Origin of the sequence: Hymenobacter aquaticus, from assembly GCF_004765605.1 — a bacterium.
Taxonomy (GTDB): domain Bacteria; phylum Bacteroidota; class Bacteroidia; order Cytophagales; family Hymenobacteraceae; genus Hymenobacter; species Hymenobacter aquaticus.
In genome coordinates, this window is the sequence record NZ_SRLC01000001.1 from 2633622 (window position 1) to 2748964 (window position 115343).

The following is a 115343-nucleotide window of genomic DNA, read 5'->3' on the forward strand; positions in this document are numbered from 1 at the left end:
CACCAAGCTTATCAATGATAATGGCTTTTACTTTTTCTGCAATTTCAGACATTTCCGTGGGGGTTTAGAGAAAACTCGGCACAAATAACACTAACTTCCCTAACATTTTCAAACCGGCAGCCTGTAATCTTGGCAGTGTAAGATTATGGGGAAGGTGGTTTCTTTGGGCCCGTTGCGTGCGTAATTTTGTCCTTCCTTGTTTTTGGTAGTGCCTTATGAAAACGCTCACACTGGACGTAGACTACGATTGTGACTTCGACTTGTTCGGCATTGTGTCGTCGAGCCGGGAGCACAAGCTGGCCTGGACGCTCAACAGTTCGCTGCGCCTGCGCCTGGTAAAGCAGCAGGATTTGATCTACGATTTATTTTCCCAGGGGCGTTTGGTCATCAGCAATTACCTGCACGCCACCGAAAACAGCACCCTGCGCCTGCTGCGCAACCGCTCCGTGGACCCCTCCCCGCTCAAGAAACCCTTCCTGGCCCCCGACATCAAGGAGTACGACTACCTGATTCAGGTCAGCAACGGGGCCGGGCCGCTGGCCCCGGAGGAGCTGCTGGAGCAGCTGACCCGCCTGCCGGAGGTGCAGTACGCCTGCCAATTCGACCCGAATACGTTAAAATTCAAAGAAAATCTGCTCTTTTGAGCTCGCACAATTAGTGGCGGCTGGTTGAGCCGCACCGCAGGACCTTATTCCGCAGCCCTGGTTCCCGTCAGAATAGCCTTCTGTCCGGGTTTTCAGCTGGGTGGGATGAGGTCCTTCGCTTGCCCGCAACCGCCGCCGCTGTTTAACCCCGAACCATACGCATGGAACCAACTCCGCATTTTAATAAAGTCAAAATCGTGGCCACCGTGGGCCCCGCTTCCAACACCTACGACAAGCTGGGCATGCTCATCCGCGAAGGTGTGGACGTGTTTCGCCTCAACTTCTCCCACGGTTCCCACGAAGACCACCTGTCCGTTATCAACACGGTGCGCCGCCTCAACAAGGACATGCGCACCAACGTGGGTTTGCTGCAGGACTTGCAGGGCCCCAAAATCCGGCTGGGTGAAGTGGAAGGCGGCGCGGTGGAAATTAAGGCCGGCGACAAAATCAAGCTGGTGTGCGGCGAAAAGGAAATCACGACGGCTACGCGCCTGAGCACGATTTACCTGGGCCTGGCCCGCGACGTGAAGCCCGGCGACATGATTTTGATTGACGACGGCAAAATCGAGCTGCGCGTGCTGGCCACCGACCGCGACAAAGAGGTGGACGTGGAAGTAATCTACGGCGGTACCGTGAAGCCCCGAAAAGGCATTAACCTGCCGGATTCCGAGGTTTCGGCCCCGTCGATGACGGAGAAGGACATCGAGGACCTGAAGTTCGGCCTGGACAACGATGTGGACTGGATTGCGCTGTCGTTTGCCCGCCGCGCCGAGGACATTCGCTTTATCAAGAGCCTGATTGCCGAGAGCGGCAAAACGGCCCGCGTGATTGCCAAAATCGAGACGCCGGAAGGCCTGAAAAACCTCGACGAAATCATTGCCCTGACCGACGCCGTGATGGTCGCCCGCGGCGACCTGGGTGTGGAAGTGAAGATGGAAGAGGTGCCGATGGCCCAGAAGCTCATCGTGGAGAAGTGCAACAAAGCCGGCAAGCCGGTAATTGTCGCCACCCAGATGATGGAAAGCATGATTTCGGCCCCCCGCCCGACCCGGGCCGAAACCAGCGACGTGGCCAACGCCGTTATCGACGGCGCTGACGCCGTGATGCTGTCGGCCGAAACGGCCGTGGGTGCTTACCCGGCCGAGGTTATCCGCTCGATGGTAGCCACGATTCTGAGCGTGGAAACCCGCATGCCGAGCCTGTTTAACCGCTGGCACCCCATCACGCCCGAGTCGCCCTCGTTCATGGTCGACAGCGTGCTGTCGGCGGCCTGCCACCTGGCCAAAAACACCGGGGCCAAGGCCATTACCGGCATGACCCACCGCGGCTACACCGCTTTCCAGATTGCCAAGTACCGGCCCAAAGCCAACATTTTCATTTTCACCGACAACCGCTCCCTGCTCACCACGCTGAGCCTGATCTGGGGCGTGCGCGGCTTCTACTACGACCGGATGCTGAGCACCGACGGCACGGTGTCGGACATCAAGTACGTGCTGACCACGACCGGCAACCTGAACAAGGGTGACGTGTTCATCAATACTGCTTCGATGCCCATCAACGAGAAAGGCAAAACCAACATGGTGAAGGTCAGCGTGGCGTAGCTCCCGCTTTCTACTATTATCAGAAAAGCCCGTCTGAGCTATCAGACGGGCTTTTCTGTGCTTATAATATCCTTGCGACTCTAGTGTTGCAGCCGGATGTGGCGGGGCGCTTCGCCCGCCGCCTGGACCTCTACCACGTAGGAGCCACCGGCCAGATTCCGCAGGTTCAGCACGGTGCTGGTCTGGCCGGCCGCCAGCGGCTGCGTGCTGACCGCACGGCCCAGGCCGTCCAGTATCCGCACCGTAGCAACCGTCCGGCTGGCCTCGGGCAGCACGAGCACCACCGACTCCGCCGCCGGATTGGGGTACAGCTGCAGCGGAGCAACCTGCGCGGCCTGACTATTGGGCAGCAGCGTGCTGAACTCGTTGCGGCTACCGCAGGTCTGGGGGGCGCCATTTACCGTTCGGCGGGCATAGCTCAAGGAGTATTCGCCCTGGCCCGTTACTCCGGTTCCCAAAGACACTGTCTGTTCCCAGGCCAAGGCGTCGAGTCCGGAGTTGTAGTCCGCAGTGGCCCCGGACCGATACAGGCGGCGCTGGCTGAGCAAGGGCGTGCCGCAGGCAGACGCTGCCTGGCCCGTCACAACCGGGCTTCCCATTACCACTACGTTGGTTGCCCCGGCATAAGCCGGCCGGTAGGCATAGCTCAACAACTCCGCATCGGCAGGCACCAGTACCCCAGCGCCCTTAGCGGCCCATTGCCCGGTGCGTAGGGAGGCCGCCATACGCAGCATGGCTACCGGGGTCATCGTCGGAGCACCACCCGAGCAGCCCGGGGCGCTGCTGTAGCTCATGCGGCGCTGTTCCCGCATCGTGTACACGATACTATCGGCCGTTACCTGCCGGCTCATTACCTGGCGTAGTACCCAGCCCGTATAGCAGGGGAAAGGACCGAAAGAAAAGGCCTCCTGCTTGTAGCCCAGCTCGTCGCCGGGCTGCAGGTCCAGCAGCGCCAACGGGTTGTAATAGCTCTGCCCCGCCGGGGCCGGGCGGCGGGCCAGCGTCAGGATTTTAGGGTTTGGAACACCAAACAGCAAGTTGGCGGGAGCCGATACGAGTCCGTGGTTTTTACTGAGCACGACGGTGGCCCCAGTGCTTAGCCGGAAGGTTGCCACTGAGTCCGTTACCCCGTCGACGAGGCCGGCACCCTTGGCTAACAGCGTGGTCTGGACGCCATAATCGGTAAAGGCGCTCGACCAGTTGGCTCCGACCTTGGCAAAGGGCTTCAACACGAGCAGTCGGTCGAGAGAAAAGCCGTTGACAGAAGGCTCCGACCATTGCAGCACATACGTGCGCTCGGCTGGGTTGTAGCGCAGCACCTTGCCAAACTGGTTGTTCACCGACTTGCGCCACTGGTAGTTATTGCCGGCACGGCGCATTGTGCGGTTGAAATAATACACCGAATCCGCCCCCTGCAGCGCGGCCGAGTCCAGCCGCATGGTCAGGACCGAGTCGGGCGAAGCGCCGCGAAAGGCGTGTACGTCGCCGTTGGGCCGGAAGGGTCGCCAGTTCTGCGCCGGCGTGGTGTGCCAGCCTAAGGCTGCGCATAAGGTAAGCAGAGAGTAGATTTTTTTCATCGGTAATAGGTACGAGGTATATGATGGAGGAAATATACAATAACACCTTCGGATAACAATAGCACGTGAGCACACAGAAAAGGCCCTGCACTCGCGCGCAGGGCCTTCTTATGTAAGAGCAGAAAAGTCAGTGGTGCTTAGGCAGCCAGCGACTTCACGAACTTAGCCAGCTTCGATTTGTTGTTGGCGGCTTTGTTCTTGTGAATGATGTTCTTCTTGGCCAGACGATCCAGCATCGACGACACTTTCTTCAGCAGCTCTTGTGCTTCCGAAGCATCGGTGGTGGCGCGCAGCTTCTTAACAGCGGTGCGGGTCGATTTAGCCTGATAACGGTTCAACACGCGCTTCGCTTCGTTGGAACGGATACGCTTGAGGGCCGACTTATGATTTGCCATGGGTATGGTAAAATTGACGTTCTGCTCGAATTGGGTTCAATTGGGTTGGCAAAGGTAAGCCTTTGGTTTGAAATAACAAATACCTGCTTTCAATTTGCGTCCTGCCGGGCCGTTACCGCCGCCGCTAGCGGCCGTACTACCGCTTTTCGCGGCAGCCCCTCCGCCCCAAGTTCCGCGAAAATACGCTACTTGTACCACTTCCTGGCCCGGCTGTTCATGAAATACCTTACCCGCACTATCTGGCTGCTGTCCTTGGTCAGCTTGTTCACGGATCTGGCCAGTGAGATGCTGTACCCCATCATGCCGCTGTATCTGCAGAGCATCGGCTTTTCGGTGGCCCTCATCGGCTTGCTGGAGGGCGTGGCCGAAGCTACGGCGGGCCTGAGCAAAGGCTACTTCGGCCAGTGGTCTGACCGGCTGGGGCGGCGCCTGCCTTTCGTGCAGTGGGGCTATGGGCTGAGCGCCCTGTCGAAGCCGATGCTGGCCGTGCTGGCCGCCCCGTGGTGGGTGTTCCTGGCCCGCACCACCGACCGGCTGGGCAAGGGCCTGCGCACCGGAGCCCGCGACGCGCTGCTTTCCGAGGAAGCCAGCGCCGGCCGGCACGGCGCCGTGTTCGGGTTTCACCGCGCCCTCGATACGCTGGGGGCCGTGCTGGGGCCGGCCGTAGCTTTGCTCTGGCTCGCGCGGCGGCCGGGCCAGTATCCGACACTTTTCTTGCTGGCTTTCATTCCGGGCTTGCTGGCTATTCTGGCTACTTTCCTGGTGCGGGAAAAGCTGGCTCCCCCGTCCGGCAAACCCATCATTCCTTTCTGGGCCTCGTTTTCCTACTGGCGCCGGGCCCCGGCGGCTTACCGCCAGCTGGCGGGAGCCCTGCTCCTGTTTGCCCTGTTCAACAGCTCCGATACCCTGCTGCTGCTCCTGGCCCGGCAGCAAGGCCTGTCCGACACGGCCGTTATTGGGGTGTACATCTTCTACAACCTCGTGTATGCCGCCGCCGCCTTTCCCGCCGGGCTGCTATCCGACCGAATCGGGCCCCGGCGCGTGCTGGTCGTGGGCCTGCTGCTTTTCGCGGCCGTGTATGCCGGGGCGACCCAGGCGCATGCCTGGCCGCTGTTTGCCGCTTTGTTCGGGGTCTACGGCCTCTACGCCGCGGCTACCGAAGGCGTCAGCAAGGCCTGGCTCAGTCAGCTGTGCGCGCCCACCGACAAGGGAGCTGCCCTGGGCACCTTCGCGGGGCTGGGCAGCCTGGCGGCGCTGGTGGCCAGCCTCGGCACCGGGCTCCTGTGGCAGACGCTGGGCCCCCACGTGGCTTTCGGGCTTTCGGCGGCCGTAGCGGCAGCCGTGGCCCTGTTTCTGGCCACCACGTCCTTCGCTGCTTCCAACGAATAGCCCTACCTCGGGGCCTGAGGTGGAACTGACGGACGCGGCCGGCCGCTCAGGAGCAATACTCGGCTACCCGGCTCTGGTCAGGTAAGTCGTGGGGCTTGCGTGCAACTTTCGGTTTTGCCTGATGGTTTTTACCTTACATACCAAGCGGACTTTCTGCCAGATTGGTATGCATGCCTACCATTATTCTCCTTATCTTTCTGTAGCAGGCCGCGCCTTTTTTCGTGTTTCGCCGCTTACCGTTGTTCGCCATGCCTCTCGTTTCGCACTCCCGCTATCAGCCGCCGTTTTATATGTTCAACGGGCACATTCAAACTATTGTGCCCAGCCTGTGGCGCTCGGTGCCTGACGTGGCCTACCAGCGCGAGCGGGTGGAAACGCCCGACGGCGACTTTCTGGACCTTGATTGGTCGCGCCAGACGGACAAGGCTTCCGATACGCTGGGTATCGTGTCGCACGGGCTGGAGGGCGACGCGGGCCGGCCCTACGTGCGCGGCATGGTGCGGGCCCTGAAGCGGGCCGGCCTCGACGCCCTGGCCTGGAATTACCGCAGCTGCAGCGGCGAGATGAACCGCCTGGTGCGCTCCTACCACCTCGGCGACACCGACGACCTGGACTTCGTGGTGCGCCACGCCCTGGCCACTGGCCGCTACCGGCGCGTGTTCCTGACCGGCTTCAGCGCCGGGGGCAACGTGACGCTGAAATACCTGGGCGAAAACCCGGCGCGCCTGCCCAAGGAAGTGGCCCGCGCCGCCGTATTCTCGGTGCCGACGGATTTGAAATCCAGCTCCTACCAGATTTCCAAGCCCGAAAACCGCATCTACCTGGCGCGCTTTCTGAAGTCGCTCAGGGCCAAGATGCGGCAGAAAGCCGAGCTGCTGCCCGGCCAGATCGACATTACCGACCTGGAGCTGCTGCTCAACTTCCCGCAGTTCGACGACCGGTTCACGGCGCCCATGCACGGCTTCAAATCGGCCGATGACTACTACGAGCAGTCCAGCTCGGGGAAGTACCTGGCCAACATTACGATTCCGACATTGCTGGTTAATGCGGAGAATGACCCGTTTCTGGCTCCCTCCTGCTTTCCGCGCGGCATTGCCGCCGCCTCGGAGTTTGTCTTCCTGGAAACGCCGCCCGAAGGCGGCCACGTGGGCTTCGCCGAAGGCACTCCCGACGGCGAATACTACTCCGAGCGCCGCGCCGTCGAGTTTCTAACGGCGAAAGTACCTGGTTAATGTGCTCAGGTGCTCATGCGGAAATGTGCTAAGCATGTGGCGAGGCGAGGCGTAGCTGGAGCCATCTATTCGCTGAAACGTGCTGAGTATCCTGAAGTGAAAAGCCCTTTCCAGAACGTTCTGGAAAGGGCTTTCTGGTAAAAGGTCAGGTCGTACTGCGCAGCGGACGAATTGACGCCGCTTGAGGCGCGGAATGGCTTACGCTTCGCAAGGATACATTCCCCATATTCCCCACATTGAGAATTAGCACATCAGCACATTCAACCACATTTGCACATTATCCAGCCGTGGGGACGAATACGACTTTTTTGGTTTCGAAGAACTCTTCCGTGAAATAGTCGCTGAGGTTGAAGACGTGCGCCACCAGGCCCGACTCGTCGATTTCCTCGGTCAGGTCGCCGCCTTTGAGGTAGTAGAGGCCGGTAGTGGCGTCGCCCTGGGGCTTGTAGCGGTGGGCAATCCAGGGGTGGAAAGTGGCCAGGCGGGCCACGGCGCGGCTGACTACGTAGTCGAACTTACTGCGCACCTGCTCGGCGCGGGTTTGCTCGGCGGTGAGGTTGTGCAGGCCCAGGGCGTGGGCCATTTCCTGCACCGCCCGGATTTTCTTGCCGATGCTGTCGACGAGGTGAAATTTCACTTCGGGAAACAGAATGGCCAGCGGCAGACCGGGCAGGCCACCGCCCGTGCCCACGTCCAGCACCGAGGAACCGGCCGGAAACTGCACCACTTTGGCAATGCCCAGGGAGTGCAGAAAGTGGCGCTCGGCCAGGTTGTCCACGTCGGTGCGGGCCACGAGGTTGAGGCGCTCATTCCAGCTGCGAAACTCGGTTTCGAGCTGGGCGAAGTGCCGCTTTTGTTGGTCGGTGAGGTCGGGGAAGTAGTGGGCCAGAATATCCATTGGGGCAAAGATAGTAATGCGCGGGGGTAGCGGGTAAAATTACCCCTGTCATCCTGAGCTTGCGAAGGACCTTGCTCTCCTACCCCAGAAAAGGTTTTACCAGGGTGGTAAAGCCCTGCATTACCATAGCGGGAAAGGGCTTTTCACGTTGAATCAAGCCTGTCACTGAGGCGAGGAAGGTCCTTCATTCCGCTGCGCTGCACTCAGGATGACAGGCGGGAAATAAAAAAGCCCCGCCGTACGTACGGCGGGGCTTTTGCTCATCCTTAGATGATGTGCTTCTTGTTTTTCACCATGTCATAGAGCAGCTCCCGGGCGCGGTGCAGCTGGGCTTTCACGGTGCCGAGCGGGGCTTTCAGCTCGGTGGCAATTTCCTCGTAGCTCAGCTCATCGAAGTAGCGCAGCGTGACCAGGCGCTGGTACTTATCGGGCAGCCGCGACACGACGTGCTGCATGATTTCGATCTTCTGGTTTTTGATGGCCGTCTCCTGCGGGTTCAGGTTCTGGTCGCGGAAGTCGATGGTGATTTCGTCGCCGTTGTCAATCTTGATGGCCGAGTCAATCGACATCGTCTTGATTTTATTCTTGCGAATAAAGTCGATGCAGTTGTTGGTGGCAATGCGGAACAGCCAGGTACTGAAGGCGTATTCCGGGTTGAATTTGTGCAGGTTACGGAAGGCCTTGGCAAACGCCTCAATGGTCAGGTCCTCGGCGTCGTCGGGGTTGCGCACCATTTTGAGCACCACGTGGTAGACCGGCTTCTTGTAAATCTGCATCAGCTCGGCGTAGGCTTTTTCGTCGGACTGCTCGACGGCAGCGCGAATCAGCTTGAAGTCGTGCTTGGCTTTGGCAGAAAACTGCTTTTGAATTTCCTGATTGTTTACTTCCATCGGAGGTTACGGTAGAGGAACAGTGAAATTCCCAGAGCTAGATAGTAAAAAAAATAAACAGCGTCGAGCACGGGCAACAACACCGTGGGCAGCCGGTCATCGAGGCGTTGGCCGAGCTTGGTATAGGCAGCACAAATCACCGAAGTACGAACACCCCACAAGACGGTCAAAGGTACCCAATCGGGGCGGGAAAACAGCAGTACCAACGTCGTGAAATAAAAAAGCAGATTAGTGCCAATAAAGTTTCCGATTCGGATTCTATCGGCCAGACGGTAGCGCCGGCCGGCCGACAAGTGCCGACGTTTCTGGCGCCACCAGGCCGACCAGGTTTCCGCCGGCAGGCTCAGGGTATGCGCCGCGGGCTCGGCTTCCACCGTCACGCGCTGCCCGTGGCGCACGGCATCCTGCACCAGTAGGTCGTCGTCGCCGCCGAGGCTGCGGATGTGGGAAGCAAAGCCTTTGGTTGCACGGAAGCATTGCTGCGTATAAGCCAGATTCCGGCCCACGCCCATGTAGGGCTTGCCCCGCCACGCGAAGGACAAATACTGTGCTCCGGTGAGCAGGGTTTCAAATCGGATGAGTTTATTTAAGAATCCGGGCGCCGCGGCGTAGGCCGAATAGCCCAGAATGACGTCGGCCGGCCGGCTGAAGCCGCGCTGCATCAGCCGAACCCACTGATTAGTAGCCGGAATACAATCGGCATCGGTAAAGAGCAGGTGCGCGTGGCGGGCCACTTTTATTCCCAGGGTCAGCGCGTATTTTTTGGGCGACAGGCCTTCGGGCGTCTTATCAACGGACACGAGGCGCACGTTGGGGTAGTACTGGGTGAGCTGCTGCACGTACAGGTAGGTGTCGTCGCCCGAGCGGTCATCGATGAGAATAATCTCGAAACCGGCGGGATAATCCTGCTGCAACAGCAAGGGCAAGAGGCGACGCAGGTTTTCCAGCTCGTTGTGGGCGCACACCAGGATGGAAACCGGCTCGGCATCGACTGCGTCGCCCGCGGGCGGGGCCGTTTCGGGGCGCAGCGCGAAGGGCAGAAAGTAGTAGGCCGCGTAGCCCAGCTGCACCAGCACCGAGGCCAGCAGCAGCCAGATGGCGGGAGAAAAAGAAACGGACAACGCGCAGGAATTGGGTAAGTGGGCAAAAGTAGGTATTCAACACGAGGGAACCGTGGTAAGGGTTTACCTTTGCAGCTCCTTCCGTTTTTCACGCAGTGTTTCGCAGTGGTAAACCGCAGGGTCTCGCAGTGGTCCGTTGAACGACACTGCGAGACCCTACGCCTTCCACCGGCGAGCCACTGCGTGAAACTGACCTGCCAGCATGACCTTCGATTTAGTAGCCCACGATCCGCAATCCAAAGCCCGCGCCGGGGTGGTGCACACGGCCCACGGCGCCATCCAGACGCCTATTTTCATGCCCGTGGGCACGGCCGGCACCGTGAAAGCCGTGCAGCAGCGCGACCTGAACGACGACATCAAGGCCCAGATTATTCTCGGCAACACCTACCACTTGTATTTGCGCCCGGGCCTCGACGTGCTGCGCGCGGCCGGCGGCCTGCACAAGTTCAACGGCTGGGACCGGCCCATTCTCACCGACTCGGGCGGCTACCAGGTGTATTCGCTCAGCGGCACGCGCAAAATCAAGGAGGAAGGCGTCAAGTTCCGCTCCCACATCGACGGCTCGCAGCACTTGTTTTCGCCCGAGGGCGTGATGGACATTCAGCGCACCATCGGGGCCGACATTATGATGGCCTTCGACGAGTGCACGCCCTGGCCCTGCGAGTACGACTACGCCGCCCGCTCCCTGGACATGACCCACCGCTGGCTGAAGCGCTGCATCGAGCGGTTCGACAGTACCGAGGGCCACTACGGCTACGAGCAGACGCTGTTCCCGATTGTGCAGGGCTCCACGTTCAAGGATCTGCGGGTGAAATCGGCCGAGTTTATTGCCGAGCAGGGCCGGGAGGGCAACGCCATCGGCGGCCTGAGCGTGGGCGAACCGGCCGAGCAGATGTACGAAATGACCGAGCTGGTCTGCGACATTCTGCCCCAGGACAAGCCCCGCTACCTGATGGGCGTGGGCACCCCGGCCAACATCCTGGAAAACATAGCGCTGGGCGTGGATATGTTCGACTGCGTGATGCCGACCCGCAACGCCCGCAACGGCATGCTGTTTACCACCCAGGGCATCATGAACATCACCAACAAGAAGTGGCAGCTGGACTTCGAGCCCATCGACCGGGAATTAGGCGGCTACGTGAGTACGTTTTACTCCCGCTCCTACGTTCGGCACTTGTTCCAGAGCCAGGAAATGCTGGGCCCCCAGATTGCCTCGATTCACAACCTGTCGTTCTACCTCTGGCTGGTGCAGCAGGCCCGGGAGCAAATCGTGGCCGGCACCTTCCGCGAGTGGAAAGACAAGATGGTGAAGCAGGTGATGACGCGGCTGTAATTTCTTAGTTGTTAGTTGTTGGTTGTCAGTTGTTAGTTCGTGCTGATGTCTGCTCCTAACAACTGACAACTAACAACTGACAACTAACAACTAACCTTCCCCCGTGAAGCTCCTCGATAAATACATTCTGCTGAAATTCCTCACCGCGTTTTTCTTCGTGGTGGTGGTGCTCGTGACGGTTATCTGCGTGATTGACTTCACGGAGAAAAACGACGACTTCATTCAGCACAACCTGTCGGCGGGCAAGATTATTTCGGAGTATTACCTGAACCTGTTTCCCTACTACGCCAACCTGCTCTCCCCGATTACGGTGTTTATTGCCGTGGTGTTTGTGACGGCCCGGCTGGCGGCCCGCACCGAAATTGTGGCTATTCTGGCCAGCGGGGTGAGCTTCCCAAGGCTGCTGGTACCCTACTGGATGGGGGCCTTCGTTATTGGCGTCATCACCTTCGGCCTCATTGGCTGGGGCATTCCGATGGCCAACAAAACGCGGGTGGCTTTCGAGAAAAAGTACATCAAAAACCCCTACCGCTACGACGCGCGCAACATCCATATCAAGATCGGGCCCAAGGCCTACGTGTATATGGAAAGCTACGACAACGTGAACAACGTGGGCTACCGCTTCGCGCTGGAAACCATCGACGGCACCACCCTGAAGCGCCGCATGACGGCCGACGCCATTACCTGGGACTCGACGCGCCGGGCCTGGAAGCTGACGCCGCAGCTGGTGCGCACCTTCAACGGGCAGCAGGAAAAGCTGCTCACCCTGCCCGCCCGCGACACCACGCTGAACCTTTACCCCAAGGATTTTGCCAGCACCTGGCGCCTGTCCGAAACCCTGACCCTGCCCGAGCTCAACGCCTACATCCAGCAGAAAATTGACCGGGGCGCCGACGACACGCAGGTGTACCTGAGCGAGAAATACGAGCGGTTTGCCTATCCCTACGCCATCTTTATTCTGACCACCATCGGCGTAATCCTGAGCGCGCGCAAGTCCCGGGCCGGGGTGGGCGGGCAGATTGCGCTGGGCTTCGTGCTGGCCTTCGTCTTCCTGATTTTCGTGATTCTGAGCCGTAACCTGGCCCAGGTCGGCGACATGCCGCCCATGCTGGCCGCCTGGGTGCCCAGCATCATCTTCACCGTCATCGGGGCCGCGCTCTATCGTTTCGTCCCACAATAGCGGTGACTGAGTGAGATGGTGAAATGGTGAGTTTGATGTTCAATCTGCGCGAAGCCACGCCAGCAGAACAACAACTCACCATTTCACCATTTCACCATCTCACCATTTCACCCTATGCTCAAAGACTACCTGCGTCTGCACTTTATTGTCCTGCTGTGGGGCTTCACGGCCATCCTGGGCAAGCTGATTTCGGTGCCGCCGGTGGAGCTGGTATTCTGGCGCACGCTGCTGGCCTCGGCCGGACTGGGCTTGCTGCTCGTGTTGCGCAAGCAGAACTGGCGCCTGCCCCTGGGCCAGGCTCTGCGGCTGCTGGCCGTGGGCGCGCTGGTGGCGGTGCACTGGATTACCTTTTTCCTGGCCGCCCGCCTCTCGTCGGTGAGCGTGTGCCTGGCGGGCCTGGCCACGCTGGCTCTGTGGACGTCGTTGCTGGAGCCCCTGCTGCTGTGGCGGCGCGTGCGGGCCTACGAAGTGGGCCTGGGCTTGCTCACGATGGTGGGCCTGTACCTGGTGTCGCAGGCCGAGTTTGACCAGCTGCTGGGCTTGAGCGTGGCCATTGTGTCGGCGGGGCTGTCGGCGCTGTTCAGCGTGCTGAACGTGAAGCTCGTCAAGCACCATTCGCCCTTGAAGCTGACCTTCTACGAAATGGCCGGGGCCTGCCTGAGCGTGGCGCTTTTCTTCCCGGTGTACGCGCGTTACTACACCAACGGCGCGGGCCTGCAGCTGGCCCTCAAGCCCCTCGACTGGCTCTGGCTGCTGCTGCTGGCCGGCGTGTGCACGGTGTACGCCTTTTCCGCGTCGGTGGAGCTGATGAAGCGGCTTTCCGCCTTCGTCATCAACCTGACCGTGAACCTGGAGCCCGTGTACGGCATCATCTTGGCCGTGCTGATCTTCGGGGCCCAGGAAAAGATGTCGACCGGCTTCTACCTGGGCACCCTGGTTATTCTCTTCAGCGTGCTGATTCACCCCGTGCTCGACCAGTGGAACCAGCGCCGGGCCCGCCGCCAGCCCGAGCCCGAGCCGGAAGAAGTGGTGGCAACGAACCCGTAACCTTACAAGCCTTCTGCTGACGCATGGCCGATGGGCACCATTTCGCTGCCCTGCTGGCTGGCCAGCTCCTTTACCGGCACGATAAGCTCCTGCAGCCAGGTGGGCCGGGCCGGCGGCTGGCGCGTGAGGCGGGCGCGCCACTCCTCGTCGGTCAGGCGCTGGGGGCTGATAAACTCGTAGTAGCTGAAGGCCGCGCCCCGGGCCAGCACGGGTGCGCCCTCAATATCCACCACCACGTAAATGGCATCGGCGGCTCCTACGGCTTCTTCCAGCACCGTGCCGTTGAAGCTGTACACGTCGGCGGCCAGCCCGAGGTGCCGCTCCCGGTCGGGCAGCTGCTGGGTTTTCAGGATGTTGAAAGTCAGGCCCTCCACTTCGCCGCCAATCCAGGTCAGCTTGGCCATTTCCTCCGGGGTCAGCCGCTGATGCTTCACTTCCTTGCGAGCAATATCGCGCAGGCGGGTTATCAGCTCGCGCAGATCCTGGTTGAGGCCGCGCAGGTGGGCCGTGTTGGCGTTCAGGCGGGTCAGGCTGCGGTCTTGCTGGGCCAGCAGCGCCAGGGCGGCGTCCCAGAACGGCAGGTTCGGCTCCACGTAGCTCAGGTGGCGCGGCGGCGGCGGCCCCCCATCGGGTCCGCCGGCCTCGGCGCCCATCGGCTGCTCGGTGTAGAGCAGCAAGTCGTGCTTGAGCTCGGTCCAGCCCGCCAGGGCCGTGCTCAGGTTGCGCTTCTGCCAGGCCGGGGTGCGGGCAAACAGCGGCAGCTGCTCTACCGGGCCCGGCGCATTCAGGGCCAGCAGCGTCTGCATGGTCTTGGTGTACAGGTTCTGATTCCAGCCTTGGAAGCCGGCAAACTGTTGCTGCAACGCCCGCAGCGTGTCGGGGTAGGCGGGCCAGCGCCGGGCTTCCTGGTAGTGCCGCAGCAGAATATCCTGGGCCGTGCGGTTGCCGAACGTGGCAAATACGTCGAGCCCCTTGGGGAATGGCCGGGCCGGCTCCTGCCCCGGCTTGGGCCGCAGCACGTTGGTCAGGCGCGACAGAACTTCCCCGTCGAAGGTGTAGCGCCCCGCAGTAAACAGCAGCGTCGGCCGCTCCAGGGCCGTGCTGGCCTTGGCCGTAGCGCCTTTGGCCCGGATCCGGTCGGTGCCCGAGGCTACCAGCGCCCGCCGGATAGCGGCCAGCGTGGTAGGCGCAGCCAGCTGGTCGAGCGACTGATCAGCGTAGCGGGTGCGTAGCAGGCGCAGCAGTTGGGTCAGGGAGCGGTTGTCTTCGTCGCCAACCAGCACGTCCAGCACCTGCGTTAGTTTGTCGAAGTCGCGCCGTCCGGCCGGACTGGCCGCCAGGGCTTGGGCCAGCGCCACGGCCCGCAGCACGCCGGCCTCCGAATCGAGAAATACCGGGGCCGTGTTCAGCCACTTCACCGCCCGGAAATAGCGGCGGGTGGTATCGGTGCGCGTGTACATGCCGCGCGGCTTGCAGGCCGTGTAGTCGAACAGCGAATCCTGAAGCAGCACCGAGCCGCGGCCATCAGCGGCCGTGCAGCGGGCTACTTCCTGGGCCACCAGGGCGGCATAATCCCCGCCGGTCGGAGTGACGACACCCGTCAGCAGCTGCCTTCCCACGGCGTAATACGCAGCGGCCCACTCGGCCGCGTCGCGGGCCTGGGGCTGCTGGCTGTTTTGGGCCAGCTTTCCAGCCTGGGCCGCTCCCTGACTCAGCATGGTGCTCACCACCGGCACCAGGCGCTGCTCTTCCACGTCGCTCAGAATCCCGTTCAGGTACTTGTGCAGCAGCTGCAGAATCAGGTCGGTGGTAATAAAGTTGGGGGTGAAATCGTACTGGTTTTGGTCGTAGAGGTAGAATAGCTGCTCTTCGCGGGTGGGCACCAGCACGAAGTTGTGTTGGTTGAGCACGGTGCGCATGGCCGGCGTCACGCGCAGCTCGCGCTGGTTGGTGACGAAGTCGAAGCCCAGCATGGGGTAGCCGCCGGGCCTGGTGATGCTGGTTTTGAGCAACTCGGTTTCCCGGGCGTGCACGCGCTGCACGAAGGCCAGCTCCTGCCGGGTCAGGGGCACGGGCAGCACCGTGTCGGCGGGTTGCAGCACCTGGCCCGTACTGTCGGTAATGTCTTCGGCCCATACCGGCCGGTACCATTTCTGCTTGTCGAAGTAGCTGCGGGCCGCCGCGTTCAGAAAGCAGTAGCCGTTGCGGGCGTACACCGTGTTGCGCAGCAGCAGCAGCTCCAGATACGACTTACCCGTCAGGCTCTGGGCGTAGTCGAAAGCCGGCAGCGGAACTACAGGCAACGCGTCCCGGCTGGTTTCCTCGTTTTCCGCCCCGTAATAGTCCTGAATGTAGTGCCGGGCGTAGTAGCTTTTCAGCAGCTGCTTGTCTTCAGCCGGCACGACGTGGACCCGTTCCCCGAAGCCGTTATCGTGAACCCTGGCCGAAAGCTGCGGGCCCGGCGCGGCGGTGGCGGCCGGCGCGGCAACATCGGCGGTGGGCTTGGCGCTGGGCCGCAGCCAGAAATACAACGCGCCGCCGACCAGCACCAGCACGGCCGCCACTACAGCTATTGCAGCATTACGATTCATAAGTAATCAGGCTATTCGTATCGGACGAAGTGTAGATAGGCCGCATCGAGGGAGCGGCTTTGAAAAGTAAAATTTTCCAAGGCAAGTCCAAACCCCTGCCAATAATAGCGCCCGATGCCGTAGCGGCCGTCAGGGGTCTGTTCGAGCGTGTACACGGCGGTGCGCCCCGCTACCGGCCGCGCCGCCCGAAAATACAGCAGCCGGTAAGCCACCCGGGAACCCAGCCAGCGGGGCCGCCAGCGGCCTTGCTCCCACCGGTAGACGAACAGCCGGCGGCGCGTGGCACTATCGAAGCGCGTGGCCTTTTCCGGCCCCACCAGCAAATCCGGCTGCCCGTCGTTGTCCACGTCGGCCTGCGCGAATTGATACATCGGAAAGCCCAGATCCAGAATCGTGGCGCCCGAATCGGTGGTGGTGCGCACCTGGTACTGCCGCGCGGCCGGGCGGTAGCGCAGGCCCACGGCGGCTCGGCCCGTGGGCAGCGGCACCGTGAGCTGGCGCGCGAAATAACCCGCTTCGGTAGCGGTGGGAACTGACCTGGCTAACGGCCGCAGCTGCCAGCCGCGGCCCGTGGGGTCGGCTACCAGCTGCAGCGCGGGGTGGGCACCGCGCAAGCGGGCCGCAATGGTGGCCGCCACGGCGGCCGGCGCGGGCCGGGGCAAAGCTCCGCGCAGGTGCAGCGGCCGGACCCAGGTGGCCACGACCTGCCCGGCCTTCAGGTCGAAATCCGCTTGCAGGGCCAGATCACCGCCCCGCCCCCGCTGGTCAAACAGGAAATTACCTAGGCTGTAGAGAATGGGGCGGCCCCGGTAGAACTCCGCCGACTGCACCACATGCGGGTGGGCCCCCACCACGGCCGCCGCCCCGCAGTCGATGAGGGTGCGGGCCTGCCGCCGCTGCCCGGGGCTGGGCTCGGCCGCGTATTCGGTGCCCCAGTGCAGGTACACGATGACGGCCCGCCCCGGAAACAGGGTTTTGTAGGCCGCCACCCGCTCACACAGGGCCGCGAAGTCGCGGCCGCACAGGCACCCTTCCCCGGGCACGGGTTGGCGCAGGGCTGAGTAGGCAAAAACCACCGCGCTGCTGTCGGCGCCCAGCACCTGGGGCTGGCACCCGGCCCCGGAATCAGCGGCGAAGCCTATACCGCCCAGGCCCGCCGCCCGCACGGCCCGGGCCGTAGCGCGCAAGCCGGCCGCGTGCTGGTCGAGCGAGTGGTTGTTGGCCAACGACAGGTGCGTGAAGCCCAGCCGCCGCAGCCACCGCGCATGCTCCGGGCGGCCCCGAAACACAATGGGCTTAACCACCGGCCGCGCAGTGTCGGTAAGCGGGCACTCCAGATTGCCGACCACGTAGCGGCTGGAAGCCCACAAAGCCCGGGTGGTGCGGCGCAGGGCCGCGCTGTCGCGCCCGAAAGCCGCCGGCACGCCCCGGGCCAGCAGCACGTCGCCGACCACGCTGACGCGCAACGGCGGGGGTGGCGTTTCGGCGCAGCCGGCCAGCCCCAGCAGGCTGGTCAGAATCCACAGCAGCGGCCACACCTGGCCCAGCCAGCCGCCAGATGGCGCGTAGCGGGCACGCATCAGCGCCGGCCCCGTTTCCGGCCCGACCCAAACTGCCCCAGTAGCTTACAGCTGCCCATCCCACACCTGATACTCGGCGGGAAAAGCCAGGTGCGGGGGCTGGGCCAGCCCGGGAAACAGCCCGTACACGGCGGAGCCTGAGCCCGACAGGCTGGCGTAGGTGGCACCGGCCGCGTACAGCGCCTCTTTCACTTCAGCCAGCACGGGGTAATGGGGCGTCAGCGCATCTTCGAAGTCGTTGCTGACGGTTTCGCGCCAGGTTTCCGGGGGCTGAGCCAGGCTGCGGCGCAAGTCATGCCGGGGCGCGCGCGGGACGACGCGCGCGTACGCCTCGGCCGTGCTGATGTGCAGCCCGGGGTACACCACCTTGCAGGCCACGCCGGTCAGGCTCAGCGCTATGGGCTCGAACACATCCCCTTTCTCGTGGGCAAATACGGGCTTGTTCTCGATGAAAAACGCGCAGTCGGAGCCCAGGCGGCGGGCGTACTGCTGCAGCTGCGCGGTGTTCAGCTGCAAGTTCAACAGCTCACTCAGGGCCCGTAGCGCAAAGGCCGCGTCGCCGGAGCCCCCGCCCAGGCCCGCCCCGATGGGCACGACTTTGTGCAGGTGCATCTGCACGGGCGGCAGGCCAAAATCGGCTTTCAGCAGCTCGTAGGCGCGCCAGCACAGGTTGGTGGCCAGCTCACCGGGAATCGGGATGCCCGAGAGCGTCAGTTGGTTTTCGGCCGCGGGCAGCACTTCCAGCGCGTCGCACCAGGGCAGGGGCACAAACACCGATTCAAGGTTGCGGAAGCCGTCGGGCCGCTGCCCGGTGATATAGAGCCCCAGGTTGAGTTTGGCGTTCGGAAAAACAAGCATAGCGGATGTGGGCAAGCAGGAAGCGCGGAAGAAGACAAAGTCGGCGGGCGGGTTTCTTCCACCAAAAACGGAGGTTGAACGCGCCAGCGGCCCGATACAGCGCAAGCTACGGCCGGCGCGGCACAAAAAGCATATTTTTGCCTGCTGTCAGCGCCCCAACCGGCTGACTTTCGCGTATGGCTGTGTCTTCGTCCACGTCCTGGTACCCGACCTGGGGCAAGCGCCTGCTTGACCTGAGCCTGGCCGTGCCGGTAGCCGTGCTCACGCTGCCCGCGCTGCTGCTGGCGGCCGGGGTGCTGGCTTTCCAGAACCGGGGAGCGGTGCTGTTCCGGCAGCTGCGGCCCGGGCAGCACGGCGCGCTGTTCACGCTCTACAAGCTCCAGACCATGACCAACGCCCGCGACGCCCAGGGCCGGCTGCTGCCCGATGCCGCGCGGCTCACCCGCCTGGGCCGCTGGCTGCGCGCCTCCTCCCTCGACGAGCTGCCCCAGCTCTGGAACGTGCTGCGCGGCGAGCTGAGCCTGGTTGGCCCCCGCCCCTTATTGCCCCAGTACCTGCCGCTGTACTCGCCCCGGCAGGCCCGGCGCCACGCCGTGAAACCCGGCATTACGGGCTGGGCCCAGGTAAACGGGCGCAATGCCATTTCCTGGGAACAAAAATTCGAATACGACGTCTGGTACGTCGACCACGTATCCTTGCTGCTGGACCTGCGCATTCTGCTGCTTACCGGCTTTCGGGTGCTGGGCGCGCGGGGCATTTCGGCCCCGGGCCAGGCCACTACCGAAGCCTTTACCGGCTCGGCGCCCTCTTCTCCCCCTCCTGTTGCATGATGACGTATTCCAGTGATTCTGCCGGCTCATCGGCCGCCGCCGAACCGGCCCCGGCCCTGCCGAAGCTCGTCATTTTCGGAGCCGGAGGCCTGGGCCGCGAGGTGCTGGTGCTGGTACACCAGATCAATGCCGTGCGGCCCACCTGGCAGCTGACGGGTTTTTTTGATGACCAAGCCCCGGGCACACCGACCATTCACGGCGTGCCCTACCTGGGCGGTAGCGCCGAGCTGAACTCGGTTGCCGAGCCGCTGCAGGTGGTTGTTGCCGTGGGCAACGGCCGCAGCCGGGCCGCCATCGTGCGGCGTCTCACTTCGCCCCGGCTGCGCTTTGCCACCGTGGTCCACCCGGGCGTTGCCTGTCAGCCCTACCAGCACCTACAGCTGGGCGAAGGCTGCATCATTGGGCAGGGCTGCATCCTCACCACCGACATCCGCCTGGGCCGCCACGTGCTGCTCAACCTGGGCTGCACCATCGGCCACGACGCCGTATTGGACGATTTCTGCTCCCTGATGCCCCATGCCAACGTGGGCGGCGAGGCCCACCTGGAAACCGGCGTGTACTTGGGCACCAATGCCACCGTTATCAACCAAGTCCGCATCGGGGCCCGCACCATCGTGGGGGCCGGCGCCGTGGCCGTGCGCGACCTGCCCGCTGACTGCACCGCCGTGGGCGTACCCGCTACCGTTATCAAAACCCATGCTTAGCCAGGATTACGACCGTATTTTTCTTTCTCCTCCCCACCTGGGCCGGCACGAGCTCAACTACGTCCACAAGGCCATTGAGGACAACTGGGTGGCCCCGGCCGGCCCCAACCTCACCGGGTTCGAGCAGGATATCTGCCACTACACCGGGGCAGCCCATTGCGTGGCGCTGGCCTCGGGCACGGCCGCCATTCACCTGGGCCTAGTGCTGCTCGGCGTCGGGCCCGGCGACGAGGTGTTGTGCCCTTCGTTTACGTTCGTCGCCACCGCCAACCCGATTCTGTACCTGGGCGCCACGCCGGTATTTGTCGACAGTGAGCCCACCACCTGGAACATGTGCCCGGACCGGCTGCGCGAGGCTATTGAAGACCGGATCCGCCAGGGCAAAAAGCCCAAGGCGCTTATCCTGGTACACCTCTACGGCATGCCCGCCCAGCTCGACCAGCTGCTGGCCATTGCCGAGCTGTACGCCATTCCCGTGCTGGAAGACGCGGCCGAAGCCCTGGGCTCCCGCTACGACGGGCGCCGCCTCGGTACGTTCGGGGCCGTCGGCGTCTTTTCCTTTAACGGCAACAAGATTATTACCACCAGCGGCGGCGGCGCCCTAGTCACTGACAACCAGGAATGGGCCGAAAAAACCCGATTTCTGGCCACTCAGGCCAAAGACCCGGCCCCGTATTACCAGCACTCGGCGGTGGGCTACAACTACCGGCTCAGCAATATCCTGGCGGGCATTGGCCGGGGCCAGATGGAGCTTATCGACAGCCGGGTGAAAAGCCGGCGGGAAACGTACGCGTGGTACCAGAAGAATCTGCGCGACGTGCCGGCCCTGCAGTTTGGCCCGACGGAACCCGCGCTGGGCAGCTCCAACCGCTGGCTCACCACCGTCACCCTCGACCCGCACTACACGACCGTCACGCCCGAGCAGGTGCGCCAGCACCTGGAAACTCATAATATCGAGTCCCGGCCGCTGTGGAAGCCCCTGCACCAGCAGCCACTTTTTGCGCAGGCACCGATGTACGGTGGCAGTGTTTGCGCCGATTTATTTACCAGGGGCTTGTGCCTACCCTCCGGCTCCGCCATGACGGAAACCGACTTGCACCGGGTAGCGGGGGCGCTGCGCGAAATTCTACTGCCCTAAACCGGCCACGGATTTAGCACATAGCCTTTCCAGAGGGTACATAAAGTTCCTGGAGCAGTATAACCCGTACAAAAGCTGGTCCAGGTAGTACAAAGGTTTAAGCGGTAGTACATATTCTGTTGTACCCGCACTGCACTTAGACTCCTCTTTGCCAAGTTGCGCAAGCCAATGCACACACCGCTGCCGGGGCCTTACGCAGCCATCCGGCTAAGCGCCTCCCGTTTTCCCAGGTTTTCGGAATGCGGCACGGAGCTCCGAAATACTTTGCGCAGGGTTAGGTGAGTAGGCAGGTAAAACACGGCCAGCAACGCCGTCATCCAGCCCATTAGGTATACCGGAGCCGGCAGCCAGGTTTGAGCCTGGGCATCGTCGAAGCCGAACACGTAGTTGACGTTCACCGGAATTTTGGGGTCGGGCATGACGGTACCGGCGGCGGGCAGCAGAAAATAGGCCACTAAACACAAGCTCCAGCCCAGGCCGGTCCAGGCCCAGAGGGCCCGCCGGTCGTAGCCCAGGCGCTTCACCAGAAACAGCAGCAAAAACGGCAGCCACCCGTGGAAGAAAGACAAGCCGCGCAAAAACAACGACCGGTTGGGGTCAAACATGTAGCTGGTCATGCCCACCAGCCGCACCCCGAGCAGCTCGCCCAGAAAGTCGGCGCACCAGAAGGCCTGGGGCAGCAGAATACCCACCGCGGCCATGGAAGCCAGCAGAGCCGACTCGGTCCAGAGGCTGACGAAGCACAGCAGCAGGGCTACGTCGCAGAAGTACAGGAAGTTGGTGGGGCCGTAATTGACGTAGTACACCGGTACCATTACCGCCAGAAAGGCGCTGACAGCAAGCTTAAGCGAAAGAGGCAGGCGAGACGAAGCAGAGGCCATGAGCAAGTAGGTTTGGGAAGCGTGGAAAGAAGCCGGATCAGCCCAGCGGTACGCCGTTGTACCACTGCGAAATACGACACCTTTCCGGCATTCCTAACCGCAGAAAACGCTCTTACAGGACTTCTACTTTATTTCAATAACAATTACAAATGATTAATTATCAAATCTTTAAATTTATTACATTAGACTTAATAAAATCCCCACCCGGGGCTGACAGCGCCTGTTTAGGCACTAATCCAGTGCGTGCTCCAGGTCGGCCAGCAGGTCTACAATCGGCTCGATGCCCACCGACAGTCGCACCAGCCCAACGGTGATGCCCAGGCCCTGCTGCTGTTCGGGCGTGAGGTAGCGGTGGGAAGTGCCCAGCGGATACGACAACGACGAGTCGACGCCGGCCAGGGACGGCGCAAACGGGAACCGCTGGCTGCGGCGCATAAACTCGTTTACCACTTCCGCATCGTCTTCGAGCAGAATCGACATCATCCCGCCGAACAAGCCCGCGCCCTGCTCCATGGCCAGCATGTGCTGTGGATGGTCGAGCAGGCCGGGATAATACACCTGCCGCACTTTCGGGTGCTGGGCCAGAAATTCGGCCACGGCCAGGGCATTGTGGCTATGCTCGCGCATGCGCAGCCGCAGGGTTTTGAGCCCCCGCACCGCCAGCCAGCTCTCCATAGGACTGAGCGTCAGACCGTAGAGCACCCCGATCTGCTTGAGCCGGGCGGCCGTCTGTTCGTCGGCGGCCACGGCCACGCCGGCCGTTACGTCGCTGTGTCCGGAAATGTACTTCGTCACGCTGTGCAGCGAGATATCCGCGCCCAGCTCCAGGGGCCGGGTAATAACGGGCGAGGCAAAGGTATTGTCGACCACCAGCTTCAGCCCGTGCCGGTGGCATTCGGTAGCCAGGCGGCGCAGGTCGGCCACGCGCAGCAACGGATTGCTGATGGTTTCGGCCAGCAGCAGCTTGGTGTTGGGCTGCACGAAGTCCGTTAGCTCGTAGAGCTGCTCGAAGGGCACGTAGGTGACCGTAATACCCAGGCGGCTCAGCTCCGTGTTCAGCAGCGACGACGAGCCCCCGTAAATATCCGCCGCGCACAGCACATGGTCGCCGGCCTGGCAGCAGGCCAGAATAGCGGCAAAAATGGCGGCCATACCCGAGCCCGTAGCTACCGCGCCGGCGCCGCCTTCGAGCTTGTTCACGGCTTCCGCCAGCTCATCCGAGTTGGGGTTGCCGTTGCGCGAGTACAAATAGCGGCTGCCGGGTTCCCCGAAATATTGCTCCAGCTCGTTCAGGTCGTCAAACTTAAAAACGGAAGTCTGGTAAATCGGGGTGATTTTGGGTTCGATTTTCATGGGCTACGCCAAAGCGGATGGCAAATAAGGCGGCAAGGTACTGCCCTACAAGAAGCCGCGCTATTTCATTGCGCGAATTTCCTTGCTCAGATCAGTTGCGGCCGCGCGGCCCTCCGGCAATTTGCGCAAAGCCGCTACGTACTGCTGAGCCTGGGCTTTGTGGCCCAGCTCGATTTCCACTTTAGTCAGGTTGGCCAGGGTCTGCCAGTCGTTGGGCTTGCGGCTGTTGGCCTGCTGAAACAGCTCCAGGGATTTTTGCCACTGCTTTTTCTGCGCGTAGTACGTGCCCAGGTTAAAGGGAGCCAGCGAACTTTCGGGGTAGTATTTGCCCAGCAGCTCCGCTAATTGCCGCACCACTTCATCCCCTTCCGCGCTTTGCAGCTGCCAGTAAGGCAACATATAATCCTCCAGACTCTCAGGTATAAAATCCTTTTCCGCCTCGGGCAACCGCTCCCCGTCGCGCCACCGCCACGGTTTGCCACTAGCTTGCCGGTCGGCCAGCGCGGCCGCCAGCACCTCGATTTCGGCGGCCGGCTCTTGGGTCATTTCGTAGGTTTTGGCCAGGCCAAAGCGCATATCCAGCCGGTCGGGGGCTAGGCGGATACCATCGCGCAGGGTGGAGCGGGCTGCCGCCAGCAGCGTGGGCTCGTAGCCTTCACTGATGGAGCCGGCTGCTTCCCCACCGGGCTTGCTAAAAGTCAGGCCGCCTTTCTTGTTCGGGTCGGCGCTGAGTACCACGCGGTAAGCTTTCTTCAGCAAATAGTTGAAATTGGCCGCGTACCAGTCGGGGTCCTGGGGCTTTTTCTGCTGCCAGGCGGCCAGCACCTGCCGGGCCTGGGCCGTATCCTGGGCCTGCATAGCCCGCCGAAAATCAGTTTGATACGTTTGGGCCCGCCCGGCAACGGAGAAGGTCAGGGCCAGTACAGTGAAGGCAAAGAGCTTACGCATAAATAAGTGACGAATACCAAACGGATGAGTACCGCAAGCTACTGATCTGCCGCACTTTTTCCAGCCGCTCCGTCTACCAAAAAAGTAGGGCCACAAAAAAGCCCCGCACCTGTTGCCAGATGCGGGGCTTCCGTACTCGTTGAACGGTCAGCCGCTTACGCTACTGCGCCTTCCGCCAGCACAATCACATTGTTGCGGAGCACTTCCACCACGCCTCCTTCAATGCGGAAGGATTCGCGGCCGGCAGCGCCCACCACCGTGATGTCGCCCGACTTGAGGGCGCTGATCAGCGGGGCGTGGTTGTTCAGCACTTCGAACAGCCCGTCGGTACCCGGAAATTGCGCCGACACGACGTCGCCCTCAAATACTTTCCGGTCCGGCGTGATGATTTCTAAACGCATGGTATTAATGTGCTAATGTGGAAATGTGCTGGTGTGCTAATTAAATGTGCTGATGTACTAACTAGGAAATCCTGCATTAGCACATCAGCACACTTAATCACATTCGCACATTAGATAAATTTACTTGGCTTCGGCAATCAGACGCTCACCTTTGGCAATGGCATCCTCGATGGTGCCAACCAGGTTGAAGGCCGCCTCGGGCAGGTGGTCGTAGGTACCGTCGATGATGGCGTTGAAGCCTTTGATGGTATCCTTGATGTCAACCAGTACGCCGGCCAGACCGGTGAACTGCTCGGCCACGAAGAAGGGCTGCGACAGGAAGCGCTGCACCCGACGGGCGCGGTTTACGACCTGCTTGTCCTCTTCGGAGAGTTCGTCCATACCCAGGATGGCGATGATGTCCTGCAGTTCCTTGTAGCGCTGCAGAATCTCCTTTACGCGCTGGGCGGTGTTGTAGTGCTCGGCACCGAGAACTTCAATCGACAGAATGCGCGAGGTGGAGTCCAGAGGGTCCACGGCGGGGTAGATACCCAGCTCAGCAATCTTCCGCGACAGTACGGTCGTGGCGTCCAAGTGAGCGAAGGTGTTAGCCGGAGCCGGGTCAGTCAAGTCATCAGCAGGTACATATACGGCCTGTACCGAGGTGATGGAACCACGCTTGGTCGAGGTGATACGCTCCTGCATGGCGCCCATTTCGGTAGCCAGCGTGGGCTGATACCCTACGGCCGAAGGCATCCGGCCCAGCAGAGCCGATACTTCCGAACCAGCCTGGGTGAAGCGGAAAATGTTGTCGATGAAGAACAGGATGTCGCGGCCAGCGCCGGTGCCGTCCCCGTCGCGGAAGTTTTCCGCAATGGTCAGACCCGACAGGGCTACGCGGGCCCGGGCTCCGGGGGGCTCGTTCATCTGACCGAACACCAGGGTAGCCTGCGACTTGAGCAGCTCGTTCTGGTCAACCTTGGTCAGGTCCCAGCCGCCCTGCTCCATCGAGTGCTTGAACTCCTCACCGTACTTGATGATGTCCGACTCAATGAATTCGCGCAGCAGGTCATTGCCTTCGCGGGTACGCTCGCCCACGCCGGCAAATACCGACAGACCAGCGTACGCTTTGGCAATGTTGTTTACCAGCTCCATGATCAGTACGGTCTTGCCTACGCCGGCACCACCGAACAAACCAATTTTGCCCCCTTTTACATAAGGAGCGAGCAGGTCAATTACTTTGATACCCGTGAACAGGATTTCCGACGACGTGGCCAGATCCTCGAAGGGTGGGGGCTGGCGGTGAATCGGCAGCGGACCGTCGCTCTTGGGCTGGGGAATGCCGTCGATGGCGTAGCCGACCACGTTGAACAAACGACCTTTCACGCCTTCGCCCGTGGGCATCGACATGGGGGCGCCCAGGTTCCGAACCACGGCGCCGCGGGTCAGACCCTCGGTCGAGTCCATGGCGATGGTGCGCACACGGTCTTCACCGAGGTGTTGCTGGCACTCCAGGATTACCACCTGGCCGTTGTCTTTCGTGACTTCGAGTGCGTCGAGGATATTGGGAAGCGTAGAGCCTTCACCCGCGAAGCTCACGTCCACAACGGGACCGATTACCTGGGTGATTTTACCGTTATTCGCCATTGCGAGTCTTTATAGTAGATGGGTGCAACGTTTTCAGGGTGCAAAACTACGGCTTAATCCCGGCTTTGCCAAAGCCCCACCGGAGTAAAGTTCGGGCCTTTTTTTCCTCCCTAATCCCCGCTGATTATCAGCCAATAAGGCTAAAAACGGCATATTTACCGGGCTGGCACCCGAAAAAAACTTCAAAAATTTTTGCGGTAAAATTTGCCTTGAATGATTCCCGTAGTACATTTGCACACCCAAACGGCACACCCACACCGGTTGTCGCTTGGAAATTGTCCGATGGTGTAACTGGCAACACGCTTGATTTTGATTCAAGAAAGTCCAGGTTCGAGCCCTGGTCGGACAACCGACTAAGTAACGCGAAAGGCGCTGATCCTTCCTCCCCGGAAGAATCGGCGCCTTTCGCTTTTTCAGTTTATTCCGTTTTCGCCCTCCTTTCCCCTTTCCATGTCTCAGCAGGTTAAAATCTTTGCAGGAAACGCTTCTCCTGAACTCGGTAAAGCAATTGCCGAAGCATACGGTACTACCCTCGGTGACTTGAGCATCCAGCGCTTCGCGGATACGGAGCTCGGTCCCAGCTTCAACGAAAGCGTGCGGGGCTGCGCGGTATTCCTTATCCAGAGCACCAACCCTCCGGCCGAAAACCTGATGGAGCTGATGCTGATGGTCGACGCGGCCAAGCGCGCCTCCGCCGCTTCCGTGACGGTCGTGATGCCCTACTTCGGCTACGCCCGCCAAGACCGCAAGGACAAGCCCCGCGTGAGCATCGGCGCCAAAGTCGTGGCCGACTTTGTGCAGAGCGTGGGCACCGACCGCCTGATGACCTGCGACCTGCACGCGGGCCAGATTCAGGGCTTCTTCGACATTCCCGTCGATCATCTGGACGGGGCTACGGTTTCGGCTCCTTATATAAAGTCCTTGGGCCTGGATGATTTGATCTTCGCCTCCCCCGACGTGGGCGGCGTGGTGCGCACCCGGGCATTTGCCAAGAAGTTCGGCGCTGAAATCGTAGTCTGCGACAAAATGCGCCTGCGGGCCAACGAAATTGCCTCGATGCAGGTCATCGGCGACGTGACGGGCATGAACGTGGTGCTCGTGGACGACATCGTGGACACGGCCGGCACCATCTGCAAAGCCGCTGAGCTCTTGATGGAGCGCGGGGCCAAGTCGGTGCGGGCCGTCATTACCCACGGCGTGCTCAGCGGCCCGGCTCACGAGCGAATCCGCAACTCGGTCTTGGAGGAGCTGGTCATTACCGACACCATTCCGCTGAAGCAGGAGAATCCCAAGATTAAGGTCATTTCCCTGGCTAACCTGTTTGCCCAGGCCATCCGCAACGTGGTAACCCACGAAAGCATCAGCTCACTCTTTATATAAGCTCCAACTTAGCCGACTCAGATCGGGTTGAAAAGTAGCCGGAACCAATTTTGGCATGGTGTTGAAGAGGGGAACTGAAAAGTTCCCCTCTTCTCGTTTTTATTTTCCGACTATGAACTATTCTCTACTCCGTTCCGCCTGGGTTAGCGCGCTCATCCTGGGCTTGGCCACCAGCTGCACCACGACCGTTCACCTGGAGGCGCTGGCCCCGGCCTCGGTGCCCATGCCGCCAACCCTGCAGCGCATTGCCACCGCCAACCGCATCCTGCCCGACAGCCGCCGCGACAAGTTCTTCGACGTGCTGGAAGGAATTTTTACGGGGGAGGGCCCGATGGTCGACCGGGCCGGGGCTGAAGCCTGCGTGCTGAGCACCGGCGAGGCGCTGATGCGCAACAGCCCACGCTTCCGCGTGACGCCGGCCAACCTGCAGCTCGTGGGCCGCACGCGCGAGTTTTTCCTGCCGCCCATGAGCCCCGACTACGTCCGGCGGGTGTGCCGCACCTCCCAGGTCGATGGGCTGGTGGTGCTCGAAGCCTTCGACTCGGACATGCAGCTGCAGCGGAGCCAGGAAGAGCGGGTTATTAAGGAGAAAGACAAGCCCGACCGCAAAGTACTGGTTACGGTCGTGCACATGGACATGCGCGTGGTGACCGGGTTTCGCACCTACGGTCCCGAGGGTCTCGTGGTCGACCAGGCCCGGCAGGAAGACCACCTGGGCTGGACCAGCGAAGGCGCCACCTACCAGGCGGCGCTGGCCGGTTTGCCCGCCCCGGAGCGCTGCATCCGGGATGTGGCCCGGCGCGTCGGCGACCAGTACGCCCGCCGGATTGCGCCCTCCTACGTGCCTTTGACGCGCAACGTCTACACCCGGGCCAAGAAGAACCCGCACATGGAGCAGGCCCGGCAGTGCGTGCAGGCCACCGACTGGACCCAGGCCGCGGCCCGCTGGCAGCAGGCCGCCCGCAACCTCAACCACGTAGTAGCGGGCCGGGCCTTTTACAACCTGGCCGTGTTTGAGGAAATGAACAACCGCCTGCCCGAGGCCATCGACTACGCCCGCAAGGCCGCCTACACCTGTCAGATGCGGCCGGCCGTGGCGTATCTGCGGGTGTTGCAGGACCGGCAGCAGGCCGAGCAGCTGGTACAAACGCAGATGGCCGGCTCCCGGGCCAAATAGGTGAGCTTTGGCCGGGCCCCGCTGACAAATCCGGAATCGGTTTCCGTTTATAAAACAATAGCGCTATCTTTGCGGCCCGTTTTGGGCTGATTGTCAGCTTGGCCGGGAAAACACACTTTTCTTTTTCTCAAAAACACAAGCTTATGAAAAGCCTCGAGATTGTAGGGTTTAAAAGAGCGAATCTCGGTAAGAAGGATGCGAAAGCACTGCGTCTTGACTCGTATGTTCCGTGCGTACTGTACGGTGGCGAAGAGCAAGTGCACTTCTCGGCTCCGGCCATCCTCTTCCGCGAATTGCTGTATACCCCCGACGTACACGTTGTGGACGTAAACGTAGAGGGCACGGTATACCGCGCCATCGTGCAGGATGCCCAGTTCCACCCCGTGAACGAAATGCTGCTGCACGTTGACTTCCTGTTGCTGCAGCCCGGCAAAGAAGTGAAGATGGAAATTCCCGTGAAGTTCGTGGGCGTTTCGCCCGGCGTACTGGCCGGTGGCAAGCTGGTGAGCAAGCTGCGCAAGCTGAAGGTGAAGGCACTGCCCGAAAACCTGCCCGACTACGTGGAAGTGAACATCTCGGACCTCGAGCTGGGCAAATCCATCAAAGTAAACAAGGTAGAAGCGCAGGGCTATACCATCCTGACCAACGGTGCGGCTCCTATTGCGACGGTAACCATCCCACGTGCCCTGAAAGGCCAGATGAACGCCGACAAGTAATATCTCTCCGCGCTGCGGTAAGTAAGGAAATCCTGTCCTGCTTCGGCGGGGCAGGATTTCTTGCGTTAAAACCCCGTATTTCGCCCTATGAAGTTTCTCGTTATGGCCCTGGGCAACATTGGGCCCGAATACGCCGACACCCGCCACAACATCGGCTTTATGGTGGCCGATTACCTGGCCGCCAAGCACGACGCCCGGTTTGAGCTCAAGCGCCACGCTTTCGTTACCGAAATCAAGCACAAAGGCAAAACCCTGGTGCTGGTGAAGCCGACAACCTACATGAACCTGAGTGGCAAAGCCGCCGCCCACTACCTGACCAGCGAGAAAATTCCGAAGGAGAACATGGTGGTCGTGACGGATGATCTGGCCCTGCCCTTCGGCAAGCTGCGGCTGAAAGGCAAAGGCTCGGCCGGCGGCCACAACGGCCTGAAGCACATTCAGGAAACCCTGGGCACCGACGAATATGCCCGCCTGCGCTTCGGCGTGGATGCCAACTTCCCCAAGGGCCGGCAGGTAGACTATGTGCTGGACCCGTTTTCAGCCGACGAGAAAATTGACCTGCCGCTGCGCATCGAAAAAGCCGCCGACGCTATTCTGGCCTTTGCCACCATTGGCCTGGAGCGTGCCATGAACGTGGTAAACACGAAATAATGTGCTAATGTGCTGATGTGGGGAATATGCTAAATGATGTTCTGCCCTTGCGAGCTTGCTCAGCAATCCGTCCTCAGCAATGCCTGAGCTTTCCCAAAAGAAAAGCCCCATCCTCTGATGCAGAGGATGGGGCTTTTCAGTTATAGGGCCGCTATTATCAGCAGAACCACAAGGGAAATAATGACTGCATATGCATTGTAGTCAGGATCATCCGCTATGAGGGTTTTATAGGGAATCTTTCCTCGGTGCCAAAACCAGCGTATTCCAGCACCTGGATACGAAAGCAAAAAAGTCATTACAATTTCTGCTATCAGCTCCATTATTACCTTTTGCTCTACTACGCCACGTGGCTGCCGGGGCGCACGGGCTGGCCGGGCTGCATCAGTTGCAGAGAGCCATCGGCGTTTTCGGCCAGCAGCAGCATGCCCTGGCTTTGGATGCCTTTGATTTCGCGCGGGGCCAGGTTCAGCAGCACCAGCACCTGCTGGCCGACCAACGCTTCGGGAATGAAGTGCTCGGCAATGCTACTGACGATGGTGCGCTGGTCGAGGCCAGTGTCGACGGTGAGCTTGAGCAGCTTCTTGGTTTTGGCCACTTTTTCGGCGGCTACCACCGTGCCCACGCGCAAGTCCATGCGGCCGAAGTCGTCGAAGCTGATGTCTTCCTTGGCGGGCTCTACTACCGCGTTGGCCAGCTCGTTGGCTTTCTTGGTGTCGAGCAGCTTCTGCACCTGGGCTTCCACCGTAGCATCCTCAATTTTGTCGAAGAGCAGCGCGGCGGCCCCGATTTCGTGGCCGGCGGCCAGCGTGTCGGGGCGGCCGGCGGCTTGCCAGCTGCCTTTTTCCACGCGCAGCATCTGGCCCAGCGTCGCGGCCGAAGCGGGCAGGAACGGCTCCATCAGCGTCACCAGGCCGGCGGCAATCTGCAGGGCGACGTGCAGCACGGTGCCGGTGCGGGCCTCGTCGGTTTTGATTAATTTCCAGGGCTCGGTTTCGGCCAGGTATTTATTGCCGACGCGCGTCAGATTCATCAACTCGTTCAGCGCGTCGCGGAACCGGTAATTGTCGATCAGCTCGCCGATGCGCTGCGGAAATTCAGCCAGCTGCGCCAGGGCTTCCTGGTCGATGGGCTGCAACTCGCCGCCAATGGCCGGGACGTTGCCGCCGAAGAATTTGTGGGTGAGCACCACGGCGCGGTTCACGAAATTGCCCAGGTTGGCCACCAGCTCGTTGTTGTTGCGGGCCTGAAAATCCTTCCAGGTAAAATCGTTGTCCTTCGTCTCGGGCGCGTTGGCGCAGAGCACGTAGCGCAGCACGTCGGCTTTGCCGGGAAAATCCTGCAGGTACTCGTGCAGCCACACGGCCCAGTTGCGCGAGGTGCTGATTTTGTCGCCTTCCAGGTTCAGAAATTCGTTGGCCGGCACGTTGTCGGGCAGAATATAGTCGCCGTGGGCCTTGAGCATCGCCGGGAAGATGATGCAGTGGAACACGATGTTATCCTTGCCGATAAAGTGCACCAGCTTGGTGCCGGCATCTTTCCAGTAGGTTTCCCAAGTGTCGGGCAGTAAATCCTTGGTGGCCGAAATGTAGCCGATAGGCGCGTCGAACCACACGTAGAGCACTTTGCCCTCGGCGCCTTCCACGGGCACGGGCACGCCCCAGTCCAGGTCGCGCGTCACGGCGCGGGGCTGCAGGCCCTGGTCAATCCAGGATTTGCACTGCCCGTACACGTTGGCTTTCCAGTCGGCTTTGTGGCCTTCCACAATCCACTCGCGCAGCCAGGGCTCGTACTGGTCGAGGGGCAGATACCAGTGCTTGGTTTCGCGCAGCACGGGCTGGTTGCCGCTGAGCATGCTGCGCGGCGAAATCAATTCGGTGGGGCTCAGCGAGGAGCCGCATTTTTCGCACTGGTCGCCGTAGGCATTTTCGTTGCCGCAATTCGGGCAGGTGCCCACGATGTAGCGGTCGGCCAGAAATTGCTCGGCTTTCTCGTCGTAATACTGCTGCGAGGTTTGCTCAATGAATTTGCCTTCCTCGTACAGCTTTTTGAAAAAGCCGCTGGCTACTTCGCTGTGCGTTTTCGACGAGGTGCGCGAATAAATATCGAACGACACGCCAAAATCGGCGAAGGAGTCGCGGATAATGGCGTGGTACTTATCCACTACCTGCTGCGGGGTCACGCCTTCCTTCTGCGCCCGAATGGTAATAGGCACGCCGTGCTCGTCGGAGCCGCAAATAAATTTAACGTCGCGACCGGCGGCGCGCAGGTAGCGGACGTAAATATCCGCCGGCAAATACACGCCGGCCAGGTGCCCGATGTGCACGGGCCCATTGGCGTAGGGCAGCGCGGCAGTGACGGTATACCGCTGAGGATCAGACTGCATATGAAGAGAAAAATCAGAAATTCAAGAAAGAAAAAAGCGGTTTTTACACCCGGCTATTCGCGTAGCCGGGCACAAAGAAACAAGGATTTAAAAGTATTGCCGACCGCCCAAAACCTTAACATAGCCCGACCGGTAAATACGGTTACATTTGAGCGCAACGGCACCGTTTTTACCGCGGTTTTCAGGCCGGCTTCTTCCACTTATTTCCTCCGTTCCCATGAAAAATTCTGCTCCGGATCAGCCCGCGAAAAAAGCGAAGAAAGATCCAGCACAAAAGGCTCAGCGTAAAGCCGATAAAGCCGCTACCCGCGCGTCGGCAGCCCTCACCGATAAGCGGGCCGAGAAAAAAGCCAGCCAGAAAAAATCGTTGAAGGCGGCGGCCAAGCAGCTGCAAAAGGAGTTGGATCTGCGGATGAAGGAAGTCGTCGACCGGATCCGCAAAGAAACGAAAGCCAAGCTGAAGGAAGTGGTGAAAGATGCCACCAAGCGTCTGGACGTCGACACGGAGCGCCTGTTTGAGGAAGCCTTGCACACCATCGTGCGCCACTACGACGGCACCCCATCCGAAGCCGCCTCCGACAGCATTGCGACGGTAAGCCCCGCCGCACCAGCCAGCACCAGCAACCGTAGCCGGCCGGCGCAAAGTGCCGCCAGTGTCGCCAGCCCCGCCCGCAAAGCGCGGCCCACCGCCACGGCAAAGCCGGCTCCTGCCCGCCCGGCCAGCGCACCAGCCCGCGTGAGGAAACCCGCGCCGGCCGTGAAGCCAGAGGCCACCGAACCAGCAGCTGGCGAGGCGGGCAGCTAATCAGCCTCCTACCCTGGCACTACCCGGCCGGTTTCCCCACGCGGGAAGCCGGCCGGTTGCGTTTAGGGCAGCCGATGCGTGGTGTCGAGGGGGGCTCCGTTGAGGCGGCGCAGCCGGGTTTCGGGCGTGGTGTTGTTGGGGTCGTTGGTATTCACGTTTTCCACCCGCTTGCGGGAGTTGATGCCGCTGGCCTGCTCGCGCACCGGCACGCGGCCGGGCGTGGCATCGGGCACCGAGCCGCCGTAGCCGGCATTGCTGTTGTAGGCGGCCTGCCGGTCGGCGTCGGTGCGGATGGTGGCGGGCAGCGGGGCACGGTCGACCTCGGCGGTGCTTTCCTGAGAAGCAGTGCAGGCGGCCAGCCAACCGGCGCTGAGCAGCAGCGCCATTCGGCCTAAGGAAACTGATGAGAGAGGTGACATGGCCACATAGTTAGGGCCGCCCAGCGTGGGCGGCCCTCCTACAACGCGCGGCGGCCGGGAGAAGTTAGCTGCCCGCCGAAACGGGCACTGCCGCGGCGCTCATGCTCTGCCGGATTCCGTCCCACAGCGCCACCCGGGCCTGCATGCACCGCACCGACACTTCGCGGCACTCCTCCCATTTCTGCTCGGTAGAGCCGCATAGCTCCCGCACCATCTGCTCGGCTAGGGGCGTGTGCACCTCCTCATCAAGCTGAATGTGGCGGTTCAGGTAGTAAATAAACGTTTCGAGCTGCCCGGGGAAGCGCTGCCCCAGGTCGGCTACCAAGTGGCGGAACATATCCGGAATAACGTCTTCGCGCCCGAAGGTGAAGGCCGCCGCCACCGCGTGCGACTGGCCGGAGTTGATAACATTGAAGGTGCTGAGCACGAACTGCTGCACGGCGTAGGGCACGTTGGCCTTCAGCAGCGCCATTTCGACCGACTCGCCCACCGACAAAGCATCCAGCAGCTTGCGGATGGGCTGGGTGTCGGCCCCGCACTCGTCCATGGCCCGCAGGTACAGCTCGAAGTGGCTGGCCGGCTGCCCGTGCTGGTCCACGTCGGTTTCCTCTTCCAACACGATTTCGTTGATGAGGCGGCGCGTGGCCGGGTTGCCGCGCGGCACCCACGGCACGGTTACGCACGTCAGGTCGCGCTGCAGGCACTTGAGCAGCGACATAAAGTCCCAAACGGCAAACACGTGGTACTCCATAAACTGGCGCAGGTTTTCCAGGGACTGAATGCCTTGGTACACGCTGTGGGCTACCAGCTGCTCACGGGTCGGGGCCAGCTGCTGCTGGAGCGTACGGATCGGGTCGGTGGTCATAGGCGGAAGGGGTTTAGGAAACGGCAGGAAAGCCCCGCGGGCACTTTGGGGGCGGGCTGGGCCTTCACCATAGCAGCCCGCCGAAGGAGTTCAGCGGGCTGCCAGGCACAACAAATATCGGGCACTTTTACTTGGCTTTCTCAAAAACCATCCCGTCCGAGTCCATGCAGTAGCGCAGGCCGGTGGGCTTGGGACCGTCGTCGAAGACGTGGCCCAGGTGGCCGCCGCACTTGGCGCATACCAGCTCGTCGCGGCTCATGCCGTGGCTGTCGTCGGCGGTTACTTTCAGGCTGCTGTCGGTAGCCGGAGCCCAGAAGCTGGGCCAGCCCGTGCCGCTCTCAAACTTGGTGTCGGAAGTGAAAAGCAGGTTGTGGTCGGCGGCGCAGTAGTACGAACCTTTTTCGTGGTTATCGAAGTATTTATTATCGAAGGCCCGCTCGGTACCTTGCTGACGCAGAATGAAATACTGGGCCGGCGTGAGCTGAGCTTTCCACTGGGCGTCGGTTTTGCGCACCGGAAACTCGTCGGGCCGGTGCGTGACGGGCTTGGCCTTGGGATACTGTTTGCCCGCCGCCGTGGGCTGGGTAGCGGCCTGGGGCTTCTCCGCGGCCAGGTTCTGGCGTTTTTGGGAGCAGGCCGAGCCCAGGGTTAAAGAAGATAAAAGCAGAACCAGAAAGGAGGTGCGCATAGACGAGACAAGAAGTGAAACGGAACAACAGCAGCGCCCCCAGGGCCGCCGCTTACTGACAAAACATACGCGGCGGAGCTTCGGTTCGGTTTAGGTAAGGCCGTGCCTTTCAGCCTGAATCCGCTAACATTTTGATAACTCGGGCTTTTGCCAACAGAAATGCGTACCTTTGCACCCGCAAAACCATCTGTATGCAGAACATTCGGAATATCGCAATCATTGCGCACGTTGACCACGGCAAGACTACGCTCGTGGACAAGATTATCCACGCCTCGAAGCTGTTCGACGAACACCAGCAGTTCGACGACCTGATCCTCGATAACAACGATCTGGAGCGCGAGCGGGGCATCACCATCGTTTCCAAGAACGTATCCGTCCGCTACAAGGACGTTAAGATCAACATCATCGATACTCCCGGTCACGCCGACTTCGGCGGCGAGGTAGAGCGGGTTCTGAAGATGGCCGACGGCGTGTTGCTGCTCGTCGATGCCTTCGAAGGCGCCATGCCCCAGACCCGCTTCGTACTGGGCAAAGCCATCGACCTGGGCCTGAAGCCCATCGTGGTAGTAAACAAGGTGGACAAGGAAAACTGCCGGCCCGACGAGGTGCACGAGCAGGTGTTCGATTTGATGTTCAACCTGGGCGCCAACGAAGACCAGCTGGACTTCGTGACCCTGTACGGCTCCTCGAAGCAGGGCTGGATGAGCACCGACTGGAAAGTAAAAACCGACAGCATCATCCCGCTGCTCGACGCCGTGGTGGCTTCCATCCCGCCCGCTCCGACCCTGGACGGCACGCCCCAGATGCAGGTTACCTCGCTCGACTACTCCTCGTTCGTGGGTCGTATCGCCATCGGCCGCGTGCACCGCGGTACGCTACGCGAAGGCGCTAACATGAGCCTGGTGAAGCGCGACGGCACCATCAAGAAAGTAAAGATCAAAGAGCTGCAGGTGTTCGAAGGCCTGGGCAAAAACAAGGTTTCCGAAGTTAGCTCGGGCGAAATCTGCGCCGTGACCGGCATCGAAGGCTTCGACATTGGCGACACCCTCGCCGACGCCGAAAACCCCGAGGGCCTGGCCGTTATCAGCATCGACGAGCCGACGATGAACATGCTGTTCACCATCAACAACTCGCCGTTCTTCGGCAAGGAAGGTAAGTTCGTGACCTCGCGTCACCTGCGTGACCGTCTGTTCAAGGAAACCGAGAAAAACCTGGCCCTGCGCGTGAAGGAAACCGATAAGGAAGACACGTTCCTCGTGTACGGCCGCGGTATTCTGCACTTGTCGGTCCTGATCGAAACCATGCGGCGCGAAGGCTTCGAGCTGCAGGTGGGTCAGCCCCAGGTACTGTTCCGCGAGGACGACAACGGCAACCGTCTGGAGCCCATCGAGCACCTCGTGGTCGACGTACCGGAGGAAACCGCCGGTAAGGTGATTGAGCTGGTGACGATGCGCAAAGGCGAGCTGACCATCATGGAGCCCAAGGGCGACCTGCAGCACCTGGAGTTCAACATTCCCGCCCGCGGCCTGATCGGCCTGCGTAACAACGTGCTGACCGCCACCGCCGGTGAGGCCATCATGAACCACCGCTTCTCGGCCTACGAGCCTTACAAAGGCGTTATTCCCGGTCGTATCTCCGGCTCGCTGATTTCGATGGACACCGGTGCCGGCACCGCCTACACCATCGACAAGATGCAGGACCGCGGCGAGTTCTTCGTTGATCCGGGCGAGGAGGTGTACGCTGGCCAGGTTATCGGCGAGCACACCCGCCCCAACGATTTGACCATCAACATCCAGAAAGGCAAGAAGCTGACCAACATGCGCGCCTCGGGCTCGGATGAAAACGTGAAGATCGTGCCCAAGCGTCAGTTCTCGCTGGAAGAAGCCATGGAATACATCCAGAAGGATGAGTACCTGGAAGTAACCCCGAAATCGGTGCGGATGCGTAAGATTCTGCTCGACGAAAACGAGCGTCTGCGCTCGGCTAAGAAAGTCGACTAGTTCTTCTGCTTCGCACAAGCAAAAGGGAGGTAGCCACTGGCTGCCTCCCTTTTTATTTGCTTTAACCGTACTGAGTATCAGACCTTACAGCTACATTCGCTTCTCGACCTTAGCACTACCCATATGCGCCAATTTCTACCCTTTTGCTGCGCCCTGCTGGGCGCGGGATTCCTGCAACCAGCCCGGGCCCAGTCCATCGTGGCGGGCCAGCGCCCGGCCACGGCCACCTACGTTGATCTGCTGCCGGACAAAGTACTGACGGCCCAACGGCCGGGCACCAATACCGTGACGGACCTGCTGGACCTGGACGCCGATGGCCGGGCCGATTTGCAGCTAAACGCCTACGTTAGCACGGCTTCGTTTCCCAGTGATGCCGAGGCCCGCCTGGCACCCCTGCACGATGATATAGCCATTTATTCCAACGAGCAGACGCCTCAGATTGTACGGTTTGCCGCCCAGGATGTCATCCAGCAGAACCTGCCGCAGCCCAACCCGCTGTTGCCCCAGGTGTGGGTAAGCCGCAGCACGATTTACCCCTACGGCTCATCGTGGCTGACCCGCGTGGGCAACAACCCGGCCGGCAACCAAAGCTTCGGCGCCTGGATTGATGGGCAGGACGGGTACTTGGGGGTGCGCCTGCGCAGCGGCAACGGGTGGCGCTACGGCTGGGTGCGCTTGCAGGTAACCACTCAGAATACCAGCGGGGTCATCATCACCGTGAAGGACTATGCTCTATCCAACATCGTAGCCTTACAGGCGGAGCCGGCCGCGCGGCTCCACGGCTGGCAGATTTACCCCGTGCCCGCCACCAGCCAGCTGACGGTGCAAGCTCCGGCTGCTACCACGGGCCGCGTGCAGCTTTGCGACGCGCTGGGCCGCATCCTGCTCACTTCCCCCCTCGCCCCCGGCAGCACCCGGCAACAGCTCGATTTGTCGGGGCTGGCCACCGGGGTGTATGGGTTGCGCATTGAAACGGCAGCCGGCTTTTTCTTTCAGCGCCTAGTGAAGCAATAGCCGGGTTGCCGCGGCCAGCCCCCGGGACCTTGCCGCTTAACGCGCAATTCGGAACTCGGTGTAGCCCTGCACCGGGCCAGCCTGCGCTTCCACCCTATCCACCCGCGCGGCGGGCGGCCCGTGGTGGCACCAGGCCTCCAGGGCATTCAGGGCCGCAGTGGGGCCTTCGGCTTCGATGGTGACGGTGCCGTCCTCGTTGTTGCGGGCGTAGCCGGTCAGGCCTAGGCGCTGGGCTTCGGCCTTGGTACTCTGGCGGAAAAACACGCCCTGCACCCGGCCGTGGACGTGAAACGTGCGGTGTTCGGTAGTCATTGGCAAACCTATTGGCGCTGGCGGACGGCTTCGAAGGTCAGCACGGCGGTGGCGATGCTCACGTTGAGCGAGTCGATGTAGCCGCGCATGGGAATGATGATGGTGTGGGAGCAGGCCTGGCGCAGCTCGGGCGTGAGGCCGTCGGCTTCGGTGCCCATCACGAAGGCCGTGGGGCCCCGGAAATCATACGCCGTGTAGGGCTGGGCCTGGGGCGTGAGGGCGGCGGCGTAGGTTTGAATGCCTTTTTCCTGGCACCAGGCCAGCACTTCCTCGCGGGTGGAGGCCACCGTGGGCACCGTGAAGATGCAGCCGATGCTGGAGCGGATGGCGTTGGGGTTGTAGAGGTCGGTGCGCGGGTCGCAGATGATGACGGCGTCGACCTGGGCGGCGTCGGCGGTGCGCAGGATGGCCCCGAGGTTGCCGGGCTTTTCTACGGCCTCCAGAATCAGCAGCAGCGGGTTGGCGGGCAGCTGTAGCGTGGCCAGGCGGCGCTGGGGCGGGCGGGCCAGGGCCAGAATCCCGTCGGAGCCTTCCCGGTAGGCCACCCGCTCGAATACGGCCTTCGAGACGTCGAACCACTCGACCTGAGGCCCCAGTGTGGCGCGCAGCTCCCGTTGGCGCACCTCGCCGGCCAGTTCGGGGCACACAAACAGGCTGCGAATCTCGATGCCGGCCTGGTGGGCAATGGTCAGCTCGCGGTGGCCCTCGATGATGGTGAGCTGCTGCTCGCGCCGCTCGGAGGCTTTTTGCTGGAGGCGGAGCAGGTTTTTGATGCGCGGATTCTGCGGGCTGGTAATCGGGTCGGCGGCGGCGGGCATAGGCTAAATCAGGCAAAGACAGCCGCGAAGGTACGCACCCGGCGGCGGTACGGCGCGCCGCGCCGCCAAACGCTAGGGCATCTGCCCCGAAGCCCGTAGGTTTGTAGCTATGCGACTTAATCTTAACACGAAAATCCTGCTGGGCTTTGCCGTGGCGGCCGGCGTGCTGCTGCTCACGGCCATTGCCTCGTTTCTGAGCATCCGGCAGCTGGCCGTGCAGACCCGGCACGTGGAACACACCTACCGCGTGATTCAGGAAGCCGAGCAGCTGACTTCCCGGGTGCGCGACGCCGAGTCGCGGGTGCGGGGGTTTCTGCTCACGGCCGACACGTCGTACCTGCAAACCTACGAAAGCTCCCAGGGCGAAGTAGAGCAGAGCTTTGCGCGCCTGAAGCAGCTGACCATCGACAACCCGCAACAGGCCGCGCGCGTCGACTCGATGCAGCAGCTGGTCGGCCAGAAGTTTCGCAACATGCGCCTGCTGCTCGACCAGAACCGCTCCGTCACCAGCTCCTCCACCCAGACCATCCTGGACACGGGCCGGCAAACGATGCGGGCCATTGCCGCCTTGTTCGAGGGCATCAAGCAGGACGAGCTGACCCTGCTGGCCGAGCGCAACCGCCAGCAGAACCTCTACGAAACCATTGCCCCCATCACCATTATCCTGTCGGCCACCCTGGCCATTCTCATCACGCTGTGGCTGTTCCAGAAAATCTCGCGGGAAATTGCGGCCAACGACCGGCTGCGCCAGGAGCTGGAAACCATCAACCACGACACTTCCCAGCGGATTCAGATCATCGAAAACCTGGCCAACCAAGTGGTGCAGGGCGACTACAAGGTCAAAATCAAGGACAAGGAAAAAGACAGCCTCGGTAACCTGGCTACTTCCCTGAACCGCATGACCCAGACCCTGGACGACACGTTTGGAGCCCTGCAAAACCGCAACCGGGAGCTCGACCAGTTTGCCTACGTCACGTCGCACGACCTGAAAGCGCCGCTACGGGGCGTGATGACCGTGGTGAAATGGATTGAGGACGAGCTGACCAGTGAGCTGTCGGAGCAAATGCGCCAGTACCTGGGCATGATGAAGGGCCGCCTCGTGCGCCTGGAAGACCTCATCAACGGCCTGCTGGCCTACGCCCGCATCGGGCGCACCGAGCAGAAGCTGGAGCTGGTGCAGGTGCGGCAGCTGGTGGAGGAAGTGCGCGACATGGTGGTGCCGCCCGAGTTCCACCTCGATATTGCCACCGCCCTGCCCCAGCTGCTTACCGACCGGCTCAGTTTGCAGCAGGTGTTTACCAACCTGCTGAGCAACGCCGTGAAGTACCATCACCGCGGGCAGGGCACCATCACGGTGCGCTGCACGGAAGCCAAGAAGGAGTACGAATTCACGGTGGCCGACGACGGGCCGGGCATCGCGCCGGAATACCACGAAAAGATTTTCCTGATTTTCCAGACCCTGCGCGACCGGAACACGGCCGAAAGCACCGGCATCGGGCTCAGCATCGTGAAAAAGATTCTGGACGAGCAGAAAAGTACCATCCGGGTGGAATCGGCCCCGGGGCAGGGCACGGCATTTATTTTTACCTGGCCCAAGGTTTCCGTTACCGAAAAAGCCAGTTAGGCGCTAGCTTGCGGCGTTTCTGGCCCGGCTTTTGCCAGGCGGCCCCGACCTCTTCCCTGAACCCTGTTCTTTTTTGGCTTATGCGCTCTGTTCTGCTAGTAGAAGACGATTTTTTCGACACGATGACCGTGCAGAAAGCCTTCGAGAAATTCAGCATCCAGCACAAATTATACACGGCCTTCAACGGCCTGGAAGCCCTGGACCTGCTGCTGGGCCAAAATGGCGTGGAACCCATCCGGCCCCTGCCCGAGGTGATTCTGCTGGATCTGAACATGCCCAAGATGAACGGCCACGAGTTTCTGACCGAGCTGCGCAGCCACGTCGAGCTCAGCGACATTCCGGTGTTCGTGACGACTACCTCCGCCATGGACATTGACCGGATGCGGGCCGAAAACCTGGGTATCAACGGCTACATCCTCAAGCCCGTGGATTTCGAAACCGGCCACGACATGGTCGACAGCATCAGCCTGCTGGAGCAGCTCCTGAAGTAGCATTTCTCTTACGGGCTGAATTTTCTGCGCCACTCCGGTAGCCCCAGCGGGCCGCCGGAGTGGCTTTTGCTTTACACCGGGAGGCCGGGGGCCGCAGCCGGCCTGCAACTATTTGGGGCCGAACCGGCATCTTTGGCTCCCGGAGGCCGCCCGCGCACCTCGTATTTCGGCGGGGCCCGAAGGCCATTTTTCTGCTTTATGACGCTTCGTCTTTCCGCTCTGCTGCTGGCCCTGGCCCTGAGCAGCCCCTTGCTGGCCCAACAGGCCCCGCGCCAGCTCAACACCCTGCCCGCCCTGCCCGACTCGGCCCGCCGCCCCGGGCGCCAGCCGCAAGTGCCGCCGCCCGCCGTGGAGGTAGTAGCTCCGCCCAGTCAGCCGGCCGCGCCGGCCCAGCAGCCAGTGAACGAGCCGACCCGCTACCTGGTGGGCCTGAAAAACGGCACGGTGTACAAAGCCTACGACGTGGAGCTGAAGCAGCCGCTGTTTGGCCGCTCCCACATCCTGCTCGACGACCGGCAGCGGGTAGAAATGAGCGAGGTGAGCTTCTACGAGGACGAAACCGGCCACTACGTGCGGGCTCTGCTGCCCAAGGCTTCAAAGGAAACTACCCTGCGCCGCGACAAAGTGGGCCGGCTCAGCCTGTACTCGATTACCAGCTCGCAGTACGCCGGCAGCGGCTACAGCCCCTACGGCTATGGGGGGCGCTACGGCGGCTACGGCGGCCCCGTGTACCGCACCGTAAAAACCGAGTATTTCAGCAAAGACAACGGCCCGATTCAGAATATGAGTCTGCGCAACCTGAGCGTGGCCACGGCCGACAATGCCGGCAGCACGGCCTTGCTCATGCAGGCGCGCCGCTACCAGACCTACAGCACCCTGAGCTACGTGGCCGCGGCGGGCACGGTAGCGGCGGGCCTGTTTGCCACGCTTAATCCCCGCAACTCCGGGGTGTCGCCCCTCGTCTACGCCAGTATTCCGCTGGGTATTCTGCCCGTTATTTGGGGTAGTAGGCAGCAAAAGAGCATCCGGCAGGCCATTGCCCTCTACAACCGGGGCTTGCAGTAAGGCGCCCGCCAGCAACCCGTCCGGCGCGGGGGCGTAAGCCCGGGAGTGGAAACTACCGTCACCGTCTGCTCCGATTTTGCTTCCTGCCAGGCCCGGGCCTTGTGGGCCCATGCCCAGCTGTGCGCCGAATACGGCGCGCCCTTCCGCTTTTTCAGCACCAAGGATGCCCTCAGTGAGCTGATCAGCGCCCTGCTCTCCCACCGCACCCGCAACCAGGAGTCGCACAAAGCCTACCAGCAGCTGCGGGCCCGGTTTCCGACCTGGGAAGAGGTGCGCGACGCGCCCACGGCCGACGTGCAAGCGGCCATTAGCCCCTGCACCTGGCCCGAGCAGAAAGCCCCCCGGATTCAGGCCGTGCTGCGCGAAATCAGCGCGCGGTGCGGCGGCCCCTGCGACCTGACGTTTCTGGCCGACATGCCCGTGGCCGAAGCCCGCACCTGGCTGGAATCAATTTCGGGGGTGGGGCCCAAAACCAGCGCTGCGACCCTGCTGTTCAGCTCGTTGCGCATCCCGGCCATGCCCGTCGACAGCCACCACCACCGCGTGGCCCAGCGCCTGGGGCTCATCGGGCCCAAAGTGGGCGAAGGACCGGCCCACAAGCTGCTGGAAGCCCTGCTCCCGCCCGACTGGGACGCCCAGCAGGTGTACGACCACCACGAGGCCTTCATGTTCCACGGGCAGAAGTGCTGCTACTTCCACTCGCCGGCCTGTGGGCGGTGCGTGGTGCTCAGCCAGTGCCCCTACGGGCAAGCGCGGCTACACGGCGCGGCCACTCCGGGCGCGGCGAAGTAGTATCTTGGCGGCTTTCTTGTCCGTTGCCATGCCCGTTACCCTGCACCTGAAAGCCAAGCCCAATAGCCGCCAGAACCGCCTGGAAGTAGCCGCCGACGGCAGCATTACGGTGCGGCTGAAAGCGCCGGCCCACGACGGCAAAGCCAACGCCTGCCTGCTGGCGTATTTGGCCGAGGTGTTCGGGGTCAGCAAGTCCGGCGTGGCGCTGCTGACCGGGCACACGGCTCCCTTCAAGAAAGTGCAGGTGCTGGAGCTGGAAGACGCCGCCGTGCAGCAGACGCTGGCGCGGTACCGGGTGGAAGGTGGCGCTTAACTATAATGCGGCCCGGCAAGTATAAGGGCAGCACCGCCCCACTCGGGCGCGGCTCCGACCTTTCCTTAACACTACCACACATGGAATTTCCAACCTGGGCCGTTGCCGGCTTCTGGGGCCTGGTTTCGGGCTCGGCGCTGCTCGTCGGCGCGGCCATCGGCTACTACGCCCGCGTGCCCCAGCGCCTGATTGCCGCCGTTATGGCCTTTGGCAGCGGCGTGCTGATTTCGACCCTGTCGCTGGAGCTGATGGAGGACGCCTACGAGAAAGGCGGCCTCGACTCCACCGCCCTGGGCTTCGTGGGCGGCGCGGCGGCCTACACGCTGGCCAACTGGCTGCTGGCCCGCCAGGGCGCCAAGCACCGCAAACGCTCGGGCGAGCACCAGAAAGTGGAGCGCGCCAAAGTGCAGGCCGGCACCAAGCCCGCTACTGAGCCCGGCGACGACAACGGCCTGGCCCTGGCCATCGGGGCCCTGCTCGACGGGATTCCGGAAAGCATCGTCATTGGCCTGAGCTTGCTGGCGGGCGGCACCGTGAGCATGGTGGCCGTCATTGCCATTTTCCTGTCGAATTTGCCGGAAGGACTTTCCAGCGCGGCGGGCATGAAAAAGGCCGGGCGGCCGGCTCGCTACGTGTTTCTGCTCTGGACCGGCATTGCCCTGATTTCGGGTGTTTCGTCGCTGGCCGGCTACACCATTTTCAGCCATTTCTCGCAGGAAGTAGTGGCCGCCACCACGGCCGTAGCCGCCGGCGCGGTGCTGGCCATGATAGCCGACACGATGATTCCAGAGGCTTTCGAAGCCGCCCACAACTTCACTGGCCTGATAACGGTACTGGGCTTTCTGGCGGCTTTTTTCCTGAGTAAAATGGGCTGATTAGTCACCTTACCACAAACGCAACAGGGCCACCGGACAAGCGTTCCGGTGGCCCTGTTGCGTTGCAAAAGCCGTGACCGGCCGGCGGCGGCGCTAGACCCGCTCCCCTACCTGCTCTTTGCGGTAGGTTTGCTCAAACTCCTCGTCGATGTGATAAGTAGATTCTTCGTGCTGGCTTAAGTCGAGGCCCAGCTCTTCCTGGGCGGGCTTCACGCGCAGGCCGAAGAACAGGTCAGTGACTTTGAGCAGCAGCCAGGCCCCGCCGAAAGTGAAGGCAACGACGATGGCCAGGCCCAGCACGTGGTAGCCAAACGTGGTGGCCGAGCCGTGAATCAGGCCGACCTTATCGGCGAATACGCCCGTGAGCAGCATGCCCACGATGCCGCCCAGCCCGTGGCAGGGAAACACGTCGAGCGTGTCGTCGATGCTGGTGCGGCTGTTCTGCCAGTGCACGGCGGCCTGGCTGATGAGGGCCGCCAGCACCCCGATCAGCACGCTCTGGCCGTAGGTGACGTAGCCGGCGGCGGGCGTAATGGCTACCAGCCCGACTACCGCCCCGATGCAGGCGCCCATAGCCGTGGGCTTGCCGCCGCGCACCACCTCAATCAGCAGCCAGGCCACCAGGGCGGCGGCCGAGGCCATGTTGGTGTTCACGAAGGACAGAGCCGCCAGCTCGTTGGCCCCCAGGGCCGAGCCGGCATTGAACCCGAACCAGCCGAACCACAGCAGGCCCGTGCCCAGAATCACGTAGGGCACGTTGGGCGTGACGAAGGCCGTTTTGCGGCCGTGCACCGTGCGGGGCCCCAGCACCAGCGCGGCGGCCAGGGAAGCAATGCCGGCCGAAATATGCACCACCGTGCCCCCGGCAAAGTCGAGCACGCCCCACTGGCGCAGGAAGCCCTCGGGGTGCCAGGTCCAGTGGGCCAGCGGGCAGTAGATAAAGATGCAGAACAGCACCATAAAGGCCAGGTACGCCTTGAAGCGCACCCGCTCGGCGAAGGAGCCTGTAATCAGGGCCGGGGTGATGATGGCAAACTTGAGCTGAAAGGCAAAGAAGAGCACGAACGGAATATTCGGCGACAACACCGGGTGCGGGGCCGTGCCCACGTTGCGCAGCATGCCAAACGTGAAGGGGTTGCCGATCAGGCCGTGCCAGGAGTCGCCGTAGGCCAGGGAAAAGCCCACGAAGTACCACACCAGCGAAATGACGCCCAGCGCCACGAAGCTCTGCAGCATGGTGCTGATAACGTTTTTGGGGCGCACCATGCCGCCGTAAAAAAACGACAAGCCGGGCGTCATGATCAGCACGAAGGCCGTGGCCGTCAGCATCCAGGCCATGTCGGCCCCGTTGAGGCTGCCCGGCGTGGCCGCCGGGTGCGGCACTTCCACGAATGCGGCAATGGTACTAAGCAGAATAAGCCCGGCCAGCGTCAGCAGGCTATAACTGGGGCGAAGAGTCGAGGAGTGGCTCATACGAATGATTATTTTTATAACACTCTATTTTCGAAGGTCAATTTACATATTCAACTATATAAAACAGAAAAACCACCTCTATTTTTTAGGCCTTACATATAAAACTAACGGTTGTTATTGAAAATACACCCTGATTCTTAAACCTACCGCGCAACAACTACCAACCTGTAAATCGAACTGACCAAACAGCAACAAGCCCCGCTCCGGCAGCTTGCAAAGCGGCGCAGCGGGGCTTGATAATGGATCTGTACTAGATCTGCCTCAGGCAGGCTCGAAATTCCTACGAAAGAACCGGCCGACTTACTTTTTGCGCTTGAAGCGGTAGTAGCGCCGGTACCAGGGGGCCGTTTTTTTGAACAGGGAGCCGGGCGTTTCCTCGGGAAACATGTTGATGCGGAACACCTGAAACCGGTCGTCTTCCAGGTGCATGCCGCCCGTGTCGGTCGAGACGCCAAAGGCGAAGCCGGCGTCGCGCACCAGCTTTTTCAGGGCTTCGTTGCTGCTGCCGTAGGGGTAGGCAAACGACACGACTTCGGCGCCAAGCAGCTGCTCGAGCAGCTGCTTGCTCTCGGCAATTTCGCGGGCGGCCTGCTCCAGGGGCACCGTGGGCAGGTTGGCGTGCGTGAGCGTGTGGGCCCCGATTTCCCAGCCCGCCGCCACGAAGGCCCGCTTCTGCTCGGGGCTCATAATCTCGCAGCGCGGCTCGGCGGGGTCGGAGTCCACGTCCCAGAAGTTGTAGCGCACCTGCTCGTCGCCGAGCAGGTAGATGACGCCCCGGTAGCCGTAGTGCTGCATCAGGGGCAGCAGGTTGGTGTAATTGTCGGTGTAGCCGTCATCGAAGGTGAGGATGATGGGGCGGGCCGGAAACTCGCGCAGGTCCTTCTCGCCGTTGGCAAAGGCCAAGTAGTCGAGGAAGGTAATGGGCGTAAACGCCCGGCGGCGGAAGTACTCCAGGTGCTTTTCGAAATTGTCCCGGGTCACGAAGATGCGGTGCTTGGTATTCAGCGGCGCCGTCGGAATCTTGTGGTACATCAGGATGGGAATAAAGCCGGGCACGCGCTTTTTCATCACGGCGCCGCGGTACACGCTCAGCACCTGCGCGGCAATGGCGGCCAGGCTGTAGTCGCGCTGCACCCGGGCCTGCAGGGCGGCGCCCACCGGGTGCGGGGCGGCCAGAAACACGCGGGCATCTTCCAGCAGCTGGTCGTAGTCGACGGTGGTATCCTGGAGCAGGGCCGAGATGTCGCCGAAGTTGGAAGCGGCGGCTTCTTCGTAGCTGGCCTCCGTGACTACGCCCGCGTAGGTTGCCTCGCCCAGGGCCAGCACGCCCACGCCCGCGCCCAGCGCCTCGATGGCCACCCGCCCGGCCCCCACCACCAGGGCCGACTGCGCCAGCCAGCCGGGCACGTCGGGCGTGAAGCCCACGACTTCGACCCGCTCCTGAAACTGGGTTTGCAGGTGCTGCAAGGCAGTCTTGCCGGCGGCGGGCAGGTGTTGGAGCTCGGCCCCGACCAGGGCCACGCGCAAGGCCGGAAACTCGGCCAGCAGGGCCGGAAACACCCGCAGCAGCAGCTGGGCCGCCCGCTCGCCCTTGCCCCCGTTGAAGCGCCCGATAAACGACAGGCGCAGGGGTCGGGCCTGGGTGGCCAGCTCCGGGGGCTGGGCGGCAAAGTCTACGCCGTTGGGTAGCAGCACGATTTTTTCGGGCTGCATCTTCACCTCTTCCACCAGGTGGGTTTTCAGGTTGGCGCAAATGGCCACCACTTTGTCGCCGTAGATGTCGAACAGGCTGGTGGAGGCGTGCAGGTGCTGGCGGCCGTGCACCGTGGACACCAGCGGAATATCGGTGCCCTTCACGGCAAAATAAGCCACCCAGCTGGCCGCCCGGGAGTGGGCGTGCACCACCTCAATCTGGTGCTGGCGCAGCAGGCCGCGCAGCAGCAGAATGTTGCGCAGCCGCTGCCCGTGCCGCCGGTTGGTGATGGGCGCCTGCACACACAACGCCCCGGTGGGCAGCTGGGCCATATCCGACACCAGCACGACTTCGTGGCCCTGGGCGCGGTGGGCTTCGGCCAGATGCACGGCGTAGCTAACGGAGCCGGCAAAGAAATCGGCGGACAAAACGTGCAGGATGCGCATAGGACAAAAGACGGAGGTGGCGGCTCAAAGGTACGAAAGCCGCCGACCGACGATGCAGGGCCACGTGCGGCCCGCCGGGCCGGCCTCGGCGCGCCGACTGCCGCTGGCAGCGGCAAAGGCCATAACGAGCAAGCGCCCTGGCTGCCTGCTCAGGCGGCCAGGGCACTTGCCGGCGGCGACACGAGCAGGGCGGCGGACTACGCCTGCCCGCTCTGCTCCTGTTCCTGGGCTTCCACCACGGCAATGGCTACCATGTTCACAATCTCGCGCTCTGACGAGCCCAATTGCAGCACGTGCACCGGCTTGCGCAGCCCCAGCAGAATCGGGCCGATGGACTCGAAGCCGGCCGCCGAGCGGAGCAGGTTGTAGGCAATGTTGGCCGCCGAGAGGTTGGGAAAAATCAGCGTGTTGGCGCCTTCCTCCACCAGCTTGCTCAGCGGGTGGTTCTGGCGCAGCAGCTCGGTATCGAAGGCCAGGTGGGCCTGGATTTCGCCGTCGACCAGCATGTCGGGGTGCTTGTGCTGGAGTAGCTGCACGGCCCGCCGCATCTTGGCCGCGTCGGCGCCCTTGGCGCTGCCGAAGTTGGAGTAGGTAACCAGGGCAATGCGGGGCTTGATGTTGAACCGCTCCACGGCCCGGGCCGTCATTTCCGTGATTTCCACCAGCTCCTCGGCCGTGGGGTCGATGTTGACGGTGGTATCGGACAGGAACAGGGGCCCGCGCTTGGTGAGCAGAATGTACATGCCCGACACTTTGCGCACCCCGTCTTCGCGGCCGATTACCTGCAGGGCCGGCCGGATGGTGTCGGGGTATTTGCGCGTGAGGCCCGAAATCAGGGCGTCGGCCTCGCCGGTTTCCACCATCATGGCCCCGAAGTAGGAGCGGCGGGCCCGCATCAAATCCAGGGCCTCGGGGGCGCTGATGCCCTTGGCGTGGCGCTTTTCATAGAGGGCGTCGGCGAAGCGCTGCACCCGCGCGGCCTGCTCGGGCGTGCCGGGGTCGAGGATGGGCACGCCGGCCAGGTCGAGCTGGTGCTGGGCCAGCAGCGCCCGAATCACCTGCTCATTGCCCAGCAGAATGGGGTGGGCAATGCCTTCGTCCTTGACCTGCTGGGCAGCCTTGAGCACCTTCAGGTTTTCGGCGTCGGCAAACACCACGCGCTTGGGGCTGGTCTTGGCCTTGTCGAGAATCACGCGGGAAATGCGCGTGTCCTGCCCCAGGCGGCGGGCCAGCTGGCTTTCGTAAGCGGCCCAGTCGGTGATGGGGGCCTGGGCCACGCCCGACTCAATGGCGGCGCGGGCCACGGCCGGGGCCACGGTGGCCAGCAGGCGCGGGTCGACGGGCTTAGGAATGATGTACTCGCGGCCGAATTGCAGGTTGTCGGTGCCGTAGGCCATGTTTACCGCGTCGGGCACCGATTTCTTGGCCAGGGCGGCCAGGGCCCGCACGGCGGCCAGCTTCATGGCCTCGTTGATTTCGGTGGCGCGCACGTCGAGGGCCCCGCGGAAAATGTAGGGGAAGCCCAGCACGTTGTTGACCTGGTTGGGATAGTCGGAGCGGCCGGTGGCCATAATCAGGTCGGGGCGGGCGGCCACGGCTTCCTCGTAGCTGATTTCGGGCGTGGGGTTGGCCATGGCAAACACCACCGGGTTGTCGGCCATGCTGCGCACCATCTCCTGGCTGACCACGTTGCCCTTCGAGAGGCCCACGAACACGTCGGCGCCCACGAAGGCTTCGGCCAGGGTGTGCAGGTCGCGGGAGGTGGCAAAGGGCTGCTTGCGCGCGTCCAGATCGGGGCGGTCGGCCCGGATCACGCCTTTGCTGTCGCACATCACCACGTTGTCGGGCTGCGCGCCCAGGGCCAGGTAGAGCTTGGTGCAGGAAATGGCGGAAGCGCCGGCCCCATTCACCACGATGCGCACCTGGGCAATGTCTTTGCCCACCAGCTCCAGGGCGTTGAGCAGGGCGGCGGCCGAAATAATGGCCGTGCCGTGCTGGTCGTCGTGCATCACCGGAATGTTGAGCTCCTGCTTGAGGCGCTCCTCAATCTCGAAGCACTCGGGGGCCTTGATGTCTTCCAGGTTGATGCCGCCGAACGTAGGTTCGAGCAGCTTCACGGTGCGCACGAACTCGTCGACGTTCTTGGTATTAAGCTCCAGATCAAACACGTCGATGTCGGCGTAGATCTTGAACAGCAGCCCTTTGCCCTCCATCACCGGTTTGCTGGCGGCGGGCCCGATGTCGCCCAGACCCAGCACGGCCGTGCCATTGCTGATAACGGCCACCAGGTTGCCTTTGGCGGTGTACTTATACACGTCCTCGGGGTTGTCGGCAATGGCCAGGCAAGGCTCAGCCACGCCGGGCGAGTAGGCCAGCGACAGGTCGCGCTGGGTGCTGTAGGCCTTGGTGGGCACGACTTCGAGCTTGCCGGGGCGGCCCTGGGCGTGGTAGAGCAGGGCATCTTCGGGGCGGATTTTCTCTTGCATGGGGCAGCGGGTGATAAGCTGGCTCTGGCGCCAACAAGCCTGCAAGGTAAGGCGGGAAGGGCACACGACCCGCGCCGGGCAGCAAGGCAAGGAGCGCCCCGGCTACGGGGCCGCCAGCGGGGAAAAATCGGCGTAGGGGTCGGGGTGCTGCCAGCCGGGCCAGGCGGCCAGGGTACCGGCAAACAACATCCGGATGATGTCCTCGGGCTCCAGGTTGTGGGCCCACCAGCTCAGGGAAAGCTCGTAGCAATACCGCTGCTCCCCTACCGCGTAGCCCAGCAGCACGGTCCACTCGTCGCGGGCCAGCAGGGTGAGCTGTTCGGCGGGGGCGCGCCGAAACCACAGGCCCGGCAGCACGTCCGGCAGGCCCTGCTGCCGGCGCGCAGCCAACTGCCGGAGCTGCTCGGCCCAGGGAAACTCGGTGTAGATGGCCAGGGCTTCGGCTTCCGTGACGGGGCCCTGCGCCCGCGCTGTGCCGGGGGTACACTCAACGGGCTGCCAGCCCCAGGTTACGTCCATACCGCTTATCGTGCTTCGGCGGCAAGCTACGCAAAAGCGGCTACCCTGGGCCCGACTGGTTTAGTACTGGCCTTCCACGTTGTCGAGGTACTTCTGGCCCGAGCCGGTGTTGAGCAGCAGAATCTGCTCGTCGGGGCGCAGCCAGCCGGTGCCGAGCAGGTGGCGGGCCGCCATCCAGACGGCGGCGCCTTCGGGGGCCACGAACAGGCCTTCGAGGCGGCCCAGCTCCCGCATGCCTTCCACCATCTGCTCGTCGGTGATGCTCACGGCCGTGCCCCGCGACTCGCGCAGCACTTCCAGCATCAGGGCTTCCCCCAAGGGGCGCGGCACGGCCAGTCCGTTGGCAATGGTGGGTTTGCCGACGTAGTGGTGGGAGTTGGCCTGCCGGCCCGCGTAGGTTTCAATCAGGGGGCAGCAGTTGGCGGCCTGCACGGCCACCATGCGGGGCAGCCTGGCATCGGCGGGCAGCCAGCCCAGGGCTTTCATTTCCCGGAAGGCCTTCCAGATGCCAATCAGGCCGGTGCCGCCGCCGGCGGGGTAGAGAATCACGTCGGGCAGCTGCCAATTCAGCTGCTCGGCAATTTCGTAGCCCATGGTTTTCTTGCCCTCGATGCGGTAGGGCTCTTTCAGCGTCGACACGTCGAGCAGCTCGCCGCCAGCATTGGTGTGGCGCACCCAGGCCGCGCAGTCGTTGATCAGGCCGTCGATCAGCTCGACTTCGGCCCCGTACCAGTAGCACTCCTCGCGGAAGGCCTTGGGCGTGTGGCGGGGCATGGCCACCACGGCCCGCATGCCGGCCTTGGCGCAGTAGGCGGCCATAGCCACCCCCGCGTTGCCGGCCGTGGGCACGATGCAGCCTTCCACGCCCAGCTCCTTGGCCTTGGAAATAGCCATGCTCAGGCCCCGGGCCTTAAACGAGCCGGTCGGGTTCTGGCCTTCGTCCTTGAGCACCAACGAGTGCAGATCGTAGCGGCCGGCCAGGCGCGTCAGGTCCAGCAGCGGGGTGAATCCTTCGCCCAGGCTCACCCGGTTTTCGTCGTGGAGCAGGGGCAGCACTTCGCGGTAGCGCCACATCGAGCCCTCGGTGAGGCAGATGCTGGCCTTGCTCAGGGGCTCGTGCAGGTCGTAGGTGGCCAGCAGCGGCAGCTGGCAGCACTCCGACACCCGTTGCAGGGCAAAGGCCGAGTGGGGCTTGCCGCAGGCGGAGCATTCCAGCGCGTGAATACGGGAGGCAAGAGTGGAGCAGGTTTGCATGACGAACGAGGGCGGTAAGAACTGAGCTTTAGAACGGCAAATACCCCCGCCAGTATGCGGAAACAAAATAGGGATTCGGAATAGGCTATTCCCTTTTCGAATAGTGACGTTTCATAAACTGCACGAAATCCTTGTATGGCAGGTTGTTTTCGGTGCCCCGGCGCTGAATGAAGTTGAACTGCCGCCGCATGCTGAGCCCCTGAATCGGGACTTCCAGCAGCTCCCCCGACTCCAGTTCCTTGACTACCGCCTGCCGGGGCAGAAACGCCAGGCAGGTATCCACGCGCACGAAGTTTTTCAGGGCCTCGGTGCCGCCCAGGCGCACTTTCACCGGCAGGTCGGGCAGCTTGAGGTGGTGCTCGGCCAGGGCTTCCTCCAGCACGGCCAGCGTGCCCGAGCCCACCTCGCGCACGGCCAGCGGCACGTTGTGCAGGTCGTGTACCGTCAGGTTCTGGGTGTTCAGCGGGTTCTTGGCCGAGCAGACGGCAATAACGTCGTCGGTGAGAAACGGCGTGTAGGTCACGTTGCTGACCTTGTTGATGCCCTCGATGATGCCCAGGTCGATTTCGTGGTCGAGCAGGGCCTTGAGGATATTCTCGCTGTTGCGGTTTTTGAGCGTGAGCTGAATGTTGGGGTGCTTGTTCAGGTAGGCCGACAGCACCGGCGGCAGCACGTAGAGCGAAATGGTGGTGCTGGCCCCAATCATCATGCGCAGGCGCGGCGAGTAGTCGGCGCTGAGGGCCGTAAACTCCTGGTGCAGTTCGTGCTGCAGCTGCTTGGCCAGCAGCAGCTTCTGGTAGAGCAGCCGCCCGGCCGGGGTGAGCTTCACGGAGTTGCCCAGGCGCTCAAACAGGCCAATTTTGTACTCCTCCTCCAGGGCCTTCACGTGCTTGCTTACCGCCGACTGGCTGACGAACAGGTTCTGGCTGGCTTTGGTGAAGCTCAGCAGGCGGGCCACTTCCAGGAAGATTTCGTGCTTGTAGGAGAGCATAGAGGCTTGAAAATACGACAATCGGGCCGGGCCGTTTCCCGCCCCGCCCAACCCACACTACACCGGCGGCGGCCGGAAGCTGCGTCGTCGTTTCAGAAATTCGGCGCAAGGCGCTTGGCTCCCAAGCGAATAAATCAGTATGTTTCTGTCCCCAAAGTGCTGGCCCCCACGGCTGGCGCTCCTGCTATTCAGCTGGCCTGGCCAGCTGCCGCCGGCCGGTATGCCGCCGAGTTTTCTTGCAATAGCAGCAGCCTATGGATACCTGGGTAGTACTCCTGGTGACGGTCGTTCTCGGCCTGATCTACCACAGTTTCAAGGACCGCCTCAAGGGTCTGGAACAACGCACGCAGCGGCGCGAAGAAGAGCACAACGACCTGCTGCGGCTGGTGGAGGAGCTGCGCGAAGAAGTGCGGCAGCTGCGCACGGCCCCACCAACTCCGCCAGTGGCCGCCGCCCCACCGGCCCCAACCGTCAGGCCTGCCCCCATCGTTACGGCCCCGGTAGCTGCCGCGCCCGCGCCGCCGGTCGTAGCTTCTGCGGCGGCTCCCGTTGCGCCGGCGGCCCCGGCCCCACCACCGCCGCCCGTAGTGCCCCCCATAGCCGCGCCCGTCGCGCCCACGCCGCCGCGGCCGGTAGTAGTGCCGGCTCCCGTTCCCGCTTCTACTCCGCCCGCCGCCGTCCCAGCCCCGCCGGTAGTGCGTCCAACGCCCCAGCCGCAGCCCGAACCAGTGTTCATAGCCCCGCCGGCGCCGCCCCGCCTGGTGGTGCCCCCACCCCCACCCGTGCCCGCCGAGCCGACCTGGTGGGACCGGACCGAGCAGGTGCTGCTCGACAACTGGACGGGGATTCTGGGGGCCGTGGTGCTGGTTATCGGCGTGGGGTTCCTGGGCATCTATACCGCCTTGCAGGTCACGCCCCCGGTGCGCTTCGCCATGATTTGCGGGTTTGCCGCCGCCCTGCTCGCCCTCGATTATTTCCTGCGCACCAAGCCCTTTGCCGAGCGGCTGCACGTGTGGCTGCACAGCAGCGCGGCGGCCATTTTCCTGTTTGCCTGCGTGGGCGCCAGCAGCGTGCCGGGGCTGCAATGGGCCGCGCCGCCCCTGAGCTACCTGCTGCTCCTGGCCGGGGTGGCGGCCAACCTTTGGCTGGCCTGGCGGAGCAGCCGCGAGTCGGTGGCGACGCTGCACGGGGTGCTGAGCCTGGTAGCCCTGGCCGTTATTGCCCCCGACCTATTGACGCTGGGCACGGCGGCGGCCGTTACGGCCTTCTGCATTGCCATTACCTACCGGCAGCGCTGGAAATACCAGCTGCTGCTGAGCATCGTCAGCTTTTTCGTGTTTCACCAGTACTGGCATTTTCACCTGGCGGCTCCGCTGGCCGGCGGGGCGCGGCTGGTGGCAATGGCGCTGGTCATGCTGGTGGGCGTGGCGGCGGCCGTGGTGCAATACCGCAGCGTGTATGCCCGCACCCAGTTCGATGCCCTGCTGTTTGCGGCCCACGTGCTGAACTGGACCACCCTGGGCTTTAACCTGTACCAGTACAGCACCGGCTCCCCCTGGAAAACCATTCCGCTGGCCCTGGGCTCCGCGCTGACCTTTTTCGTGGCCCGCCGGGCGCGGCAGCTCGGCATTCAGTGGCTGTTCCAGACCGACACCATCATTTCCCTGATTCTGGCCCTGGCCACGGCTTTTTCCCTGCTGGGCTGGCACGCGTCGGGTACCGTGGTGGGGCTGTTCATGCTGCTGGAGTCGTTGCTGATTGCCTTTATCATGGCCCGGGAGCGGGAAACGCTGGTGTTTCAGGTGGCTTCGGCCGGGGCTCTGCTGGCCGGGGCGGGCCTGCTGCTGCTGGTGCTGACCCAGCTCACGAGCTACTCGCCTGCCGAGCTGCACCGCAATACCCTGCTTGTCTTGCTGGCCGCCAGCGCCGGAGCCGTCTACTTCCGCTTCGCCTACGCCCAACCTTTGCTGGCCGCCGAGGACGCAAGCACCGCTACCAACCGCGCCCTGCACCACGGTTTTGGGGGATTGGTCGGGGCCTTGTACCTGGGCGTGGCGGCCCTGCTGCTGCGGGCGCTGTTTGGGGTTAGTGCCCCGCCGGCGGGCCTGCTGGTGAGTGGAGCGGCGGCAGCGGCCGGCGCAGTTTTCGGCCTGGCCTGGTGGCTGCGCGGCGGGCTGGGCTGGTTTCGTACCCTGCACCTGGCAGCCGGCCAAGTGCTGCTGACGGTGGCCATCCTGGGGTTGCACAAGCTGGGGCTGGGCTGGACGGCCACGGCCACCATTCTCTACCTGGAAACGCTGCTGCTGGCCGGCCTGCTGGGCCGGGCTACCGAGGTGGCGGCTTTCCGGCTGGTGGTCGGTGGGGCGCTAGCGGCGGGCCTCTGGCTGCTGCTGGCCGGCGGGCTGCCCGGGCCACACCTGCCCCCGCAGCTGCTGCCCCGCCACGCGGCCTTGCTGGTGCTGGGCGGACTGGGCAGCACCATTTTTTTCCACCTCCTGAGCCGGCAGCTGTGGCTGGGCGCTCAGCGGCCTACTTCCCCGGACCGGAGCCTGCACCAGGGCGTCGGGGCGCTGGCGGGGGTGCTGTATCTGGGCGGGACGGCGGTGGCGTTGCGGGCGTTGTTTGGCCCTAGCTACCCGCCGGTGGCCCTGCTCATCGGGGGCCTGGTCGTAACGGCGGCTCTGCTCTTTGGCCTGAGTTATTGGCTGCGCGGCGGAGCCGAGTGGTTCCGGATTCTGCACCTGCTCCTGGGTCAGGTAGTGCTGGCTGGGGCCGTGCTGGGCCTGCACGAGGCCGGCCTGAGCTGGCCGCTGACCGTGGTGCTGCTCTACCTGGAAATGCTGCTGATGACCCTGACGCTGGCCCGGCGGCGCGAGTGGTGGGTGTACCGGGTGCAGCTCTACGCTACCCTGTTGCTGGCTACAAGCTTGCCCGTGCTGGTGTATGGCCTGGGCCATTTGAGCGCCGAACAGCGCGCCCTGCTCCTCACGCTGGCCGCCCTGGCCACGGTAGCCGCGCAGATCGTCGTCGGACGGCTGGCCGCGCCGGCCTACGATGCCCTGCCCTTCTCCTACGACCCCACCTACCGCCTCCGCCTGCTGGGGGCCATGCCCGGCTTGCTGCTGCTGGCCGCGGCCGGACTGATATACGAACACACCTGGGCGGCGTGGGCGGCCGTGGGCATTGGCGGCGGCTTGCTGCTGCTGCGCCGCTACGTGGCCGTGCCGGGCCTATGGACGGGCGTCGTGCTGGCCGCCACCGGCTACCACGTTTTGCAGTGGTACTACCTGCTCTTGGCTGGCGCGCCGCTCGGCACGGGGCAGGTATTGGCGTATTCACTGCCCCTGGTGCTGCTTTCGGCAATGGGGCTGGCGTATTCCAGCTGGGATGCCCGCCAGCGGCAGGTGCGCTGGCCCTGGCTGTATCTGCTGGGCCTGCACCTGACGGTAGTGGCCTGGACGGCGGCCGCGCCGCACTCCGAAGCCATAGCCGTGCTGCTCTGGCTGGTCCTGGTGGCAGTGGCAGCCGGCGCGGCGCAGTGGGTGCGCCGCCGTTTCACCACGCCCGAAGCCCTGGCCGCGCAGGGTTGCCCCGACCGGTTTCTGCTGCACGTGATGTACGCGGGGCTGGCCCTGGCCTTGTTCTGGCACTTCAGCCACCTGGTGTGGAGCTCCGAAATACTGTGGCGCCTGCCGGCCCGCCGTCTTACGGCCGCGGCGCTGGTGCTGGTGCTGGCCGGTCTGGCGGGGCGCACCGCCCCAACCGCTCCGCCGCTTTACCGCTCCTGGCAGCTGCTCCACCCCTATCTGCCCGAGCTAACCCTGGCCCTGCTGGGCTTCACGCTGTGGTGGGAAGTGCAGCTCACCTGGCAGGCGCTGCTCTGGCTGGGGCTGGCATTTGCACTTACCTTGGGCACAACCCGGCTGCCAGTTCACCTGCGGCGGCTGCAGCTCTACGGCGTGCTGTTTTTCTGGCTTTCCACGGTCTGGGTATGCTACGTGGCGCTTACCCGCCTGGCCCCCGGACAGCTGCTGAGCGTGCCGTGGCTGACCTCGGCCGGGGCCGTAGCGCTGCAGTTTGCCTACGCCGCCGTAGCCCTGCGCAACTTGGCCGCGCCCGAACCCGTCTACTGGCCGCCGGGCCTGGGCGGACTGGCGGCGCTGGGCCGCCTGAGCCCGCGCCAGCGGGTGGCGGCCCTGCTCTACCCGGCCTTTGTAGCCCTCACCGTGCTGCTGGTGCAGTCCTTCGACCGGTTGGTGCTTACGGTGCTGCTGATGCTGGAAGTGGTAGCGCTGTTCATAACCAGCCTGTTGCTGCGCCGCCAGGATTTTCGCTACGCCTCGCTCGTGGGCGTGGCCATCTGCCTGGTGCGGCTGGTGTTTTTCGACCTCAGTCAGCGCGGCACCATTACCCGGGCGGTGGTTTTTATCCTGATGGGCATGCTGCTGCTGGGCATGAATGCGCTGTATGCGCGCTTCAAAGACCGGTTTACCCCCATTCCCGACGCAGACGCCGACCCGGCCGCTGGTGGAGCCCCAGACACCGACGGAGAACTGCCAACCGTGGCCCCCCAGGAGTAAAGCCCGCCAGGTAGAGACGCAACATCTTGCGTCTCCTCGTTGAACGACTCACAGGAGCGCCGGGAGACGATTCCGTGCAACGACGAGACGCAAGATGTTGCGTCTCTACGGCATTCGGCCGCTTTTTCAGCTAACTCGAACAGCTCCTTTGCAAGAAAATAGGCTACTTGGCGGCGCCGGCCAGCAGTCCGAACTCGCGCTGCAGAATCTGCTCGGCAATGGCCCGGCGGCCCCGCACGAAGTTGTCCGTGGCCGGGCCACCGTTGGCCGGTTCGGCATTCAGGGCGAAGAAGTAGGTGCGGCCCGCCTGCTCTACCCAGCCCACGAACCAGCCATTGTCGGCACCGCTTTGCATGGTCCAGCCAGTTTTGCCGCGCAGCACCCAGCCCGGCCCCCGGCCCAGCACCAGCAGGGCTTTGGTAATAGCCTGGCTCCGGGCCGATACCGGCAGCCGGCCTTGCTGCAAACGCCGCAGAAAGTCGATTTGCTCGAACTGGGTGATGCGCGACGAGCCGGCCAGCCAGAAAGTATCCACCGTGGCCGCCGTTACGTGCATGCGGCCGAAGCGCAGCCGGGGCAGCCACTGCCGGTAGCGGCCGGCCCCGACGCGGCGGGCCAGCTGCTGGTAGCACGGCACGCACGACACGCGCAGGGCCTGGGCCACAGTCAAATCCTGGTTCCACTGCGGAAACGCGCGCCGCACCCCATCCCAGCGGAACACCTCGGCGGTATCGGCTACCGCGCCGGTTTCGAGCCCGATCAGGGTGTTGGGAATCTTGAACGTGGAGGCGGGCAGAAAGCCCTGCCGGCACCGCGCCAGGTTGTAGGCCGTGTAAGCATTGGTGCCGGCGTCGAGCACCAGAAACGAGCCGCGCAGTCCGTAGGCGGCGAAATACGCCTGAAAATCCCGCTCCGTGATGCGCGGGGACCCGGCCGGCTTGGCCGCCAGCAGCGCCAGCAGCAGCGCCAGAAAACCAAAACGAAAAAGAGAGTAGCTCATCAGATACCGCTAAAAGGAATGCCGCCCCGCGTCCGCCCGGGCCGCTGGCCGAAGAAAAAGTAGTTCGCCAATAATACGGCTTTGCGGGCAGCAGGGCGGGTTTGGCGGGGCGCGCGGCGGCCCGGCGGGTAGCCAAGTGGCAGAAACCGGGGCGGGGCATTCGGCCGAATAAGCGTACATTTGGTGGGCAGCCCCACCCCGCCACGGGCCAGCCGGACCAAACTCCCCCGGCCTGATTCGGGTATAAGGGCAGCGAAACTCACTTTTTCAAGCCTAACTTTTTTGATCATGGCCACTACCAACCAAGCCGCCGAAAGCACCCAGACGGGCGCTGCCGACCAAACCGTAACTGCCCGGGAAGCCCTCCACCACCGCGTAAAGCAGGCGCAGGAGCGTCGTCGCCAGAAGCGCAAGCGCATCCACGCGCACTAGTCGGCCCCGACTTCGCCTCTCAGCCCTGATGGTCCCCGCGGCCGTCGGGGCTTTTTTGTGGGCGGCTGCGTGTTGCCTTCCGCAGCGGGCCGCCGTATTGCCAGGGCACCGGCCCGTGGGGCGGCCCCGGTTTTTCCAGCTTTTCCTATGCGTAATCTGCTTCCGTTGCTGTTTCTGCCGGCTCTGGCCGGCTGCCACGACCCAGCGCTGGTGCGCCTGCAGGTGGTCAACGACAGCCAGGAGCAGGCAGTAGCCATTGCCGTGCGCTGCGACGGGCGCCTGGTGTTCGACACGGTGGTGGCGCGCTACCGCACCACCGACGACCGGCTGAGCCGCTACCTGCGGCTGGCCCCGGGCCCGCACCGCCTGGCCGTGGAAGCCCGCGGGCAGCGCACCCACCTCGACACCCTGCTCAATACGGTTGGTACCAACGTGCTGGGCGTCACGTTCCGCTACGACTCGCTGCCGGCCCGGACCCGCACAACCTACTTTGCCGACGGGGCGGAAGGCGAAATTACCTTCCCCGCTTTTTACGTCCGGCGCTCCTTCCGCGTGTACCAGTTTCAGACCAGCCAGCCGCTTCGTCCGTAGAAAAGCCCCCAGCCCGCATCCGGGACGAAATCTGCCGCCTTACTTTGCCGTATGCTAAAAGCCCTTTCTTGCCTGCTCATCGGTGCCCTGTGCGCCACCAGCTGCCAGCAGACGCCTGGCAACGACACCTCCATGCTGCCAACCTCCGCCGAGACGATGACGGACACCGGCGCGGCCACCGCCGACGGGGCCCGCAGTGCCGTGCGCCGCTACGTGCAGGAGCTGCCCAACGGCAACCTGTTCGTGCTCGACTCGGCCACGGCCCTGGAAGTGGATGACCACTGGCAGGTGCTGGTGCCCCGCACCGACTGGGCCGGCCGCATGCCCAACAAAGCCGGCTTCGAAGTCGACAAAAAGACCGGCGCGGTGAAGACCCTGATGGTGAAATAACCCGCCCGTACGACGAAGCTATTCAGGAAGTCGCTAGAACGTCATGTCGAACGAAGTGAGACATCTCGCGTGTAGTGGTAATCTAAGCCCCTCTCCTTTTTCGGACTCTGCGCATCAAGCAGATGCGGGTTGGGGTGAGGCGCAACGGCAGCACGCGAGATGTCTCACTTCGTTCGACATGACGTTCCCCTCTTCCTTTCTAAACAGCTTCGGCTTCAACGCACGAAAAAAGCCCGAATCAATCTTGATTCGGGCTTTTTTATGGTTCATAATACTCAAAACGCCTACTCCAGCACTACGCGGCGCGTCAGGGTGCCGGCGCGCAGCAGGTACACGCCCGGGGGCAGCTTTCCGGTGTTCAGGTGGATGGGCAGGCGGGCAGCGCCAGTTGGCAGCGCGTGGGTCAGCACCACCTGGCCCGTGCTGTTCAATAGCGTCAGCTGCTCGGCCCGCACCTCTTCGGGCAGCCGAACGGTCAGCACGCCGGCCGTGGCGGGGTTGGGGTACACCAGCAACCGCTCGGATAAAGCCGCCGCGCCGGCCGCCGCCGTGACGGTGCGGGTGCTGCGGTAGATGCCGCCGGCGAAGTTATTGCTAATGCCGCCCACCAGGCCCCCGGCCCAGCCGGTTTGGGCGTCCAGGAAGGCCACCGTGCCCCGGGGCGTGCCCTGGTCGAGCAGCGTCCAGGTCTGGCCGTAGTCGGTCGTGACGGACGAGCCGGGCGCGCGGGTGGTAAAGCCGGTGCTGACGAACGCGCCGGGGCTGCCCGGCACCCGGCACAGGCCGCTGGCGTACACGGGTCCGGTGGCCGTGAAGGGCGTCCAGGTCTGGCCCCCGTCGCGGGTGCGGCTCAGCGTGATGGTGCCGGTAGCGGCATCGTCGTAGAGAGCCAGGCCGTTGAGGGCATCACTGAAGGCCAGCTGCTTGACCTCGGGCAGGCGCGTGTTGGCCACCTGCCAGCTCAGGCCCCGATTGGTGGAGTAGAACATCCGGCCGTAGTCGGTGCCGAACCACACGCTGCTGCCCACGGCCGTGAGCAGGCCCACGCGGCCATATTCGCCGGTGATGGGCGCGGGCAGGCTGGCGGCCGGCACCCGGTTCCACTGCTGCCCGCCGTTGGTGGTAGTGTAGACCTCAAACGAGCCCCCGTTCGGGTCGCCCACGACCACGCCGTTGTCGAGGTCGAACATGTGCAAATCGTTGAGAAAGGCATCCGGGCCGGCAAAGGCGGCCGTGCTCTGGTAGGTCCAGCTCGTGCCCCCGTTGCGGCTGTAGAACACGTAGCCCCCACCCAGCCGGGAAAAGAAGGTTTCCTGGCTGTACACCCCGACCCAGACGTTGTTGGCATCCACGGCGCTGATACCGGCGTACCCGACCGACACGTTGCTGGGCGTCGCGTTGATGCCGCCGCGCACCCAGGTGGCACCCCCGTCGTTGGTGCGGCTGAAATTCCAGTAGCCGGCCCCCTGGGGTACCCCCATGCTGGTGGCAAATACCACCGTGGGGCTCACGATGCTCAGATCCTGCACGGTGGCCCGCTCCACGCCAAATTCAGCTTTTTGCTGCTGCCACTGGGCCTGGCCTGGCAGGCTGCAGCACCCGGCCAGCAGGGTAATAATAAAGAGTCGAGGTAGTAGCATAGTGTACTGGTTAGTTGGGCAGTAGCGCCGCCGGCAAAGCTACGACTTTCCATTTTTGGGCCGGTAGTATTGCCCACGAAAAAGCCCGAACCAAACCTGATTCGGGCCTTTCTGCTGTTCGATTGAAGCAGCCTACTTTTTGTTGAGCTGGTCGCGGTGCTCCTGCTCAGCGTCGGGCTGGTTGCGGCGGTCGGCGTGGTCGTCGGTGCCGTTGATGAAGTCTTCGTCGCCCTTGGCCAGGCTGTGCAGGTGGCGGATTCCGTCGCCCATTGTTACGCCGGCTTCGGTGTCGATGGTGGGCGAGGTGGTGGCGGGGTCGATGGGGTTGGCGGCCGAAGCGCCGATGGCGCCGGTGGTATCGTCAGCTTTCTTATCGTCTTTCTTAGGGGAAGTAGCCATGATTTCTGAGTGGTAAGCCGCCCCGGAAGGCAGCGGTTCGAAACGGGGGATGGCCAGGAGAAGCTGGCTGCTAAGTCTATACGCGGGGAAGCAGCCACGGTTTTTGGCGGAGCATCTCGCGTAGGGTCGTTGTTGGGCACGGACCGTCATGCAGAGCGTAGCGAAGCATCTCGCGTGCAATGGTAATCAGTTACTCTGGCAACATCAGCACGCGAGATGCTTCGCTACGCTCTGCATGACGTTCGAAAAGCAGCGCTATCCACATGCCTTGGCTCGGCCATTGGCCGGGGAATTAGCTTAGCTGCTAACAACCCGCGTCGGTTCGGGGCGTAAGCTGACGGGGTACGCTCACGCCTTCCCTACCCCGCCACTATTCTCTATGAACAACTTCCAACCCCAGCCCGCGCTGCCGCTGGCCGGCGACCCATCGCGCCGCAACTTTATTGCCCAAACCGGCCGCGGCCTGCTGGCCGTCGGCGTGGCCGGCACGCTCGGCGGGCTGCCCGCCGCCTCAGCCGCCGCTGCTACCGATCAGGCCTCAGACCTAGTGCTACAATCGGGCCCGACCGACGTGACGCTGCCCGAAATCAACGCCAGGACCGAGCCCAGGAGCAGCGGCGTGCCCAACCCCCAGCCCGTGGATCAGCGCGTGGGCTACGCCGTGGTGGGCCTGGGCCACCTCACCCTGGAAGAGCTGCTGCCGGCCCTCGCGCAGTGCAAGAAGTCGAAGCTGGTGGCCCTGGTCAGCGGCGACGCGGATAAGATGGGCAAGGTGGCCCGGCAGTACGGCATTGCGCCCCAGAACTGCTACTCGTACCAGACCTACGACAATCTGAAAGACAACCCCGCCGTGGAGGTTATCTACATCGTGCTGCCCAACTCCATGCACGCCGAGTACACCATTCGCGGGGCCCGGGCCGGCAAACACATTCTCTGCGAGAAGCCCATGGCCAACTCCGTGAAGGAGTGCGAGCAGATGATTGAGGCCTGCCAGAAAGCCGGCAAAAAGCTGATGATTGCCTACCGGATTCAGTACGAGCCCATGAACCGCAAGGTGCAGGAGATGGTGCGCGGCAACGCCTTCGGCAAAACCAAGATTATCGAGGCCACCAACACCCAGAACCAGGGCCCGCCCGACCAGTGGCGGCACAAAAAGGCCCTGGCCGGCGGCGGCGCCCTGCCCGACATCGGCCTGTACTGCCTGAACACCGTGCGCTTCCTGCTCGGCGAAGAGCCCACCGAAGTAGCGGCCCACCAGTACACCACCCCGGGCGACCCGCGCTTCACCGAGGTCGAGGAAAACATGCTCTTCACCCTGCGCTTTCCCAGCGGGGTGCTGGCCAACTGCGTCACGGGCTACGGCAGCTACACCTCCAAGCGCTACCGGGTGCAGGCCGAAACCGGCTGGATCCAGATGGACCCGGCCTTCAGCTACCACGGCCTGCGGCTGGAGCGGGCCCACGCCCCGGAAGGCACCCAGCAGCGCGAGCAGGTGGGCATTGCCGAGAAAAACCAGTTTGCCCTGGAAATGGACCACTTCTCCGACTGCGTGCGCCACAACCAGACGCCCTACACGCCCGGCGAGGAAGGCTTGCAGGACCAGCGCATCATGGAAGCCCTCTACCAGTCGGCCCGCAGCGGTGGCAAGCCCGTGAAGCTGAAGTCCGACACCAACAAGCTCGACGCCTTCCGCGGCACCCCGCCCACCGAGCACCAGAGCTAAGACCCCAGGATTCAGAGTCGGCCAACAGCCTCGCCGCCCAACCCGGGCAGCGGGGCTGTTGGCGTTTCTGCCGTCGGGGCCGGCCTTGTTCTATCGGCCCTGGCTCCGGTGTCACGCCGGCCAATAATCTGACTGGCAGTAAAATATCTGCGTCCATTATACTTATCCTATATAGATGACACATACCTTTGCCGGGAATGCTCTTCGCGAGCAACCTGCACTCCGACCTATTCCTACACCTTTATGCACCTACAACGACAGTTTTTACGCGTTGCCCTGACCGGCGTATTCGGCCTGGCCGCTACCCACCAGGCCGCCGCCCAGGCGGGCAAAAACGGGGCCCTGACGGTGAATACCACCAACGTGGTAGTCAACGCCTACACGGCCCTCACGGCCGATGCCGCAGCCGGCGCTACCAGCCTGAGCGTGAGCAGCACCAGCGGCCTGAGCAACGGCGACCTGGTGATGATTATCCAGATGCAGGGCGCCACGATTAACACCACCAATACCAGCAGCTACGGCACCATCACGGCCTACAACAACGCCGGCAACTACGAGCTGGCCGTGGTGCAGGGCCTTACCGCCACCTCCCTGGGCCTGAGCAAAGCCCTGAGCCGCAGCTATACCGCGGCCGGCAAAGTCCAGGTGGTGCGCGTTCCGCGCTATACCACGGTCACCATCAACAGCGGCGGCTCCATCACGGGCACCGCCTGGGACGGCACCACCGGCGGCGTGGTAGCCCTGGAGGCCAACGGCACCACCACCATCAACGGCAGCATCGTGGCTTCCGGCCTGGGTTTCCGGGGCGGGGCCACGGCCAATAACGGCACCAGCAACAACGCCAACTACGTGGGCACCGGCAATACCGGGGGCGAGAAAGGGGAAAGCATTGCCGGCTACGGTGCTTCCTACGCCGGCGGCAGCCGGGGCCGGGGTGCCCCGGCCAACGGCGGCGGCGGTGGCAACTCGGTGAATGCCGGCGGCGGCGGCGGGGCCAACGGGGGCGCGGTAGCCTCCTGGACCGGCACGGGCCGCCCCAGCACCTCCACTGCCGCCTGGAACTCGGCCTGGGCCCTGGAAACGCCCAGTCTGGCCGGCACTTCCTCCACCGGCGGCGGCCGGGGCGGCTACGGCGTATCCGATGACAACCTCGACGCCCTGACCGTGGGCCCCGATCAGCCCAGCTGGGGCCAGTACGGCCGCCCCAACACCGGCGGCTTCGGGGGCCGACCGCTCAACTACAGCACCGACCGCCTCTACCTGGGCGGCGGCGGCGGCACCGGCGACGGCAACACCAGCGTAGCCGGCCTCGGCGGGCGCGGCGGCGGGCTTATCTACCTGAGTGGGCCCAGCTTCGCGGGTACCGGCTCGGTGGTATCCAACGGCACGGCCGGCGGCACTTCGCAGGCCAACAACCCCTTTGCCGACGGGGCCGGCGGCGGGGGCGGCGGTGGCACCATCATCGTCAACGCCAGCGTCAGCGTCGGCGCTATTACCCTGACGGCCGACGGGGGCGCGGGCGGCAACACCGAGAATACCGTGGACAAAGGCTACGGCCCCGGCGGCGGGGGCGGCGCGGGTTACGTTGGCCTGGCCTCGAGCAGCTTTAACGGCACCGCCATTGGGCTGCGCGGCGGGGCCAATGGCGTTTCCACCTCGCCCGGCCTCACCGAGTTTCCGCCCAACGGCGCCACCTTTGGGGGCAATAACAGCCTGGTCTTCCGCAGCTTCAGCGCCAGCCCTTTGCCCGTTACCTGGAAGAGCTTCACGGCCAGCCCGGAGGGCAACCGGGTGCGACTGGCCTGGGCCACGGCCACGGAGCTGCGCACGGCCTACTTCAGCCCCGAACGCAGCACCGACGGGCGCACGTTCAGCTCTTTCGGCCAGCCCATTCCCGCGGCCGGCTCCAGCCAGACCGAGCGCCGCTACACCAGCTACGACGAGGCCCCGGCGACCCAGCCGGTGTACTACCGCATCCGGCAGGTTGATACCGATGGCGCCACCAGCTACACGCCCGTGGTGGTAGTGCAGGCCCAGAGCGGCGCCGTGGCCCCCGCGTATCCGAACCCCGTGCGGCGCGGCCAACGCCTGCACACGGCGTACTCCGCCGGCACCACCCTCCTGCTCCACGACCTGCTGGGCCGGCAACTACCGCTGATTACCGCACCGGCCGCCAATGGCACCCTCGACGTGGATACCCGCCGCCTCGCGGCCGGTCTGTATCTGCTGTCGGTACCGGGCGGCGCGGCCCAGCGCCTGGAGGTGCAGGAGTAGCACCCGCCCGCCCAGGCAGCGGGCCGCCCGCGGGGCAAGCTGAGACTCCGCTTACGGCCTACCCGCCACTCACACCAAAGCCCTTCGGAGCGCCCCGTCCCCCACGACGACGACGCTCCGAAGGGCTTTGTCTGTATAGCTTGCTTATCTGGTGGCTTATAGCGCCGCCCGGCGAGCCTCCACCTCGGTTGTCAGGGTAGCGTTTTCCAGCAGCTGCTGGGCCAGGCAGTTCAGCTCGTAGCGGCGCTTAAACTGGGCCACGATGCCGCTGGTGCCGGTGGTCTGCTCCTGGCTCAGCACGTAGATGCGGTACTCCAGGCGCTTATGCTCCCGCTGGTTTCTCTTTTTCGTCGTTCCGTCGGCCATGTTGGCCAGCAGGGTCGTCAGGGAATTGTACTCGGCCAGGGCGCCGGTCAGCTCGGCGCTCTTCTCGGTGGCCCGGCCGGTGCCGACCAGCTGCAAGTGCTGGAGCTGCGTCTGGCGGAACAGCAGCTCGGCGCGCTCCTCGGCGGCCTCGGCCAGCACCAGGTCACAGTCGGCCACGGTGGTCAATAATTCGGTGGGGTAAGCCATGATAGTAGTAGGTAAATAAGGTGAATAATGCGCCGCGGCGTGGGGCTCCGCCAGCAGCCCTAAAACGCTGCGGCTCAACGCGAATTATATGACTGCCGACTTATTTATTTTTAGGCCCCGCCCGCAGCAAGTATTTCCGCCGCCCGCCTGTCTGCCCAGCCGCGTAGCGGCGCCATGACTATAGCAGCCAAGCAAGCAACCAGCCCCAGCCGCGTAGCGGCGCCATGACTATAGCAGCCAAGCAAGCAACCAGCCCCAGCCGCGTAGCGGCGCCATGACTATAGCCTAGGAACGCAGCACAGAATGAGCCGCAGCGCGGCGCCATCCCGCCGGTCCTCGTGATGCGGTACCGTATGCCGCCGCTATGCGGCTCGTTGGTACGGAAACTACTATATCTATAGACATAACGCCGCTACGCGGCTGCTTTGGACTTGGCACGCGGGGGCTATAGATATAACGCCGCTACGCGGCTGCTTTGGACTTGGCACGCGGGGACTGTAGACATAACGCCGCTACGCGGCTGCTCCGGGCTTGGTACGCGGGGGCTATAGACGTGGTGCCGCTACGCGGCTACGTGGTGCGTGGCATGTGGGAGTGACTGGTAGGGTGCCGTTATATGGCTGGCGTCTACTCTTTCAGGTACCCGGCCAGCGCGGCCGCCTCGGCCCGCAGGCCGGCCAGGCGGGCCTCCAGCAACCGGTGCAGCGCGGGGCTGCCCTCCCCTTCCAGGGCCTGCTCGGCTTCGGCCGTGGTGGCGGCCAGCCAGAGGTGCTGCCGCTCGCCGTCGGCGGCGGGCAGCGCGGCCCGCAACGCGGGGACGGCGCGCAGCCAGGCCAGGGCGCGCTGGGCCCGGGCCTGCCCCCGCTCCAGCCGCCGCAGCAGCAGCTGGGTTTCGTAGGCCACGGCCGAGGCGCGGGTGTGCAGCATAGTGGCCTGCTCCGGGCTCAGCGGCGGCAGCGGCGCGGGCGGACCGGGCGGCGGCAGGGCCTGACTGAGCCACGCCAAAATTATTCCGGCCGAAGCGGGCAATACCCGCTGCCCGGCTTCTATCTTCGTGACCAGGTGGCGCGACACGCCCAGGGCCCCGGCCAGCTGCTCCTGGGTCAGGCCCAGGCCGGTACGAATGAGGGCCAAGTAATGCGGGGCAGGAGCCGGGGTCGAATAGCGGGGCATGGGTGCGGTTGTCTCCTTAATTAGTCGTTTCGTTTTTTTGGAGACAAGTTCATTGTCTCCTTAGTTGCTCTTAACGGATTTTAGGAGACAAAGTACGCGCCAATAGCCACGTAGCGGTGGCATATCTATAGCAACAAGCAGGTTAAAGCAAAAGCCACGCAGCGGTGGCATATCTACAGCAACAAGTAGGTTAAGGCAAAAGCCGCGTAGCGGCAGCATGTCTATAGCAACGAGCACAGGCTAAAACAAGAGCCGCGTAGCGGCGATATGTCTATAGCAATAAGGCGTGAGTTAAGGGGAAAGCCGCGTAGCGGCGGCATGTCTATAGCAATAAGGCATGGGTTAAAACAAGAGCCGCGTAGCGGCGGCATGGGTCGTGGGCTACGGAGGAGGGGGCCGAATGGCGCCGCTACGCGGCTGGGGTCATTCGGCCGTATCAAGGTTGCAGGGCTAACGCCAGCGTGCGGCTGATAATCCGCTTGTTGAATGCTATATTGAGGGTTGTTTATCGGTCTGTTAACGGACTATACCTATGGCGAATACTTACTCTCAGCTCTACCTACACGTAGTATTCGCGGTGGCTGGGCGGGCCCGCCTGATCCCTGCGCGGCATCAGCAAGAGCTGAACCGCTACATCACGGGTATCGTCACCAACAAGGGACAGAAGCTGCTGGCAGTAAACGGTATGCCTGACCACCTGCATCTGCTGCTGAACCTGCGGCCTGATGTAGCCCCTTCCGACATCGTACGGGATATCAAAGCCAACTCTGCCCGGTTCATCAACGAACAGCGGTGGCTGCCGGGTGGGCGCTTTGAGTGGCAGCGTGGGTTTGGAGCGTTTTCCTATGCGGCCTCGCAGCTTGCTACGGTTATTCGCTACATCGAACAGCAGCCCCAACACCATGCCACCCGTACGTTCGGCGAAGAATACCGAAGCCTACTGCGCTTGTTCGGAGTGCCCTACGACGAGCAGTATCTCTTCTCTGATCCTTACGCAGCGCCTGACTCGGCCGAATGATGCTGTAGGTGTCAAGGGCCCATCCCACGGGCAATTACACCAGTAAGAAATAGAACCCCAGCCGCGCAGCGGCACCATGTCTATAGCCATCAAGTTAGTACACGTCTCCAGCCGCGTAGCGGCGCCATGTCTATAGCCGCCAAGTTAGTACACATACCCAGCCGCGTAGCGGCGCCATGTCTATAGCCGCCAAGTTAGTACACATACCCAGCCGCGTAGCGGCGCCATGTCTATAGCTGCCAGGTTAGTACACATACCCAGCCGCGTAGCGGCGCCATGTCTATAGCCGCCAGGTTAGTACACATACCCAGCCGCGTAGCGGCGCCATGTCTATAGCCGCCAGGTTAGTACGCATACCCAGCCGCGTAGCGGCGCCATGTCTATAGCCGCCAGGTTAGTACACATACCCAGCCGCGTAGCGGCGCCATTCGGCACCCTCTTCCGTAGCCCACGACCCATGCCGCCGCTGTGCGGCTTTTCCCTTAACCTGTGCTCGTTGCTATAGACATGCCGCCGCTGTGCGGCTCTTGCTTTGACTCGCACCTTGTTGCTATAGACATGCTGCCGCTGTGCGGCTTACTGGCGTTGCACTAGCTACTGTTAGCTAGGAATATATCCATCCCGCCTTCACCGCATATCCTCCTTTTTCTATACCTTCCCGCGTCCATTTTCTTCCCCTTATCCTTATGCTTATCCCCCGCTTATCTCGCCTGCTACCGCTGGTGTGGCTGGTAGTACTATGCGCCTGCTCCAAGTCGGGCTCCAATGCTGATTCCAGTGCCGAGGGCGAGGAAATCAGCCCGTATCAGAACATCGTCTTCACCTTCGATGAGCCCGTGGGCGAGGGCCGCGTGAGCCGCTGGGACACGCTGCAGTACGTGCAGTTTGAGCCCGCCGTGCGGGGCAAGTTCAAGTGGACCAGCGACCGGGAGCTGACCTTCTCCCCCTCCGAGCCCTTCCGGCCCGCCACGGCGTTTGAAGCGCAGTGGCGGCCGGTGGCCCTGGAGGCGCTCAAGCTCAAGAAAGAGCCCCCGCTGAGCAAGCGCAAGTTTCACACCCCGGGCCTGACGATGCACGAGCCCCAGCTGTTCTGGAGCCAGAGCCGGCGGGTGGCGGGCACGGCCGAGATGCGCGCCAATCTGCTGTTCAACTACGCCGTGAAACCGGCCGATATTCAGCCCCTGCTCAAGGTGACGCAGGACGGCAAGCCCGTGGCCTTCGAGGTAGTATCAGCGGAGGCCGACAGCGTGGTGGGCGTGGCCCTGACCCAGGACGTGCGCCCCGGCTCGCCGGTCACGCTGGAGCTGGCGCCCGGTCTGCACCCCGCCGGCTCCGACCGGGCCACCACCAAGCCGTTGGTGGCGCAAGTAGCCGTGCCCGACCCGCAAACCCTGCTCGTGCGCGAGGTGGTGGCCTCCATCGTGGAGGGCGACCCGGTTATTACGGTGCTCACCAACCAGCCCGTCTCGGCCGCCGAAATACCGGCCCTGCTGACCGTGGAGCCGGCCGTGGACTACTCGGTGGAAGCCCTGGAAAGCGGCTTTACCCTCAAGGGCGGCTTCGACGTGGATAAAACGTACCAGATTAGCTTGCGCAGCGGCTTGCGCGGGGCCCTGGGCGGACAGCTGCCGGAGCCCTTCACCCAGACGGCTTCGTTCGTGGATGAGCGGCCCAGTTTGAGCTTCGCCAACGGCGACAAGGCCATGTACCTCGACGCGCTGGGCACTCGCAACCTGGGCGTGCGCATCGCCGAAATCGAGAAGGTGCAGGTCACCATTGCCAAGGTCTACGCCAACAACATTCAGCAGCTGTTGCGCGGCGGCCAGCAGTACGGCTACGACTACGACGAGGAAGGCAATGACGAAGGCGACGGCGACGGGGGCTACCAGGACAAGTCGTACAACTACTACGACGTGGAGCAGCTGGGCAACGTGCTGACCGAGCGCACCTACACCGTGGCGGCCATGCCCAAGGAAAACGGCCTGCGCCTGCTCAACCTGAGCTTCAAGGACCTGGAGTTTACCGGCCCCATGAAGGGCCTCTACGTGGTGAAGGTGCAGGACACCGAGCGGCAGTGGCTGCAAGTCAGCAAGCTGGTGTCGGTGTCGGATATCGGCCTGATTGTGAAGCAGGGCAAGGCCGGCCGCACGCTGGTCTTCGCCAACTCCATCCGCTCGGCCAAGCCCCTGGGCGGGGTCAACGTGCGCTTCGTGAGCTCCAACAACCAGGTCATCAGCAGCGCCACCACCAACAGCGCCGGCGTGGCCCTCTTCGATAGTACCGCCGCTACCAGCCGCTTCCGCCTGACGATGGTGACGGCCCAGCGCGAGTCGGACTTCACCTTCCTGAATCTGCCCAGCAGCCGGGTCGAAACCTCGCGCTTCGACGTGGGCGGCCTGCAAAGCAACGCGGCCCGCTACCAGGCCTTCCTCTACGGCGACCGGGACCTGTACCGCCCCGGCGACACCATCCAAACCAACACCGTGATTCGGACCGAGGGCTGGCAGGCCCCGCCGGCCAACCTGCCGGTGAAAATCCGGCTGCTGCTGCCCACGGGCAAGGAATACGCCAGCCTGCGCAAGAAGCTCTCGGCCGACGGCTCGTTCGAGTCGCGCTTCATTCTGCCCGCCGGCGTCATGACCGGCCTCTACACCCTGGAAGTCTTGACCGGCAACGACGTGCTGCTCACGTCACGCACCGTGTCGGTGGAGGAGTTCATTCCCGACCGGCTAAAGGTGACGGTGAAAGCCGCGCCGGCCGTCGTGGGGCCGGGTCAGGCGGTGAATGCCAACATCACGGCCCTGAACCTGTTTGGCCCCCCGGCCTCCGACCGGAAGTTCGAGGTCGAATTCTCGCTCAAGGAAAAACCCTTCCGCCCCAAGAAGTACGCCGACTACACCTTCAGCATCAACACCGGCGAGAACAAGCGCCGCAATTACGCCCAGGAAGAAAGCAGCTCGATTTCTGACCGGTTCGAGAAAACCGTGCGCGAAGGCACCACCGACGCCAGCGGCAACGGCACGGCCACCTACGACGTGCCCGACTACCAGGACCTAGGCACCCTGGAAGGCTCGGCCTTTGCCACGGTGTTCGACGAAAGCGGCCGGCCCGTGAACCGCCTGGCCACCTTCGAGGTGCAGACCCAGCCGGTGATGTTCGGCATTCAGTACCTGCCCGAGCTGGTCAGCACCCGCCAGGCCCAGACCCTGCGCTTCGTGGCCCTGACGCCCAAAACGGCCCAGCCCACCCGGGCCGAAGCCCAGATCAAGGTGGTGCGCCTGCTGTGGGAAACGGTGATTGAGCGCCAGGGTGGGCGCTACCGCTACACCTCCCAGAAGCGCGAACAGGCCATCCTGACCCAGAACCGCACGATTGACGCGGCCACCACGCTCGACTTCACCCCGGCCTCCTCGGGCGAGTACGAGGTGCGCGTGGCCCGGCCGGGCGCGGCGACCTACGTGGCCAGCCGCTTCTACGCCTACGGCTACGGCGATACGCAGAGCAACTCCTTCGAGGTGAATAACGAGGGCGAAGTCACGATTGAGGCCGACAAGGATAAATACCAGCCGGGCGACGTGGCCAAGCTGCTGCTCAAAACGCCCTTCGCCGGCCGGGTGCTCATCACCGTGGAGCGCGACAAGGTGCTCGACCATTTCTACGTCGATACCGATGAGAAGTCGGCCCGCGTGAGCATCCCGATTCGGGGCAACCACGTGCCCAACATCTACGTGACGGCCACCGCTATCCGCGAAATCACCGACAACCGCCTGCCGCTGACCGTGGCCCGGGGCTTCGTGCCGCTGACGGTGGAAAAGCCCGGCACCAGGCTGCCCGTGGCCCTGAAAGTAGCCGCCCAGAGCCGCTCCCAGACCTGGCAGACCATCGAGGCCAGCACCGCCCCTGGCGCGGCCGTGACCTTTGCCGTGGTCGATGAGGGCATCCTGCAGATGAAGGACTACCGCACGCCCGACCCCTACGGCTACTTCTACCAGAAGCGCGCCCTGGAGGTGCAGGCCTACGACGTGTACCCCTTCCTGCTGCCCGAGCTGGGCACCAGCTCCTCCGGCGGCGACGGGGCCGACCTCTCCCGCCGCACCACGCCCGTGCCCTCGCGCCGGGTGAAGCTGCTGGCCAAGTGGAGCGGCGTATTACGGGCCGATGCCAACGGCAAAGTGCGCTACAAAGTGCGCATCCCGCAGTTCAGCGGGGCCGTGCGCGTCATGGCCGTGGCCTACAAGGGCGACGCCTTCGGCTCGGCCGAGCAAACCATGCGCGTCGCCGACCCGGTGGTTATCAGCACCAGCCTCCCCCGCTTCCTCAGCCCCGGCGACACGATTGACGTGCCCGTGACGCTGACGAATACGACGGGGAAACCCATCAATGGCATGGTGGGACTTAAGCTCGGGAATGAGCAAGAGTGGAAAATGAGAACAGGAATACTACGGACAATACCTAGTAAAGAGGAATTGGAGAGTGGCGCAATGCTTCACTTCAGGGGTTCTAGTGTCAATATCTCTATTCCTGCTAATACTGAGCGCCGAGTTAAATTCCGAATTCTTGCGGAAGCAATAGGCAACGGAACTGTTGGGGTCGAAGTAATACCTAGCAATGGTCAGTTGAATGGCAACCGTTTGCTTGAAACCATCGAAATACCCGTCCGTCCCGCTTCTCCGCTGGAAAAGGTATCCGGCTCGGGGGTGGTGAAGGGCGGCAGCAACCAGGCGCTGAACCTGAAGACCAACTTCCTGCCGGCCACGCTGCGCAGTCAGTTGGTGGTGAGCCGCTCGCCGATGACGGAATTTGCCAAGGATTTGCGCTACCTGCTGCAATACCCCTACGGCTGTTTGGAGCAAACCGTGTCGGCGGCCTTCCCGCAGCTCTACTACGCGGATCTGACGGCCACGCTCAGCCAGAAAACCGGCAAGCAGGCCAAGGGTACGCGCTTCAACCCCAACTACAACGTGCAGGAGGCCATCCGCAAAATCGAGTCCCAGCAGCTCTACAACGGCAGCCTGAGCTACTGGCCCGGCGGCGACTACGACAACTGGTGGGCCACGACCTACGCCGCCCACTTCCTGCTCGAAGCCCAGCGCGCCGGCTTCGAAGTCAACAAGGGCCACCTCGACAAGGTGCTGCAATACCTGCAGGCCCGCACCCGCAAGCGCGAAACCGAGGAGTACGACTACTTCGACGTGAGTACCATTGCCCGCCGTAAGGTCATTGCCAAAAAGGAAATTCCCTACAGCCTCTACGTGCTGGCGTTGGCCGGCCGCCAGGATGCCGTGGCCCTGAACTACTACAAGTCGAACCGGCAGCTGCTGGCCCAGGACTCGCGCTTCCTGCTGGCGGCGGCCCAGGCCGTGGGCGGCAACCAGCAAGCCTACCGCGACCTGCTGCCCACCACCTTCACCGAAACCGCCGCCCACCGCGCCTTCGACGGCTCGTTCTACTCCCCCATCCGCGACGAGGCCCTGGTGCTCAACTCCCTGCTCGAAGTGGACCCCGGCAATGCCCTGGTGCCCAAGCTCACCCGCCAGCTCAGCCGCCAGGTGAAGCAGGCCTCGTGGCTCAACACCCAGGAACGGGCCTTTTCGCTGCTGGCCCTGGGCAAAGTAGCCCGCCAAAACGCCAAGAGCACCGCCACTGCCACGCTGCTGGCCGATGCCCGGGAAATCGGCAAGTTCACGGGCACCGACCTGACGGTAAACAACGTGGCTAACCGCCAGGTGGCATTGCGCACCGCCGGCACCGGCAGCCTGTACTACTTCTGGGAAACTGAGGGCGTGTCGGCCACCAACACCGTGCGGCAGGAAGACAGCTTCCTCAAAGTGCGCCGCGAGTTCCTGGACCGCACCGGCAAGCCCGTGGGCTCGGCCACCTTCCGCCAAAACGACCTGGTGGTGGTGCGCATCACGATTCAGTCGGCCGACGCGGCCGGCACGGTGCCCAACGTGGCCATTACCGACCTGCTGCCCGCCGGCCTGGAAATCGAGAATCCGCGCATTGGGGCCGTGCGCGACATCGACTGGGCCAAGGACGCCGCCACGCCCGACTACCTGGACCTGCGCGACGACCGGATCAACCTGTTCACTACCGTTTCAACTTCGCCCAAGTCGTTCTACTACGTGGCCCGGGCCGTGTCGAAGGGCACCTTCCGCCTGGGCCCGGTCAGTGCCGACGCCATGTACAACGCCGAGTACCACAGCTACAACGGTGCCGGCGTGGTGCGGGTGCGGTAGAAACGCAAGATGTTGCGGCTCGTCGTTGAACGACCGGCACCGCGCTTTCGCAAGGCCAGCGCGGTACCGTAGAGACGCAACATCTTGCGTCTCGTCGTTGGACGACCGGCACCGCGCTTTTATAACAACATCAGCAACGACGAGACGCAAGATGTTGCGTCTCTACCGCATATGGACAACGGGCTTTACCAGGACAAATACCGTACGGCATCTACTCGTTGGCCGGGTTATGATTACGGTGAGAGCGGCATCTACTTCGTTACGATCTGCACGCAAAGCCGACACCGGTATTTCGGAGAAATATCCGTCGTCAGCGTGCCGGAGGAAGCAAGCGTACTGGTCCCGACGGCCTTGGGACAGCGCGCCGGGCAGTGCTGGCAGGAGATTCCGCAGCATTTTGCTTTCGCCGTTCCCGACGCCTTCGTCGTCATGCCCGACCACGTGCACGGTATTCTGATCTTTGCCAAACCTACCTCGGCAACCAGTAGGCTAGGCACTTTCGGTCCGCAAAGCCAGAACCTGGGCTCCGTAGTGCGGGGCTTTAAGGTCGGGGTAAAGGGCTGGGCCAGCCGCCACGGCCACACCTTTGCCTGGCAGAGCGGGTATTTTGACCGGGTAATTCGTAACGACGCGGAGTTGGAAAAGGCCCGCCAGTATATCCTCAACAACCCCACCCAGTGGGCCGCCGACCATGAAAAGCCCAATAGCCTGTTCCGGTAGAGACGCAACATCTTGCGTCTCGTCGTTGAACGACCGGCACCGCGCTTTTATAATAACGTCAGCAACAACCGGCACCACGCTTTTATAACAACATCAGCAACGACGAGACGCAAAATATTGCGTCTCTACCACCATGCAGCGTCACTTTTGGTTACGAATCGTACTGGGTACTGCTACTCTGCTGCTGACGCTGCTCGGCCTCGACGCGGCGTTTCCGCTGCCGCCGGCGCCGCAGTACTCGCCCATCGTGCTGGCCGCCGACGGCGCGGTGCTGCACGCCTTTCTGAACCCGACCCAGAAGTGGCGCATGAAAACCGAGCTGCGCGAAATCACGCCGGCCCTGCGCGCTACCATTATCGAGAAGGAAGACCGGTATTTCTACTACCATCCGGGTGTCAATCCGCTGGCGCTGGTGCAGGCGGCCGGGCGCAACCTGTTTGGGCGGGGCCGCACCACCGGGGCCAGCACCATTACCATGCAGGTGGCCCGCCTGCTGGAACCCAAGGAGCGGACCGTGGGCAACAAGCTGCTGGAAATGCTGCGCGCCCTGCAGCTGGAAGCCCACTACAGCAAGCCCGAAATCCTGCAGCTCTACCTGAACCTGGTGCCCTACGGCGGCAACATCGAGGGCGTGAAGTCGGCGGCCCTGCTCTACTTCCAGCAGCCCCCCGACTACCTTTCCCTGGCCCAGACCGTGACGTTGGCCATCATCCCGAACCGGCCGCGGGGCTTGGTGCTGGGCCGGCACAACGCGGCCATCCGGCAGGAGCGCAACCGGTGGCTGCGCCGTTTCGGAGAGCAGAGCCTGTTTCCCCGGCCGGACATTGCCGATGCCCTGCTCGAGCCGCTGGACGTGCAGCGTCACGCGGCCCCCACGCTGGCGCCCCACCTGGCCCGGCGGCTGGTGCGGCAGTTTCCCGGCCGGGCCAGCATAGCCTCCACGTTGCAGCGCGGTAAGCAGGCCAAGGCCGAGGATCTGACCCGCAACTACGTGCGCCGCCTGCGGGAGCTGGGCATCAGCAACGCGGCCGTGCTGGTGGTCAACAACCGCACCCGGGCCGTGGAAGCCTACGTGGGCTCGGCCGACTTCCAGGACAGCTTCACCAAAGGCCAGAACGATGGGGTGCAGGCCGTCCGCTCGCCGGGCAGCACGCTCAAGCCCTTCCTCTACGCCCTGGCGCTGGACCAAGGCCTGGTGACGCCCAAGCTGCTGCTGCCCGACGTGCCGACCAACTTCGGCGGCTACCAGCCCGAAAACTTCGACAAGCGCTGCAACGGCGAAGTGCCCCTGGACCGCGCCCTGGCCTATTCGCTCAACATTCCGGCCGTGCGGGTGCTCTCGGAGCTGGGCGTGCCCACCTTTACCACCCAGCTGCGGGCCGCCGGCTTCCGCACCGTGGCCAAACGTGCCCCCCACCTGGGCTTGAGCACCATTCTGGGCGGCTGCGGGGCCACGCTCGAAGAGCTGACCAACCTCTACGTGACCCTGGCGGCCGGTGGGCAGTACGGGCCCCTGCGCTTCGCCAGTAATAGTGAAGAGCGAAGAAGTAGAAATGAGCCGGCAGCCCCGGGCCGGAAGCAACAGCAGTCAGCCAAACCAACCCAACACTCAACCCTCTTTTCCGAGGCCTCGGCGTTTCTCATCACCGACATCCTGGCCCAGCTCACCCGCCCCGATTTGCCCGTGGGCTACGAAACCAGCCTCCGCCTGCCCAAGATTGCCTGGAAAACCGGCACCAGCTACGGCCGCCGCGACGCCTGGAGCATCGGCTACAACCGGGAGTACACCATCGGGGTGTGGGTGGGCAACTTCAGCGGGCAGGGCAGCCCGGCCCTCACCGGCTCCGACATTGCCACGCCCCTGCTCTTCGACTTGTTTAACACGCTGGCCTACAACTCGCCCAACAACTGGTTTCAGCCGCCCGCCAGCCTCGATTTCCGGCTGGTGTGCGCCGAAACCGGCCGGCCGCCGGGCGAGAATTGCCCCAACCAGATTATCGACTACTTCCTGCCCGGCGTGTCGGCCGGGCTGCGCTGCCAGCACCAGAAAGAGGTCCTGCTTTCGGCCGACGGGCAATACACCTACTGCCGGGCCTGCGCGCCGGCCACCGGCTACCGGCGCGAACTGTACCCCAACCTGCTGCCGGAAGTGGCCGCTTTCAAGGAAGCCCAGGGCATACCCTACCGCCGCCAGCCGCCCCACAACCCCGCCTGCCAGCTCGTGCGCGGCGGCCGCGACCAGGCCCCGGGCATTACCTCGCCCCTGGCCAACACCGAGTACGTGCTGACCAAAGGCGAGCAGCAACAGCTGCTGCTGAGCTGCACCACCGACAACGAGGTACGCCAGGTGTCGTGGTACGTCAACGACCAGTTTCTGCGCACGGCCGCGGCTACCGAGCGGGTATTCTTCCGCCCGCCGACTGGCGCGGTCAAGATTTCCTGCGCCGATGACCACGGCCGCAATACGGACATTCAGATTGTGGTAAACGAGTTGTAAGACCAGTTCCGGCCCGCAACTCGTAGCACTGTAGCCGGGCTCTACGGTCAATTTATGCCGTGCGGAAATAAGACAAGGTTGCCAGCAGTCATAGCTTAGTGCAATATCCATCATAACTTTAGGTAATAATAATTTTGGAATACAACTATACTGCCCATAGTTTACATCCAATCACAACAACTTGCATTACAATAATTTACATCCAATACCAACAGTAATCAATCAGCTATCCGCATTATAACTTGCAATTATGAAATTCCTGCTATTACCTTTGTAGTACCAATTCTTTCCCCATCAAAGGATTGTTTTTATACAGAGGCGTGGAGAGACAGGCTCGACGAAGCGCCGGCAACCACCGCAAATGCGGAACGGTGCCAAGTCCTGACCATATAAAAACAACGTCGTCGTGAAAACCTTGTCCAACGCCCGCACTTCTTCTCCGACCTTCTCTGCTGCTTTACAGCCTGGATGTTGTGGCATGATGATGTGCTGTCGGTGTTGGTAGCAGGCCACGTCCCTTCCTTTTCCTGCCGTGCCCTAAGCTCCGTTAGCTGAGCTGCTTGGGCACAACCTTTTTCCTGACTACCGCAGGTTAGTCGGCCCGCCGCCGCGCTACGCTTTAGCGCCCCGGGCATCCCGAAAGCCGGTGTTTCCGCTGCGGAAAACCACATCCTCTTCGAATCATGCAAGTAGCCTCTGAGGCGCTGGTCCCGAACCTGCGCCAGCAGCTCGCCGGGCGTTCCGCCGTGGAAGTGCTGACGGCCGTAGCCGCGCAGTTTCCCGGTACTGCCACGTTCTCGACGTCCTTCGGCCTGGAAGACCAGATCATCACCCACCTGATTTTCGAGCACCACCTGCCGATTAAGGTTTTCACCCTGGACACGGCCCGCAACTTCCAGGAAACCTATTCCACCTGGAATAAAACCCTGCGGCGCTACGGCCAGGCCATTGAGCCCTACTTCCCGCAGCAGGCCAGCGTAGAGCAGCTCCTGCGCGAAAAAGGCCCCAACAGCTTCTACGACAGCGTGGACAACCGCAAGGAGTGCTGCGGCATCCGGAAAGTAGAACCGCTACGCCGGGCCTTGCGGGGCCAGCAGGCCTGGTTTACCGGCATCCGGGCCGAGCAGTCGGCCAACCGCCAGGACATGCACGCGGTGGAGTGGGACGCCGGCCACCAGCTCCTCAAGTTTCACCCCTTGTTCGATTGGACTTTCGAGCAGTGCTGGGACTTTGTGCACGCGCACAGCATCCCGTTCAACCCGCTGCACCAGCAGGGCTTCGTGAGCATCGGCTGCGCGCCCTGCACCCGGGCCATCCGGGCCGGCGAGGATTTCCGGGCCGGGCGTTGGTGGTGGGAAGACCAGTCGGCCAAGGAGTGCGGCCTGCACGGCACCCACAACGGCCCCGACCCGGTGGTGGAGCCGGTTTTGGCCAATTAGTCCGCTTGTCATCCTGAGCTTTGCGAAGGACCTTATCACACCAGAACGAGTCGGTGCAACGATACTCGTTCAACTGCCAAAGGTCCTTCGCTCTGCTCAGGATGACAGAATAAACAACTGACATCAGAGCTATATGAGTACCCCCCATTTCGATTACCTCGACCGGCTCGAAGCCGAAGCCATTCATATTCTGCGGGAAGTAGCGGGCCAGTTTGAGCGGCCAGCCCTGCTGTTTTCGGGCGGCAAAGACTCCATCGTGCTGACGCGCCTGGCCGAAAAAGCCTTCCGCCCCGGCCGCTTCCCCTTCCCGCTGGTCCACGTCGATACCGGCCACAACTTCCCCGAGGTGCTCCAGTTCCGCGACGCGCTGGCCGCCGAGCTGGGCGAAAAGCTCATCGTGCGCTCGGTGGAGGACACCATCAAGCGGCAGCGCCTGCGCGAGCCGGGCGGCAAGTTTCCTAGCCGCAACCCGCTGCAAACCTACACCTTGCTCGAAACCATCGAAGAGTTTCAGTTTGACGCCTGCATCGGCGGGGCCCGGCGCGACGAGGAAAAGGCCCGGGCCAAGGAGCGCATCTTCTCGGTGCGCGACGAGTTCGGGCAGTGGGACCCCAAGCGGCAGCGGCCCGAGCTCTGGAACGTGTACAACGGCCGGATTCAGCGCGGCGAAAACGTGCGCGTGTTCCCGATTTCGAACTGGACCGAGCTGGACGTGTGGCGCTACATTCAGCGCGAAAACATTGCCCTGCCCAGCATCTACTTCGGCCACCCGCGCACCTGCGTGGTGCTGCCCAGCGGCCAGCTTTTGGGCCTGAATGAGCACCTGCGCCTCGACGAAACCGACGAAATCGTGGAGCGCCAGGTCCGCTTCCGCACCGTCGGTGACTCGACCTGCACCGCCGCCGTGGAAAGCGACGCGGCCACCATCGACGACATCATCCAGGACCTGCTCAGCGCCAAAGTCAGCGAGCGGGGCGCTACCCGCCTCGACGACAACATCTCCGAAGCCGGCATGGAAGACCGCAAACGCAACGGCTATTTCTAAACGGTGAATTAGTGACTTAGCGATTTAGTGAGTTGTCGTTCTGCCTGCGCAGATGCCTAACAACTCCCAAAATCGCCAACCAACTCACTAATTCACTAACTCACTAATTCACAGATGGATCTTCTCCGATTTATTACCTGCGGCAGCGTCGACGACGGCAAGAGTACGCTCATTGGCCGTTTGCTCTACGATTCTGATTCCGTGTCCTTGGACGTGCTGGCGGCCCTGGAAAACCGGCCTACCGTGCACGGCACCGTGGATTTAGCCTTGCTGACGGACGGCCTGCGCGCCGAGCGCGAACAGGGCATTACCATCGACGTAGCCTACAAGTACTTCACCACGCCCCGCCGCAAGTTCATCATCACCGACGCGCCGGGCCACGTGCAGTACACCCGCAACATGGTCACCGGCGCTTCGACTGCCGATTTGGCCATCGTGCTGGTCGATGCCCGGCAGGGCGTGGTGGAGCAGACACGCCGTCACTCGCTCATTGCCTCGCTCGTGGGCATCCGGCACTTCGTGCTGGCCGTGAACAAGATGGATCTGGTGGGCAACGACCAGGCCGTGTTCGACCAGATTGTGGCCGACTACGCCGCCGTGGCCGACCAGCTCAAGCTACCCCAGGTAACGGCCATTCCCATCAGCGCCCTGCTCGGCGACAACATCGTGACGCGGTCCAAGAACCTGAGCTGGTATACCGGGCCCAGCCTGCTGGAGCACCTGGAAAGCGTGCCGGCCTTCGAGGAAGCCGCCATTGGCGAGCCCCGCTTCCAGGTGCAGTTCGTGATTCGGCCCCAGACCGACGACTACCCCGACTACCGCGGCTACGCCGGCCGCATCCAGAGCGGGGAGTACCGCCGGGGCGAGCGGGTCCACATTCTGCCCAGCGGCCAGGAGTCGGTGATTGAGGCCATTGAGGTCAACCAGCAGGAAGTGGACAGCGCCGCCGCGCCCCAGGCCGTGGTGCTGCGCCTGGCCGACGACGTGGACATCAGCCGCGGCGACTCCATCGTGCCCGTCGGCAGCCAGATTCACGTGGCCAAAGAGCTGGAAGCCACGATTTGCTGGATGGACGAGCGGCCCCTGTGGCCCGGCCGCAAGCTGCTGGTGCAGCACCACTCGGCGGTGGTCAAGGCCGTCGTGTCGGCTATTACCTACAAGGTGAACGTGCGCACGTTTGGCCGCGCCGCCACCGAGTCGGCCCAGCTCAACGACATCGTGGGCATCCGCCTCAAAACCGCCGCCCCGCTGGTGGTGGATTCCTACCAGCAGAACCGCGCTACCGGCGCCTTTATCCTCGTCGATGAGCTCAGCGGCGACACGCTGGCCGCCGGCATGGTGGAGGCCATGCAGAATAGCTTCGTGCCCGAGCCTTTGGGCTTCACGATTTAAGATTTAGTGCTTGGTGCTTAGTGCTTAGTGCTTGGTCCTTGGTCCTTGGTCCTTAGCAGCAAGAGAACAGAACATCAGGCTCTCCTACTGTCCTTTACCAACACTTCTATTTCTGTAGCAAAGGCCAACAGCCCCAGACACCAAGCCCCAAGCCCCAAGCCCCAAGCCCCAAGCACTAGGCACCAAGCACCAGGCACCAAGCACCAGGCACCAGGCACCAAAAACTATGTCCAACTTCCCACCCCCAGTTCCCCGCCTGACCGTGCTCGGCGCGGGACCCGGCGACCCGGAGCTCTTCACGCTGAAAGGCGTGCGGGTGCTGGGCGAGGCCGACGTGGTGCTCTACGACGCGCTGGCCAACAACGACCTGCTGGGCTACGTGCGGCCCGGTGCCCCGCAGATTTTCGTGGGCAAGCGGCGCGGCCTGCGCAGCTACCACCAGGACGAAATCAACGCCCTGATTGTGGATAGCGCCCGCCAGCACGGCCACGTGGTGCGGCTCAAGGGCGGCGACCCGTTCGTGTTTGGCCGGGGCCGGGAGGAAATGCTCTACGCCGAGCAGCACGGCCTGCGCACCGACTACGTGCCCGGCATCAGCAGCGCGGTGGCCGCCGCCGGCAGCGTGGGCATTCCCGTCACGCACCGCGGCAGCAGTGAGGGTTTCCAAGTGGTTACGGCCACTACGGCCACCGGCGAATTGTCGGCCGCCGTGCGGGAAGCGGCCCGCTCCCGCACCACCACGGTCATTCTGATGGGCCTGAGCCAGCTGGGGCGCATCGTGGAGATTTTCAGTCAGCACGGGCAGAGCGGCACGCCGGCGGCCATCGTGCAGAACGGCACCCTGCCCGCCGCCCGCCTCGTGACGGGCCCGGTGCGGGAGCTGCCGATGCGGGCCGCGGCGGCCGGCATCGGGGCCCCGGCCATCATCATTATCGGCGAAGTAGCCCGCCTGGCCACAGCCGATGCGGCGATGCCGGCGGTGTTTTCCGAGCTGCTTTCCTACGCCGAAGTGGCTTAGAAAAAGGAGACAAAAGAACCTCATGCCTGATCTGGCGTCCGCGCAGTCGAAGTATCTCTACCGCAATGGTAACTCCTGACGTCTGCCACGAAGCGGTAGAGATGCTTCGGCTTCGCTCAGCATGACAATTACTCTGGCAACGTCAGCACGCGAGATTCCTCGCGCTGCTCGGAATGACGTCCTGGATTGCCCCTCCTACCCTCCTGCCCGCCTACCCTTCTAAACTGCCCTTCCGCCATGAGCCTTCTTTCGCAAGACCCTGCCCTGCCCCTGGGCCTCGACGACAGCACGTTGCAGCGCCTGACCACCGGCCTCTCCGACCAGCAGCTGATCTGGTTGAGCGGCTACTTTTACGGCCGCACCGCGGCGGGCCGCCGCGAGTTGCAAAGCGCCCAGTCGGTGCCACAGGTGGCGGCCCCAGCGGCGGCTTCCAAGCTGACGATTCTGTACGGCTCCCAGACCGGCAACAGCAAGAAAGTAGCCCAGCAAACGGCCGAGAAAGCCAAGCAGCGCGGCGTGCAGGTGACGGTGCAGGACGTGAACGACTACGCCACCCGGGCCCTCAAAACTGAGCAGCAGCTCTTGCTGGTGGTCAGTACCCAGGGCGAGGGTGAGCCGCCGGTAGCGGCCGAGGAGCTGCACCAGTTTCTGCTCAGCAACCGCGCGCCCAAATTGCCCGATTTGCGCTACTCGGTGCTGGCCCTGGGCGACAAAAGCTACGTGCAGTTCTGCCAGACCGGCCGGGAGTTTGATGAGCGCCTGGCTGAGCTCGGGGCCCAGCGCCTGCTAGAGCGCGTAGAGTGCGACGTAGACTACCAGGAAACCGCTCAGCAGTGGGCCGACCAGGTGCTCAACGTCATTGCCGCCGAAGCCTCGGCGGCCAATGGCGGGCACGTAAGCAGCAACGGCCACGCCGCGGCTACCGAAACCCTGACCGCGCCGGAGCCGGCCGCCTACTCCCACCACAACCCCTTCGAGGCTACGGTGCTGGAAAAGATTCAGCTCAACGGCCGGGGCTCCAGCAAGGAAACCTACCACATCGAGCTGTCCTTGGCCGATTCGGGCCTGCACTACGAGCCCGGCGACGCCTTATCGGTGGTGCCGCGCAACGGGGAGGCGCTGGTAGCCGAAGTGCTCCAGGCAGCCCGCCTCGACGGGGCCGCGCCGATTCAGCTTTCGGGCGTGGAGTTTGAGCTGGGCACGGCGTTGACGCAAAAGCTGGAGCTCTCGGTGCTGACGCGCGACGTGCTGGAACGCTACGCCGCCGCCGCCCCGCAGCACAAGCCGCTGGCCGACCTCATCACCGACATTCCGCAGCTGCAACAGTACGTGTACGGCCGCGACGTGGCAGATTTGCTGCGCGAGTTTCCCGCCGAGTTGTCGGCCGGGCAGCTGGCGGCGGTGCTGCGGCCTTTGCCGGCCCGGGCTTATTCTATTGCCAGCAGCCTGCTGGTGCACCCCGAGGAAGTGCACCTCACGGTGGGCGCGGTGCGCTACGCCGCCCACGGCCGCACCAAGCACGGCGTGTGCTCGTCGCACCTGGCCGACCGTCTCGATATTGACCACACGGCCCGGGTGTTTGTGGAGCGCAACGAGTACTTCAAGCTGCCTCAGGACGGGGCCACCGACATCATCATGGTGGGCGCGGGCACGGGCGTGGCACCCTTCCGGGCCTTCGTGGAAGAGCGGGTGGAGCTGGGCGCCGAGGGCCGCAACTGGCTGCTGTTCGGCAACCCCAATTTCACTACCGACTTCCTCTACCAGACCGAGTGGCTGCAACACCTCAAGCGCGGCACCCTGCGCCACCTCGACGTGGCCTTCAGCCGCGACCAGGCTGAGAAAATCTACGTGCAGCACCGCCTGCTCGAAAAGTCGCGCGACGTGTACGGCTGGCTTGAAAACGGAGCGCACTTCTACGTCTGCGGCGACAAGGCCCGCTTGGGCTCGGCCATTCAGGAAGCCCTCAAGCAAGTGGTGCAGCGCGAAGCCGGCTGCTCCCCGGATGACGCCGCCGACTACCTGCGCGGGCTCAAAAAGCAGCGCCGGTATTTGGAGGACGTGTATTAAGCTCCCGAACGAGTGTAGAGACGCGCATTTGCGGCTCGGCGTTGAACGACTTGACTTCAACGACGCCTAGTAAACAACGACTGAGACGCAAATAGGCGGCTCGACGCCCCGGCGGCTTCTGCTCTCAGCAACCCCGTCCCTTGCTCCCCTATTCCCCTTTCCCCAATCTCTGCCTTTCCACCATCATGACTGCCCTGGGTTGCCTGAACCGATGTTGTAGCCGCGCCTAAAACCTGCGCCGCCGGGCGCAGCTGGCTTTGCGCGGCCGGCCTGCTTCTTTCCTTCCAACCCTGCTACCCAGATTATGAGAAAACTAGTTACTTCTTCCGTCCTGGCCCCGATTTTGGCGGTGGCCAGCGTGGCCCCGGCCCGGGCCCAGGATGCCATTATTGCCATCAGCGGCGTGGTGCGCGAAAACGGCACCAACCAGCCCCTGCCGGGCGTGAGCATCAGCGTCAAGAATGGTGCGGTGGGCGTGCTCAGCGACGCCAGCGGCCAGTTTGCGCTGAAAGCCAAGCTCAAGTTTCCCTTCACCCTCGTGTTCAACATGCTGGGCTACGACGCCAAGGAGGTTGAAATCGTGAATGCGACGAACCTCGTGTCGGTGGCCCTGGAGTCGAAGGCCCTGCTCACCAATGAGGTGGTCGTGTCGGCTTCGCGGGTCGAGGAAAGCCGGCTCCGCTCGCCGGTGGCCATTGAGAAGCTCGACATCCGGGCCATCAAGGAAACGCCCGCGCCGAGCTTCTACGACGCGCTGGAAAACGTGAAGGGCGTGCAAATGACCACCTCCAGCCTCACCTTCAAGGTGCCCAACACCCGGGGCTTCAACATCCCGAACAACTTCCGCTTCATGCAGCTCGTGGACGGCGTCGACATGCAGGCGGCTACGCTGGGCGTGCCGCTGGGCAACGCCATTGGACCCACCGAGCTGGATATTGCCAGCGTGGAAATCACGCCCGGCGCGGCCTCGGCGCTCTACGGCATGAACGCCATTAACGGCATGGCCAACCTCACGACCAAGAGCCCCTTCACCTACCAGGGCCTGAGCGTGTACCAGAAGCTGGGCGTGAACCACGTCGACGGCCAAGACTACAACCCGAGCCTCTTGACCGAGTCGGCGGTGCGCTGGGCCCAGGTGTTTGGCAAGCGCCAGCAGTGGGCCTACAAAGTGAACGGATCCTATTTGCAGGGCACCGACTGGCTTTCCGACACCCAGACCGACCAGAACCCCCAGAACCTGAACGCGGCCAACCCCCGCTTCCCCGAGCTGAGTGGCCCGAACAACCCCGCCGCCGACCTCTGGAACCGCTACGGCGACGATAGGAGCGGCAACGTGGCGGTGCCCATCACTTACAACGGCAAGACCGAAACCTTCAATGTGCGCCGCACCGGCTACTACGAGAAGGACCTCATCAACCCCACGGTGCGCAACCTTAAGTTCGACGGCAGCCTGCACTACAAGCTCACGGACCGGGCCGAGCTGTCGTACGGCTACCGCTACGGGCTGATGGACGGCATTTTTCAGCGCGGCAACAAGATTCAGCTCAAAAACGTGACCGTGCAAAGCCACAAGCTGGAGCTGCGTGGCGCTGACTTCGTGGCCCGGGGCTACGTGCTCGTGGAAAACACCGGCGACTCCTACAACCTCAACCCGCTGGCTACCAACCTGGATTTGAACAACGGCTCGAACAGCGTGTGGGGCGGCAAGTTCCGCACCGAGTTGCAAAAGCAGGTCGATGCCGGCGTGGACCTGGCTACGGCCATGAAGCTGGCCCGCACCGTCGCCGACCGGGGCCGCGCGGAGCCCGGCACGGCGGCCTTCGAGCAGCTCAAAAACACGATTACCGGCATCAACAACTGGGATATTGCCGTGAACGTGCCCGGCGCCCCGGTTACCGGCGGGGCGGCCCTGTGGCAGCGCAGCCGCACCTACCACGGCGAGGCCCAGTGGAACCTGGGCAAGCGCATCGAGTGGGCCGACGTACTGCTCGGCGCCGATGCCCGGGTATACGAAGTCATTCCCGACGGCAACAACTTCGTGGACTTCAGCAAGCCGCTCTCGGACCGCACCACGCCCGGCGGCAACAACCAGTACTACAAGAAAGTCGGCGCCTTCGGACAGGCCACCAAGCTGCTGCTGCACGACCGGCTCAAGCTCAACGCCTCGTTGCGGGTGGACTACAACCCCGAGTTCAGCCCCAAGCTCAACCCGCGGGTGGCGGCCGTCTATACTATTGCGGAGCGGCATAACCTGCGCGCTTCCTACCAGAACGGCTGGCGTTTCCCGGCCTTGTTTGAGGCCCTTTCGTTCGTGAATAACGGCTCGGTGCGCCGCGTGGGCGGCCTGGGCCGGGTGAACGACGGGCTGGGCTTCCTGGAGAATTCCTACACCCTGGCCTCGCTCGACAACTTCACCGCCGCCGTGAACCGCGACGTGGCTGCTGACCCGACCGGCACCACGTCCGAGAAGCAGGCCCGGGCCGCGCTGAAAAACCGCGCCGTGCTGCAAGTCGCCAACCTGCCCACCATGCAGCCCGAGCAAATCAACGCCTACGAGGTGGGCTACAAGAGCGTGCTGCTCGACAACCGCCTGGCCCTCGACCTGGACGCGTATTACAACGAGTACACCGGCTTCCTGGGCCAGGTGGAAGTGGCCGTGCCCAAGTCGGGCCCCGTCGGCTCCGACGCCTCGGTGCTCGACATGCTGACCCGCGCCAAGCAGGACCGGTACCGCGTCTACACCAACGCCCGCAACACCTACCGCAGCTACGGCTCGGCCCTGGGCGTGACGTATAATTTCTACCAGAAATACACCCTGGCCGGCAACGTGAACTACAACGCCCTGGCCAGCAACGAGCAGGCCGACGTCTTCGTGACGGGCTTCAACACGCCCAAGTGGGTAACCAACGTGAGCTTCGGCAACCGCGAAATCGTGCGCAACGTGGGCTTCAACGTGGTGTGGCGCCGCCAGAACGCCTTCCTCTGGGAAAGCCAGCTGGCCAACGGACGGATTCCGGCCTACCAGACCGTCGATGCCCAGGTAAACGTGCGCGTGCCTAATCTGAAATCCACCATCAAAGTCGGCGGCACCAACCTGCTCAACAACCGCTACGTGCAGTACGCCGCCGGCCCCACCATCGGCGGCCTGTACTACGTGGCTTTGACCTTCGACAACACGGTAATCCGGTAACCCCACCCCAACCCCCTTCGCTTGATGCGCAAAATCCTCCGGGAGAGGGGCTTTGATTACTACTCAAACGGGTATTACTCCAACAACCTGACACATCTGGCTCCCCTCTCCCGGAGGATTTTGCGCATCAAGCGAAGGGGCCGGGGGTGGGGTCCACCACTATGAAACGCCTGCTTCTCCTTGCGCTTTTCCTGTTTCTGGCCGCCCCGCTGCGCGCCCAGAAGGAGTACGTGCGCGAGCAGCAAACCTGGCTGGGCGTGTTCAACCAAAACCGCTTTTCCCAGCGCTGGGGCTCCTGGACCGATTTGCACCTGCGCCTGCACGACCATTTCGTGCAGGCGCCTTTTCAGACCGTGGCCCGCGTCGGGCTGACTTACTACCTCACCGACGACGTGCGCCTGACCGGGGGCTACGCCTACGTGCACCACTTCCCCGACGGGGCCCGCACCATCTCGCAGGCCGAGCACCGGCCCTGGCAGCAGGTGCAGTGGTTTACCAAATTCCCCCGGGCCCGACTCATGCAGTGGGTGCGGCTGGAGGAGCGTTTCCGCCGCACGATTCGCCAGAACGAGCGGCTCGACGAATTCGACTTCAACTACCGCACCCGCTACAATGCGGCCCTGTTTCTGCCCCTGAGTAAGCGCGGCTTCGAGCCGGGCGGGGTACAATTTCTGCTGAACAACGAGGTGATGATGAACTTCGGTAAGGAAATCCGCCTCAACTACTTCGACCAGAACCGGCTGTTTGCGGGCCTGGTCTACCAGGTGAATAAGCACGCCCAAATCCAAGGCGGCTACATGCATTTGTTTCAGCAGCTGCCGGCTGGCAATGTGTACCGCAACCAGCACACTATCCGGGTTTTCTACTTCCACAATTTCGATTTGCGGCCCGCCGTGTCCTTGGCGCCCACTCCTACTTCTTCCCCCGTAACTCCCTAACCCTAATGGCTGACCAGATAAAACTCTCCGAAGTCGAGCACGTCAAGGACGCCAGCAACTATTTGCGCGGCACCATCGATGAGAGCCTGCAGAACCGGGTGACGGGGGCCCTGAACCCGGACGACACCCACCTGATCAAGTTTCACGGCTCCTACCAACAAACCGACCGGGACCTGGAAAGTGAGCGGAAGCGCCAGAAGCTCGAGCCGCTCTACTCCTTCATGATCAGGGTGCGGGTGCCCGGCGGCGTGGCCTCTCCCGACCAGTGGCAGCGCCTGGACGCACTCAGCGACGAGTACGCCAACGGCACGCTCAAGCTTACCACCCGCCAGACCTTCCAGCTTCACGGCGTATTGAAGCGCGACTTGCAGCAGACCATTGCCGGCTTCAATCAGGTGCTCCTGGACAGCATTGCCGGCTGCGGCGACGTGAACCGCAACGTGATGTGCAGCGCCAACCCGCGGGAGTCGGAGCTGCACCGGCAGGTGTACGAAGCTTCGGTGGCCATCAGCAACCACCTCACGCCCCGCACCACGGCCTACTGGGAGCTGTGGCTGAACGGTGAATCAACCTACTCCAGCGCTATCAACGAGGGCGAACAGGAGGATTTTGAGCCGATTTACGGCAAGACGTATTTGCCCCGCAAGTTCAAAATTGCCCTGGCCGTGCCGCCCACCAACGACGCCGACGTGTTTGCCAACGACATCGGCCTGGTCGCCATTGAGGAGCAAGGCCAGCTTGTGGGCTTCAACGTGGCCATCGGCGGCGGCATGGGTATGACGTTCGGGATGAGTGAAACCTACCCGCGCCTGGCCGACGTCATCGGCTTCGTGCCGGCCGATAAGGTGGTGGACGTGTGCGAAAAAGTCCTGACGATTCAGCGCGACTGGGGCAACCGGGAAAACCGCAAGTTCAGCCGCCTCAAGTACACGATTGACCGGGTCGGCCTCGCTGCCTTCGTGGCCGAGCTGCACCAGCGCCTGGGCTACGAGCTGGCACCGGCTAAGCCGTATACATTCGACACCTCCGGCGACGCCTTCGGCTGGAACGGCGGCCCCGACGGCAAAGCCCACGTAACGCTCTTCATCGAGGGCGGCCGGGTGTACGACAAGCCGGGCTACGGGCTCAAAACCGCCCTGCGCGACATTGCCGGCTTCCACACCGGCGAGTTCCGCCTCACCGGCAACCAGAACCTGACCATTGCCAACATCGAACCCGGGAACCGCGGCCGGCTCCAAACCATCCTGGAGGAGCACGGCGTGTGGAGCCGCACCGAAAAGCAAACCGCGCTGCGGCTTAACTCCCTGGCCTGCGTTGCGTTAAACACTTGCTCCCTGGCCTTTGCGGAAGCCGAACGGTACCTGCCGCAGCTGCTTGACCGGATTGATCAGGTCATCCGGGCCAACCACCTCACCGACGACGGCATCCTGATTCGGATGACGGGTTGCCCCAACGGCTGCGCCCGCCCCTACCTGGGCGAAATCGGCTTGGTGGGCCGCGCAATTGGCCGATATAACTTATACTTAGGGGCTAACCACGCCGGCGAGCGGCTCAACAAGCTCTACCGCGAGATGCTCGACGAGGACGGAATCCTGCAAGAGCTCACGCCCCTGCTCGAAGCCTATGCCGCCGAGCGCCAGCCCGCCGAGCGGTTCGGCGACTTTGTCGTGCGGCGCGGCGTGGTGGCCGCCACCACCCACGGGCAGAACTTCCACGCCTAGCCGGCGGTTTTTTGTTTGCCGTGATAGAACGGCCTGTTTACTCTGTCATCCTGAGCTTGCGAAGGACCTTATCACATTCGCGCAACTTGTGCTAGCGTGATAAGGTCCTTCGCAAGCTCAGGATGACAGCCGAAGCACGCGAGATGCTTCGGCTGCGCCTCTGCATGACGGTCTTACGTCACCCCGCCCTGCCTGCTCCCGCCCTCTTTCTTTCGCCTGCCAATCACCTTTCCATGACCTCCTCGCCCCTTCCTTCCGAAGCAGCCCTGCCCCCGTTGGCCCCGCCCGCCGCGGAGGCACCCGCGGGCAACAACCTGTTTCCGGTATTTCTGAAGCTGGAAAAGTTTCGGGTGCTGGTGGTGGGCGGCGGGGCCGTGGGCCTGGAAAAGCTGGCCGCCATTTTGGGCAACAGCCCCGCCACGGCCGTCACGGTGGTCAGTGAGACCTTCCTGCCCGGCATTGTGCTGCTGGCCGAGCAGCACCCTCAACTGCAGCTGCGCCACCACGCTTACACGCACGTCGATCTGGTGGGCCACGACATCATCTTCGTGGCTACCGATAACCCCGTGCTCAACCGCGGCATCAAGGCCCACGCCGCCGACCTGGGCCTGCTCTGCAACGTGGCCGACACGCCCGACGAGTGCGACTTTTACCTGGGTTCCATCGTGCAGAAAGGCGACCTGAAAATTGCCATTTCCACCAACGGTAAGTCGCCCACGGTGGCCAAGCGCCTGCGCGCGGTGCTCGCCGACGCCCTGCCCAACGAGTTGCAGGAGGTCTTGCAGCACATGACCATCATCCGGGGCAAGCTGGCCGGCGACTTTGCCAACAAGGTGAAGTCGCTGAACGCCGTGACGGCCGAGCTGGCCGGCGGGCCAGCCTACGAGTCGCCGGCGGCCAAGCGCTGGCGCAAGATTGCCACGGCCTCGCTGCTGGCCTTCGCGGGCATGCTGGTCTTCAACATTCTGTCGTACTACGTCACCTGGGACCAGGTGTGGGGCGTGGCCTCCAACGCCCGGATGTTCTACATCTTCGTGGCCATCGGCTTCGGCGCCCAGCTCATCGACGGGCTGCTGGGCATGGGCTACGGCGTCGTCACGGCCATTAGCCTGATGAGCATCAACATTGCGCCGGCGGCCGTGAGTGCCAGCATTCATACCGCCGAAATGTTTGCCAGCGGGGCCTCGGGCTACCACCACTACCGCTTCGGCAACGTGAACAAGAAGCTGTTCAAGGTGCTGCTGATTCCGGGCGTGCTGGGGGCCATTACGGGGGCCTACCTGTTGTCGCGCTTCGGCGAAACCTACGGGGCCTACGTCAAGCCCCTGCTGGCCGTGTACCTGCTGCTGCTGGGCCTGCGCATCCTGACCAAAGCCTTCAGCAAGCCCGGCAAAGGCCGCACCAAGCACAAGAAGCTCGGGCTGCTGGCCGCGGCCGGCGGCTTCCTCGACTCCTTCGGCGGCGGCGGCTGGGGCCCGCTCGTGACCAGCACCCTCATTGCCGGGGGCCGCACCCCGCAGTACGTTATCGGCTCGGTCAGCGTCACGGAGTTCTTCGTCACCTTCGCCAGCGCCGTCACGTTTTTTGCCACCATCGGCATCACCCACTGGCAGATTATTCTGGGCCTGGTGGTAGGCGGCATTGCCGCCGCCCCGTTTGCCGCCCGCCTGGCCGGCCGCATTCCCACGCGCTGGATGTTCGTGGGCGTGGGCTTGATGGTGATTGTGTGGAGCCTCTGGGCCCTGCGCCGGCTGTTTATGTAGTCGGTAGCTGCTGGGCGGCGGGCCATTCCCCGTCGTCCGGCACCGCCGGAATAGCAATAGCCACGGTGGTGCCCGCCCCGGGAACGGTCGTTATCCGGGTAGTGCCGTTGAGCAGCTTCACCCGGTCGTGAATGGTTTTGAGCCCGATGCCTTGCGTGCCGTTGTGCTCCGGGTCGAAGCCCCGGCCATTGTCCTGCACCACGAGCTGCACCGCGTGCGGCTGCCGGGTCACGGTCACCGAGCCCTGCGTGGCCCGGGCGTGCTTCACGATGTTGTTGACCAGCTCCTGCACCAGCCGGAACAGGGCCAGATCCAGGTATTTCTCCAGCCGGGGGCCCGGGCCCACTACCTGACACCGCAGGCGCAGCTTACCGTGGCTCATGTGCCGGCACACGTCCCGGATGGCGGCTTCCAGCCCAAAGTCTTCCAGCGTGGTCGGAATCAGCTCGTGGGAAATAGTGCGGGTAGTGCTGATGGCGTCGGAGAGAAACTCTCCGGCCTGGCGCAGGGCCGTGGCCTGGCGCTGACTATTGGTCCGCTCAGGCTCCACGACCAGCTGCTCCAGCTGCAGCTTGGTGGCGTAGAGCACCTGGCCCAGCCCGTTGTGCAGGCTTTCGGCAATGCGGCGGCGCTCTACTTCCTGGGCTTCCAGCACGGCGTTCAGCAGCTGCTTCTGTTGGGAAAGCTGCAGGCGCAAGTGCTCTTTCTCCAGGCGCTTGATGTCGGTAACATCGTGGCCAATGGCCAGCACGCTGCGCACCGTGCCGTCGTCGGCTACCTCGGGCACCAGACGCGAGTAAAAGTACTTCGTGCCCGTTGCCGTTTCGGCCGAGTTGTAGTGGTCCTGGGCCTGGGCGCTGCTGAAGACGAGGCGCAGCTTGGCCATCCAGGGGCCGGCCACGTCCTGGTGGTGCTGCATGTCCAGGTTGGTTTTGCCCAGCAGCGCGCTCAGGGGCTGCTTCATCCGCTGGCAGAACGCGCCGTTGGCGAAGCGCAGCCGCAGGTCCGGGTCCCAGCGCGTAATCAGGTCGGGAGTGTTTTCGACCAGGGCCTGAAACTGGGCGGCGCTTTCCCGCGCTTCCTTTTCCGCCTGCTTCATCTCCGTTATGTCCTGCACCGTGCCGTAGAGGCGGCCCTCCCCGCCCGGCCGGGCCTGAATCCGGGTTTCGACGATCCGGACGCTGCCATCGTGGCGCACGATGCGGTGCACGAAACTACACGCCGACACCGCCGCCGTGGCCTGCCGCATCATCTCCGCAAAAACGTGCACGTCGTCGGGATGCACCAGGCTCAGGGATTTTTCCACCGTAACGGCGGCGCGCTGGGGCTCCAGGCCGTGAATCCGGTAGAGCTCATCGGTCCAGTAAATCTGCTGGCTGGCGGCATCTACTTCGAAGCTGCCGATGTGGCCAATGGCCTGCGACTCTTTCAGGCGCTGGTGCTCCTGGCGCAGCCGCTCGCGCGCCTCTTTCACCTCCTGAATGTCGTAGAGCAGCACAATCAGGCCGTCGGCGGTGGGGGTGGCCGACATGTACACCCAGCGCCCCAGGATGCTGCACAGGTACTCGCCTTCGGCCCGCTGCCGGGTATCGAGGGCCCGCCGGATGATGTGCTGGCTTTCGGCACTCACGCGCAGCGCGCTGGTTTGCCAGATGCTCTGCCCCAGCAGCTCGGCCTTGCTCACGGCCAGCATCTGCTCGGCCTGCCGGTTGAGGTACGTAAACTCGCCGGTCAGGCTCAGCTCCAGGTAGGCTTCGCCGATGGTGTCCAGAATGGCGTTGGCTTTCTGCAGCTGCTGCACCAGCAGGCGGTTGTTAGCAATCAGCGCCCGGGTCAGGTCTACCTCGCGGCTCAGGTCCTCGATGCGGTGGCCCTGCCGCACCAGCTCGGTCACGTCGCTCACCTGGTTGATGATGCAGCGCACCGAGCCGTCGGGGGCCAGCACCGGGGAGTTCTGCACGCGCCAGTACTTCTCCTCGAATTCCGCTTCGGGGCCCGGCCCGCGCACGTCGTAGCGCTGCATGGGCAGCTGGTCGGGCAGGCCCGTGGCCAGCACCCGCGCAAAGGAAGCCCGCAGCCGCTCCTTGCTGGCGGCCGAGGGCTCCCGGGGGTTTTCGGGGAAAATGTCGAACACCGACCGGCCCACGATATCCGCGCGCACGGTGCCCGTGACGGCCAGGTACGCGTCGGTGGCCGTGAGCACCAGCAGCTCCGGCGTCAGGAACAGATACCGTTCCGGCAGAGCTTCGTAGGCCCCCAGTACCTCGGGGCTCAGCAGCGTAGATGATAGAGGGGCGGCCAGCATTGCTTCAGCGGAGCGACAAAAAGAAACCGTAAGATATCATTCTTCGCCCTTCGGATACCTAACCAGGCCGGAGAACATTCCGGGTCCGCCGGGGCCAGCGGCGTGCAACCTCCCCGCCACCGGCCCGACTTTGCCACCGCGTGGCTTTCCGTACTGGCCGGTCGCGCGGCCCGGTTTTCCGAATCCATAACTTTTCCCGGGCGCTGTGGTTTAACAGGCTTGCGGCTCCTTGGCTCAGGCGAAGGAACCCGGCCGCGGCAAGACGTGCCGCGGGCTACAAGTCGTTCTTTATCAAGCACCGCTGCCGCCCCCAGTCCGCAGCAGTGCTCTTACGCCGCGCTATTCCGCCCCCGAACGCCCCCCACGTCCGGCATCCCTTTTCTCTCTGGTGCTTGCCCGCTGCTCTCCGGCTCCGGGCAAAACCCGTATGCAACCGTCGCCCCCGGCTGGCGCCGCCGTTTACCACGCTATGAAAACAACCCAACCAGCTATCTGGTCCTTGCTCGGCCTGTTCCTGCTTGCCCCGTTTCTGGGCGCGGCCCAACCCACGGCGCCGCCGCCCACCACGCCCTACACCCTGGAGCAGTGCCTGCAGTTTGCCCTGCAAAATCAGCCCCTGCTGCGCCAGGCCCGCATCGATGAGGAAACCAACGAGGCCAACATCCGGGTGGGGCTGGCCGGCTGGCTGCCCCAGGTGGGCCTCAACGCCACCGGCCAGCACTACTTTCAGCTGCCCTACACCGTGTTTCCCAACGCCGAGGGCGTGAACGTGCCGCGCCAGATTGGCCTGCGCAACACCTCCACCGTGGGCCTGGCCGCCACCCAGACCATCTACAACAACGATGTGCAGCTGGCTTTGCGCAGCGCCCGGCCTTCGCGCCAGCTCTACCAGCAGAACTCGACCAGCGTGCGGATTGACGTGGTGAGCGGGGTAAGCAAGGCTTACTACGACGTGCTGCTCTCCCAGCGCCAGCTCGACGTGCTCAGCGAGGACATCGTGCGGCTCCAGCGCAGCCTCAAGGACGCCCGGGCCCGCTACGACGCCGGCATCGTGGATAAAATCGACTACAAGCAGGCCGAAATTTCCCTGAACAACTCCATCGTGGCCCGCAAGCAGGCCGTGGAGGCCATCAAGGCCAAGTCGGCGTACCTGAAGGAGCTGATGGGCCTGCCCGGCGCCCAGCCCCTGAGCCTGCAGTACGACACGCTGCGCCTGATGCGCGAGGCCGTGGCCGATACGGCGGTGGCCGTGGAAACGGCCAACCGCATCGAGGTGCAGCAGCTGCAAACCCAGAAAGCCCTGCAACAGGCCCAGATCAGCTACTACCGCTGGGGCTTTCTGCCGGCTTTGTCGGCCTTCGGCAACTACAACTCCGTGTTTCAGAACAACAACTTCGGCGACTTGTACAGCCAGCGTTTCCCGAGCTCCTACGCCGGGCTGCAGCTGAGCCTGCCGATCTTCCAGGGCGGGCGGCGGCTCCAGAACCTGCGCCGCGAGCGGCTCACCGACCAGCGCCTCGACCAGGACCTGCTTATTACCCGCAACCGCATCAACACCGAGTTTGAGCAGGCCCTGGCCGCCTACAAGGGCTACTACGCCGACTACCTCATCGGGCAGCGCAACCTGGCTTTGTCGAAGGAAGTGTACTCGGTGGTGAACCTGCAGTACCGGGAAGGCATCAAAACCTACCTCGACGTGCTCGTGGCCCAGACCACCCTGCGCACGGCTCAGCTCAACTACTACAGCGCCCTGTTTCAGGTGCTCAGCAGCAAAGTCGACCTGCTGCGCGCCCAGGGCAGCCTCCCGACTCAGTATTGATAGAACCAATAGACGGTCATGTCGAGCAGCGCGAGACATCTCGCGTGGCCTCGCTGAGGTAGTAATCAAACGTCAGCACGCGAGATGTCTCCCGCTGGTCGACATGACGTTCTTCTCTTAAACACAACTGCCCGCAGGCTGCCTCTACCCGACCAACAACCCCGCTCCTTCCTGCTTACCTGATATGAAAAAAACGATTCTAGCTTTGTCGTACGCCGTGGGCCTGCTGGCTTTTGCCGGCTGCGGCACCAAAGACGCCGACAAGCCCGCCGGTCCGCCGCCAGCCACGCCCGTGACCCTGGTGGCGGCCCGCACCACCGACGCGGTGTACTACGACGAGTATCCGGCTACCGTGGTGGCCATCAACAACGTGGAGCTGCGCAGCCAGGTGGCGGGCTTCATCACCGGCATCTTCTTCAAGGACGGCGACTTCGTGCCCAAGGGCAAAACGCTCTACGAAATCGACCGGCGCAAGTACGAGGCTTCCTACCAGCAGGCCCTGGCTAACCTGCGCAGCACCCAGGCCGTGGTGCAGAACGCCCGCGTGAACCTGGACCGCTACCAGCGCCTGGCCCAGCAGGACGCCATTGCCAAGCAGATCGTCGATAACGCCCAGACGGCCTACGCCACGGCCCAGAGCCAGGTGGCCGTGGCCCAGGCCGGCGTGGCCGCCGCCCGCACCGACCTCGACTACTCCCTGATCAAAGCCCCGTTTGCGGGCCGCATCGGCATTTCGCAGGTGCGGTTGGGGGCGCAGGTGAGCCCCGGCTCCACGCTGCTCAACACCATCAGCGGCGAAGACCCGATGGGCGTGGACTTCGTGATTACCGAGAGTGACTTGGCCCGCTTCGTGGACTTGCAGCAGCAGACCGCCGGCAAAACCGACTCCACCTTCCGCCTGGAGCTGCCCGACGGCACCCGCTACAACCAGCCGGGCAAGATACTGGCCATCGACCGGGGCGTGAACCAGCAAACCGGCACGGTCCAGATCCGGGTGCAGTTCGCCAACCCCGACCGCAAGCTCAAGGACGGCCTGAGCGGGGTGCTGCGGGTGCTCAACCGGCAGTCGGGCCGCCGCCTGGTGGTGCCCTTCAAGGCCGTGGTCGAGCAGATGGGCGAAAACTTCGTCTTCGTGGCCGGCGACAGCAGCAAGGCCCGCCAGCACAAGGTGCAGCTGGGCCCGCGCCTGCGCGACCAGATCGTGATAATGGAAGGCATCAAGGACGGCGACCAGGTCGTGACCGAGGGCCTGAACCGCCTGCGCGACGGAGGCCTCATCCAGACCGGAGCCCCGGCCGCGGCCCCCACGGCGGCCAAGTAGCTGGGCCGGGCCCGGGCCGCGGTTTCGCCGCCGGGCCGGGGCCTGCTTCCTGTCCCCGGCGGCGGGTCTTCTCCGCCCCGGACCTTGCCCCCACCGCCCCCGGCACCGGCGGGCTTACCCCACGCGTTGGCGACGGCTACCAATGCGTTGGAAACGCTGACCGATGCGTTGGCCGGCGTTTCCAACGCGTTGGCGACGCTGACCGATGCGTTGGCCGGCGTTTCCAACGCGTTGGAAACGCTGACCGATGCGTTGGAAACGGCTTCCAACGCATTGGAAAGGCTGTCCGATGCATTGGAAGCCGCTTCCAACGCATTGGAAACGCCGGCCAACGCATTGGAAAGCGTCTTCAACGCATCGGCCGGAGCCGCCAACGCTTCGGAAAGATCCACTTGTCCTTCGCCCGGTAGCAGCCCGGCGTAGGTTTCGCCCTTAATAGTAGTAGAGATGATTGCAGAAACCTTTATTCGGCGCCCCGTCACGGCCATCGTCACCTCCCTGGTGATTGTGCTGGTGGGCGTGCTGGCTATCCTGAATTTGCCCGTGGGGCAGTATCCGGAAATTACGCCGCCCACGGTATCCGTCAGCGGTACCTACACCGGGGCCGACGCCCAGACCGTGGAGCAGACCGTGGCCACGCCCGTGGAGGTGCAGGTGAACGGCACCCCGGGCATGACCTACCTGCAAAGCAACAGCACCAGCAACGGGCAGATGAGCATGACGGTGAACTTCGAGGTGGGCACCGACATCAACATCGCCGCCCTCGACGTGCAGAACCGGGTGGGCATTGCCCAGCCGACTCTGCCGCAGGAAGTGCAGCGTCTGGGCCTGGTGGTGCGCAAGCGCAACCCGAGCATTCTGATGCTGGTGGCCCTGTACGCGCCCAAGGGAACCCACAACACGACCTTTCTCGACAACTACGCCAACGTCTTCGTGAAGGACGCGCTGCTGCGCACCAAGGGCGTGGGCGACATCGTGAGCCGGGCCGACGACTTCTCGATGCGCGTCTGGCTCAAGCCCGACAAGCTCAGCCAGCTCGGCGTCACGGCCCAGGAAGTGACGGCCGCCATCCAGGAGCAGAACGCCCAGATTGCGGCCGGCTCGATTGGGGCCCCGCCCGCCCAGACCGGGCAGACGTTTGAGTACATCGTCTTCGTGAAAGGCCGCCTGACCAACACCGAGGAGTTCGGCAACGTCATCGTGAAAACCCGGCCCGAGGATGGCGCGGTGGTCTACCTCAAGGACGTGGCCCGCCTGGAGCTGGGCAAGTTCAACTATTCGAACAACTCTTTCGTGGACGGCAAGCGCGCCGCCTACCTGCTCGTGTACCAGGCCCCCGGCGCCAACGCCCTGGACACCTACGACAACGTGAACAAGACCATGGAGCAGCTCAAGAAGCAGTTCCCCACCGACCTCGACTACGTGGTGCCGTTTGAGTCGGCCACGGTGGTGAAGGTGTCCATCAACGAGGTGCTGCACACGCTCATCGAGGCCCTGGTGCTGGTGATTATCGTGGTGTACCTGTTCCTGCAAAGCTGGCGCTCCACGCTCATCCCGGTGCTGGCCATTCCGGTGTCCATCATCGGCACGTTCATCCTGTTTATCCCGCTGGGCTTCACCATCAATACGCTGACGATGTTCGGCTTCGTGCTGGCCATCGGTATCGTGGTCGACGACGCCATTGTGGTGGTGGAAGCCGTGGAGCACAACATGAACGAGCGGGGTCTTTCGCCCCTGGAAGCCACGCTGGCGGCCATGCGCGAGATTTCCGCCCCGGTTATTGCCATTGCCCTGATTCTGGCGGCCGTGTTCGTACCGGTGGGCTTCATTCCCGGCATCACCGGCCGGCTCTACCAGCAGTTCGCCATTACCATCGCCATTTCGGTGATTATCTCGGCCTTCGTGGCCCTGTCGCTCACGCCGGCCCTGTGCGTGCTGCTGCTCAAGCCCCACAAGCGCGACGAGAACTCGCGGGGGCTCGACAAGTTCTTCTTCCGGTTTAACACCTGGTTCGACCGGGTGACGGGCAAGTACGGCCAGGGCGTGCAGCGCGGCATCAAGCACTCGCGCCTGGTGGTCGTGCTGCTGATCTGCATCATCGTGGCCACCGGGCTGCTGTTCCGCAGCAAGCCCTCGGGCTTCATTCCGACCGAGGACGAAGGCCGCCTGTTCGTGACCTTCACCCTGCCCGAAGCCTCCTCCACGGAGCGCACGGTGAGCACGCTGAAGGAAGTAATGAAGGAGCTGGACCAGATCAAGGGCATCAAGCACTACGCGGGCCTGGGTGGCCTGAACGTGGTGAACTTCTCGTCGAAGTCGAACAGCGGCACCGTGTTTTGCCAGCTTGAGCCCTGGGACGACCGGAAGGAAAAGGAGCTGCAATTGCAGGGCCTGATTGCCACCGTGCAGCAGCGCCTGAGCCGCCTCAAAGAAGCCAACATCGTCGTGATTTCGCCGCCCGCCATTCCGGGCCTGGGCAACAGCGGCGGCTTCAGCTTCATTTTGCAGGAGCGCGAGGCCGGCGGCGACGTCAAGAACTTCGACGCCAACCTCCAGGGCTTTATTGCCGCCCTGCGCAAGCGGCCCGAAATCGTGAATCCCTTCTCGTTTTTCACCGCCAACACCCCCGGCTACCAGCTCACCATCGACCGGGAAAAGGCCAAGAAGCTCGGCGTCAGCATCGCCGACATCGGCACGGCCCTGCGCACCTACCTGGGCTCGGCCTACGTGAACGACTTCACCGTCTACGGCCGCAACTTCCGCGTCGTGACCCAGGCCGACAGCATGTACCGCGGCGACATCTCGAACCTGGGCCAGTACTACGTGCGCAACAGCCAGGGCGGCATGGTGCCCCTGAGCACGCTGACCAGCTACAAGCGCACCGAGTCGGCCCCGCTGATTTCGCACTACAACCTGTTCCGCTCGGCCGAAATCAACGGCAACGCCGCCCCCGGCTACTCGTCCGGCGACGCGCTGAAGGCCCTGGAAGAAACCGCCGCCCAGAGCCTGCCGGCGGGCTACGGCTACGAGTTTTCGGGGTTGAGCCGGGAAGAGCAGCTGGCCGGCGGGCAGACGGTGTACATCTTCGCCTTGTCCATCATCTTCGTGTTCCTGTTTCTGGCCGCTCTGTATGAAAGCTGGTCGGTGCCCTTCTCGGTGCTGCTGGCCGTGCCGCTGGGCGCGTTCGGGGCCATTCTGGCGCTGTTTTTCCTGCCCAAGCTCACCAACAACGTCTACGCCCAGATCGGCCTGATTACCCTGATTGGCCTCTCGGCCAAGAACGCCATTCTCATCATTGAGTTTGCCAAGGAGCGGGTGGATAAAGGCATGCCCCTGGTGGAGGCCACCCTGGAAGCCGTGCGCCTGCGCCTGCGCCCCATCGTGATGACCTCGTTGGCCTTTATTCTGGGCGTGCTGCCGCTGGTGTTTGCCTCCGGCGCCGGGGCCCAGAGCCGCCAAACCATCGGCTGGACGGTGCTGGGCGGCATGCTGTCGGCCACGCTGCTGGCTATCTTCATCGTGCCGGTGCTGTACGTGCTCATCACGCGCTTCGCCTACGGCAAGGACAAGCTGGCCGAGCTGGAGGCCAGCTACCAGCCCGACGAGGAGCACGGCGGCCCCGCCCCCGACCAGCCCGCCCCGAGTCCGGCGTAGGTAAACGCTGTTTGCCCCATGATTCGTGTGTCATCCTGAGCAAAGCGAAGGACCTTACCACGGAAGAACGACTCGTTCAACTGGTATAAGGTCCTTCGCTTTGCTCAGGATGACAGAAGTTTAACCTTTACTACCCCCCGCCCATGTCCGACACTCCCGACGCCGCCCTCCTGCCCACGCCCGAGCAGTTCAACGCCCTGATCCGCGCCCGGCGCAGCATTCAGCCCGTGCAGTTCGAGCCCGGCCGCGTGGTGCCCGACGAAGTAGTGCAGATGCTGCTGGAAAACGCCAACTGGGCCCCCACCCACAAGCGTACCGAGCCCTGGCGCTTCGTGGTATTCACGGGCGCGGGGCTGGCGAAGCTGGCCGAGTTTCAGGCGGGGCTGTACCGGCAGCAGGCCGGCGAGTTCGTGGACGAGAAGAAGGCCCAGAAGCTGGCGACCAATCCGCTGCTGGCTTCCCACGTCATTGCCATCGGGATGAAGCGACACCACGTGCTGCCCGAAATCGAGGAGGTGGAGGCCGTGGCCTGCGCCGTGCAGAACCTGCACCTCTCGGCCGTGGCCTACGGCCTGGGCGGCTACTGGGGCTCGGGCGGCATCACGTACCTGGAAGAAGCCAAGCCCTTCTTCGGCCTGGGGCCGGAGGACAAGCTGCTGGGCTTCTTCTACCTGGGCTACGTGCAGCAGCAACCCGGCCGCAACCTGCGCAAGCCCATCGAGGAGAAGGTAACCTGGGTGACAGAATAAGCCCGCTGCCCGCTACTCCCAAGCCCCGCCGGCCCAGTGCCGACGGGGCTTTTTTGTGCTGCTGCCAGGCGGGCGCCGCGCCACGGCAGCGCGGGCAACCTCGCGCGGGCCGGCCAGCAGCCACGGGTGGTATGGGACACCGCCGCGCCGGCCAAAAATAAACTCGGCCGGTGCGCGGGCCGGCCCTTGCACAAGTGTTCTTTTCTTTTCACCTTTTCCCCACTTACCGCTACCCTATCCGCCTGGCCCGGGCCCCATTACACACCGCGCTTACCCCCGCCCCGGCCCCTTGTCTTATCCTTTTTCCTTCTTCCCTTATCTCCGTTATGTACGACGAACGGTACGACAACCATTTCCGCCGCCTGCAAGCCTCGCGCGACACGCTGGCCACCTTTGCCGACTTCACCCTGGAGGCCCTGCGCCTGCCGGCGGTGCCCAAGCTCCTGCGCGACGAGCGCCCCGCCCTGCAAGCCGCCCTCGACGCCTACCGGGAGGGCCTGAGCGGGCGCACTACTGGCAGCGGGCAGCGCCAGAGCGGTACCCAAACCGAGGACCAGGCTTTCAAAAGTCTCAAAGAGCTGGTGAAGGCCACCGACAAGAAGCTGCTGCAACCCCGCTTTTATGACCACCCTGCCGAGAAGGCGCTGTTTTACCCCGACAAGCTCAGCGGCCTGACCGAAGCGCCCAAAACCAAGCGCTTTACCCGCTTCACGGCCTACGTACAGCAGCTGGAAAGCCACCCGGATGCCGCCCTGCAAGCCGTTGGGGCCCAGGTCAAAGCCCTGCTGGTGACGTATACGGCTGCTACGGCCGCCAAAAACCAGGGCAGCAAGGCCGTGAAAGACACCATCTCGGCTCTGGGTCCCCACGCCCTGGCCATGGCCGACGCCCTGTGGGCCGTGCACTGTGCCGCCCTCTACGTGCACCGGCATGAGCCTGCCAAGGCTACTGCGTACTTCAACTATGGCTTACTACCGAACCCCAACCCCGCCCGGCGACGAGCCAAGAAGGCCAACGCTGCTACCACTTAGCCCGGGAGCCTATTGCCACCGGTGGCAGTAGGCTCCCGCCGTGGCTGGATAGCTTTGCCACCGGTGGCAATGGCGTGCGGCCGGCCCCGGATAGCCTTGCCACATGTGGCAATGGCCTCCCGCCGTGGCTGGACGTCGTTGCCACATGTGGCAGAAGCATCCAGCCTACTCCGGATGGCTTTGCCACCGGTGGTAATGGCCTCCCGGTGTGCAGCGTTCCACTGCGCAGGGCCTACGGGCCACCTTCCTAATGACCGGGCAACGGCTTGCGCGGTGGCACTTCGCGGTAATTGTCTAGAAAAAGCCCCGTCGGTAGGCTGCCGGCGGGGCTTTTTGGCGCGTAGCGCAGTGGGCCCCTGCCATTGCCGGTGCCGGGAGCGGTTGGGAGTGCCGGCCCGGGTGGGGCGGGGCCCGCGCGCCCGGGTGGGGCCTCCCCTTTTTTGCATTTCTTTGTTTGCCTACCGCCTGCGCTGGCGCTGCGCCGGTGGCGGGGCTTCCCGGCGCACCCCGGCGGGCCCGCCCGGCTCCGGCGGCAATGGTTATCTTGGCTATTCTACTACCTGGTCCTTCCCGACGTTGTCCTTCCTGGCCTGTCCCGCGTATGAAAAAGCTCTTCGCCCTAACTCTGGCCCTGGTGGCCGCTCCCGCCTTGCTGTTTGCCCAAGCTACCGTGTCGCTCTACGCCGGCACCATTCCCAACTCCATTGCCACCAACCTCCAGGAAAGCAGCATTACGCTGGCTGGCGGCGGGGTCCGGATTTCCAACGTGGTGCAGCCCACCTTGCAGGTGTTTCGGCCGGCCAAGGACAAGGCCAACGGCACGGCCATCATCATCTGCCCGGGTGGGGGCTACGCGCGCCTGTCCATCGACAGTGAGGGCTCGGACGTGGCCAAGCGCCTGAACGACATGGGCGTCACGGCCTTCGTGCTGAAGTACCGCCTGCCCAACGACCAGACCCAGCCCGACAAAACCACGGCCCCGCTCCTGGACGCCCAGCAGGCCCTGCGCCTGGTGCGGCAGCGGGCCACTGAGTACGGCATTAACCCCGGCCGGGTGGGTATCCTGGGCTTTTCGGCGGGCGGCCACCTGGCGTCCACGGCCGGCACGCACTTCAGCGCCCCGGCCGGCGACACCAAGGACAACACCTCCGTGCGGCCCGACTTTCTAATGCTGCTCTACCCGGTCATCAGCTTCACCGACAGCCTGGCCCACGCCGGCTCCCGGGAGCGGCTGCTGGGCCCGGCGCCCACCCCCGAGCAGATCCGGCTCTACTCCAACGAGCAGCAGGTAACGGCCCAGACGCCGCCGACCTTCCTGGTGCACGCCGCCGACGATAAAACGGTGAAAGTGCAAAACAGCCTGCGCTTTTACGAGGCCTGCCTGCGGGCCGGGGTGCCGGTCGAGATGCACCTTTACCCCAGGGGCGGGCACGGCTTCGGCCTCTACAACAAGACCACCAAGGACAGCTGGGCCGAGCGGCTGCAAAACTGGCTCGACGCCAACGGCTGGCTAACGAAATAGGCTTAAACTGAACCACGGGGCCCATCCGGCGCGTTTAGCCCGGATACTGCGGCGGCACCACCGCCCGGGCGGAAGCTCCGGATATGCCCGGGCCGAACCGTAGCGGGGCGCTATCCGTACTGGCACGGTGCTTGCAAAACACTCCTCATAACGGAAGCAGTGTTTCTGAAACCTTAAAGAACCTAGTCATGAAAAAGGTCAGTTTGATTCTCGCCCTGGTAATGATGCTCACCTCCGTGTTCAGCAACATGGCCCAGGCTCAGGAACGGAAGAAATGGAGCCCGCAGGCCAAAGGGGCCGTCATTGGCGGTCTGGGTGGTGCCGCGGCCGGTGCCATCATCCATAAGCGTAACCGGGCCGTGGGTGGCGTAGTAGGGGGCGTGGCCGGTGCCGGCGTCGGCTATGCCATCGGGAAGCACACCGACAACAAGCGCAAGGAAGCCGCCCGCGTAGCCGCCGCCAACCGGGCTGCCGCTAACCGCGCCGCCGAGGCCCGCGCCGAGCGCGCCGCCCTGGCCCGCCGCGTGGATGCCGCCGAGCGCAAAGCCGACCTGGCCGCCCAGGCCCAGAAACAACAACAGCAGCAGTATCCCGTAATGGCCAATGGCTTCGCCGCCAACACGCCGATGATGCTGACTGCCGCCAACGGCCCCGTGGCCGCCGGCTACCTGCCCAACGAGTCGTACGGCGACCGTACCAAGCCCTACTCGACCTCGGAAGTTCGTCGCAAGAGCTGGTAAGTCCGGACTTTGCGTAGCTTAGTTTCGCCGACTCCAGCCCACGTGCCGGAGTCGGCGAAATTGTTTCCATCCCCCACCAAACCCCTAGACTGTATGAAGTCCCTTCTCTGGATGATGCCCTTGACGGTAGTGCTGGCTTCCTCCTGCTCCAAAACGGCCGACACGCCCGCTACGGCCGTCACGGCGCAAACCCTCGACCAGCAGTTCATCAGCGCCTGGAACAGCAAGAACGCCATTCAGCTCGACACCATGTTTGCCGACGACGTGCACTTTCTGCAGGGCGAAGCCCATTTCCAGGGCAAGTCGGAGGTATCGAACCGCTGGGTGCGCGAAACGATGGGCACCATTTCCAACCTGCGCCTGAACGTGGCCTCGTCCGGCACCGATGCCCAGACGGCCTACGAGGGCGGCACCTACCAGGTCGACGTGATTCCGACCACGCCCGGCACCCCGATGGGCGTGGGCGAGGGCAACTTCATTTTGCTCTGGAAAAAGAACCCCAAGGGCGTCTGGAAGCTCAGCTACGCCCAGCTGGAAGGCCTGCCCGTGCGGGTACGGTAGCAGCACTAGTAGCGCGAACTTTGTAGTTCGCGTGCCTGCGCCATAAGGTTGTGCTGGCACGCGAACTACGAAGTTCGCGCTACTAAGCCAGAAAGGCCCCGGCAGTTGCTGCCGGGGCCTTTCTGTGTTTATCCAAACGCAACGCTACGCTTCCGCCGTCCGCTCCAGGTACTCTTCCCCCTCATATACCGGGGCCATGTTCTGCTCTTCCTCCTCGGTGAACAGGCGGGAGCGAATCAGGAACCGGACGCCGAGCGGGATTTCCAGCGAGAAGCTGGCCCCGCGGCCTTTCACCACGTCGACGGTGAGCTGGGTGTGCTGCCAGTACTCAAACTGCGAGGTGCTCATAAAAAAGTCGCAGCCGTGGATCTGGCCCAGCCACACGTCGTTGCCGCCGATGCGGAACTCGCCCTTGGCAAAGCACATCGGTGAGGAACCGTCGCAGCAGCCCCCGCTCTGGTGAAACATCAGCGGGCCGTGCTCGTCGCGCAGTAAGTCGATGGTGGCTTCGGCGGCGGGCGTGACGAGTACGCGCGGGGTTGGGGAGTTTGCCATGAGAGGTGAGTTTTTGAAACTGTAGAACGTCATGCTGAGCCCCGCGAAGCATCTCTTCCGCAATAGTATCTGATTACCATTGCTGGCGAGATGCTTCGGCTGACGCCTCTGCATGACGTTCTGTTTTACGCAGCTTTAGCCGCCGCTACTAGAAAAATCCCAGTGGTTTCTGGCTGTAGCTGATGAGCATGTTCTTGGTCTGGCGGTAGTGGGCCAGCATCATCTTGTGGTTTTCGCGGCCGAAACCCGAAGCCTTGTAGCCGCCGAAGGGCGCGCCGGCGGGGTAGTCGTGGTAGCAGTTGACCCACACGCGGCCGGCCTGAATGGCGCGGGGCATCGTGTAAAGCTCGTGGGCGTCGCGGCTCCAGAGGCCGGCGCCGAGACCGTAGAGCGTGTCGTTGGCAATGGCAATGGCCTCGTCGTTGTCCTTGAACGTGGTGACGGACAGCACCGGACCGAAGATTTCTTCCTGGAAGATCCGCATTTTGTTGTGACCCCGGAAGATGGTGGGCTGGATGTAGTAGCCCTCAGCCAGCTCGTCGTGCTCATGGCTGGTGTGGGCCTCGCCGCCGGTCAGCACCTCAGCCCCTTCGGCCTTGCCGATTTCCAGGTAGCTCAGGATCTTCTCGTACTGGTCGTTGCTGGCCTGGGCGCCCATCATGGTGCTGGGGTCGAGCGGGTGGCCGAGCTTAATGGCTTTCACCCGCTCGATGAGGCGGGGCATGAAGGCGTCGTAGATGTCTTCGTGGACGAGCAGGCGCGAGGGGCAGGTGCAGATTTCGCCCTGGTTCAGCGCAAACATGGCCGCGCCCTCCAGGCACTTGTCGAGGAAGTCGTCGTCGTGGTCCATCACCGATTTGCAGAAGATGTTCGGCGACTTGCCGCCCAGCTCCATCGTGACGGGAATGATGTTTTCGGCGGCGTACTGCAGAATCAGGCGGCCGGTGGTGGTTTCGCCGGTGAAGGAGACTTTCTGCACCCGCTTGTTGGAGGCCAGCGGCTTGCCGGCTTCCAGCCCGAAGCCGTTTACCACATTGACCACGCCGGCCGGAAGTACGTCCTGAATCAGCTCCATCAGCACCATGATGCTGGCCGGCGTCTGCTCGGCGGGCTTCATCACCACGCAGCAGCCGGCGGCCAGGGCCGGGGCCAGCTTCCAGGTGGCCATCAGCAGCGGGAAGTTCCAGGGAATGATCTGGCCCACCACGCCCAGCGGCTCCTGAATCACCAGGGACAGGGTGGTTTCGTTCAGCTCGGTGGCCGAGCCCTCCTCGGCCCGGATCACGCCGGCGAAGTAGCGGAAATGGTCGATGCACAGGGGCAGGTCGGCAGCCATGGTTTCGCGGATGGCCTTGCCGTTTTCCACCGTTTCGACGGCGGCCAGGTGCTCCAGGTTGGCCTCCATGATGTCGGCAATCTTGAGCAGCACGTTGCTGCGCGTGGTGGCCGAGGCCTTGCTCCACGACTTAAAGGCCTCATGGGCGGCATCCAGCGCCAGCTCGATATCCTCTTTCGTGGAGCGCGCGACCTTGCAGAACGCCTTACCGTCGATGGGCGAAGGGTTATCGAAGTACTGTCCCTTGACCGGGGCAACCCATTTGCCGCCGATGAAGTTGTCGTAGTGAGATTTGAACTGGGGACGGGCAACGAGAGTGGACGGTTTTTCTAACGTTTCCATGAGGTGGGTGTTAAGGAGTGATGACTTACTCACAAGGTAGCTTTAGAAATTGCCGGAAAAGATGTAGTATTCTCTCAACAAGCTCGGGGATAGTCGCAAGTTTCCCGCTGGTGCCTTTTGCCTCATTCACTGCCGCCATGAACCCACGCCTGCTGCCCGCCCTCCACGCCCCGGACGACCTCACCACGCTGGTTGAAAACCGCACGGTGTACTCGCTGGACGCCTTTGAGCTCAACATCTTCGAAACCCACCAGACGGCCCGGCGCGTGCCCCTGAGCATGGGCAGCCTGGTGCTGACCACCATGCTGCGGGGCAAGAAAGTGATGCACCTGAGCGGGCAGGCGGCCTTCGACTACCTGCCGGGCGAGTCGGTGATTGTGGGCGAAGAGCAGCTGATGGAAATCGACTTTCCCGAGGCCACCCTCGACAACCCGACCCAGTGCCTGGCCGTGGCCATTCCGGCCGATACCATCCGTCACACCGTGGATTTGCTCAACGAGCGGTTCCCGCTGGCCGAGGAGCACACGCCTTGGCACCTCGACGCCCACCACAACGCCCACCTGACCAACACGCCCGAGCTGACCGGCACGCTGGAGCGCCTGGTGCATTTGTCGCAGGAAACGCACGCGGCCAAGGACGTGCTGGCCGGCTTCACCTTGCAGGAGCTGCTGATCCGGCTGATGCAAACCAACGCCCGCCAGCTGATTTTTCAGAACTACGCCCAGCACCTGACCTCCCACCGCTTTGCCCAGGTGGTGCAGTACATCAAGCGCCACTTCACCGAGCAGATTACCGTGGACAAGCTCAGCGAGCTGGCCTGCATGAGCAAAGCCACGTTTTTCCGCCTGTTCAAGCGCGAGTTTGGCCTCACGCCGGTCGAATACATCATTCAGGAGCGGCTGGCCGAAGCCAAGCGCCTCTTGCGCAACCCCGTGGCGACGGTGGCCGACGTGTGCTTCCGGGCCGGCTTCAACAACCCGGCGTACTTCCAGACCATCTTCAAGAAGTACGAGGGCATCACGCCGGGCTTGTATAAAAAGCAGTGCGGGCTGGGCTAAACCAAGGCGCGGGTTGCAGCCATTAGGGTCGGAACGGTTACTTTCACGCCGGAACCACACCCTCTCCCCTTTTCTGCCTCCCGTGAAGAATATCCTTACCCTGAGCCTCGGCTTGGGCTTGCTGACGGCCCCGGCCGGCCGGGCCCAACAGGCCCCTACCCTGACGCGCGCCGCCGAGCCCGAGCTGCCCTACCGCGCCACCGACACGAAAATCAACGCGCTGGTACACACCAAGCTGGCCGTGGGCTTCGACTACGCCAAGCGCCACCTCAACGGCAAGGCCTGGCTCACGCTGCGGCCCTACGCCTACGCCACCGACTCGCTCCGCCTCGATGCCAAGGGCTTCGACATCAAGACCGTGGCTTTGGTGGATGGCACCAATCAGACGCCGCTGAAGTACGACTACGCCGACCAGAACAACCTGCGCATCCAGCTGGGCAAATTGATGCCGGTGGGCACGCCCTACACGGTGTACATCGAGTACACGGCCAAGCCCGACGAGCTGAAGGTGAAGGGCAGCGCGGCCATTACCGACGCCAAAGGCCTGTATTTCATCAATCCCGACAGCGCCGTGAAGGGCAAGCCGGTGCAGATCTGGACCCAGGGCGAGACGGAAGCGTCGTCGGCCTGGTTTCCGACCATCGACCGGCCCAACCAGAAGACGACGTCGGAAATCAGCATGACGGTGCCCGCCCGGTACGTCACGCTCAGCAACGGGGCGTTGGTCAGCCAGACGCCGGCCGGGGCGGGCCTGCGTACCGACACCTGGAAGATGGAGCTGCCCCACGCGCCCTACCTGTTTATGATGGCCGTGGGCGACTTCAACATCTACCAGGACAAGTGGCGCGACAAGCCCGTGACGTACTATCTGGAGCCCAAGTACGCGCCCTTCGCCAAGCAGATTTTCGGCGACACGCCCGAAATGATGGAGTTTTTCTCTAAGCGCCTCGGCGTGGATTTTCCCTGGAACAAGTACGCCCAGATTGTGGCCCGCGACTACGTGAGCGGGGCCATGGAAAACACCTCGGCCACGCTGCATGGCGAGTTTTTGCAGATGAACACCCGCGAGCTGCTCGACCGGGAGTACGCCAACAACCAGTCCGTTATTGCTCACGAGCTGTTTCACCAGTGGTTTGGCGACTACGTGACGGCCGAAAGCTGGAGCAACCTGACCGTGAACGAGTCGATGGCCGACATGAGCGAGGCGCTGTGGGCCGAGTATAAGTACGGCCCGGACGCCGCCGGCGCCCACCGCAACCAGTACATCCGCAACTACCTCAACAACCCCAACAACTACGCGAAAAACCTCGTGCGCTTCCACTATGGCGACAAAGAGGAGATGTTCGACGGGGTAACTTACCAGAAGGGCGGCGCTATTCAGGACATGCTGCGCACTTACCTCGGCGACGAGGTGTACTTCGCCGGCCTGAACCAGTACCTGAAGCAGAATGCCCTCGGCAACGGCGAAGCTCACCAGCTGCGCCTGGCCATGGAAGCCGCCTCGGGCCGCGACCTGAACTGGTTCTTTAACCAGTGGTATTACGGCGCCGGCCACCCCGAGGTCAGCATCGACTACAGCTGGGACGCGGCCAAAAAGGTGCAGAGCGTGACGCTGAAGCAAACCCAGGAAGGCCCCGTTTTCCAGCTGCCGCTGGCCGTGGACGTGTACGTGAACGGCAAGCCCGAACGCCACCAGGTGATGATGCGCCAGGCCACCGAAACCTTCCAGTTTGGGGCCAGCGCCAAGCCCGATCTGGTCAACGTGGACGCCACCAAGCTCACGGTGTGGCTGAAAAAGGACAATAAGCCGCTGTCGGAGTACGTGTACCAGTACGCCCACGCCCCGCTGTACGTCGACCGGCGCGAGGCTATTCTGGCCGCCAAGGACAAGCAGGACGACGCGGCGGCCCGCGCGCTGCTGGTCAAGGCTATGGCCGACAAGTTTTACCTGCTCCGCTCCACCGCCATTGACGCCCTGAACCTGGAAAACAAGGCTATGGCCAAAGCCGCCGCGCCGGTGCTGCGCAAAATGGCCGCCAACGACCCACAGAACTCGGTGCGGGCCGCGGCCCTGCGGGCCCTGGCCAAGCTCAAGGACAAGAAGGATGAAAAGCTATTTACCCAGCAGCTCAAAAACGAGTCGTACCAGGTGAGTGGCGCGGCCCTGCGCGGGCTGGTGGCCGTGGCGCCAGCCAAAGCCCTGGCCCAGGCCAAAACCCTGGAAACCACCGACAATAACACCACCCTGGCCGCCGTCATCGACGTGTATGCCGCCCAGGGCAGTGATGCGCAGTGGAGCTTCGTGCGCGACAAGTTCGACGCGGCGCCGCTGCAGTCCCGCTTCGAGTTGCTCGAAGGGCTGTCGGGCATGCTGGTGCGCCTCGACGACCCGGCTAATTTCAGTGCGGGCGTGGAGCGGGTGAAAGCCCTGGCCATTCAGTTTAAGCCCCAGGGCGCGGCCGAGCCCCTCATCGGCTTGCTGCAAAGCGTGAAGCAGCGCAAAACCAGCGGCCCCAACGTCCAGCAGGCCCAGCAAACCATCGACAAAGCCGTGCAGGAAATTCAGGACGCCAAGTAAGTATTCCGGCTTTCCTCATTTCGCAAAAAAAGGCCCCTCACCGCGCGGTAAAGGGCTTTTTTTTTCGAAACGTCATGTCGAACGCAGTGAGACATCTCGCGTGCTGCCGTCGCCACATACCAGTAACTGTCATGCTGAGCTTGCTGACGCATGCCGCTCTGTTTTTCAGCAACAGCCCTCCAGCGTCAGCCCGCGAGATTCCTCGGCCAGCGCGGAATGACGTTCTGGCGTTGACTCCTGCCGTTTTCTAGCCCTCGTAAGTAATGGCGGCGACTTCCACGACTTCCTCTTTGGGGCCGAGCCTGAGCGTAACGGGCTTGCCCAGCTTGGCCCCGATGACGGCCCGGGCAATGGGTGCCACAAACGCGACTTTGCCCGCCGCTACCGAGGCCTCGTCCGCGCCCACGATGGTGAATTTGCGCTCAAACCCGACTTTGCCGCCGCTGGTGGTGCGCAGCGTAACGGTAGCGCCAAAACGGACTTCCTGCGGGGGCTGGGTGCGGGGGTCTACCACTTTGGCGCTGGCAAGGCGGCTGGTCAGGTCGCTGATGCGGCCGTTGTAGACCGACAACTGCCGGGTGCGGTCGGCGTCGTTGTCGCGGTTGGCTTCCACCTGCGCCCGCTCGGTTTCCAGCGTGGTCAGCTCGGCGCGCAGCAGCTCCAGGCCATGGGGCGTGACGTAGTTGGGCGTGTTGGGCGGCAGGGCGGCCCGGGGCGGAATAATGGTGGGCGACTGTACGTCGTCCTCTTTGGTGAATGCGCGGCTCATACCGGGTTAACGCAGCCCCCGGCAGCGGGTTGTAGAATGGTGCCCGACCCGCAAAACCGACCCAACATGGACTCAAGCGGCGGGATGGATGCTGCTGGGAAGTAGCGGCCCCGCAGCCGCTACGAAGTAAGGCTCAGGCCAAAAACCGGCGTTTCGCCCGCATTGTTGGCTTTTTTGTAACTCTTAAACATACCTGCGGGTTTAGGAATACCAGTATCCGCAAACCGGCCCCGGGCCAGTTGCCGGGGTGCCGCGCCTGACGGATGGCGTACTCCCCGCAAGCGTTGACTGGCATTTTCACGTTCTGCCGACCCGGAGCCCAGCGGCCGTGGGTCGGCTATTTCCTGCTTATGCGTTCTTCCTCTGCTTCCTCTCCCACCCTGGCGCCAGCGCATGCGGCTCCGCAGCTCACGCCGGCCCTGGTCTGGCTGATGGCCATTGCCTGCGGCCTGGTGGTAGCCAATATTTACTACAACCAGCCGCTGCTGGCCGACATCGGCCGCACCTTTCACCTCTCCGACAGCCGCGCCAGCCTGGTCGCTACGCTCACGCAGGTTGGCTACACGCTGGGGTTGTTTTTCGTGGTGCCGCTCGGCGACAAGCTGGAGCGCAAACGCCTGATTTTGTTATTGCTGGTACTGGCCGCCGGTGCTATGGCCGCCGCGGCCCTGGCGCCTTCCTTTGCCCTGCTGATCGGGGCCAGCCTGCTGATTGGCATCTTTTCGGCCGTGCCGCAGCTGCTGGTACCCATGGCCGCCCACCTGGCTTCCGACGACGAGCGGGGCCGCGTGGTGGGTAAAATCATGAGCGGGCTGCTGATCGGCATTTTGCTGTCGCGCACCCTGAGCGGCTACATTGGGGCCCACGGCGGCTGGCGGCTGGTCTTCGGCATCGGCAGCGGGGCCATGCTGGTGCTGGCGCTGATTCTGGCCCTGAAGCTGCCCAAAGACCAGCCCGATTTCGAAGGCACCTACGCCAGCCTGATGAAGTCCCTCTCGACGCTGACCCGTACGCTGCCGGCCCTGCGCAAGTCGGCGCTGACGGGGGCGTTCCTGTTTGCCTCGTTCAGCGTGTTCTGGACCACGCTGGTGTTTTTCCTGGAAGGCAGCCCCTATTTCTATAAGAGCGACGTGGCCGGCTTTTTCGGGCTGATTGGCGCGCTGGGGGCGTTGGCGGCACCGCTGGCCGGCAAATCGGCCGATACGCGGGGGCCGGCCTACGCCATCAACATCGGGATTCTGATGTCGTTGGCCGCGTACCTGGTGCTGGCCTTTGGCGGCTACCATCTGGTAGGCCTCGTGGTGGGCGTCATCGTGCTGGATATCGGCGTGCAGGCCACCCACATTTCCAACCAGTCGCGAATTTTCTCTTTGGTACCCGAAGCCCGCAGCCGCCTCAATACTATCTACATGACGGCCTATTTCATCGGCGGCTCTCTGGGCTCGTTGGCCGGCGGCACGGCCTGGGCGCACTACCAGTGGCCGGGCGTGTGCGCCGTGGGCCTGTCGTTCGTAGCGGCCGCCTACCTGGTCAACCGCTTCTACGGCAACGCCCCGCGCGGCTAGGGAAGCTGATTTCAACCAAAAAAGCGCCGCTGACCTGGCTTGGTCAGCGGCGCTTTTTATTGCGGCGGAAAACCCGCCGCCCCGGCTTTTTACTGGGCTGGAAGGCGGCTGATGCATACTTTCAGGCTCTCACGCCAGTGCGGAATGGC

The 115343-nt window shown here is 63.3% G+C and carries 90 protein-coding genes, 1 tRNA gene and 1 riboswitch (2 of these 92 cut by a window edge); of the genes, 55 read left to right on the forward strand and 36 right to left on the reverse strand.

From position 1 onward, the window contains the following. Positions 1 to 52, reverse strand: partial view of an acyl carrier protein gene (locus tag E5K00_RS10920; protein WP_100334675.1) — the 5' portion only. 185 nt of this gene lie to the left of the window's left edge; the window shows 52 of its 237 coding nt (coding positions 1-52); the start codon lies at positions 50 to 52; the stop codon falls past the left edge of the window. Between the two features lie 163 nt (positions 53 to 215). Here E5K00_RS10920 and E5K00_RS10925 point away from each other — a divergent pair, with 163 nt between their 5' ends. After that, the gene (locus E5K00_RS10925) at positions 216 to 644 is read left to right on the forward strand and encodes an IPExxxVDY family protein (protein ID WP_135463253.1); all 429 of its coding nucleotides are present in this window, start codon (positions 216 to 218) and stop codon (positions 642 to 644) included. A 161-nt stretch (positions 645 to 805) separates the two neighbouring features. Further along, positions 806 to 2245 carry a pyruvate kinase gene (gene pyk, locus E5K00_RS10930; RefSeq protein ID WP_135463254.1) on the forward strand — a complete coding sequence of 480 codons (1440 nt, stop codon included), beginning with the start codon at positions 806 to 808 and terminating at the stop codon, positions 2243 to 2245. An 80-nt stretch (positions 2246 to 2325) separates the two neighbouring features. Here the strand turns inward: pyk and E5K00_RS10935 are convergent, their stop codons facing one another. Continuing rightward, complete coding sequence (locus E5K00_RS10935; RefSeq protein WP_135463255.1) at positions 2326 to 3822, reverse strand: T9SS type A sorting domain-containing protein; 1497 nt, start codon at positions 3820 to 3822, stop codon at positions 2326 to 2328. A gap of 137 nt (positions 3823 to 3959) precedes the next feature. Beyond that, on the reverse strand, positions 3960 to 4217 hold the full coding sequence (rpsT, locus tag E5K00_RS10940) for a 30S ribosomal protein S20 (RefSeq protein WP_135463256.1): 258 nt from the start codon (positions 4215 to 4217) through the stop codon (positions 3960 to 3962). 216 nt (positions 4218 to 4433) lie between these two features. On the opposite strand from rpsT, the gene E5K00_RS10945 reads away from it, so the two are divergent. After that, positions 4434 to 5606 carry an MFS transporter gene (locus tag E5K00_RS10945; RefSeq protein WP_135463257.1) on the forward strand — a complete coding sequence of 391 codons (1173 nt, stop codon included), beginning with the start codon at positions 4434 to 4436 and terminating at the stop codon, positions 5604 to 5606. Between the two features lie 248 nt (positions 5607 to 5854). Next, positions 5855 to 6838, forward strand: coding sequence for a YheT family hydrolase (locus tag E5K00_RS10950; protein WP_135463258.1), 984 nt, complete (start codon positions 5855 to 5857; stop codon positions 6836 to 6838). 277 nt (positions 6839 to 7115) lie between these two features. Here E5K00_RS10950 and rsmG read toward each other — a convergent pair whose 3' ends face one another. The 3 genes from rsmG to E5K00_RS10965 all read right to left on the reverse strand — a co-directional run bounded on the left by rsmG (position 7116) and on the right by E5K00_RS10965 (position 9747). Beyond that, positions 7116 to 7736 carry a 16S rRNA (guanine(527)-N(7))-methyltransferase RsmG gene (gene rsmG, locus E5K00_RS10955; RefSeq protein WP_135463259.1) on the reverse strand — a complete coding sequence of 207 codons (621 nt, stop codon included), beginning with the start codon at positions 7734 to 7736 and terminating at the stop codon, positions 7116 to 7118. A gap of 266 nt (positions 7737 to 8002) precedes the next feature. Further along, on the reverse strand, positions 8003 to 8626 hold the full coding sequence (locus E5K00_RS10960; RefSeq protein WP_135463260.1) for an RNA polymerase sigma factor: 624 nt from the start codon (positions 8624 to 8626) through the stop codon (positions 8003 to 8005). Beyond that, positions 8617 to 9747: a glycosyltransferase gene (locus tag E5K00_RS10965; protein WP_167856834.1), complete on the reverse strand. Its 1131-nt coding sequence runs from the start codon at positions 9745 to 9747 to the stop codon at positions 8617 to 8619. Before E5K00_RS10965 ends, E5K00_RS10960 begins: the two co-directional genes overlap by 10 nt. Positions 9748 to 9949: 202 nt before the next feature. On the opposite strand from E5K00_RS10965, the gene tgt reads away from it, so the two are divergent. The 3 genes from tgt to E5K00_RS10980 all read left to right on the forward strand — a co-directional run bounded on the left by tgt (position 9950) and on the right by E5K00_RS10980 (position 13307). Next, positions 9950 to 11080, forward strand: a complete 1131-nt coding sequence (gene tgt, locus E5K00_RS10970; RefSeq protein WP_135463262.1) for a tRNA guanosine(34) transglycosylase Tgt — start codon at positions 9950 to 9952, stop codon at positions 11078 to 11080. A 103-nt stretch (positions 11081 to 11183) separates the two neighbouring features. Then, a complete protein-coding gene (locus E5K00_RS10975; protein WP_135463263.1) occupies positions 11184 to 12260 on the forward strand; it encodes an LptF/LptG family permease in 1077 nt (358 codons plus the stop codon). Between the two features lie 114 nt (positions 12261 to 12374). Continuing rightward, a complete protein-coding gene (locus tag E5K00_RS10980) occupies positions 12375 to 13307 on the forward strand; it encodes a DMT family transporter (protein WP_135463264.1) in 933 nt (310 codons plus the stop codon). A gap of 2 nt (positions 13308 to 13309) precedes the next feature. Here the strand turns inward: E5K00_RS10980 and E5K00_RS10985 are convergent, their stop codons facing one another. The 3 genes from E5K00_RS10985 to ispE are packed head-to-tail and all read right to left on the reverse strand — an operon-like array spanning position 13310 to position 18336. Beyond that, complete coding sequence (locus tag E5K00_RS10985) at positions 13310 to 15898, reverse strand: DUF3160 domain-containing protein (RefSeq protein ID WP_135463265.1); 2589 nt, start codon at positions 15896 to 15898, stop codon at positions 13310 to 13312. 11 nt (positions 15899 to 15909) lie between these two features. Then, positions 15910 to 17478, reverse strand: a complete 1569-nt coding sequence (locus E5K00_RS10990; protein ID WP_135463266.1) for a CapA family protein — start codon at positions 17476 to 17478, stop codon at positions 15910 to 15912. Between the two features lie 45 nt (positions 17479 to 17523). Further along, the gene (gene ispE, locus E5K00_RS10995; RefSeq protein WP_135463267.1) at positions 17524 to 18336 is read right to left on the reverse strand and encodes a 4-(cytidine 5'-diphospho)-2-C-methyl-D-erythritol kinase; all 813 of its coding nucleotides are present in this window, start codon (positions 18334 to 18336) and stop codon (positions 17524 to 17526) included. 176 nt (positions 18337 to 18512) lie between these two features. On the opposite strand from ispE, the gene E5K00_RS11000 reads away from it, so the two are divergent. Genes E5K00_RS11000 through E5K00_RS11010 form a run of 3 tightly spaced genes read left to right on the forward strand, consistent with a single transcriptional unit; the run spans position 18513 to position 21008 of the window. Next, positions 18513 to 19166 (forward strand): sugar transferase, encoded by a 654-nt coding sequence (locus E5K00_RS11000; RefSeq protein WP_135463268.1) that lies wholly within the window; start codon positions 18513 to 18515, stop codon positions 19164 to 19166. Continuing rightward, the gene (locus E5K00_RS11005) at positions 19163 to 19870 is read left to right on the forward strand and encodes an acetyltransferase (RefSeq protein ID WP_135463269.1); all 708 of its coding nucleotides are present in this window, start codon (positions 19163 to 19165) and stop codon (positions 19868 to 19870) included. The genes E5K00_RS11000 and E5K00_RS11005 overlap by 4 nt, the downstream gene beginning before the upstream one ends. Beyond that, positions 19863 to 21008, forward strand: coding sequence for a DegT/DnrJ/EryC1/StrS family aminotransferase (locus E5K00_RS11010; RefSeq protein ID WP_135463270.1), 1146 nt, complete (start codon positions 19863 to 19865; stop codon positions 21006 to 21008). The genes E5K00_RS11005 and E5K00_RS11010 overlap by 8 nt, the downstream gene beginning before the upstream one ends. Positions 21009 to 21199: 191 nt before the next feature. On the opposite strand, the gene E5K00_RS11015 is transcribed toward E5K00_RS11010, so the two are convergent. The 5 genes from E5K00_RS11015 to atpD all read right to left on the reverse strand — a co-directional run bounded on the left by E5K00_RS11015 (position 21200) and on the right by atpD (position 26217). Continuing rightward, positions 21200 to 21889: a membrane-associated protein gene (locus tag E5K00_RS11015; protein ID WP_210114295.1), complete on the reverse strand. Its 690-nt coding sequence runs from the start codon at positions 21887 to 21889 to the stop codon at positions 21200 to 21202. 231 nt (positions 21890 to 22120) lie between these two features. After that, positions 22121 to 23242: a trans-sulfuration enzyme family protein gene (locus E5K00_RS11020; RefSeq protein WP_135463271.1), complete on the reverse strand. Its 1122-nt coding sequence runs from the start codon at positions 23240 to 23242 to the stop codon at positions 22121 to 22123. Positions 23243 to 23302: 60 nt separating this feature from the next. Continuing rightward, positions 23303 to 24190, reverse strand: coding sequence for a tetratricopeptide repeat protein (locus tag E5K00_RS11025; protein ID WP_135463272.1), 888 nt, complete (start codon positions 24188 to 24190; stop codon positions 23303 to 23305). Between the two features lie 155 nt (positions 24191 to 24345). Continuing rightward, positions 24346 to 24591 (reverse strand): ATP synthase F1 subunit epsilon, encoded by a 246-nt coding sequence (atpC, locus tag E5K00_RS11030; RefSeq protein ID WP_135463273.1) that lies wholly within the window; start codon positions 24589 to 24591, stop codon positions 24346 to 24348. A 120-nt stretch (positions 24592 to 24711) separates the two neighbouring features. Then, positions 24712 to 26217: a F0F1 ATP synthase subunit beta gene (gene atpD / locus E5K00_RS11035; RefSeq protein WP_135463274.1), complete on the reverse strand. Its 1506-nt coding sequence runs from the start codon at positions 26215 to 26217 to the stop codon at positions 24712 to 24714. Between the two features lie 276 nt (positions 26218 to 26493). On the opposite strand from atpD, the gene E5K00_RS11040 reads away from it, so the two are divergent. The 5 genes from E5K00_RS11040 to pth all read left to right on the forward strand — a co-directional run bounded on the left by E5K00_RS11040 (position 26494) and on the right by pth (position 30141). Then, a tRNA-Gln gene (locus E5K00_RS11040) sits at positions 26494 to 26566 on the forward strand. Between the two features lie 101 nt (positions 26567 to 26667). Then, complete coding sequence (locus tag E5K00_RS11045) at positions 26668 to 27597, forward strand: ribose-phosphate pyrophosphokinase (RefSeq protein WP_135463275.1); 930 nt, start codon at positions 26668 to 26670, stop codon at positions 27595 to 27597. Positions 27598 to 27709: 112 nt separating this feature from the next. Then, positions 27710 to 28774 carry a DUF6340 family protein gene (locus E5K00_RS11050; RefSeq protein WP_135463276.1) on the forward strand — a complete coding sequence of 355 codons (1065 nt, stop codon included), beginning with the start codon at positions 27710 to 27712 and terminating at the stop codon, positions 28772 to 28774. Between the two features lie 143 nt (positions 28775 to 28917). Next, the gene (locus E5K00_RS11055; RefSeq protein ID WP_135463277.1) at positions 28918 to 29490 is read left to right on the forward strand and encodes a 50S ribosomal protein L25/general stress protein Ctc; all 573 of its coding nucleotides are present in this window, start codon (positions 28918 to 28920) and stop codon (positions 29488 to 29490) included. A gap of 87 nt (positions 29491 to 29577) precedes the next feature. Then, on the forward strand, positions 29578 to 30141 hold the full coding sequence (gene pth, locus E5K00_RS11060) for an aminoacyl-tRNA hydrolase (protein ID WP_135463278.1): 564 nt from the start codon (positions 29578 to 29580) through the stop codon (positions 30139 to 30141). Positions 30142 to 30478: 337 nt separating this feature from the next. On the opposite strand, the gene metG is transcribed toward pth, so the two are convergent. Continuing rightward, the gene (gene metG / locus E5K00_RS11065) at positions 30479 to 32524 is read right to left on the reverse strand and encodes a methionine--tRNA ligase (RefSeq protein WP_135463279.1); all 2046 of its coding nucleotides are present in this window, start codon (positions 32522 to 32524) and stop codon (positions 30479 to 30481) included. Between the two features lie 217 nt (positions 32525 to 32741). Between metG and E5K00_RS11070 the strand changes: the two genes are divergently transcribed. After that, positions 32742 to 33329, forward strand: coding sequence for a hypothetical protein (locus E5K00_RS11070; protein ID WP_135463280.1), 588 nt, complete (start codon positions 32742 to 32744; stop codon positions 33327 to 33329). Between the two features lie 62 nt (positions 33330 to 33391). On the opposite strand, the gene E5K00_RS11075 is transcribed toward E5K00_RS11070, so the two are convergent. The 3 genes from E5K00_RS11075 to msrB form a co-directional block, all read right to left on the reverse strand. Further along, on the reverse strand, positions 33392 to 33715 hold the full coding sequence (locus tag E5K00_RS11075) for a hypothetical protein (protein WP_135463281.1): 324 nt from the start codon (positions 33713 to 33715) through the stop codon (positions 33392 to 33394). Between the two features lie 97 nt (positions 33716 to 33812). Then, entirely contained in the window at positions 33813 to 34613 is an 801-nt protein-coding gene (locus tag E5K00_RS11080; protein WP_135463282.1) for a DUF3050 domain-containing protein, read from the reverse strand. 127 nt (positions 34614 to 34740) lie between these two features. After that, positions 34741 to 35301, reverse strand: coding sequence for a peptide-methionine (R)-S-oxide reductase MsrB (msrB, locus tag E5K00_RS11085; protein WP_135463283.1), 561 nt, complete (start codon positions 35299 to 35301; stop codon positions 34741 to 34743). 191 nt (positions 35302 to 35492) lie between these two features. On the opposite strand from msrB, the gene typA reads away from it, so the two are divergent. Both typA and E5K00_RS11095 read left to right on the forward strand, forming a co-directional pair. After that, entirely contained in the window at positions 35493 to 37301 is a 1809-nt protein-coding gene (typA, locus tag E5K00_RS11090; protein ID WP_135463284.1) for a translational GTPase TypA, read from the forward strand. Positions 37302 to 37424: 123 nt separating this feature from the next. Continuing rightward, complete coding sequence (locus tag E5K00_RS11095; protein ID WP_135463285.1) at positions 37425 to 38315, forward strand: T9SS type A sorting domain-containing protein; 891 nt, start codon at positions 37425 to 37427, stop codon at positions 38313 to 38315. A 36-nt stretch (positions 38316 to 38351) separates the two neighbouring features. On the opposite strand, the gene E5K00_RS11100 is transcribed toward E5K00_RS11095, so the two are convergent. Further along, positions 38352 to 38627 (reverse strand): acylphosphatase, encoded by a 276-nt coding sequence (locus E5K00_RS11100; protein ID WP_135463286.1) that lies wholly within the window; start codon positions 38625 to 38627, stop codon positions 38352 to 38354. Positions 38628 to 38635: 8 nt separating this feature from the next. Then, positions 38636 to 39445 (reverse strand): TrmH family RNA methyltransferase, encoded by an 810-nt coding sequence (locus tag E5K00_RS11105; protein ID WP_135463287.1) that lies wholly within the window; start codon positions 39443 to 39445, stop codon positions 38636 to 38638. A gap of 109 nt (positions 39446 to 39554) precedes the next feature. Here E5K00_RS11105 and E5K00_RS11110 point away from each other — a divergent pair, with 109 nt between their 5' ends. The 6 genes from E5K00_RS11110 to E5K00_RS11135 all read left to right on the forward strand — a co-directional run bounded on the left by E5K00_RS11110 (position 39555) and on the right by E5K00_RS11135 (position 44605). Then, on the forward strand, positions 39555 to 41069 hold the full coding sequence (locus E5K00_RS11110; RefSeq protein ID WP_135463288.1) for a sensor histidine kinase: 1515 nt from the start codon (positions 39555 to 39557) through the stop codon (positions 41067 to 41069). An 80-nt stretch (positions 41070 to 41149) separates the two neighbouring features. Continuing rightward, complete coding sequence (locus E5K00_RS11115) at positions 41150 to 41560, forward strand: response regulator (protein ID WP_135463289.1); 411 nt, start codon at positions 41150 to 41152, stop codon at positions 41558 to 41560. A gap of 198 nt (positions 41561 to 41758) precedes the next feature. Continuing rightward, positions 41759 to 42625 carry a hypothetical protein gene (locus E5K00_RS11120; RefSeq protein WP_135463290.1) on the forward strand — a complete coding sequence of 289 codons (867 nt, stop codon included), beginning with the start codon at positions 41759 to 41761 and terminating at the stop codon, positions 42623 to 42625. Positions 42626 to 42670: 45 nt separating this feature from the next. Then, positions 42671 to 43417: an endonuclease III domain-containing protein gene (locus E5K00_RS11125; RefSeq protein WP_245328259.1), complete on the forward strand. Its 747-nt coding sequence runs from the start codon at positions 42671 to 42673 to the stop codon at positions 43415 to 43417. Positions 43418 to 43445: 28 nt separating this feature from the next. Next, entirely contained in the window at positions 43446 to 43730 is a 285-nt protein-coding gene (locus E5K00_RS11130) for a DUF167 domain-containing protein (RefSeq protein ID WP_135463291.1), read from the forward strand. 80 nt (positions 43731 to 43810) lie between these two features. Continuing rightward, positions 43811 to 44605, forward strand: coding sequence for a ZIP family metal transporter (locus tag E5K00_RS11135; protein WP_135463292.1), 795 nt, complete (start codon positions 43811 to 43813; stop codon positions 44603 to 44605). Between the two features lie 93 nt (positions 44606 to 44698). Here E5K00_RS11135 and E5K00_RS11140 read toward each other — a convergent pair whose 3' ends face one another. The 6 genes from E5K00_RS11140 to E5K00_RS11165 all read right to left on the reverse strand — a co-directional run bounded on the left by E5K00_RS11140 (position 44699) and on the right by E5K00_RS11165 (position 53467). Next, complete coding sequence (locus tag E5K00_RS11140) at positions 44699 to 46078, reverse strand: ammonium transporter (RefSeq protein ID WP_135463293.1); 1380 nt, start codon at positions 46076 to 46078, stop codon at positions 44699 to 44701. 300 nt (positions 46079 to 46378) lie between these two features. Continuing rightward, positions 46379 to 48217, reverse strand: coding sequence for a polysaccharide deacetylase family protein (locus E5K00_RS11145; protein WP_135463294.1), 1839 nt, complete (start codon positions 48215 to 48217; stop codon positions 46379 to 46381). 197 nt (positions 48218 to 48414) lie between these two features. Beyond that, a complete protein-coding gene (locus tag E5K00_RS11150) occupies positions 48415 to 50703 on the reverse strand; it encodes an NADP-dependent malic enzyme (protein WP_135463295.1) in 2289 nt (762 codons plus the stop codon). Positions 50704 to 50805: 102 nt separating this feature from the next. After that, positions 50806 to 51222, reverse strand: coding sequence for a hypothetical protein (locus E5K00_RS11155; protein ID WP_135463296.1), 417 nt, complete (start codon positions 51220 to 51222; stop codon positions 50806 to 50808). A 60-nt stretch (positions 51223 to 51282) separates the two neighbouring features. Continuing rightward, on the reverse strand, positions 51283 to 52476 hold the full coding sequence (locus E5K00_RS11160) for a threonine synthase (RefSeq protein WP_135463297.1): 1194 nt from the start codon (positions 52474 to 52476) through the stop codon (positions 51283 to 51285). An 85-nt stretch (positions 52477 to 52561) separates the two neighbouring features. Further along, positions 52562 to 53467 (reverse strand): LysR family transcriptional regulator, encoded by a 906-nt coding sequence (locus E5K00_RS11165; protein ID WP_135463298.1) that lies wholly within the window; start codon positions 53465 to 53467, stop codon positions 52562 to 52564. A 254-nt stretch (positions 53468 to 53721) separates the two neighbouring features. Between E5K00_RS11165 and E5K00_RS11170 the strand changes: the two genes are divergently transcribed. Beyond that, complete coding sequence (locus tag E5K00_RS11170) at positions 53722 to 58047, forward strand: DUF2339 domain-containing protein (RefSeq protein WP_135463299.1); 4326 nt, start codon at positions 53722 to 53724, stop codon at positions 58045 to 58047. Between the two features lie 163 nt (positions 58048 to 58210). Here the strand turns inward: E5K00_RS11170 and blaOXA are convergent, their stop codons facing one another. Continuing rightward, on the reverse strand, positions 58211 to 59047 hold the full coding sequence (gene blaOXA, locus E5K00_RS11175; RefSeq protein ID WP_135463300.1) for a class D beta-lactamase: 837 nt from the start codon (positions 59045 to 59047) through the stop codon (positions 58211 to 58213). Positions 59048 to 59335: 288 nt separating this feature from the next. Here blaOXA and E5K00_RS22820 point away from each other — a divergent pair, with 288 nt between their 5' ends. From E5K00_RS22820 to E5K00_RS11185, 3 genes are all read left to right on the forward strand, one after another. Further along, positions 59336 to 59479, forward strand: a complete 144-nt coding sequence (locus E5K00_RS22820) for a hypothetical protein (RefSeq protein WP_167856835.1) — start codon at positions 59336 to 59338, stop codon at positions 59477 to 59479. A gap of 147 nt (positions 59480 to 59626) precedes the next feature. Further along, positions 59627 to 60070, forward strand: coding sequence for a hypothetical protein (locus E5K00_RS11180; RefSeq protein ID WP_135463301.1), 444 nt, complete (start codon positions 59627 to 59629; stop codon positions 60068 to 60070). Positions 60071 to 60121: 51 nt separating this feature from the next. Further along, on the forward strand, positions 60122 to 60460 hold the full coding sequence (locus E5K00_RS11185; protein WP_135463302.1) for a hypothetical protein: 339 nt from the start codon (positions 60122 to 60124) through the stop codon (positions 60458 to 60460). A 284-nt stretch (positions 60461 to 60744) separates the two neighbouring features. Here the strand turns inward: E5K00_RS11185 and E5K00_RS11190 are convergent, their stop codons facing one another. Together E5K00_RS11190 and E5K00_RS11195 are read right to left on the reverse strand one after the other, a co-directional pair. Further along, on the reverse strand, positions 60745 to 62100 hold the full coding sequence (locus E5K00_RS11190) for a T9SS type A sorting domain-containing protein (RefSeq protein ID WP_135463303.1): 1356 nt from the start codon (positions 62098 to 62100) through the stop codon (positions 60745 to 60747). 132 nt (positions 62101 to 62232) lie between these two features. Continuing rightward, complete coding sequence (locus tag E5K00_RS11195) at positions 62233 to 62499, reverse strand: hypothetical protein (RefSeq protein WP_135463304.1); 267 nt, start codon at positions 62497 to 62499, stop codon at positions 62233 to 62235. Positions 62500 to 62878: 379 nt separating this feature from the next. Here E5K00_RS11195 and E5K00_RS11200 point away from each other — a divergent pair, with 379 nt between their 5' ends. Then, complete coding sequence (locus E5K00_RS11200; RefSeq protein ID WP_135463305.1) at positions 62879 to 64222, forward strand: Gfo/Idh/MocA family protein; 1344 nt, start codon at positions 62879 to 62881, stop codon at positions 64220 to 64222. Positions 64223 to 64465: 243 nt separating this feature from the next. Further along, complete coding sequence (locus E5K00_RS11205) at positions 64466 to 66496, forward strand: T9SS type A sorting domain-containing protein (RefSeq protein ID WP_135463306.1); 2031 nt, start codon at positions 64466 to 64468, stop codon at positions 66494 to 66496. Between the two features lie 156 nt (positions 66497 to 66652). On the opposite strand, the gene E5K00_RS11210 is transcribed toward E5K00_RS11205, so the two are convergent. Both E5K00_RS11210 and E5K00_RS11215 read right to left on the reverse strand, forming a co-directional pair. Next, positions 66653 to 67069, reverse strand: a complete 417-nt coding sequence (locus E5K00_RS11210; protein ID WP_135463307.1) for a hypothetical protein — start codon at positions 67067 to 67069, stop codon at positions 66653 to 66655. A gap of 627 nt (positions 67070 to 67696) precedes the next feature. Beyond that, positions 67697 to 68203 carry a helix-turn-helix domain-containing protein gene (locus E5K00_RS11215; protein WP_167856836.1) on the reverse strand — a complete coding sequence of 169 codons (507 nt, stop codon included), beginning with the start codon at positions 68201 to 68203 and terminating at the stop codon, positions 67697 to 67699. A gap of 571 nt (positions 68204 to 68774) precedes the next feature. On the opposite strand from E5K00_RS11215, the gene tnpA reads away from it, so the two are divergent. The 13 genes from tnpA to E5K00_RS11280 all read left to right on the forward strand — a co-directional run bounded on the left by tnpA (position 68775) and on the right by E5K00_RS11280 (position 93289). After that, a complete protein-coding gene (gene tnpA / locus E5K00_RS11220; RefSeq protein ID WP_135463309.1) occupies positions 68775 to 69260 on the forward strand; it encodes an IS200/IS605 family transposase in 486 nt (161 codons plus the stop codon). 686 nt (positions 69261 to 69946) lie between these two features. Further along, positions 69947 to 75499, forward strand: a complete 5553-nt coding sequence (locus E5K00_RS11225) for an alpha-2-macroglobulin (protein WP_135463310.1) — start codon at positions 69947 to 69949, stop codon at positions 75497 to 75499. Positions 75500 to 75583: 84 nt separating this feature from the next. Next, entirely contained in the window at positions 75584 to 76219 is a 636-nt protein-coding gene (locus E5K00_RS11230) for a transposase (protein ID WP_210114297.1), read from the forward strand. A 133-nt stretch (positions 76220 to 76352) separates the two neighbouring features. Further along, positions 76353 to 78716, forward strand: a complete 2364-nt coding sequence (gene pbpC, locus E5K00_RS11235) for a penicillin-binding protein 1C (protein ID WP_135463311.1) — start codon at positions 76353 to 76355, stop codon at positions 78714 to 78716. Between the two features lie 305 nt (positions 78717 to 79021). Beyond that, positions 79022 to 79112, forward strand: a riboswitch (SAM riboswitch). 287 nt (positions 79113 to 79399) lie between these two features. After that, positions 79400 to 80155 carry a phosphoadenylyl-sulfate reductase gene (locus E5K00_RS11240; protein WP_135463312.1) on the forward strand — a complete coding sequence of 252 codons (756 nt, stop codon included), beginning with the start codon at positions 79400 to 79402 and terminating at the stop codon, positions 80153 to 80155. Positions 80156 to 80288: 133 nt separating this feature from the next. Continuing rightward, on the forward strand, positions 80289 to 81200 hold the full coding sequence (cysD, locus tag E5K00_RS11245; RefSeq protein ID WP_135463313.1) for a sulfate adenylyltransferase subunit CysD: 912 nt from the start codon (positions 80289 to 80291) through the stop codon (positions 81198 to 81200). Positions 81201 to 81314: 114 nt separating this feature from the next. Further along, positions 81315 to 82592: a sulfate adenylyltransferase subunit 1 gene (locus tag E5K00_RS11250; RefSeq protein WP_135463314.1), complete on the forward strand. Its 1278-nt coding sequence runs from the start codon at positions 81315 to 81317 to the stop codon at positions 82590 to 82592. Between the two features lie 226 nt (positions 82593 to 82818). Further along, positions 82819 to 83610 (forward strand): uroporphyrinogen-III C-methyltransferase, encoded by a 792-nt coding sequence (cobA, locus tag E5K00_RS11255; RefSeq protein WP_135463315.1) that lies wholly within the window; start codon positions 82819 to 82821, stop codon positions 83608 to 83610. A 237-nt stretch (positions 83611 to 83847) separates the two neighbouring features. Further along, positions 83848 to 85677 (forward strand): assimilatory sulfite reductase (NADPH) flavoprotein subunit, encoded by a 1830-nt coding sequence (locus E5K00_RS11260; protein ID WP_135463316.1) that lies wholly within the window; start codon positions 83848 to 83850, stop codon positions 85675 to 85677. Positions 85678 to 85981: 304 nt separating this feature from the next. Then, positions 85982 to 88867, forward strand: coding sequence for a TonB-dependent receptor (locus tag E5K00_RS11265; RefSeq protein ID WP_135463317.1), 2886 nt, complete (start codon positions 85982 to 85984; stop codon positions 88865 to 88867). A 161-nt stretch (positions 88868 to 89028) separates the two neighbouring features. After that, complete coding sequence (locus E5K00_RS11270) at positions 89029 to 89805, forward strand: DUF2490 domain-containing protein (RefSeq protein ID WP_135463318.1); 777 nt, start codon at positions 89029 to 89031, stop codon at positions 89803 to 89805. Between the two features lie 5 nt (positions 89806 to 89810). Beyond that, on the forward strand, positions 89811 to 91526 hold the full coding sequence (locus E5K00_RS11275) for an NADPH-dependent assimilatory sulfite reductase hemoprotein subunit (protein WP_135463319.1): 1716 nt from the start codon (positions 89811 to 89813) through the stop codon (positions 91524 to 91526). A 233-nt stretch (positions 91527 to 91759) separates the two neighbouring features. After that, on the forward strand, positions 91760 to 93289 hold the full coding sequence (locus E5K00_RS11280; protein ID WP_135463320.1) for a TSUP family transporter: 1530 nt from the start codon (positions 91760 to 91762) through the stop codon (positions 93287 to 93289). Here E5K00_RS11280 and E5K00_RS11285 read toward each other — a convergent pair. Continuing rightward, positions 93282 to 95594: a PAS domain-containing sensor histidine kinase gene (locus E5K00_RS11285; protein WP_135463321.1), complete on the reverse strand. Its 2313-nt coding sequence runs from the start codon at positions 95592 to 95594 to the stop codon at positions 93282 to 93284. The genes E5K00_RS11280 and E5K00_RS11285 overlap by 8 nt on opposite strands. Before the next feature lie 469 nt (positions 95595 to 96063). On the opposite strand from E5K00_RS11285, the gene E5K00_RS11290 reads away from it, so the two are divergent. From E5K00_RS11290 to E5K00_RS11330, 9 genes are all read left to right on the forward strand, one after another. Continuing rightward, positions 96064 to 97413: a TolC family protein gene (locus E5K00_RS11290; RefSeq protein ID WP_167856837.1), complete on the forward strand. Its 1350-nt coding sequence runs from the start codon at positions 96064 to 96066 to the stop codon at positions 97411 to 97413. 184 nt (positions 97414 to 97597) lie between these two features. Next, positions 97598 to 98734: an efflux RND transporter periplasmic adaptor subunit gene (locus E5K00_RS11295; RefSeq protein WP_135463323.1), complete on the forward strand. Its 1137-nt coding sequence runs from the start codon at positions 97598 to 97600 to the stop codon at positions 98732 to 98734. Between the two features lie 147 nt (positions 98735 to 98881). Beyond that, positions 98882 to 99157, forward strand: coding sequence for a hypothetical protein (locus E5K00_RS11300; RefSeq protein ID WP_135463324.1), 276 nt, complete (start codon positions 98882 to 98884; stop codon positions 99155 to 99157). Positions 99158 to 99181: 24 nt separating this feature from the next. Further along, positions 99182 to 102388: an efflux RND transporter permease subunit gene (locus E5K00_RS11305; protein ID WP_135463325.1), complete on the forward strand. Its 3207-nt coding sequence runs from the start codon at positions 99182 to 99184 to the stop codon at positions 102386 to 102388. A gap of 143 nt (positions 102389 to 102531) precedes the next feature. Further along, positions 102532 to 103137, forward strand: a complete 606-nt coding sequence (locus E5K00_RS11310; RefSeq protein WP_135463326.1) for a nitroreductase family protein — start codon at positions 102532 to 102534, stop codon at positions 103135 to 103137. Positions 103138 to 103463: 326 nt separating this feature from the next. Next, positions 103464 to 104168 (forward strand): hypothetical protein, encoded by a 705-nt coding sequence (locus E5K00_RS11315; protein WP_135463327.1) that lies wholly within the window; start codon positions 103464 to 103466, stop codon positions 104166 to 104168. Positions 104169 to 104769: 601 nt separating this feature from the next. Continuing rightward, positions 104770 to 105690 carry an alpha/beta hydrolase gene (locus E5K00_RS11320; protein WP_135463328.1) on the forward strand — a complete coding sequence of 307 codons (921 nt, stop codon included), beginning with the start codon at positions 104770 to 104772 and terminating at the stop codon, positions 105688 to 105690. Between the two features lie 188 nt (positions 105691 to 105878). Then, positions 105879 to 106430: a glycine zipper domain-containing protein gene (locus E5K00_RS11325; protein WP_135463329.1), complete on the forward strand. Its 552-nt coding sequence runs from the start codon at positions 105879 to 105881 to the stop codon at positions 106428 to 106430. 93 nt (positions 106431 to 106523) lie between these two features. After that, the gene (locus tag E5K00_RS11330; protein ID WP_135463330.1) at positions 106524 to 106991 is read left to right on the forward strand and encodes a YybH family protein; all 468 of its coding nucleotides are present in this window, start codon (positions 106524 to 106526) and stop codon (positions 106989 to 106991) included. A 144-nt stretch (positions 106992 to 107135) separates the two neighbouring features. On the opposite strand, the gene E5K00_RS11335 is transcribed toward E5K00_RS11330, so the two are convergent. Beyond that, positions 107136 to 107546, reverse strand: coding sequence for a DUF779 domain-containing protein (locus E5K00_RS11335; RefSeq protein ID WP_135463331.1), 411 nt, complete (start codon positions 107544 to 107546; stop codon positions 107136 to 107138). A 148-nt stretch (positions 107547 to 107694) separates the two neighbouring features. Continuing rightward, positions 107695 to 109224 carry an aldehyde dehydrogenase family protein gene (locus E5K00_RS11340; protein ID WP_135463332.1) on the reverse strand — a complete coding sequence of 510 codons (1530 nt, stop codon included), beginning with the start codon at positions 109222 to 109224 and terminating at the stop codon, positions 107695 to 107697. A gap of 137 nt (positions 109225 to 109361) precedes the next feature. Between E5K00_RS11340 and E5K00_RS11345 the strand changes: the two genes are divergently transcribed. Together E5K00_RS11345 and E5K00_RS11350 are read left to right on the forward strand one after the other, a co-directional pair. After that, entirely contained in the window at positions 109362 to 110282 is a 921-nt protein-coding gene (locus tag E5K00_RS11345) for a helix-turn-helix transcriptional regulator (protein ID WP_135463333.1), read from the forward strand. A gap of 82 nt (positions 110283 to 110364) precedes the next feature. Then, positions 110365 to 112860 (forward strand): M1 family metallopeptidase, encoded by a 2496-nt coding sequence (locus E5K00_RS11350; protein WP_245328260.1) that lies wholly within the window; start codon positions 110365 to 110367, stop codon positions 112858 to 112860. A gap of 247 nt (positions 112861 to 113107) precedes the next feature. Here the strand turns inward: E5K00_RS11350 and E5K00_RS11355 are convergent, their stop codons facing one another. Next, on the reverse strand, positions 113108 to 113629 hold the full coding sequence (locus E5K00_RS11355; RefSeq protein ID WP_135463334.1) for a GreA/GreB family elongation factor: 522 nt from the start codon (positions 113627 to 113629) through the stop codon (positions 113108 to 113110). Between the two features lie 350 nt (positions 113630 to 113979). Between E5K00_RS11355 and E5K00_RS11360 the strand changes: the two genes are divergently transcribed. After that, complete coding sequence (locus tag E5K00_RS11360) at positions 113980 to 115194, forward strand: MFS transporter (protein ID WP_135463335.1); 1215 nt, start codon at positions 113980 to 113982, stop codon at positions 115192 to 115194. A gap of 89 nt (positions 115195 to 115283) precedes the next feature. On the opposite strand, the gene rfbD is transcribed toward E5K00_RS11360, so the two are convergent. Next, on the reverse strand, positions 115284 to 115343 hold the end of the coding sequence (gene rfbD, locus E5K00_RS11365) for a dTDP-4-dehydrorhamnose reductase (protein ID WP_135463336.1). It continues 801 nt past the right edge of the window; 60 of the gene's 861 nt are visible here — the last part of the coding sequence; its start codon lies off the right edge, out of view; it ends in the stop codon at positions 115284 to 115286.

Bases quoted from the DNA above. Each gene is read 5' to 3' on its own strand.
- E5K00_RS10925 (WP_135463253.1), top strand. From the start codon at position 216: ATGAAAACGCTCACACTGGACGTAGACTACGATTGTGACTTCGACTTG.
- pyk (WP_135463254.1), top strand. From the start codon at position 806: ATGGAACCAACTCCGCATTTTAATAAAGTCAAAATCGTGGCCACCGTG.
- E5K00_RS10935 (WP_135463255.1), bottom strand. From the start codon at position 3,822: ATGAAAAAAATCTACTCTCTGCTTACCTTATGCGCAGCCTTAGGCTGG.
- rpsT (WP_135463256.1), bottom strand. From the start codon at position 4,217: ATGGCAAATCATAAGTCGGCCCTCAAGCGTATCCGTTCCAACGAAGCG.
- E5K00_RS10945 (WP_135463257.1), top strand. From the start codon at position 4,434: ATGAAATACCTTACCCGCACTATCTGGCTGCTGTCCTTGGTCAGCTTG.
- E5K00_RS10950 (WP_135463258.1), top strand. From the start codon at position 5,855: ATGCCTCTCGTTTCGCACTCCCGCTATCAGCCGCCGTTTTATATGTTC.
- rsmG (WP_135463259.1), bottom strand. From the start codon at position 7,736: ATGGATATTCTGGCCCACTACTTCCCCGACCTCACCGACCAACAAAAG.
- E5K00_RS10960 (WP_135463260.1), bottom strand. From the start codon at position 8,626: ATGGAAGTAAACAATCAGGAAATTCAAAAGCAGTTTTCTGCCAAAGCC.
- tgt (WP_135463262.1), top strand. From the start codon at position 9,950: ATGACCTTCGATTTAGTAGCCCACGATCCGCAATCCAAAGCCCGCGCC.
- E5K00_RS10980 (WP_135463264.1), top strand. From the start codon at position 12,375: ATGCTCAAAGACTACCTGCGTCTGCACTTTATTGTCCTGCTGTGGGGC.
- E5K00_RS10985 (WP_135463265.1), bottom strand. From the start codon at position 15,898: ATGAATCGTAATGCTGCAATAGCTGTAGTGGCGGCCGTGCTGGTGCTG.
- E5K00_RS10990 (WP_135463266.1), bottom strand. From the start codon at position 17,478: ATGCGTGCCCGCTACGCGCCATCTGGCGGCTGGCTGGGCCAGGTGTGG.
- ispE (WP_135463267.1), bottom strand. From the start codon at position 18,336: ATGCTTGTTTTTCCGAACGCCAAACTCAACCTGGGGCTCTATATCACC.
- E5K00_RS11000 (WP_135463268.1), top strand. From the start codon at position 18,513: ATGGCTGTGTCTTCGTCCACGTCCTGGTACCCGACCTGGGGCAAGCGC.
- E5K00_RS11005 (WP_135463269.1), top strand. From the start codon at position 19,163: ATGATGACGTATTCCAGTGATTCTGCCGGCTCATCGGCCGCCGCCGAA.
- E5K00_RS11010 (WP_135463270.1), top strand. From the start codon at position 19,863: ATGCTTAGCCAGGATTACGACCGTATTTTTCTTTCTCCTCCCCACCTG.
- E5K00_RS11015 (WP_210114295.1), bottom strand. From the start codon at position 21,889: ATGGCCTCTGCTTCGTCTCGCCTGCCTCTTTCGCTTAAGCTTGCTGTC.
- E5K00_RS11020 (WP_135463271.1), bottom strand. From the start codon at position 23,242: ATGAAAATCGAACCCAAAATCACCCCGATTTACCAGACTTCCGTTTTT.
- E5K00_RS11025 (WP_135463272.1), bottom strand. From the start codon at position 24,190: ATGCGTAAGCTCTTTGCCTTCACTGTACTGGCCCTGACCTTCTCCGTT.
- atpC (WP_135463273.1), bottom strand. From the start codon at position 24,591: ATGCGTTTAGAAATCATCACGCCGGACCGGAAAGTATTTGAGGGCGAC.
- atpD (WP_135463274.1), bottom strand. From the start codon at position 26,217: ATGGCGAATAACGGTAAAATCACCCAGGTAATCGGTCCCGTTGTGGAC.
- E5K00_RS11045 (WP_135463275.1), top strand. From the start codon at position 26,668: ATGTCTCAGCAGGTTAAAATCTTTGCAGGAAACGCTTCTCCTGAACTC.
- E5K00_RS11050 (WP_135463276.1), top strand. From the start codon at position 27,710: ATGAACTATTCTCTACTCCGTTCCGCCTGGGTTAGCGCGCTCATCCTG.
- E5K00_RS11055 (WP_135463277.1), top strand. From the start codon at position 28,918: ATGAAAAGCCTCGAGATTGTAGGGTTTAAAAGAGCGAATCTCGGTAAG.
- pth (WP_135463278.1), top strand. From the start codon at position 29,578: ATGAAGTTTCTCGTTATGGCCCTGGGCAACATTGGGCCCGAATACGCC.
- metG (WP_135463279.1), bottom strand. From the start codon at position 32,524: ATGCAGTCTGATCCTCAGCGGTATACCGTCACTGCCGCGCTGCCCTAC.
- E5K00_RS11070 (WP_135463280.1), top strand. From the start codon at position 32,742: ATGAAAAATTCTGCTCCGGATCAGCCCGCGAAAAAAGCGAAGAAAGAT.
- E5K00_RS11075 (WP_135463281.1), bottom strand. From the start codon at position 33,715: ATGGCGCTGCTGCTCAGCGCCGGTTGGCTGGCCGCCTGCACTGCTTCT.
- E5K00_RS11080 (WP_135463282.1), bottom strand. From the start codon at position 34,613: ATGACCACCGACCCGATCCGTACGCTCCAGCAGCAGCTGGCCCCGACC.
- msrB (WP_135463283.1), bottom strand. From the start codon at position 35,301: ATGCGCACCTCCTTTCTGGTTCTGCTTTTATCTTCTTTAACCCTGGGC.
- typA (WP_135463284.1), top strand. From the start codon at position 35,493: ATGCAGAACATTCGGAATATCGCAATCATTGCGCACGTTGACCACGGC.
- E5K00_RS11095 (WP_135463285.1), top strand. From the start codon at position 37,425: ATGCGCCAATTTCTACCCTTTTGCTGCGCCCTGCTGGGCGCGGGATTC.
- E5K00_RS11100 (WP_135463286.1), bottom strand. From the start codon at position 38,627: ATGACTACCGAACACCGCACGTTTCACGTCCACGGCCGGGTGCAGGGC.
- E5K00_RS11105 (WP_135463287.1), bottom strand. From the start codon at position 39,445: ATGCCCGCCGCCGCCGACCCGATTACCAGCCCGCAGAATCCGCGCATC.
- E5K00_RS11110 (WP_135463288.1), top strand. From the start codon at position 39,555: ATGCGACTTAATCTTAACACGAAAATCCTGCTGGGCTTTGCCGTGGCG.
- E5K00_RS11115 (WP_135463289.1), top strand. From the start codon at position 41,150: ATGCGCTCTGTTCTGCTAGTAGAAGACGATTTTTTCGACACGATGACC.
- E5K00_RS11120 (WP_135463290.1), top strand. From the start codon at position 41,759: ATGACGCTTCGTCTTTCCGCTCTGCTGCTGGCCCTGGCCCTGAGCAGC.
- E5K00_RS11130 (WP_135463291.1), top strand. From the start codon at position 43,446: ATGCCCGTTACCCTGCACCTGAAAGCCAAGCCCAATAGCCGCCAGAAC.
- E5K00_RS11135 (WP_135463292.1), top strand. From the start codon at position 43,811: ATGGAATTTCCAACCTGGGCCGTTGCCGGCTTCTGGGGCCTGGTTTCG.
- E5K00_RS11140 (WP_135463293.1), bottom strand. From the start codon at position 46,078: ATGAGCCACTCCTCGACTCTTCGCCCCAGTTATAGCCTGCTGACGCTG.
- E5K00_RS11145 (WP_135463294.1), bottom strand. From the start codon at position 48,217: ATGCGCATCCTGCACGTTTTGTCCGCCGATTTCTTTGCCGGCTCCGTT.
- E5K00_RS11150 (WP_135463295.1), bottom strand. From the start codon at position 50,703: ATGCAAGAGAAAATCCGCCCCGAAGATGCCCTGCTCTACCACGCCCAG.
- E5K00_RS11155 (WP_135463296.1), bottom strand. From the start codon at position 51,222: ATGGACGTAACCTGGGGCTGGCAGCCCGTTGAGTGTACCCCCGGCACA.
- E5K00_RS11160 (WP_135463297.1), bottom strand. From the start codon at position 52,476: ATGCAAACCTGCTCCACTCTTGCCTCCCGTATTCACGCGCTGGAATGC.
- E5K00_RS11165 (WP_135463298.1), bottom strand. From the start codon at position 53,467: ATGCTCTCCTACAAGCACGAAATCTTCCTGGAAGTGGCCCGCCTGCTG.
- E5K00_RS11170 (WP_135463299.1), top strand. From the start codon at position 53,722: ATGGATACCTGGGTAGTACTCCTGGTGACGGTCGTTCTCGGCCTGATC.
- blaOXA (WP_135463300.1), bottom strand. From the start codon at position 59,047: ATGAGCTACTCTCTTTTTCGTTTTGGTTTTCTGGCGCTGCTGCTGGCG.
- E5K00_RS22820 (WP_167856835.1), top strand. From the start codon at position 59,336: ATGGCCACTACCAACCAAGCCGCCGAAAGCACCCAGACGGGCGCTGCC.
- E5K00_RS11180 (WP_135463301.1), top strand. From the start codon at position 59,627: ATGCGTAATCTGCTTCCGTTGCTGTTTCTGCCGGCTCTGGCCGGCTGC.
- E5K00_RS11185 (WP_135463302.1), top strand. From the start codon at position 60,122: ATGCTAAAAGCCCTTTCTTGCCTGCTCATCGGTGCCCTGTGCGCCACC.
- E5K00_RS11190 (WP_135463303.1), bottom strand. From the start codon at position 62,100: ATGCTACTACCTCGACTCTTTATTATTACCCTGCTGGCCGGGTGCTGC.
- E5K00_RS11195 (WP_135463304.1), bottom strand. From the start codon at position 62,499: ATGGCTACTTCCCCTAAGAAAGACGATAAGAAAGCTGACGATACCACC.
- E5K00_RS11200 (WP_135463305.1), top strand. From the start codon at position 62,879: ATGAACAACTTCCAACCCCAGCCCGCGCTGCCGCTGGCCGGCGACCCA.
- E5K00_RS11205 (WP_135463306.1), top strand. From the start codon at position 64,466: ATGCACCTACAACGACAGTTTTTACGCGTTGCCCTGACCGGCGTATTC.
- E5K00_RS11210 (WP_135463307.1), bottom strand. From the start codon at position 67,069: ATGGCTTACCCCACCGAATTATTGACCACCGTGGCCGACTGTGACCTG.
- tnpA (WP_135463309.1), top strand. From the start codon at position 68,775: ATGGCGAATACTTACTCTCAGCTCTACCTACACGTAGTATTCGCGGTG.
- E5K00_RS11225 (WP_135463310.1), top strand. From the start codon at position 69,947: ATGCTTATCCCCCGCTTATCTCGCCTGCTACCGCTGGTGTGGCTGGTA.
- pbpC (WP_135463311.1), top strand. From the start codon at position 76,353: ATGCAGCGTCACTTTTGGTTACGAATCGTACTGGGTACTGCTACTCTG.
- E5K00_RS11240 (WP_135463312.1), top strand. From the start codon at position 79,400: ATGCAAGTAGCCTCTGAGGCGCTGGTCCCGAACCTGCGCCAGCAGCTC.
- cysD (WP_135463313.1), top strand. From the start codon at position 80,289: ATGAGTACCCCCCATTTCGATTACCTCGACCGGCTCGAAGCCGAAGCC.
- E5K00_RS11250 (WP_135463314.1), top strand. From the start codon at position 81,315: ATGGATCTTCTCCGATTTATTACCTGCGGCAGCGTCGACGACGGCAAG.
- cobA (WP_135463315.1), top strand. From the start codon at position 82,819: ATGTCCAACTTCCCACCCCCAGTTCCCCGCCTGACCGTGCTCGGCGCG.
- E5K00_RS11260 (WP_135463316.1), top strand. From the start codon at position 83,848: ATGAGCCTTCTTTCGCAAGACCCTGCCCTGCCCCTGGGCCTCGACGAC.
- E5K00_RS11265 (WP_135463317.1), top strand. From the start codon at position 85,982: ATGAGAAAACTAGTTACTTCTTCCGTCCTGGCCCCGATTTTGGCGGTG.
- E5K00_RS11270 (WP_135463318.1), top strand. From the start codon at position 89,029: ATGAAACGCCTGCTTCTCCTTGCGCTTTTCCTGTTTCTGGCCGCCCCG.
- E5K00_RS11275 (WP_135463319.1), top strand. From the start codon at position 89,811: ATGGCTGACCAGATAAAACTCTCCGAAGTCGAGCACGTCAAGGACGCC.
- E5K00_RS11280 (WP_135463320.1), top strand. From the start codon at position 91,760: ATGACCTCCTCGCCCCTTCCTTCCGAAGCAGCCCTGCCCCCGTTGGCC.
- E5K00_RS11285 (WP_135463321.1), bottom strand. From the start codon at position 95,594: ATGCTGGCCGCCCCTCTATCATCTACGCTGCTGAGCCCCGAGGTACTG.
- E5K00_RS11290 (WP_167856837.1), top strand. From the start codon at position 96,064: ATGAAAACAACCCAACCAGCTATCTGGTCCTTGCTCGGCCTGTTCCTG.
- E5K00_RS11295 (WP_135463323.1), top strand. From the start codon at position 97,598: ATGAAAAAAACGATTCTAGCTTTGTCGTACGCCGTGGGCCTGCTGGCT.
- E5K00_RS11305 (WP_135463325.1), top strand. From the start codon at position 99,182: ATGATTGCAGAAACCTTTATTCGGCGCCCCGTCACGGCCATCGTCACC.
- E5K00_RS11310 (WP_135463326.1), top strand. From the start codon at position 102,532: ATGTCCGACACTCCCGACGCCGCCCTCCTGCCCACGCCCGAGCAGTTC.
- E5K00_RS11315 (WP_135463327.1), top strand. From the start codon at position 103,464: ATGTACGACGAACGGTACGACAACCATTTCCGCCGCCTGCAAGCCTCG.
- E5K00_RS11320 (WP_135463328.1), top strand. From the start codon at position 104,770: ATGAAAAAGCTCTTCGCCCTAACTCTGGCCCTGGTGGCCGCTCCCGCC.
- E5K00_RS11325 (WP_135463329.1), top strand. From the start codon at position 105,879: ATGAAAAAGGTCAGTTTGATTCTCGCCCTGGTAATGATGCTCACCTCC.
- E5K00_RS11330 (WP_135463330.1), top strand. From the start codon at position 106,524: ATGAAGTCCCTTCTCTGGATGATGCCCTTGACGGTAGTGCTGGCTTCC.
- E5K00_RS11335 (WP_135463331.1), bottom strand. From the start codon at position 107,546: ATGGCAAACTCCCCAACCCCGCGCGTACTCGTCACGCCCGCCGCCGAA.
- E5K00_RS11340 (WP_135463332.1), bottom strand. From the start codon at position 109,224: ATGGAAACGTTAGAAAAACCGTCCACTCTCGTTGCCCGTCCCCAGTTC.
- E5K00_RS11345 (WP_135463333.1), top strand. From the start codon at position 109,362: ATGAACCCACGCCTGCTGCCCGCCCTCCACGCCCCGGACGACCTCACC.
- E5K00_RS11355 (WP_135463334.1), bottom strand. From the start codon at position 113,629: ATGAGCCGCGCATTCACCAAAGAGGACGACGTACAGTCGCCCACCATT.
- E5K00_RS11360 (WP_135463335.1), top strand. From the start codon at position 113,980: ATGCGTTCTTCCTCTGCTTCCTCTCCCACCCTGGCGCCAGCGCATGCG.